The 114,250-nt window shown below is 63.9% G+C and carries 104 protein-coding genes and 2 pseudogenes (1 of these 106 cut by a window edge); 62 read left to right on the forward strand and 44 right to left on the reverse strand.

Features of this window, described 5'->3' with window-relative positions; all coding sequences use genetic code 11:
- The 3 genes from exbB to XH84_RS01710 form a co-directional block, all read left to right on the forward strand.
- Positions 1–845: tonB-system energizer ExbB (gene exbB / locus XH84_RS01700; RefSeq protein ID WP_245471578.1), on the forward strand; the 845-nt coding region annotated here is incomplete at its 5' end.
- Between the two features lie 3 nt (positions 846–848).
- Complete coding sequence (exbD, locus tag XH84_RS01705; protein ID WP_128917728.1) at positions 849–1,304, forward strand: TonB system transport protein ExbD; 456 nt, start codon at positions 849–851, stop codon at positions 1,302–1,304.
- Positions 1,305–1,315: 11 nt separating this feature from the next.
- Positions 1,316–2,134 carry an energy transducer TonB family protein gene (locus tag XH84_RS01710; protein WP_128917727.1) on the forward strand — a complete coding sequence of 273 codons (819 nt, stop codon included), beginning with the start codon at positions 1,316–1,318 and terminating at the stop codon, positions 2,132–2,134.
- Here the strand turns inward: XH84_RS01710 and XH84_RS01715 are convergent.
- The 7 genes from XH84_RS01715 to gntR all read right to left on the reverse strand — a co-directional run bounded on the left by XH84_RS01715 (position 2,122) and on the right by gntR (position 8,632).
- Positions 2,122–2,544: a hypothetical protein gene (locus tag XH84_RS01715; RefSeq protein WP_128917753.1), complete on the reverse strand. Its 423-nt coding sequence runs from the start codon at positions 2,542–2,544 to the stop codon at positions 2,122–2,124. The two genes, XH84_RS01710 and XH84_RS01715, sit on opposite strands and share 13 nt — an antisense overlap.
- Positions 2,545–2,606: 62 nt before the next feature.
- A complete protein-coding gene (locus tag XH84_RS01720; RefSeq protein ID WP_128917752.1) occupies positions 2,607–3,287 on the reverse strand; it encodes a site-2 protease family protein in 681 nt (226 codons plus the stop codon).
- A gap of 153 nt (positions 3,288–3,440) precedes the next feature.
- Positions 3,441–3,833 carry a GFA family protein gene (locus XH84_RS01725; RefSeq protein WP_128917726.1) on the reverse strand — a complete coding sequence of 131 codons (393 nt, stop codon included), beginning with the start codon at positions 3,831–3,833 and terminating at the stop codon, positions 3,441–3,443.
- A gap of 7 nt (positions 3,834–3,840) precedes the next feature.
- Positions 3,841–4,587: an SDR family NAD(P)-dependent oxidoreductase gene (locus XH84_RS01730; protein WP_128917725.1), complete on the reverse strand. Its 747-nt coding sequence runs from the start codon at positions 4,585–4,587 to the stop codon at positions 3,841–3,843.
- A gap of 124 nt (positions 4,588–4,711) precedes the next feature.
- Complete coding sequence (locus XH84_RS01735) at positions 4,712–5,443, reverse strand: SDR family oxidoreductase (RefSeq protein WP_128917724.1); 732 nt, start codon at positions 5,441–5,443, stop codon at positions 4,712–4,714.
- A gap of 136 nt (positions 5,444–5,579) precedes the next feature.
- Positions 5,580–7,409, reverse strand: a complete 1,830-nt coding sequence (locus tag XH84_RS01740; protein ID WP_128917723.1) for an IlvD/Edd family dehydratase — start codon at positions 7,407–7,409, stop codon at positions 5,580–5,582.
- Between the two features lie 122 nt (positions 7,410–7,531).
- The gene (gene gntR / locus XH84_RS01745) at positions 7,532–8,632 is read right to left on the reverse strand and encodes an HTH-type transcriptional regulator GntR (protein ID WP_128917722.1); all 1,101 of its coding nucleotides are present in this window, start codon (positions 8,630–8,632) and stop codon (positions 7,532–7,534) included.
- Between the two features lie 202 nt (positions 8,633–8,834).
- On the opposite strand from gntR, the gene XH84_RS01750 reads away from it, so the two are divergent.
- The 14 genes from XH84_RS01750 to XH84_RS01815 all read left to right on the forward strand — a co-directional run bounded on the left by XH84_RS01750 (position 8,835) and on the right by XH84_RS01815 (position 21,729).
- On the forward strand, positions 8,835–9,902 hold the full coding sequence (locus XH84_RS01750; RefSeq protein ID WP_128917721.1) for an ABC transporter ATP-binding protein: 1,068 nt from the start codon (positions 8,835–8,837) through the stop codon (positions 9,900–9,902).
- A gap of 47 nt (positions 9,903–9,949) precedes the next feature.
- Entirely contained in the window at positions 9,950–11,269 is a 1,320-nt protein-coding gene (locus XH84_RS01755) for an ABC transporter substrate-binding protein (protein ID WP_128917720.1), read from the forward strand.
- Positions 11,270–11,369: 100 nt separating this feature from the next.
- A complete protein-coding gene (locus tag XH84_RS01760; RefSeq protein WP_164936022.1) occupies positions 11,370–12,287 on the forward strand; it encodes a carbohydrate ABC transporter permease in 918 nt (305 codons plus the stop codon).
- Positions 12,288–12,339: 52 nt separating this feature from the next.
- Positions 12,340–13,206: a carbohydrate ABC transporter permease gene (locus tag XH84_RS01765; RefSeq protein ID WP_430641867.1), complete on the forward strand. Its 867-nt coding sequence runs from the start codon at positions 12,340–12,342 to the stop codon at positions 13,204–13,206.
- 68 nt (positions 13,207–13,274) lie between these two features.
- On the forward strand, positions 13,275–14,261 hold the full coding sequence (denD, locus tag XH84_RS01770; protein ID WP_128917717.1) for a D-erythronate dehydrogenase: 987 nt from the start codon (positions 13,275–13,277) through the stop codon (positions 14,259–14,261).
- 24 nt (positions 14,262–14,285) lie between these two features.
- The gene (locus XH84_RS01775; RefSeq protein ID WP_128917716.1) at positions 14,286–15,254 is read left to right on the forward strand and encodes a sugar kinase; all 969 of its coding nucleotides are present in this window, start codon (positions 14,286–14,288) and stop codon (positions 15,252–15,254) included.
- 17 nt (positions 15,255–15,271) lie between these two features.
- The gene (gene eda, locus XH84_RS01780) at positions 15,272–15,922 is read left to right on the forward strand and encodes a bifunctional 4-hydroxy-2-oxoglutarate aldolase/2-dehydro-3-deoxy-phosphogluconate aldolase (RefSeq protein ID WP_128917715.1); all 651 of its coding nucleotides are present in this window, start codon (positions 15,272–15,274) and stop codon (positions 15,920–15,922) included.
- 59 nt (positions 15,923–15,981) lie between these two features.
- A complete protein-coding gene (locus tag XH84_RS01785; protein WP_128917714.1) occupies positions 15,982–17,151 on the forward strand; it encodes an acetyl-CoA acetyltransferase in 1,170 nt (389 codons plus the stop codon).
- 184 nt (positions 17,152–17,335) lie between these two features.
- Positions 17,336–17,542, forward strand: a complete 207-nt coding sequence (locus XH84_RS01790; RefSeq protein ID WP_124158772.1) for a hypothetical protein — start codon at positions 17,336–17,338, stop codon at positions 17,540–17,542.
- A gap of 124 nt (positions 17,543–17,666) precedes the next feature.
- Positions 17,667–18,866 carry a CaiB/BaiF CoA transferase family protein gene (locus XH84_RS01795; RefSeq protein WP_128917713.1) on the forward strand — a complete coding sequence of 400 codons (1,200 nt, stop codon included), beginning with the start codon at positions 17,667–17,669 and terminating at the stop codon, positions 18,864–18,866.
- 22 nt (positions 18,867–18,888) lie between these two features.
- The gene (locus XH84_RS01800) at positions 18,889–20,025 is read left to right on the forward strand and encodes a thiolase family protein (protein ID WP_128917712.1); all 1,137 of its coding nucleotides are present in this window, start codon (positions 18,889–18,891) and stop codon (positions 20,023–20,025) included.
- The gene (locus XH84_RS01805) at positions 20,022–20,381 is read left to right on the forward strand and encodes a Zn-ribbon domain-containing OB-fold protein (RefSeq protein ID WP_128917711.1); all 360 of its coding nucleotides are present in this window, start codon (positions 20,022–20,024) and stop codon (positions 20,379–20,381) included. The genes XH84_RS01800 and XH84_RS01805 overlap by 4 nt, the downstream gene beginning before the upstream one ends.
- Positions 20,382–20,870: 489 nt before the next feature.
- The gene (locus XH84_RS01810; RefSeq protein WP_128917710.1) at positions 20,871–21,398 is read left to right on the forward strand and encodes a carboxymuconolactone decarboxylase family protein; all 528 of its coding nucleotides are present in this window, start codon (positions 20,871–20,873) and stop codon (positions 21,396–21,398) included.
- A gap of 28 nt (positions 21,399–21,426) precedes the next feature.
- The gene (locus XH84_RS01815) at positions 21,427–21,729 is read left to right on the forward strand and encodes a nucleoside triphosphate pyrophosphohydrolase family protein (protein WP_164936014.1); all 303 of its coding nucleotides are present in this window, start codon (positions 21,427–21,429) and stop codon (positions 21,727–21,729) included.
- A gap of 201 nt (positions 21,730–21,930) precedes the next feature.
- Here the strand turns inward: XH84_RS01815 and glsA are convergent, their stop codons facing one another.
- The 4 genes from glsA to XH84_RS01840 all read right to left on the reverse strand — a co-directional run bounded on the left by glsA (position 21,931) and on the right by XH84_RS01840 (position 27,665).
- Entirely contained in the window at positions 21,931–23,778 is a 1,848-nt protein-coding gene (gene glsA, locus XH84_RS01820) for a glutaminase A (protein ID WP_128917708.1), read from the reverse strand.
- Between the two features lie 21 nt (positions 23,779–23,799).
- Entirely contained in the window at positions 23,800–25,872 is a 2,073-nt protein-coding gene (locus XH84_RS01825) for a TRAP transporter permease (protein WP_164936013.1), read from the reverse strand.
- Positions 25,873–26,114: 242 nt separating this feature from the next.
- Positions 26,115–27,281 (reverse strand): TAXI family TRAP transporter solute-binding subunit, encoded by a 1,167-nt coding sequence (locus tag XH84_RS01835; RefSeq protein WP_128917706.1) that lies wholly within the window; start codon positions 27,279–27,281, stop codon positions 26,115–26,117.
- 162 nt (positions 27,282–27,443) lie between these two features.
- Positions 27,444–27,665 (reverse strand): biotin/lipoyl-containing protein, encoded by a 222-nt coding sequence (locus tag XH84_RS01840; protein WP_128917705.1) that lies wholly within the window; start codon positions 27,663–27,665, stop codon positions 27,444–27,446.
- 93 nt (positions 27,666–27,758) lie between these two features.
- Between XH84_RS01840 and XH84_RS01845 the strand changes: the two genes are divergently transcribed.
- The 3 genes from XH84_RS01845 to XH84_RS01855 all read left to right on the forward strand — a co-directional run bounded on the left by XH84_RS01845 (position 27,759) and on the right by XH84_RS01855 (position 32,196).
- Positions 27,759–28,733, forward strand: a complete 975-nt coding sequence (locus XH84_RS01845; RefSeq protein WP_128917704.1) for an IclR family transcriptional regulator — start codon at positions 27,759–27,761, stop codon at positions 28,731–28,733.
- The gene (locus XH84_RS01850; protein WP_128917703.1) at positions 28,663–30,222 is read left to right on the forward strand and encodes an acyl-CoA carboxylase subunit beta; all 1,560 of its coding nucleotides are present in this window, start codon (positions 28,663–28,665) and stop codon (positions 30,220–30,222) included. The genes XH84_RS01845 and XH84_RS01850 overlap by 71 nt, the downstream gene beginning before the upstream one ends.
- A gap of 276 nt (positions 30,223–30,498) precedes the next feature.
- Positions 30,499–32,196, forward strand: coding sequence for a GMC family oxidoreductase (locus tag XH84_RS01855; RefSeq protein ID WP_128917702.1), 1,698 nt, complete (start codon positions 30,499–30,501; stop codon positions 32,194–32,196).
- A gap of 84 nt (positions 32,197–32,280) precedes the next feature.
- Here XH84_RS01855 and XH84_RS01860 read toward each other — a convergent pair whose 3' ends face one another.
- Positions 32,281–33,756 carry an FAD-binding oxidoreductase gene (locus XH84_RS01860; protein ID WP_128917701.1) on the reverse strand — a complete coding sequence of 492 codons (1,476 nt, stop codon included), beginning with the start codon at positions 33,754–33,756 and terminating at the stop codon, positions 32,281–32,283.
- Between the two features lie 493 nt (positions 33,757–34,249).
- Between XH84_RS01860 and XH84_RS01865 the strand changes: the two genes are divergently transcribed.
- The 8 genes from XH84_RS01865 (at position 34,250) to XH84_RS01900 (ending at position 43,007) form a co-directional block, all read left to right on the forward strand.
- Positions 34,250–35,677: a TadE/TadG family type IV pilus assembly protein gene (locus XH84_RS01865; RefSeq protein WP_164936012.1), complete on the forward strand. Its 1,428-nt coding sequence runs from the start codon at positions 34,250–34,252 to the stop codon at positions 35,675–35,677.
- 10 nt (positions 35,678–35,687) lie between these two features.
- A complete protein-coding gene (locus tag XH84_RS01870) occupies positions 35,688–36,239 on the forward strand; it encodes a TadE/TadG family type IV pilus assembly protein (RefSeq protein ID WP_128917699.1) in 552 nt (183 codons plus the stop codon).
- 8 nt (positions 36,240–36,247) lie between these two features.
- Positions 36,248–36,901, forward strand: a complete 654-nt coding sequence (locus XH84_RS01875) for a TadE/TadG family type IV pilus assembly protein (protein ID WP_128917698.1) — start codon at positions 36,248–36,250, stop codon at positions 36,899–36,901.
- Positions 36,902–37,269: 368 nt separating this feature from the next.
- The gene (locus tag XH84_RS01880; protein WP_128917697.1) at positions 37,270–37,845 is read left to right on the forward strand and encodes a peroxidase-related enzyme; all 576 of its coding nucleotides are present in this window, start codon (positions 37,270–37,272) and stop codon (positions 37,843–37,845) included.
- A 78-nt stretch (positions 37,846–37,923) separates the two neighbouring features.
- Positions 37,924–38,730 (forward strand): CoA transferase subunit A, encoded by an 807-nt coding sequence (locus XH84_RS01885; protein ID WP_128917696.1) that lies wholly within the window; start codon positions 37,924–37,926, stop codon positions 38,728–38,730.
- Entirely contained in the window at positions 38,727–39,473 is a 747-nt protein-coding gene (locus XH84_RS01890; RefSeq protein ID WP_128917695.1) for a CoA-transferase, read from the forward strand. Before XH84_RS01885 ends, XH84_RS01890 begins: the two co-directional genes overlap by 4 nt.
- Before the next feature lie 1,113 nt (positions 39,474–40,586).
- A complete protein-coding gene (locus XH84_RS01895; RefSeq protein WP_128917694.1) occupies positions 40,587–41,603 on the forward strand; it encodes a transporter in 1,017 nt (338 codons plus the stop codon).
- A 12-nt stretch (positions 41,604–41,615) separates the two neighbouring features.
- Entirely contained in the window at positions 41,616–43,007 is a 1,392-nt protein-coding gene (locus XH84_RS01900; protein ID WP_206734085.1) for a carbohydrate porin, read from the forward strand.
- Here the strand turns inward: XH84_RS01900 and XH84_RS01905 are convergent.
- From XH84_RS01905 to XH84_RS01915, 3 genes are all read right to left on the reverse strand, one after another.
- Positions 43,004–44,299, reverse strand: coding sequence for an MFS transporter (locus XH84_RS01905; RefSeq protein ID WP_128917692.1), 1,296 nt, complete (start codon positions 44,297–44,299; stop codon positions 43,004–43,006). The genes XH84_RS01900 and XH84_RS01905 overlap by 4 nt on opposite strands.
- 112 nt (positions 44,300–44,411) lie before the next feature.
- Positions 44,412–45,608 (reverse strand): acetyl-CoA C-acyltransferase, encoded by a 1,197-nt coding sequence (locus tag XH84_RS01910; RefSeq protein ID WP_128917691.1) that lies wholly within the window; start codon positions 45,606–45,608, stop codon positions 44,412–44,414.
- Between the two features lie 141 nt (positions 45,609–45,749).
- Positions 45,750–46,520, reverse strand: a complete 771-nt coding sequence (locus tag XH84_RS01915) for an enoyl-CoA hydratase (RefSeq protein WP_128917690.1) — start codon at positions 46,518–46,520, stop codon at positions 45,750–45,752.
- Positions 46,521–46,673: 153 nt separating this feature from the next.
- Here XH84_RS01915 and XH84_RS01920 point away from each other — a divergent pair, with 153 nt between their 5' ends.
- Complete coding sequence (locus tag XH84_RS01920) at positions 46,674–47,201, forward strand: PaaI family thioesterase (protein ID WP_128917689.1); 528 nt, start codon at positions 46,674–46,676, stop codon at positions 47,199–47,201.
- A gap of 69 nt (positions 47,202–47,270) precedes the next feature.
- Positions 47,271–47,888, forward strand: a complete 618-nt coding sequence (locus XH84_RS01925) for a TetR/AcrR family transcriptional regulator (RefSeq protein WP_128917688.1) — start codon at positions 47,271–47,273, stop codon at positions 47,886–47,888.
- Between the two features lie 136 nt (positions 47,889–48,024).
- On the opposite strand, the gene XH84_RS01930 is transcribed toward XH84_RS01925, so the two are convergent.
- Positions 48,025–48,933, reverse strand: a complete 909-nt coding sequence (locus XH84_RS01930; RefSeq protein WP_128917687.1) for a LysR family transcriptional regulator — start codon at positions 48,931–48,933, stop codon at positions 48,025–48,027.
- A 98-nt stretch (positions 48,934–49,031) separates the two neighbouring features.
- On the opposite strand from XH84_RS01930, the gene XH84_RS01935 reads away from it, so the two are divergent.
- From XH84_RS01935 to XH84_RS01970, 8 genes and pseudogenes are all read left to right on the forward strand, one after another.
- Positions 49,032–50,528 (forward strand): CoA-acylating methylmalonate-semialdehyde dehydrogenase, encoded by a 1,497-nt coding sequence (locus XH84_RS01935; RefSeq protein WP_128917686.1) that lies wholly within the window; start codon positions 49,032–49,034, stop codon positions 50,526–50,528.
- 131 nt (positions 50,529–50,659) lie between these two features.
- Entirely contained in the window at positions 50,660–51,805 is a 1,146-nt protein-coding gene (locus XH84_RS01940; RefSeq protein WP_128917685.1) for an isobutyryl-CoA dehydrogenase, read from the forward strand.
- Positions 51,802–52,869 carry an enoyl-CoA hydratase/isomerase family protein gene (locus XH84_RS01945; protein WP_128917684.1) on the forward strand — a complete coding sequence of 356 codons (1,068 nt, stop codon included), beginning with the start codon at positions 51,802–51,804 and terminating at the stop codon, positions 52,867–52,869. The genes XH84_RS01940 and XH84_RS01945 overlap by 4 nt, the downstream gene beginning before the upstream one ends.
- A 13-nt stretch (positions 52,870–52,882) precedes the next feature.
- Positions 52,883–53,782 (forward strand): annotated as a pseudogene (gene mmsB / locus XH84_RS01950) (3-hydroxyisobutyrate dehydrogenase); the annotation flags it as partial.
- Positions 53,783–53,910: 128 nt separating this feature from the next.
- Positions 53,911–55,629: an AMP-binding protein gene (locus tag XH84_RS01955; RefSeq protein WP_128917682.1), complete on the forward strand. Its 1,719-nt coding sequence runs from the start codon at positions 53,911–53,913 to the stop codon at positions 55,627–55,629.
- Complete coding sequence (locus XH84_RS01960; RefSeq protein WP_128917681.1) at positions 55,630–56,109, forward strand: MaoC family dehydratase; 480 nt, start codon at positions 55,630–55,632, stop codon at positions 56,107–56,109.
- Between the two features lie 118 nt (positions 56,110–56,227).
- Positions 56,228–57,145 (forward strand): SDR family NAD(P)-dependent oxidoreductase, encoded by a 918-nt coding sequence (locus XH84_RS40530; RefSeq protein ID WP_128917680.1) that lies wholly within the window; start codon positions 56,228–56,230, stop codon positions 57,143–57,145.
- Positions 57,142–58,362 carry a BaiN/RdsA family NAD(P)/FAD-dependent oxidoreductase gene (locus XH84_RS01970; protein WP_283811917.1) on the forward strand — a complete coding sequence of 407 codons (1,221 nt, stop codon included), beginning with the start codon at positions 57,142–57,144 and terminating at the stop codon, positions 58,360–58,362. Before XH84_RS40530 ends, XH84_RS01970 begins: the two co-directional genes overlap by 4 nt.
- 183 nt (positions 58,363–58,545) lie before the next feature.
- Here XH84_RS01970 and XH84_RS01975 read toward each other — a convergent pair whose 3' ends face one another.
- Genes XH84_RS01975 through XH84_RS01985 form a run of 3 tightly spaced genes read right to left on the reverse strand, consistent with a single transcriptional unit; the run spans position 58,546 to position 61,946 of the window.
- The gene (locus XH84_RS01975) at positions 58,546–59,625 is read right to left on the reverse strand and encodes a D-TA family PLP-dependent enzyme (protein WP_128917678.1); all 1,080 of its coding nucleotides are present in this window, start codon (positions 59,623–59,625) and stop codon (positions 58,546–58,548) included.
- Between the two features lie 3 nt (positions 59,626–59,628).
- Positions 59,629–61,440: an ABC-F family ATP-binding cassette domain-containing protein gene (locus XH84_RS01980; RefSeq protein WP_128917677.1), complete on the reverse strand. Its 1,812-nt coding sequence runs from the start codon at positions 61,438–61,440 to the stop codon at positions 59,629–59,631.
- Positions 61,441–61,442: 2 nt separating this feature from the next.
- A complete protein-coding gene (locus XH84_RS01985; RefSeq protein WP_128917676.1) occupies positions 61,443–61,946 on the reverse strand; it encodes a YaiI/YqxD family protein in 504 nt (167 codons plus the stop codon).
- Positions 61,947–62,050: 104 nt separating this feature from the next.
- On the opposite strand from XH84_RS01985, the gene XH84_RS39505 reads away from it, so the two are divergent.
- Positions 62,051–62,851, forward strand: a complete 801-nt coding sequence (locus XH84_RS39505) for a hypothetical protein (RefSeq protein WP_164936011.1) — start codon at positions 62,051–62,053, stop codon at positions 62,849–62,851.
- Between the two features lie 177 nt (positions 62,852–63,028).
- Here XH84_RS39505 and XH84_RS01995 read toward each other — a convergent pair whose 3' ends face one another.
- A complete protein-coding gene (locus XH84_RS01995; RefSeq protein ID WP_128917675.1) occupies positions 63,029–65,401 on the reverse strand; it encodes a xanthine dehydrogenase family protein molybdopterin-binding subunit in 2,373 nt (790 codons plus the stop codon).
- Positions 65,402–65,610: 209 nt separating this feature from the next.
- On the opposite strand from XH84_RS01995, the gene XH84_RS02000 reads away from it, so the two are divergent.
- Together XH84_RS02000 and XH84_RS02005 are read left to right on the forward strand one after the other, a co-directional pair.
- A complete protein-coding gene (locus XH84_RS02000) occupies positions 65,611–66,684 on the forward strand; it encodes a Ppx/GppA phosphatase family protein (RefSeq protein WP_128917674.1) in 1,074 nt (357 codons plus the stop codon).
- A gap of 1 nt (position 66,685) precedes the next feature.
- On the forward strand, positions 66,686–67,393 hold the full coding sequence (locus tag XH84_RS02005; protein WP_128917673.1) for an RlmE family RNA methyltransferase: 708 nt from the start codon (positions 66,686–66,688) through the stop codon (positions 67,391–67,393).
- Positions 67,394–67,517: 124 nt separating this feature from the next.
- Here the strand turns inward: XH84_RS02005 and XH84_RS02010 are convergent, their stop codons facing one another.
- A complete protein-coding gene (locus XH84_RS02010; protein ID WP_128917672.1) occupies positions 67,518–68,216 on the reverse strand; it encodes a winged helix-turn-helix transcriptional regulator in 699 nt (232 codons plus the stop codon).
- A gap of 182 nt (positions 68,217–68,398) precedes the next feature.
- Between XH84_RS02010 and XH84_RS02015 the strand changes: the two genes are divergently transcribed.
- On the forward strand, positions 68,399–69,220 hold the full coding sequence (locus tag XH84_RS02015; RefSeq protein WP_206734084.1) for a class I SAM-dependent methyltransferase: 822 nt from the start codon (positions 68,399–68,401) through the stop codon (positions 69,218–69,220).
- A 104-nt stretch (positions 69,221–69,324) separates the two neighbouring features.
- On the opposite strand, the gene XH84_RS02020 is transcribed toward XH84_RS02015, so the two are convergent.
- Positions 69,325–70,815 carry an MFS transporter gene (locus XH84_RS02020; protein WP_128917670.1) on the reverse strand — a complete coding sequence of 497 codons (1,491 nt, stop codon included), beginning with the start codon at positions 70,813–70,815 and terminating at the stop codon, positions 69,325–69,327.
- 483 nt (positions 70,816–71,298) lie between these two features.
- Between XH84_RS02020 and guaB the strand changes: the two genes are divergently transcribed.
- From guaB to XH84_RS02040, 3 genes are all read left to right on the forward strand, one after another.
- Positions 71,299–72,792 (forward strand): IMP dehydrogenase, encoded by a 1,494-nt coding sequence (gene guaB / locus XH84_RS02025; protein WP_128917669.1) that lies wholly within the window; start codon positions 71,299–71,301, stop codon positions 72,790–72,792.
- Between the two features lie 298 nt (positions 72,793–73,090).
- Complete coding sequence (locus XH84_RS02035; RefSeq protein ID WP_164936010.1) at positions 73,091–74,125, forward strand: NADP-dependent oxidoreductase; 1,035 nt, start codon at positions 73,091–73,093, stop codon at positions 74,123–74,125.
- Between the two features lie 167 nt (positions 74,126–74,292).
- Positions 74,293–74,592, forward strand: a complete 300-nt coding sequence (locus XH84_RS02040) for a hypothetical protein (RefSeq protein ID WP_128917667.1) — start codon at positions 74,293–74,295, stop codon at positions 74,590–74,592.
- A 15-nt stretch (positions 74,593–74,607) separates the two neighbouring features.
- Here the strand turns inward: XH84_RS02040 and XH84_RS02045 are convergent, their stop codons facing one another.
- Entirely contained in the window at positions 74,608–75,450 is an 843-nt protein-coding gene (locus tag XH84_RS02045; RefSeq protein ID WP_128917666.1) for a metallophosphoesterase family protein, read from the reverse strand.
- A 69-nt stretch (positions 75,451–75,519) separates the two neighbouring features.
- Positions 75,520–76,134 (reverse strand): acriflavin resistance protein, encoded by a 615-nt coding sequence (locus XH84_RS02050; protein ID WP_128917665.1) that lies wholly within the window; start codon positions 76,132–76,134, stop codon positions 75,520–75,522.
- A 161-nt stretch (positions 76,135–76,295) separates the two neighbouring features.
- Here XH84_RS02050 and XH84_RS02055 point away from each other — a divergent pair, with 161 nt between their 5' ends.
- Both XH84_RS02055 and XH84_RS02060 read left to right on the forward strand, forming a co-directional pair.
- Positions 76,296–76,718, forward strand: coding sequence for an MAPEG family protein (locus tag XH84_RS02055; RefSeq protein ID WP_128917664.1), 423 nt, complete (start codon positions 76,296–76,298; stop codon positions 76,716–76,718).
- A gap of 35 nt (positions 76,719–76,753) precedes the next feature.
- Positions 76,754–78,055: an RsmB/NOP family class I SAM-dependent RNA methyltransferase gene (locus XH84_RS02060; protein ID WP_128917663.1), complete on the forward strand. Its 1,302-nt coding sequence runs from the start codon at positions 76,754–76,756 to the stop codon at positions 78,053–78,055.
- A gap of 215 nt (positions 78,056–78,270) precedes the next feature.
- On the opposite strand, the gene XH84_RS02065 is transcribed toward XH84_RS02060, so the two are convergent.
- The 3 genes from XH84_RS02065 to XH84_RS02075 form a co-directional block, all read right to left on the reverse strand.
- Positions 78,271–78,480, reverse strand: a complete 210-nt coding sequence (locus XH84_RS02065) for a cold-shock protein (RefSeq protein ID WP_008141931.1) — start codon at positions 78,478–78,480, stop codon at positions 78,271–78,273.
- Between the two features lie 265 nt (positions 78,481–78,745).
- Entirely contained in the window at positions 78,746–79,078 is a 333-nt protein-coding gene (locus XH84_RS02070) for a DHCW motif cupin fold protein (protein ID WP_128917662.1), read from the reverse strand.
- Positions 79,079–79,277: 199 nt separating this feature from the next.
- Positions 79,278–79,703: a nuclear transport factor 2 family protein gene (locus XH84_RS02075; RefSeq protein ID WP_128917751.1), complete on the reverse strand. Its 426-nt coding sequence runs from the start codon at positions 79,701–79,703 to the stop codon at positions 79,278–79,280.
- Positions 79,704–79,875: 172 nt separating this feature from the next.
- Here XH84_RS02075 and guaA point away from each other — a divergent pair, with 172 nt between their 5' ends.
- Positions 79,876–81,474 carry a glutamine-hydrolyzing GMP synthase gene (gene guaA, locus XH84_RS02080; RefSeq protein WP_164936009.1) on the forward strand — a complete coding sequence of 533 codons (1,599 nt, stop codon included), beginning with the start codon at positions 79,876–79,878 and terminating at the stop codon, positions 81,472–81,474.
- Between the two features lie 124 nt (positions 81,475–81,598).
- On the opposite strand, the gene XH84_RS02085 is transcribed toward guaA, so the two are convergent.
- A complete protein-coding gene (locus tag XH84_RS02085; RefSeq protein WP_128917660.1) occupies positions 81,599–82,618 on the reverse strand; it encodes an AraC family transcriptional regulator in 1,020 nt (339 codons plus the stop codon).
- 277 nt (positions 82,619–82,895) lie between these two features.
- On the opposite strand from XH84_RS02085, the gene XH84_RS02090 reads away from it, so the two are divergent.
- On the forward strand, positions 82,896–83,561 hold the full coding sequence (locus XH84_RS02090; protein ID WP_128917659.1) for a glutathione S-transferase family protein: 666 nt from the start codon (positions 82,896–82,898) through the stop codon (positions 83,559–83,561).
- A 497-nt stretch (positions 83,562–84,058) separates the two neighbouring features.
- Positions 84,059–84,424, forward strand: a complete 366-nt coding sequence (locus tag XH84_RS02095; protein ID WP_128917658.1) for a VOC family protein — start codon at positions 84,059–84,061, stop codon at positions 84,422–84,424.
- A 158-nt stretch (positions 84,425–84,582) separates the two neighbouring features.
- Here the strand turns inward: XH84_RS02095 and XH84_RS02100 are convergent, their stop codons facing one another.
- The 5 genes and pseudogenes from XH84_RS02100 to XH84_RS02120 form a co-directional block, all read right to left on the reverse strand.
- Positions 84,583–84,849, reverse strand: coding sequence for a Rossmann-fold NAD(P)-binding domain-containing protein (locus XH84_RS02100; protein ID WP_128917657.1), 267 nt, complete (start codon positions 84,847–84,849; stop codon positions 84,583–84,585).
- A 168-nt stretch (positions 84,850–85,017) separates the two neighbouring features.
- Positions 85,018–85,233: pseudogene (locus XH84_RS02105) on the reverse strand (PIN domain-containing protein); the annotation flags it as partial.
- A 132-nt stretch (positions 85,234–85,365) separates the two neighbouring features.
- Positions 85,366–86,355, reverse strand: a complete 990-nt coding sequence (locus XH84_RS02110) for an ABC transporter substrate-binding protein (protein ID WP_128917656.1) — start codon at positions 86,353–86,355, stop codon at positions 85,366–85,368.
- Positions 86,356–86,377: 22 nt separating this feature from the next.
- Positions 86,378–87,187 carry an ABC transporter ATP-binding protein gene (locus tag XH84_RS02115; RefSeq protein ID WP_128917655.1) on the reverse strand — a complete coding sequence of 270 codons (810 nt, stop codon included), beginning with the start codon at positions 87,185–87,187 and terminating at the stop codon, positions 86,378–86,380.
- Positions 87,184–87,954: an ABC transporter permease gene (locus XH84_RS02120; protein ID WP_128917654.1), complete on the reverse strand. Its 771-nt coding sequence runs from the start codon at positions 87,952–87,954 to the stop codon at positions 87,184–87,186. Before XH84_RS02120 ends, XH84_RS02115 begins: the two co-directional genes overlap by 4 nt.
- 106 nt (positions 87,955–88,060) lie before the next feature.
- On the opposite strand from XH84_RS02120, the gene XH84_RS02125 reads away from it, so the two are divergent.
- Genes XH84_RS02125 through XH84_RS02135 form a run of 3 tightly spaced genes read left to right on the forward strand, consistent with a single transcriptional unit; the run spans position 88,061 to position 91,535 of the window.
- Complete coding sequence (locus XH84_RS02125) at positions 88,061–89,188, forward strand: mandelate racemase/muconate lactonizing enzyme family protein (RefSeq protein ID WP_128917653.1); 1,128 nt, start codon at positions 88,061–88,063, stop codon at positions 89,186–89,188.
- The gene (locus XH84_RS02130; protein WP_128917652.1) at positions 89,188–90,783 is read left to right on the forward strand and encodes a GMC family oxidoreductase; all 1,596 of its coding nucleotides are present in this window, start codon (positions 89,188–89,190) and stop codon (positions 90,781–90,783) included. The genes XH84_RS02125 and XH84_RS02130 overlap by 1 nt, the downstream gene beginning before the upstream one ends.
- Before the next feature lie 29 nt (positions 90,784–90,812).
- A complete protein-coding gene (locus XH84_RS02135; RefSeq protein WP_128917651.1) occupies positions 90,813–91,535 on the forward strand; it encodes a GntR family transcriptional regulator in 723 nt (240 codons plus the stop codon).
- Positions 91,536–91,547: 12 nt separating this feature from the next.
- Here the strand turns inward: XH84_RS02135 and XH84_RS02140 are convergent, their stop codons facing one another.
- The gene (locus tag XH84_RS02140) at positions 91,548–92,351 is read right to left on the reverse strand and encodes a DeoR/GlpR family DNA-binding transcription regulator (RefSeq protein WP_128917650.1); all 804 of its coding nucleotides are present in this window, start codon (positions 92,349–92,351) and stop codon (positions 91,548–91,550) included.
- A gap of 235 nt (positions 92,352–92,586) precedes the next feature.
- Here XH84_RS02140 and XH84_RS02145 point away from each other — a divergent pair, with 235 nt between their 5' ends.
- The 7 genes from XH84_RS02145 (at position 92,587) to XH84_RS02175 (ending at position 98,837) form a co-directional block, all read left to right on the forward strand.
- Positions 92,587–93,606, forward strand: a complete 1,020-nt coding sequence (locus XH84_RS02145) for an ABC transporter ATP-binding protein (protein WP_128917649.1) — start codon at positions 92,587–92,589, stop codon at positions 93,604–93,606.
- Between the two features lie 62 nt (positions 93,607–93,668).
- The gene (locus tag XH84_RS02150) at positions 93,669–94,922 is read left to right on the forward strand and encodes an ABC transporter substrate-binding protein (protein ID WP_128917750.1); all 1,254 of its coding nucleotides are present in this window, start codon (positions 93,669–93,671) and stop codon (positions 94,920–94,922) included.
- 45 nt (positions 94,923–94,967) lie between these two features.
- Positions 94,968–95,888, forward strand: coding sequence for a carbohydrate ABC transporter permease (locus tag XH84_RS02155; protein WP_128917749.1), 921 nt, complete (start codon positions 94,968–94,970; stop codon positions 95,886–95,888).
- Entirely contained in the window at positions 95,885–96,694 is an 810-nt protein-coding gene (locus XH84_RS02160) for a carbohydrate ABC transporter permease (protein ID WP_128917648.1), read from the forward strand. The genes XH84_RS02155 and XH84_RS02160 overlap by 4 nt, the downstream gene beginning before the upstream one ends.
- The gene (locus tag XH84_RS02165; RefSeq protein ID WP_245471582.1) at positions 96,583–97,533 is read left to right on the forward strand and encodes an endonuclease/exonuclease/phosphatase family protein; all 951 of its coding nucleotides are present in this window, start codon (positions 96,583–96,585) and stop codon (positions 97,531–97,533) included. The genes XH84_RS02160 and XH84_RS02165 overlap by 112 nt, the downstream gene beginning before the upstream one ends.
- Before the next feature lie 3 nt (positions 97,534–97,536).
- A complete protein-coding gene (locus tag XH84_RS02170) occupies positions 97,537–97,914 on the forward strand; it encodes an NUDIX hydrolase (RefSeq protein ID WP_128917646.1) in 378 nt (125 codons plus the stop codon).
- Positions 97,915–98,270: 356 nt separating this feature from the next.
- A complete protein-coding gene (locus tag XH84_RS02175; RefSeq protein ID WP_128917645.1) occupies positions 98,271–98,837 on the forward strand; it encodes an OmpA family protein in 567 nt (188 codons plus the stop codon).
- Positions 98,838–98,951: 114 nt separating this feature from the next.
- Here XH84_RS02175 and XH84_RS02180 read toward each other — a convergent pair whose 3' ends face one another.
- Positions 98,952–99,821, reverse strand: coding sequence for a hypothetical protein (locus XH84_RS02180; RefSeq protein ID WP_164936008.1), 870 nt, complete (start codon positions 99,819–99,821; stop codon positions 98,952–98,954).
- Between the two features lie 202 nt (positions 99,822–100,023).
- On the opposite strand from XH84_RS02180, the gene XH84_RS02185 reads away from it, so the two are divergent.
- Positions 100,024–100,653: a hypothetical protein gene (locus XH84_RS02185; RefSeq protein WP_164936007.1), complete on the forward strand. Its 630-nt coding sequence runs from the start codon at positions 100,024–100,026 to the stop codon at positions 100,651–100,653.
- Between the two features lie 83 nt (positions 100,654–100,736).
- On the opposite strand, the gene XH84_RS02190 is transcribed toward XH84_RS02185, so the two are convergent.
- The 9 genes from XH84_RS02190 to XH84_RS02230 form a co-directional block, all read right to left on the reverse strand.
- Positions 100,737–102,323 (reverse strand): class I SAM-dependent methyltransferase, encoded by a 1,587-nt coding sequence (locus tag XH84_RS02190; protein WP_164936006.1) that lies wholly within the window; start codon positions 102,321–102,323, stop codon positions 100,737–100,739.
- A 5-nt stretch (positions 102,324–102,328) separates the two neighbouring features.
- Positions 102,329–104,968 carry a type VI secretion system ATPase TssH gene (tssH, locus tag XH84_RS02195; protein WP_128917643.1) on the reverse strand — a complete coding sequence of 880 codons (2,640 nt, stop codon included), beginning with the start codon at positions 104,966–104,968 and terminating at the stop codon, positions 102,329–102,331.
- Positions 104,969–105,063: 95 nt separating this feature from the next.
- Complete coding sequence (gene tssG, locus XH84_RS02200; protein ID WP_128917642.1) at positions 105,064–106,128, reverse strand: type VI secretion system baseplate subunit TssG; 1,065 nt, start codon at positions 106,126–106,128, stop codon at positions 105,064–105,066.
- Positions 106,092–108,059 carry a type VI secretion system baseplate subunit TssF gene (gene tssF / locus XH84_RS02205; protein WP_128917641.1) on the reverse strand — a complete coding sequence of 656 codons (1,968 nt, stop codon included), beginning with the start codon at positions 108,057–108,059 and terminating at the stop codon, positions 106,092–106,094. The genes tssG and tssF overlap by 37 nt, the downstream gene beginning before the upstream one ends.
- A gap of 1 nt (position 108,060) precedes the next feature.
- On the reverse strand, positions 108,061–108,609 hold the full coding sequence (tssE, locus tag XH84_RS02210; RefSeq protein WP_128917640.1) for a type VI secretion system baseplate subunit TssE: 549 nt from the start codon (positions 108,607–108,609) through the stop codon (positions 108,061–108,063).
- 176 nt (positions 108,610–108,785) lie between these two features.
- A complete protein-coding gene (locus XH84_RS02215; protein ID WP_128917639.1) occupies positions 108,786–109,271 on the reverse strand; it encodes an Hcp family type VI secretion system effector in 486 nt (161 codons plus the stop codon).
- Between the two features lie 50 nt (positions 109,272–109,321).
- The gene (gene tssC, locus XH84_RS02220; RefSeq protein ID WP_164936005.1) at positions 109,322–110,824 is read right to left on the reverse strand and encodes a type VI secretion system contractile sheath large subunit; all 1,503 of its coding nucleotides are present in this window, start codon (positions 110,822–110,824) and stop codon (positions 109,322–109,324) included.
- 17 nt (positions 110,825–110,841) lie between these two features.
- Positions 110,842–111,366, reverse strand: coding sequence for a type VI secretion system contractile sheath small subunit (tssB, locus tag XH84_RS02225; RefSeq protein WP_128917637.1), 525 nt, complete (start codon positions 111,364–111,366; stop codon positions 110,842–110,844).
- Positions 111,367–111,481: 115 nt separating this feature from the next.
- Positions 111,482–112,798 (reverse strand): type VI secretion system protein TssA, encoded by a 1,317-nt coding sequence (locus tag XH84_RS02230; RefSeq protein WP_128917636.1) that lies wholly within the window; start codon positions 112,796–112,798, stop codon positions 111,482–111,484.
- 347 nt (positions 112,799–113,145) lie between these two features.
- On the opposite strand from XH84_RS02230, the gene XH84_RS02235 reads away from it, so the two are divergent.
- On the forward strand, positions 113,146–114,250 hold the 5' portion of the coding sequence (locus tag XH84_RS02235; protein WP_128917635.1) for a type VI secretion system Vgr family protein. Its footprint extends 764 nt past the window's final position; the window shows 1,105 of its 1,869 coding nt (coding positions 1–1,105); its start codon is at positions 113,146–113,148; its stop codon lies off the right edge, out of view.

A 114,250-nucleotide genomic window follows, 5' to 3' on the forward strand; every position in this document is an offset into this window, starting at 1 on the left:
AGCAGGCGGCCCAGCCGCCCGCGGCCGGCCCGGCCCCGGCGGCCGCGCCCTCGGCAACCGCACCTGCGGCGCCGACGGCGACCGCTCCGGCAACCCCGTCCGTGATCGCCGCTCCGGCGCCTGCAAAGTCCGAGACGGCGTCCGTCGCGCCGGCGATGAAGGAATTGTCGCCCTGGGTCATGTTCATGTCGGCCGATGTCATCGTGAAGGCGGTGATGATCGGGCTCGCCTTCGCGTCGCTGATGACCTGGACCGTCTTCATCGCCAAGTCGATCGAGCTGTCGGTCGCCTCCACCAAGCTTCGCTCGGCACTGAAGAAGATTGCGGACACGCGCTCGCTTGCCGAAGCGCAGATGGCGCTCGGTGCCAAGGAGGGCATCCTGCCGTCCTTCCTGGCGGCGGCGCTGCGCGAGGCGCGGATGTCGGCCGGCCTGTCCAGCGATTCCGGCATCAAGGAACGCGCGGCCTCCAGCTTTGCCGAGATCGTGCGCGCAGAGGCGCGCCGCATCCGCATCGGCATGGGCGTGCTTGCCACCATCGGCTCCACCTCGCCCTTCGTCGGCCTGTTCGGCACGGTGTGGGGCATCATGAACAGCTTCATCGGCATCTCGAAGTCGCAGACCACGAACCTTGCCGTCGTCGCGCCCGGCATCGCCGAGGCGCTGCTTGCCACCGCGATCGGCCTCGTCGCCGCCATTCCCGCGGTCATCATCTACAACCACTTCTCGCGCGTGACGAAGGGCTATCTCGAACTCGTCAGCCGCGCCTCGGGTGCCGCGGCGCGGCTGCTCTCGCGTGATCTCGACCGCAGCCACGGCAGCGTGCATTCGCGCGCAGCGGAGTGAATCATGGCTGTTTCGCTCGCAGACAACGATGACGACGACGATTTCTCGGAAACGCATGACATCAACGTCACGCCGTTCATCGACGTCATCCTGGTGCTGCTGATCATCTTCATGGTCGCGGCTCCGCTCTCCACGGTCGATCTGCCGATCGACTTGCCGACGTCGAGCGCGACGCCGCAGAAGAAGCCGGACAAGCCGACCTATCTCAGCATCAAGCCCGATCTGACGCTTGCCATCGGAGAAAACCCGGTCCAGCGGGCCGAGTTGATCGGGACGCTCGACGGACTATCCGACATGAGCAAGGACAAATACGTCTTCCTGCGGGCCGATCGTTCGGTGCCGTATGGGGAGTTGATGGGCGTCATGGAGCTCCTGCGCTCAGGCGGCTATGCGCGGGTGAAGCTGGTGGCGCTGGAAGGCCCGCCGGGAGCGCCTGCGGCCGGCGCCGCTCAGCCTTGAGAAGACGCGCTATGTCGGACGAACTCAGACCATCCCGAAAACTCTGGATCCTGGCGGCGGTGGCGGCGCTCGCGCTCCATCTGGGTGGTGCTGCGCTCGCGCTGGCTCATTTGCGGGCCGACGACGACGGCGACGGCCTGGGTGCGGCCGGCGCAGAGTTCGCGGTCGAGATGGCTTCGCCGGAAGCTCAAGAATCCGACGTTCCGGTCGGACCGAACGACTCAGCGGCGCAGGAGGAGCGCCCGGAACTTCCGGAACAGAAGGCCGAGATAAAGGAGACGGAGCTTCCGCAGGATCGACCGCAAGAGGCCGAGAACCCCGATCGTATCGTCAGCGAAAACAAGGCGAAGAAGGAGCAGGACGACGATCCGAAGGTGGCTGCGGTCGAAACGCCAGCCATGGAAGCAGCGCCAAAGCAGATCGACCAAGCGCGGCAGACTTTCGAGGACGCAACGCGCGAGGCTGATAAGGCGATGGCTCCTGTGGTCGGTATCGGCAAGGACATCCTGAAGATCACGGCCGACTGGAACCGCAAGATCAGCGCGCATCTTGCGGCTCACAAGGTCAATCCGGAGGGCAAGGATCCCAGCAATCAAACTGTAAAAGTCAGCTTCGCCCTCAATCGGAGGGGAAACGTGATCTCGGTTGACGTCGCGGAATCATCGGGAGATGCGGCTTACGATGCTGCCGCAGTTTCCATGGTCCACAAATCCGACCCTTTCCCGACACCGCCTGCCGCGATAACTGAGGATCGGATCGAACGCACCGTCCCCATCATCTTCAAGCCACCGGAAGAGAAGAAAAAGAAGAAGACGGCTCAGCGCCAATAGAGCCGGATTCCGACATAGACCACGACCAGGCACGCGAAGATCAGCGCCACCGGGAGCGGTCGTTTCTGGGGTCCAGCGAATGCCGCCGTCCCGAAGGGGGCGGACTTCTTTGGAGACGGTGCCGGGCGGCGGAAGGCGGTAACATTGTCCGCTGCCGGCTCAGCCGCGCGTGGGCGGACGTCGGGCGGGATTCCCGCGCCGCCCATCTCGGCATAATAGGCCTTGTAGATCGCCCCGATGGTGGCCTCGGTGGCCTCGCCCTCGCTCATCTGCGCCAGCAGGTTCTGGTAGCTCGCCAGGAATTCCTGGGCCTCCGGAGGCAACGCGGACGCCCCGTTGAGCTTGGCCATCATCTTCCAGGTGGCGAAATCGGCACGGGCACGGGTGTCGGCGCGTCGCGCGATCAGCATGTCGGCAGCTTTGACCAAGTCGGCCTCTGGCCCTTCGGCTTGTGTTCGGTGTCGCTGTTCAACTAAACGTTGCCGGTCAGGAAGAGAACAGCCTGAATCACATGACCGGTCAACGTTCGCAGTATTGCTGAAATAACATCAAGATTTAGACCGAACTGCGAACCCGCCAGCGGCAGCAGGATCAACAGGCCGATCAGGATCAGCATACCGAACGGCTCGAGCCGGGCCAGCGGCGCGGCGAGGGGGCGGGGCAACAGCCCGACTGCCACGCGCCCGCCGTCGAGCGGCGGGATCGGCATCATGTTGAACACGGCCAGGATCGCGTTGATGATGAGGGCATTCTTGAGGTTGTCGGCCACCCATTTCGCCGAGCTCGCCGGCACCAGGGGCAGAGCATGGAAGGCGAGGGCGGCGGCGAGCGCCAGCAGGATGTTGGTGGCAGGGCCCGCCAGCGCCACCCAAACCATGTCGAGCCTGGGGTTGTTCAGCTTGCGAAAGTTCACCGGCACCGGCTTGGCATAGCCGAACAGGAATGGCGAATGCGCGAACAGCAGCATCGCCGGCAGGATCAGCGTGCCGAAGGGGTCGATGTGCCTGACAGGATTGAAGCTGACCCGCCCGAGCTGCGAAGCCGTGTTATCGCCGAGCCGGTCCGCGACGACGGCGTGCGCAGCCTCATGGAAGGTGATGGCGAGCACCAGCGGCAGCACCCAGACGGAAAGGTCATAAAGGGAAATGTTCACGGCTCGTTGATCCCGGTTTGCCTGCGGCCTTGCAGACGACCCAGCCGAACCGGCGGTGCAGCAACGCTTCAGCGCAACATAGGGCGGCCGGTCCGGAAATGCCACGCCGCTGATGATCGGCCGCCCCGAAGTCGCCACGCCGTCCGTGCGGATTTACGCAGGAATCGTCCCCTGATACTGCACCAGGCCGTCGTCGAGCTTCAGCCAGGCGGGCTTCTCCGAGACCCAGATGTGCTCGGTCGGTGCGAAGGCGTTGCGATCGTCGAAAACGGAGAGGGACACGCCCGCCAGCGTGCCGTTGCGCCGCCACGCGAACAGCCGCGTGCCACAGTGCTTGCAGAACACGCGGTCGATGTTCTCCGAGGATGCATAGCGCTCCGTTTCACCCTCGACGGTCAGCGCGCGCTGGTCGAACTGCGCCCGGGCGAAGAAGGGCGAGCCCATCGCCTTCTGACAGAGGCGGCAATGGCAGACGCGGACGTTGAGCGGCTCGCCCTCCGCCTTGAACCGCACCGCGCCGCACAGGCATCCGCCTTCCCGGATCATGATGTCCTCAATAGGTTGCGCGCCCACCCGAGATGTCGAACACGGCGCCGGTCGAGAACGCGCAGTCCTCCGACGCCAGCCAGCTCACCATCGCGGCGAGCTCTTCCACCAGCACGAAGCGCGCCTTCGGGATCTTCGACAGCATGAAGTCGATATGCTGCTGCGTCATCTGGTCGAAGATCGCGGTCTTCGCCGCCGCCGGCGTCACTGCGTTGACGAGAATGTCGTGCGCCGCGAGCTCCTTGCCGAGCGACTTCGTCAGCGCGATCAGGCCGGCCTTGGACGCCGAATAGTGCGCCGCGTTCGGATTGCCTTCCTTGCCGGCGATCGAAGCGATATTGACGATCCGTCCGTATTTTTGCTTCAGCATCGCCGGCACGATCGCCTTGCAGACGATGAAGGGGCCGTCGAGGTTGATGCGCAGCACCTTGCGCCATTCCTCGAGGTCCGTCTCCCAGACCGGCTTGTTGATTCCGGCGATGCCGGCATTGTTGACGAGGATGTCGATCTTGCCGAAGGCAGCCAGCGTCGCATCGCGGGCCTGCTCGACGGCCGCGGTGTCGGTGACGTCGACCTTGAAGACCTTGGTCTCGCCGCCGATCTCCTTCGCCGTCTTCTCGGCCAGCGCCGAGTCAAAATCCCAGATCGCGACCTTGGCGCCGGAGGCGGCGAAACGCTCGGCGATGGCGCGGCCAAAACCCTGCGCGCCGCCGGTGACGACAGCGATGCGACCGTTGAGATCGATCTTGTTCATCAAGAAATCCCCCTATCTATCCCTCATGGTGAGGAGCGCGCAGCTCGCGCGCGTCTCGAACCATAGAGCCCGTGGCCAATCCGTCGAGACGGCGCTGTCGCGCCTCCTCGGGATGAGGCGTTGATCAGAGCATGTAGCCGCCGTCGACGACGAGGTCGACGCCGGTGGTGAAGGCACTCTCGTCGCTGCCGAGATAGACCGCCATGGATGCGATCTCCTCGGCGGTGCCGAGCCGGCCCATCTTCTGGCGCGAGATGAACATCTCCTTGCCCTGCGGGCCTTGCGCGGCGGCGCGGTCGAGCATCGAGGGCGTCTCGACGGTGCCCGGGCAGATCGAGTTGCAGCGGATGCCCTTGGTGATGAAGTCGAGCGCCACCGCGCGGGTCAGCAGCGACACAGCGGCCTTCGAGGCACTGTAGACGTAACGATTGGCCGGCGGCCGCAGCGCGGCGCAGGACGAGATGTTGACGATGCTGCCGCCGCCGCCCGCGAGCATGTCGGGCAGGAACGCCCTGATGGTCCGGTGCATCGACTTGACGTTGAGGTCGAACGAGAAATCGAAATCCTCCTCCGAGCATTCCAGGATGGTGCCGTGGTGCACGAAGCCGGCCGCGTTGAGCAGGATGTCGATCTTGCCGACGCGCTTGGCAAACGCGTTGACGTCGGCGGTGTTGCGGACGTCGAGCTTTGCGACCTCGGCAATGCCTTCCTTGGTCAGGCCGGCGATGCCGGCCTCATTGATGTCTGTCGCGATCACGGTTGCACCCTCACGCGCGAATGCGATGGCGCATGCGCGCCCGATGCCGGCGGCTGCAGCCGTGACGACGGCGCGTTTGCCCCTGAGGCGGTCTGCCATGTTGTTTTTCTCCTTTGTGTGCATTCGAATGCCAGCCCCACATCATTGCGAGGAGCCCTTGCGACGAAGCAATCCAGGGTCTCTCCGCGGAGGCAGACTGGATTGCTTCGCTTCGCTCGCAATGACGGTGTGGCTGCTAGTGATTATCCCGCGCCACGCCAAACGCTCCGGCGACGTTCTGGTAGCGCGTGGCGAGTTCCATGCAGGCGCCGGTCGATTGCTGGCCGACGGTGTTGCGATAGATCTCCTGCCACGGCGTCTGGTTCGCCGGATGCTTGAAGCCGCCATTGGCCATCAGCTCGGCGTGGCGCTTCTTCAGCTCCTCGTCCGAGATCAGGATGTTGGCGCTGCCCTTGTTGAGGTCGATGCGGACCTTGTCGCCGGTCTTGAGGATCGCAAGCCCGCCGTTGGCGGCCGCTTCCGGCGAAGCATTGAGGATCGAAGGCGAGCCCGAGGTGCCGGACTGGCGGCCGTCGCCGATGCAGGGCAGGGACAGGATGCCGCGTTTGATCAGCGCCGCCGGCGGCTGCATGTTCACGACCTCGGCGCCGCCGGGATAGCCGATCGGGCCGGTGCCGCGGATGAACAGCACGCAGCGCTCGTCGATGTCGAGCGAGGGATCGTCGATCCGCTCGTGATAGTCCTCCGGACCCTCGAACACGATGGCGCGGCCCTCAAAGGCGTTGAGGTCCTTCGGGTTGCTGAGGTAGCGGTCGCGGAATTCCTTCGAGATCACGCTGGTCTTCATGATCGCGGAGTCGAACAGATTGCCCTTCAGCACCAGGAAGCCGGCGTCCTTCACCAGCGGCTTGTCGTAGGCCCAGATCACGTCGTTGTCGGGCTTTGGCGCATCCTTGCAATTCTCGCCGATGCCGCGGCCGTTGACGGTGACGGCGTCCTCGTGGATGCGCTTGTGCTTCATCAATTCGCGCACCACGGCCGGGACGCCGCCGGCGCGGTGAAATTCCTCGCCGAGATAGAAGCCGGCCGGCTGCATGTTGACCAAGAGCGGCACGTCGTGGCCGACCTTCTGCCAGTCCTCGATCGAGAGTTCGACGCCGATGTGGCGGGCGAGGGCGTTGATGTGGATCGGCGCGTTGGTCGAGCCGCCGATCGCCGAATTGATCACGATGCAGTTCTCGAACGCCTTGCGGGTCAGGATGTCCGAAGGCTTGAGGTCTTCCCAGACCATCTCGACGATGCGCTTGCCGGTCTCATATGCGATCTGGCCGCGCTCGCGATAGGGGGCGGGGATCGCCGCGCAGCCCGGCAGCGAGAAGCCGAGCGCTTCGGCGAGCCCGTTCATGGTCGAGGCGGTGCCCATGGTGTTGCAATGGCCGACCGAGGGCGCCGAGGAGGCCACGATCTCCATGAACTCTTCATAGTCGATCTCGCCCGCGGCGAGCCGCTCGCGCGACTTCCAGACGATGGTGCCGGAGCCGGTGCGCTCGCCGGCATGCCAGCCGTTCAGCATCGGACCGCCCGACAGCACGATCGCGGGCAGGTTCACGGTCGCCGCCGCCATCATGCAGGCCGGCGTGGTCTTGTCGCAGCCGGTGGTGAGCACGACGCCGTCGAGCGGATAGCCGTAGAGGATCTCGACTAGGCCGAGATAGGCAAGGTTGCGGTCGAGCGCCGCGGTCGGGCGCTTGCCGGTCTCCTGGATCGGATGGGTCGGGAATTCCATGGCGATGCCGCCGGCCTCGCGGATGCCCTCGCGGACCCGGTGAGCCAGCTCGATATGATGGCGGTTGCAGGGAGAGAGGTCGTTGCCGGTCTGGGCGATGCCGATGATCGGCTTGCCGGACTGCAGCTCGGCGCGGGTGAGGCCGTAATTGAGGTAGCGCTCCATATAGAGCGCGGTCATGCCCGGATTATGCGGGTTGTTGAACCATTCCTGCGAGCGAAGATGGCGTCGTGAGCCGTTGCCGGCGGGCGCATGCCCATTGGTTGGTTTTCTTGTCATTGGCTTCTCCTGCAATGCAAACGCACTGGCGTCCGTCCTCGGGTGTCGGCTTGTGCGATGCCCAACGGCGCGAATGATGGATCGCTGGCCCGCTGGCGGGTCGTTTCCTCACAAATCCGATACTAGTCATGGCCACTTGGTAACGCTACCATTTTGTTCGCCGCACTCGCGCCCGATACGGCTGGCCTGCTGTCCGAATGGCGCGAGGTCGAGCTTTGCCGCTCGATCACCTTGAAGCCGAGATCGAGCACCGGCTGCTCGGGGCGCCGTCCGTCGATCGCCTCGATCAGCATGGTGGCGGCCGTGTTGCCCATCTCGTAGCGGTTGGTGCGCACGCTGGTGAGGGTCGGGACGGCGGATGCCATGAATTCGAGGTCGTTGAAGCCGACGATCGCGATCTGGTCGGGGATCGCGATCTCCCGGCGGCGGCATTCGAACAGCACGCCGAGTGCGAGGTCGTCATTGGCGCAGAACACTGCGTCGAGGTCGGGCTCCCGGGCCAGGAGATCGGCGAACAGGGCGCAGCCGAGCGTGACCGAGGTCGGTGTCGCGGTGGTGACTACGAGGCGCTGCTCGAACAATGCAGCGTCCTTCATGGCCGAGACATATCCGTCCAGCCGCCGCTGCACCCGCGGATCCATGCGCGCGCCGACGAAGCCGATCTTGCGGCGGCCCTGTTCGAACAGGTGCGCAACCGCTGCGCGGGCCGCATCATAGTGCGAAAAGCCGATCATCATGTCGACCGGATCGGGGCCGATCTCCATGATCTGCACGATCGGGCAGTCGGCGGCCTCCAGCATCGCTCGCGATTCCGTGGTCTGGTCGATTCCGGTGACGATCAACCCGGCCGGCTTCTGCGCGAGAAACAGGCGCAGCAGCTTCTCTTCCTGGAGAATGCTGTAGCGTGTGTTGGACAGCTGGATCGAGTAGCGGCTGCCTTCGGACGCGTCGTAAATGCCGCGCAGCACGTCCGAGAACACGTTGTTGGTGAGAGAGGGGATCAAGACACCGATGACCTCGGTGCGTTGCGAGGCCAGTGCGCGTGCCGCAAGGTTCGGCACATAGCCGAGCTCCTTGGCCGCGCTCTCCACCCGCGTCCTCTTGGCGATCGACAGGGCTTCCGGATTGCGAAAGAAGCGGGACGCCGTAATCGGGCTGACGCCGGCAAGCTCGGCGACTTCCGCCAGCCGGATTTTGCCTGACTTGGTGCGTTTTCGACCCATTTGCTGCTCTTAACACACTCGGTCCCGCAAACAAAGGAACGTTGACAGCGCTACCAGCAACGACTAACCAAAGACAAATTGCCAAAACCGCACAAACTGCCGACAATGTTGCCCGCTACGGTCGGGCTTCGTTCGGCGAAGTCTGAAAAAACAAGACGGTCGCGGCGCGAAAGGCGTCGTGGACTTTCGAGGAGGGAGCTAGATGTCGTCTGTGCAAATCCGCGACGTGCGGAAATCGTTCGGCAATTTTGAAGTCCTGCACGGCGTGACTGTACCGATTGAGGACGGCCAATTCGTCGTTCTGGTCGGCCCCTCCGGCTGCGGCAAGTCGACGCTTCTGCGCATGCTGGCCGGTCTCGAGAACATCACCTCCGGTACGATCTCGATCGGCGACCGCGTCGTCAACAATGTCCAGCCCAAGGAGCGGGACATTGCGATGGTGTTCCAGAACTACGCGCTCTATCCGCACATGACCGTTGCCGACAATATGGGCTTCTCGCTCAAGCTGCGGAATGCGGGCGCCGACGAGATCAACAAGCGCGTCAAGCGCGCCGCCGAGATCCTCGCGCTGGCGCCGCTGCTCGATCGCTACCCGCGTCAGCTCTCCGGCGGCCAGCGCCAGCGCGTCGCGATGGGCCGCGCCATCGTGCGCGACCCGCAGGTCTTCCTGTTCGACGAGCCCTTGTCGAACCTCGACGCCAAGTTGCGCGTCGCCATGCGCACCGAGATCAAGGAGCTGCACCAGCGGCTGAAGACGACGACCGTCTACGTCACCCACGACCAGATCGAAGCCATGACCATGGCCGACAAGATCGTCGTCATGCATGACGGCATCGTCGAGCAGATGGGCACGCCGCTCGAGCTCTACGACAAGCCCGACAACCAGTTCGTCGCCGGCTTCATCGGCTCGCCCGCGATGAACTTCCTGAAGGGGCATGTGCGCGTCAACGGCGTCGCTGCCTTCGAGGGGCCCAACGGCGTCAAGCTGCCGCTCAAGACCGCGCCCGCCGCGTCCGACGGCCGTCCTGCGGTCTACGGCGTGCGGCCCGAGCATTTCACCATCGCCGACGACGGCGCCGAGGCTGAGATCATCGTGGTCGAGCCGACCGGCTCGGAGACGCAGGTGTTCGCCAAGATCGGCGGCGAGCAGGTCGTCGCGGTCTTCCGCGAGCGTCACCAGTTCAACCCGGGCGACAAGATCCGGCTGAAGCCCGACCCGTCACTGGTGCACTTGTTCGACGAAGCGACAGGAAAACGCCTGAACGCGTAGTGTGAGTTCTACTTAAGACAACAAAAAAGCATCACAGGGAGGACGACATGCAAGACTTTACCCGCCGGACGCTGCTTCAAGGCGGAACTGCACTGGCTGCGACCGGCATGCTCACGGGGCCGGCGCTGTTCGAGTTCGCCAAGGCCTGGGCGCAGAGCGCGCCCTGGAAGGCGGAGCCCGGCGCCAAGCTGACCGTGATGCGATGGAAGCGCTTCGTGCCGCAGGAGGACGATGCGTTCAACGCAATGGTGGCGGCGTTCAAGGCGGCCACCGGCACCGAGATGAACGTGTTCAGCGAGTCCTTCGAGGACGTGCAGCCGAAGGCCTCGGTTGCGGCCAATACCGGCTCGGGGCTCGATCTCGCCTGGGGCTTGCACACGCTGCCGCAGCTGTTTCCCACCAAAGTGCTGAAGATGAACGACGTCGCCGATTATCTCGGCAAGAAATATGGCGGCTGGACTGATGCAGCGGCCAAGACCTGCAAGCAGGGCAACGACTGGCTCGGCATTCCCGTCGCAACCAACGGCGGCTACATGACGTACCGCAAGTCAGCGCTCGACAAGGCCGGGTTCAAGGAATTCCCGAAGGACTTCCCCGGCTTCCTCGAGATGTGCAAGGCCCTGAAGAAGAACAACACGCCGGCCGGCTTCGCTCTCGGGCATGCCTCGGGCGACGGCAATTCCTGGCTGCACTGGGTGCTGTGGGGCCACGGCGCCTACACGGTCGACCAGAACGACAAGATCATCATCAATTCGCCGGAGACGGCGAAGGCGCTGGAATATTGCAAGGCGCTGTACGACAACTTCATCCCGGGCACCGCGTCCTGGAACGATTCCTCCAACAACAAGGCGTTCCTCGCCGGCGAGCTCTATTGCACGGCGAACGGCATCTCGATCTACGTCGCCGCCAAGACCGATGCCAGCAAGAAGGAGCTCGCCGAGGATACCTATCACGCGCTCTGGCCGGTCGGGCCGGTCGGCAAGCCGACCGAGCTGCAGCTTGCGCTGCCGATCCTCGCCTTCAACTTCACCAAGTACCCGAACGCGGCGAAGGCCTTCGTCGCCTTCATGCTGGAGAAGGAGAACTACGAGAAGTGGCTGGATGGCGCGCAGGGCTATCTGACGCAGACCTTGAACGCCTATGAGTCGGCGCCGATCTGGACGGCGGATCCCAAGAACGCCGTGTTCGCGCAGGCGTCCAAGCGCACGCTGCCGGCGTCCGGCATCGGCACGGTCGGCGAAAAGGCAGCAACGGCAATCGCCGACTTCATCGTCGTCGACATGTTCGCCAATTACTGCACCGGCACCAAGGATGCGAAGGGCGCGATGGCGGAAGCCGAGCGCCAGCTGAAGCGCATCTATCGCTGAGGGTCACGGAGCGGGCGGCACGTGCGCCGCCCGCTCGTCAACATTTCGATCAGGGATATCGGGCATGGCTGATGTCGCAATTCCCCGGGCCAAGCCTCAGATGAGCGAGGACAGCGCCTGGACCCAGCTCAAACACAATCGCAACTGGCTCGGCTTCTGGTTCATGGTGCCGGCCATGGCGTTCCTGATCTTCTTCCTGGCCTATCCGCTGGGACTCGGTATCTGGCTGTCCTTCACCGACACCCGGATCGGCAGGGTCGGGCACTTCGTCGCCACCGAGAATTATGAGTGGCTGTGGGACGATTCCATCTTCTGGCTGTCGGTGTTCAACACGCTGCTCTACACCTTCGTCGCCAGCGCCCTCAAATTTGCAATCGGACTCTATCTCGCGCTGCTGCTGAACGAGAACATGCCGTTCAAGGCGATGCTGCGCGCGATGGTCCTGATCCCCTTCATCGTGCCGACGGTGCTCTCGGCGCTGGCGTTCTGGTGGATCTTCGATTCGCAATTCTCCATCATCTCCTGGTCGCTGAGGCATCTCGGTGTGATCGATCAGAACATCAACTTCCTCGGCGACACGACCTGGGCCCGCATTTGCGTGATCTTCGCCAACATCTGGCGCGGCGTGCCGTTCGTGGCGATCACGCTGCTCGCTGGCCTGCAGACGGTGTCGCCGTCGCTCTATGAAGCCGCAACGCTCGATGGCGCGACGCGCTGGCAGAATTTCCGGTTCATCACCTATCCGCTGCTGACGCCGATCATCGCCGTCGTGATGACCTTCTCGGTGCTGTTCACCTTCACCGACTTCCAGCTGATCTGGGCGATGACGCGCGGCGGCCCCGTCAACGCCACCCATCTGATGGCGACGCTGTCCTACCAGCGCGCGATCATCGCCGGGCAGCTCGGCGAGGGCGCGGCGATATCCAGCGCCATGATTCCGTTCCTGCTCGCTGCGATCATGGTGTCCTGGTTCGGCCTGCAGCGCCGGAAATGGCAGCAGGGAGAGAGCAATGACTGACCTGCCAACCAGATCCATCGATCTCAAGAATGTGCTGTCGGGCTCGGCGCCTATGGCCGATCACAGCGAGGGCATGAGCTATCTCCAGTCGGTGCCGCGCCGGATCGTGACGCTGTACCTGCCGCTAACGATCATCGTCGTGGTGCTGTTGTTTCCGTTCTACTGGATGGCGCTGACCTCGGTGAAGCCCGACGATCAGCTGCTCGATCTCGACAGGTTCAACCCGTTCTGGACCTGGAATCCGACCTTCAAGCATTTCCACAAGCTGCTGTTCGAGAGCTACTATCCGCACTGGCTCTGGAACACGATGTACGTGGCGATCTGCGCCACGGTGCTCTCGATCATCGCGTCGGTGCTCGCGGCGTACGCCATCGTCCGCTTGCGCTACAAGGGCGCCAACCTCGTCGGCGGGCTGATCTTCCTCGCCTATCTGGTGCCGCCGTCGATCCTGTTCATCCCGCTCGCCACCGTCGTGTTCCAGTACGGCCTGTTCGATTCGCCGCTGGCGCTGATCCTGACCTATCCGACCATCCTGATCCCGTTCTCGACCTGGCTCTTGATGGGCTATTTCAAGACCATCCCGTTCGAGCTCGAGGAATGCGCGCTGATCGACGGGGCGAGCCGCTGGCAGATCCTGATCAAGATCGTGCTGCCGCTCGCGATTCCCGGCCTGATCTCGGCCTTCATCTTCTGCTTCACGCTGTGCTGGAACGAGTTCATCTATGCGTTGACCTTCCTGCAGTCGACCAGCAACAAGACGGTGCCCGTCGCGATCGTCAACGAGTTCGTGGACGGCGACATCTACCGCTGGGGGTCGCTGATGGCGGGAGCCCTGGCCGGCTCGCTGCCGCTCGTCATCCTTTACGCCTTCTTCGTGGAGCATTATGTGTCCGCGATGACCGGCGCCGTGAAGGAATGATCGCGGGGCGGCTAGTGGAGAGCGCGTCAGGAGCGGCGCGCTCCGGCCAATAACAAGGAGTTGAGCTCTTGCACATTCTGGTTCTGGGCGCTGCCGGCATGGTCGGCCGCAAACTCTGTGAACGGCTGCTGCGCGACGGTCGCCTCGGCAAGAGCGACATCACGAAACTGACCATGCATGACGTGGTCGAGCCGAAGAGGCCGGAGAAGGCCGGTTTCCCCGTCGAGACGGTGTCGGGCGATTTCGCTGTGCCGGGCGCGGCCGAAAAACTGATCGCCGGCCGCCCGGACGTGATCTTCCATCTCGCGGCCATCGTCTCGGGTGAGGCCGAGCTCGATTTCGACAAGGGCTACCGCATCAATCTCGACGGCACCCGAATGCTGCTCGATGCCGTCAGGCTCGTTGGCGGCGGCTACAAGCCGCGGGTGGTGTTCACGTCCTCGATCGCGGTGTTCGGCGCGCCGTTCCCGGATGCGATCGGCGACGAGTTCTTCCACACTCCGCTGCTCAGCTACGGCACCCAGAAGGCGATCGGCGAACTCCTGCTCGCCGATTATTCGCGCCGCGGCTTCCTCGACGGCATCGGCATCCGCCTGCCGACCATCTGCATCCGTCCTGGCCTGCCCAACAAGGCGGCCTCCGGCTTCTTCTCCAACATCCTGCGCGAGCCGCTGGCCGGCAAGGAAGCGGTGCTCCCGGTGTCCGAGGACGTTCGTCACTGGCACGCCACGCCGCGCTCGGCGGTCGGCTTCCTGCTTCACGCCGGCACCATGGATCTTGCCGCGGTCGGCCCGCGCCGCAATTTGACCATGCCGGGCCTGTCGGCCACGGTCGGCGAACAGATCGCCGCGTTGAAGCGGGTTGCGGGTGAGAAGGTCGCCGCGCGCATCAAGCGCGAGCCCGATCCCTTCATCGTCGGCATCGTCGGCGGCTGGCCGCGCAATTTCGATGCCAAGCGGTCCCGCGAGCTCGGCTTCACCACCGCCGAGAAGACTTTCGACGACATCATCCGCATTCACATCGAAGACGAGCTCGGCGGCAATTTCGTCGCCTGATCTCTGACAGAGCGGGCCCTAGTGATGGCGAGCGTTGCTTGCATCGGCGAATGCATGGTCGAGCTCAGGCAGGCGCAAGGCGGCGCGTCTGCGGGGCAGGGGGGCGGCCTTTATTCACGCGGCTTCGGCGGCGATACCCTCAACACCGCCGTCTATCTGGCGCGGCTCGAGGTCAAGGTCGACTATCTCACCGCGCTCGGCGATGACGGTCTCAGCGATGAGATGATCGCGGCCTGGAACGCGGAGAACGTCGGCACCAGGCGCGTCGTGCGGATCGCGGGCAAGCTGCCCGGCCTCTACATGATCCAGCTCGATGCGAAGGGCGAGCGCCAGTTCTTTCACTGGCGCGACAGCGCGGCGGCGCGCCAGCTGATGAGCCTGCCGGAGACCGACGAGCTGCTCAATTCGCTGATGAGCTATGACATCGTCTATCTCTCCGCGATCACGCTCTCGATCTACGATGCGGCGGGGCGCGATCGCCTGTTCGCGGCGATCAGGCGCGCGCGCCTGCTCGGCACCCGCTTCGTGTTCGACACCAATTTTCGTGCGCGGGGATGGCCGGACCGCGACGTCGCGCGCGAGGTGTTTGCCGCAGCGTTCGCGGCTGCCGACATCGTCCTGACCTCGACCGAGGACCTGCTCGCGCTCTATCCCGGCGAGAGCAACGAGCAATTGATGGCGCGCATCCCGACGCCCGAGCTGGTGTTCCGCCTCGCCGAGCCGGTGAGCCTGCTGCGCTCCCCCGGTGGCACGAGCGAGGTCCGCGCCGAGCCGATGACCAAGCCGGTCGTGGACACCACGGCGGCCGGCGACAGCTTTGCCGCGGCCTACATCGCCGCCCGGCTCGCCGGTTCTGAGCCGGTCGAGGCCGCCCGGGCCGGGCATCGCCTCGCCAGCCTCGTGATCTGCTATTCTGGCGCCATCATTCCGGGCTATGCCATGCCGCCGAAGAAGCGGCACCGGCCGGCGACCACGCGTCAAGCGACCAAGTAAACGAAAAGATCCACCAGATGCCCACGACTGCCCAACAGAATCATCTCGTCGCGCTGTTCAAGGCGGCGACCGTCATTCCCGTCCTCACCATCGAGCGCATCCAGGATGCCGTGCCGCTGGCGCGTGCGCTGGTCGCCGGCGGCGTCCGCACGCTGGAGGTGACCCTGCGCACCCCGGTCGCGATCGAGGCGGCGCGGGCGATGATGGCCGAAGTGCCCGAGGCTGTCGTCGGCATCGGCACGATCCTCAATCCGGCCGACTTCACCCGGGTCGAGAAGCTCGGCGTCGCCTTCGGCATCAGCCCGGGCCTGACCTCCGATCTCCTGAAGGCCGCAACCCATAGCTCCTTGCCGTTCGCGCCGGGCATTGCCACGGCGTCCGAGCTGATGATGGCGCTGTCGCACGGCTTCGACGTCGCAAAATTCTTCCCGGCCGAGCAGGCCGGCGGCATCAAGGGCCTGCGCGCCCTCGGTGGTCCGTTCCCGAACGTGCGATTCTGCCCGACCGGCGGGGTCGGCGAGGCCAATGCGGCGAGCTGGCTGGCCGAGCCCAACGTGGTCGCGGTTGGCGGGTCCTGGCTGTGCCCGACGGCGGAGATCCGGGCCGGGAACTGGGCCGGCATAACTGCCATCTGCCAGCGCAGCCTGAAGGCCCTGAAAGCCGCGTGAAGTCTTGCCATCCCTGGGCTAAGACTTAGCTCAGGACAAGACCCCAGGGAGAGATGACCATGACCGCCAGCATCGTCGGATGGGCGCATACGCCGTTCGGCAAGTTCGACACCGAAACCGTCGAAAGCCTCGTCACCCGCGTCGCCAACGAGGCGATGGCCGATGCCGGCATTTCGGCCGGCGATGTCGACGAGATCGTGCTCGGCCATTTCAACGCCGGCTTCTCGCCGCAGGATTTTACCGCTTCGCTGGTGCTCCAGGCCGATCCGAAGCTGCGCTTCAAGCCGGCGACCCGGGTCGAGAATGCCTGCGCGACGGGCTCTGCCGCCGTGCACCAGGGCCTGCGCGCGATCGCCGCAGGCGCGGCTAGAATCGTGCTGGTCGTCGGCGTCGAGCAGATGACGCGCACCCCCAGCGCAGAGATCGGCAAGAACCTGCTCAAGGCATCCTACCTGCCTGAGGACGGCGACACCGTCGGCGGCTTCGCCGGCGTGTTCGGCAAGATTGCCAGCTCCTATTTCCAGAAATACGGCGACCAGTCCGATGCGCTGGCGCTGATCGCGGCCAAGAACCACAAGAATGGCGTCGCCAATCCCTTCGCCCAGATGCGCAAGGATTTCGGCTTCGACTTCTGCCGCGCCGAGAGCGAAAAGAACCCGTACGTCGCCGGCCCCCTGAAGCGCACCGACTGCTCGCTGGTCTCCGACGGCGCCGCGGCGCTGGTTTTGGCGGATGCCGAGACCGCCAAGAGCATGGCGAAGTCGATCGGCTTCCGCGCCACCGCGCATGCCCAGGACTTCCTGCCCATGAGCAAGCGCGACATCCTGCAGTTCGAGGGCTGCACCGTCGCCTGGCAGCGCGCGCTGGAGAAGGCCGGTGTCACGCTGTCCGATCTCTCCTTCGTCGAGACCCATGACTGCTTCACGGTCGCCGAGCTGATCGAATACGAAGCGATGGGCCTGACGCCGAGGGGGCAGGGCGCGCGCGCCATCAAGGAAGGCTGGACGCTGAAGGACGGCAAGCTGCCGGTCAACCCGTCCGGCGGTCTGAAGGCCAAGGGCCATCCGATCGGCGCCACCGGCGTTTCCATGCACGTGATGACCGCAATGCAGCTCGCAGGCCAGGCACCCGAGGGCATGCAGCTCAAGAATGCCAAGCTCGGCGGCATCTTCAACATGGGCGGTGCCGCGGTCGCGAACTACGTCTCCGTGCTCGAGCCGCTGAAGTAGGCTCCTGGGTTAGCCTGCGGCTGCGCGAAGCGCAGGTGCTGGCGTAACCCACCTCTTTTGTCTCCGCGGGGACAGATTTGGTGGATTACGCCTGCGGCTAATCCACCCTACGACCTTTGCGCTAGATCATGGTCGGTACGCCGGGGGCCCCTAAAGCTCTTGATTGACTTGCAGGGAATGCATCATGAGCAATGACTACGAAGACTCGCTGTCGATGGACGCACTCAACGATCGCATCGCGATCCTCGAGGACAACATCCGGCAGCTCATCGAGCAGGCCGCGGCCGCCTCGGGCGAGCAGAACGAGTCGCGCATCGCCGACCGGATCAGCCAGCAGAACGAGGAGCTCGACCGGCTGCTCAAGATCCGCGAATCCCGGCAGAAGAAATAGCGGCCGGTATCGCCGCGCGGCGCATGCGGCCATACGCCGGCCGGCCTTGCGCGCGGGGCATCAGTGCCCTTAGCTGCCGAAATCGCCGGGCCGTGTCCAGAGCCCGCGCAATCGGGAGCGAACGATGGGGCCGCTGAAGGGCATCAAGGTCATCGACATGACCACCGTGCTGATGGGGCCGTATGCGACCCAGATGCTCGGGGACTATGGTGCCGATGTCATCAAGGTGGAATCGCTCGACGGCGATGTTACCCGCCTGATTGGCCCGATGCGCCACGCCGGCATGGGCCCGGTCTTTCTCAACACCAACCGCAGCAAGCGCTCGATCTGCCTCGATCTGAAGAAGCCCGCGGGTCGCGATGCGGTGCTGCGGCTGCTGAAGGACGCCGACGTCCTCGTCTACAACGTCCGCCCGCAGGCGATGGCGCGGTTGCAGCTCGGCTACGATGTCGTGTCCGCAATCAATCCGCGCCTGGTCTATGCCGGCGTGTTCGGCTTCGGCCAGGACGGGCCCTATGCCGTAAAGCCCGCCTATGACGATCTGATCCAGGGCGCCACCGCGCTGCCGGCGCTGATGGCGCAGACCGGCGACGGTGTGCCGCGCTACGTGCCGAACGCGCTGGTCGACCGCATCGTCGGTCTCACCGCGGTCGGCGCGATCTGCGCCAGCCTGGTGCACCGCGACCGCACCGGCCGCGGCCAGCGTCTGGACATCCCGATGTTCGAGACCATGGCCGGCTTCGTCATGGGCGACCATATGGGCGGCCTCACTTACGAGCCGCCGCTCGACAAGGGCGGCTACGCCCGCCACTTGTCGCGCGACCGCAGGCCCTACAAGACCTCGGACGGCTATCTCAGCGTCATCGTCTACAATGACAAGCAGTGGGAGAATTTCTTCAAGGCGACAGGCCGCGACGACCTGCGCGCCGATCCCAAATTCGCAACCTTCGCCGGCCGCGCTGCCAACATCGACGTCGTCTATGCCGAGCTCGCGCGCATCTTCGAGACGCGCACGACCGCCGAATGGATCGACTTGCTGACCAAGGCCGACGTGCCGGTCATGCCGATGCACGATCTCGCCTCGATCCTGCACGATCCGCATCTGGAAGCGACAAATTTCTTTCCGGTCGTGACCCATCCGACCGAGGGCCCGATCCGCAGCATGAAGGTGACGGCGACTTGGTCGGAGACCGAGGCGGAGCCGGTGCAGCTCGCACCGCGTCTCAACGAGCACGGCGCGGATATCTTGCGCGAGCTCGGCTATTCGCAAGACGAGATCGCCGCCATGGTGCGCGATGGCGTCACCCGCTCGGCGCCGGAGTAGGGAATGACGAGGAGGAGTGACCATGAGCTTCATCACCGGCGTCGGCCTCACCCCGTTCGGCAAGCATGAAGGCTCGTCCTCGCTCGATCTGATGAGCAAGGCCGCGCAAGCCGCGCTCGATGACGCTGGCCTCAAGCGGAGCGAGATCGACGGCATCCTCTGCGGCTATTCTACCGTCTCGCCCCACATCATGCTGGCGACCGTCTTCGCCGAGCATTTCGGCATCCGCCCGTCTTACGCCCACGCCGTGCAGGTCGGCGGCGCCACGGGGCTCGCGATGACGATGCTGGCGCATCACCTCGTCACGTCAGGCGTTGCGCGCAACGTGCTCGTCGTCGCCGGCGAGAACCGCCTCACCGGGCAGAGCCGCGATGCCTCGATCCAGGCGCTGGCGCAGGTCGGTCATCCCGACTACGAGGTGCCGTTGGGGCCGACCATTCCCGCCTATTACGGCCTCGTCGCCAGCAGATACATGCACGAATATAGCGTGTCCGAAGAAGACCTCGCCGAGTTCGCCGTGCTGATGCGCGCGCACGCTTGCACCCATCCCGGCGCGCAATTTCAAGATCCCATCACGGTCGCCGACGTCATGGCCTCGAAGCCGGTGGCAATGCCGCTCAAGCTGCTCGACTGCTGCCCGGTGTCAGACGGCGGCGCGGCCTTCGTCGTCAGCCGCGAGCGGACCGGGGAAGCGGGCGTGTGCATCCGCGGCTGCGCCCAGGCGCACACGCATCAGCATGTCACCGCAGCACCGGCATTGAGCGAACTCGGCGCGGAAATCGCTATCGCCCGTGTCAAGGAAGCCACGGGCCTCGCAATCTCCGACGTGCGCTACGCCGCGATCTACGACAGTTTCACCATCACGCTCGCGATGCTGCTGGAAGACCTCGGCCTTGCCGGCCGCGGCGAAGCCGCGGCTCGCGTGCGCGCGGGTCATTTCGGCCGCGACGGTGCGATGCCGCTGAACACCCATGGCGGCCTGCTCAGCTACGGCCATTGCGGCGTCGGCGGCGCGATGGCGCATCTGGTTGAGGCGCATTTGCAGATGACGGGACGGGCGGCGACCCGTCAGGTGCGCGATGCCTCGATCGCGCTGCTGCATGGCGATGGCGGCGTGCTATCGTCGCACGTGAGCATGTTCCTGGAGCGGGTGCGATGAGTGAACCTCTGGCAGGCTGGACCAAAGGCGGAGAGGCCATCACCTACCAGGCTTGCACCTCATGCGGGCACGTGCAGTATTTCCACCGCGCCTTCTGCGCGGCGTGTGGCGAATCGGGTCCGCGCGAGCTGCGCGCCAGCGGCAAGGGCAGGGTCTACGCCACCTCGCTGGTCTGCCGCGCCGCGACGCCCGAGACGCGGGCGCACGTGCCCTACAACATCCTGCTGGTCGATTGCGCCGAGGGATTTCGCATGATGGCGCACGGCGAGAATGACCTTGCCATCGGCGATTCGGTTGTTGCGAGCTTCAGGCCGTTCGCCGGCAAGCTCGTGCCGTTCTTTGCTAAGAAAAAATAGTGGGGGAGCGGGATTCGTCATTCGGGGGCGGTCCAAGGGACCGAGCCTGGAACGGGATTCTGGGCCTGGCCTGTGCGAGAGCCACCCCGGAATGACGAAAACTCGAAAACTCGAACTAACGCCCGTAGAACAAGATGCTGGCGATGACGAGCATCGCCGTCACCGCCAGCATATGCGCGAGCGCTCCCGAGGCCGCCCCCTTGGTGGCTTCCTTCATGCCTTTACTCCCTAGACTTGGGCGTGACTCATCGTTGTGCGGCTAGCGCACCCGACGGCCAATTGTTTTACTCGGAACACCCCACTTCTCGAGTACTCACCGCAATGTGTCCCCACGCGGCGAATATCGACTGTCTCAAGGTCGATCAGCAATGCGGCGGCATTTTGACTCGATGATGTTGCTCCCGCGTCGGTGCAAGAATAGAGTTTCAAGGAACTCTCGCCGGCAGTTACAAAAAGCATCAAAAATTCAGGGAAAACTTCAGGAAAATCATGGCCCGCATCGATTACAGCGACCCGTCCAAGGCATCCGACCGCACCCGCGAGATCCTCGACAAGAACCGCAACGCCAACATCTTCCGCATGATGTCGCACTCGCCGAGCTATTTCGAACAGTACTGCCGGCTCGGGGGCGCGATCCGCCACAAGGGCGAACTCGATCCGATCGTTCGCGAACTCGCGATCACCCGCACCGGCATCTTGTGTGAGGCGCCGTACGAGATCGTCGCGCACAAGCGGATCGGCAAGAATGTCGGCGTCACCGACGCACAGAACGAGGCGCTCGAGAACTGGCAGGCCGCGACCTGCTTCAATGAGGTGCAGCGCGCCGCGCTCGCCTTCACCGACGAGATCGTGAAGCTGAAGAAGCCGACGGATGCGACCTTCAAGGTGATCGCGTCAAAGCTGACGCCGGCCGCGCTGGTCGAGCTGCAGCTCTCGGTCGGCTTCTACATCATGACCTCGAAATTTCTGGAAACGTTCGAGATCGATCTCCAGCCCGTCACTGAAGTGGTGGGCTGATCCAAAGCTTGGCTTGCGAGGGATGCTTATGACGATCGATGAATATGCGGCCTGGGCCGCAACCATTGCCAAAGTCGATGAGCATCCGTCCAACGAGCGGTTGTCCTATCTCGGGCTCGGCCTCGCCGGCGAGGCCGGCGAAGTCGCCGACCACATCAAGAAGCTGCTGCGCGACGACTGGCTCGACAAGGCGGGTCTGGTCGATGAGCTCGGTGATGTCATCTACTACTGGGCCTGCCTGTGCGCCGCGACCGGCCAGCAGCCATCCGAGCTGCTGGAGGCCAGCGCAAAGAAGATCAAGCGTCGGCTGAGCGAGGCCGCGAGCCGCTGAGACGAGCGAGGCAACGACTTCACTGTGGCCTTCCTTCGAGACGCCCGCCGGTGGCGGGCCCTCAGGATGAGGACCGAGGACGCGGCAGTAGCTTCAACGAGCAACGATGCCGCTTAGCCTCATCCTGAGGAGACCGCGAAGCGGTCATCTCGAAGGACGAGGCGCGCGCTCAGCTCGCGCAAAATGCAAGGATCCCGCCGCTCACGTCGACGTCAAAATATCCACCTTCGCGTTGGCGACGATCAGGCGGTCGGCGAGCAGTTGCGCGAGGTTGCGCATGATGCGCTCGCTGGCGCGCGGGTGCTGCTTGCGGAAGCGTTCGAACTCCTTCAGCGGCACTTCGAACGCGGTCGCCGCCATGTCGGCGAACACGTCGGCCGAGCGCGTCGTCTCGAGCAGCGCCATCTCTCCGAAGGCCATGCCGGCAGTCAGCGTCGCCAGCCGCACGCCATCGGGCAGCGTGACATGCACCGCGCCACTGCGCAGGAAGAACAGGGAGGAGGCCGGATCGCCCGTGGTGATGATCTTCGCGCCGGCCTGAAAGGTTCGGATCGTGCAGATCGAGGCGAGATCCGTCAGCTCTTCCTCGCTCATGCCTGATAGCAGCGGCTGCTCGGCAAGCGCGGTGGTCTCGTGGAAGTCGATCGAGCCGCCATAGCGATAGACGATCTGATCTTCCGCCCATTCGATCGCGGTGTCGAGCAGGTAGAAGTCGCGGACGTTCTTCAGCTCGGCGGTCCATTCCCGCAAAGACTCCCATTCCCTGGAGGCGCGCCCGACGCCGGATAGCACCACCGTGACATTCAGTGCCGCGAGCTCCTCGAACGCTTCGGCGATCAGGCGCGCACCGGCGCGCGTGGTCGAGGTGACGCGGTGCAGGTCGAACACGACGATTTGCGGCCGCGGTCGTCCGGCCAGCCGGCGCGAGACGTAGTCGACGGCCGACAGCGACAGCGTGCCGACCAGCTCGATGACCCGCACCTCCTGCTCATGGGCCGCCAGGATCTCACGCTCCTGCGGCCGGCGCACACGGCGTGACGGGCTCTTGCCGATGTCGTAATCGGCGATGACGGCGTTGCGGGCATCGTCGCTGCGGTTGAGCATGTGCAGGTCGTAATGCGCCGACAGCGCCTCGCAGACCTTGATGCCGCGCACGCTGTTGCCGTGCTTGTCGAGCCTTGGCGAATAGCTGCCGAGCCCGAGGCGGGCAGGGAGCGCGGCCAGAATGCCGCCGCCGACGCCACTCTTGGCGGGAATGCCGATGCGGTAGATCCATTCGCCGGCATAATCGTACATGCCCGAGGAGGTCATCACCGAAAGCGTGCGCGAGATCGCGTAAGCGCTCAGCACCTGCTCGCCGGTAACCGGATTGACGCCGCGATTGGCCAGCGTTGCCGCCATCACTGCGATATCGCGCGCGGTGACCAGCACGGCACATTGCCGGAAATAGACGTCGAGCACGGCGGCGACGTTGTCCGAGATCACCGCGTTGGTCTTGAGCAGGTAGCCGATCGCGCGGTTGCGGTCGCCGGTCTGGCTTTCGGAAGCATAGACGGCCTCGTCCACGGCGAGCTCGCGGCCCGCAAAGCGGCCGAGTGCGAGACGGATCTGCTCGAAGGCATCCGCGCCCTTGCTATCGTGGATCAGCCCGGTGCAGGCGATTGCGCCGGCATTGACCATCGGGTTGAACGGGTGGTTCTCGGAGTTGAGGCGGATCGAGTTGAAGGGATCGCCCGAGGGCTCGACGCCGATCGCGCTCTCAACCTTGCCTGCGCCCAAAAGGTCCAGCGCCAGCGCGAACACGAACGGTTTTGACATCGACTGGATGGTGAAGGGCACCATGGAGTCGCCGACCTCGTAGACGTGGCCATCCAGTGTCGCGAGGCTGATGCCGAAATGGGCAGGATCAGCCTTGCTCAGCTCGGGAATGTAGTCGGCGACGTTGCCCGCAGTTTCGGCGGAGAATTCATTGAGGCAATTGTCCAGAAACCGCAGCAAAGGCGGTTTCGAGCGGGTCCAGGCGGCGGCGAGAGGCGAGAGCGGTGTCATCGCCTCAGTTGTGCAACGCAATCAGGGAGCGCGCAACCCGTCCGGCACCGTGGTCTGCCGCCGGACCAGTACAAGTGCCAGCAAGACCGTGGGCGCAAGGATGGCAAGGCCCAGCATCGTCACCTGCAGCTGCGACAGCGGCATGATCCCGCCGCCCGGTGTCGCCACCACGAAGCCGCCGATCACCAGCAGCACGCGGAACGGCCATTCCAACGCGCCGGTGCCGCGCAAGTCACCGACGAAGGGCTGGTAGCCCTGGATGCCGCCGCAGATGAACAGCGTTCCGAACGCCGCAAGTCCCATCAGGCCGAGGCCGGCCAGATACGGGCTCGGCCCCTGCAACACCAGCGCCGGATTGAGCACGAAGAAGAACGGCAGGAAATAGATGATGCTGCCGACCCACATCGATTCCCAGCCGGTCTTCATCGCCGGCGAGCCGGCGATGCCGGCTGCGGCGAACGACGCGATCGCGACCGGAGGGGTGATCGACGACAGCATGCCCCAATAGAAGATGAACATGTGCACCGCCATGCGGTTGAGCCCGAGCTTCTCCAGCGCGGGCGCGACCAGGATGGCGAGGAAGATGTAGCAGGCCGTCGTCGTCAGCCCGAGACCCAGGATCAGGCTGGTCAGGGCGCACATCGCCAGCAGCAGGAAGGGATTGTCGCCGGCAATATGCAAGAGGTCATTGGCAAGGCTCGACACCACGCCGGTCATCGAGAATGCGCCGATCAACAGGCCGCAGCCGGCGAGGATGCCGACCAGCTCGACGAAGGTGCGACCGTTGACTTCGAGGAATTTGCCGATGGTCGCAAGCGTCCAGCGCGTGTCCTTGGAGAAGAATTGGTTGAGCACGAGCAGCAGCGCCGTGGCGTAGAACGGCGCGTGGCTCTCGCGCTTGAAGTAGAGCAACATCACGATCAGTAGGGCGATGACGAAGACGTAGTACCAGCCGTCCTTGATCGTATCCATGATCCGCGGCAGCTCGGCGCGCGGAATGCCCTTCAGCTTGTGGCGCGCGGCGTAGGCGTCGACCTGCATGAACAGGCCGACGTAATAGAGCGCGGCGGGTATGATCGCGGCGACCGCGACGTCGGCATAGCTGACATTGAGGAACTGCGCGATCACGAAGGCGGTGGCGCCCATCACCGGCGGCGCCAGCACCGCTCCGGTCGAGGCGCAGGCCTCGATCGCGCCGGCATAGGAGGCGCGAAAACCGCTCTTCTTCATCACGGGGATGGTCATGGTGCCGGCGGTCAGCACGTTGGAAATGATCGAGCCCGACATCATGCCGAGCAGGCCGCTGGCGAAGATGCAGACTTTTGCCGCGCCGCCGCGGAAGGTGCCGCACAGCGCGAAGGCGAGGTTGATGAAGAACTTTCCGGCGCCGGTCATCATCAGCGCGGTGCCGAACACCAAAAAGCCGATCACCGTGTCGGCGAAGGCCTGGATGGGAATGCCAAGCAGGCTCTCGCCCGACAGCACGTGATAGGCGGTCGCCTGTTCGATCGTCGATTGCGTGCCGCGAAACGGGCCGAGCCAGCCAGCTTCGGCGAACAGCGGATAGACGGTGAAGGGGAGCACGCTGAGCAGCAGGCTCCAGCCGCCGGTGCGGCGCAGCGCCTCCATCAGCATCACCCACATCACGAGGCCCGCGGCGATGACGTTGTTCGGCGCGCCGCCGAACTCCCAACCCGCCTCGGCCGCCTTGCGTACATTCGACATCAACAGCAGCGCGGCGGCAAACGTCGCGACGAACAGGACGAGGTCATACCAGGGAATGCGATCGAGCGGCGCGCGCTCGGTGCCAGGGAAGATCAGGAAAGTGAACGGTAGCATCAACGCGATCAGGAGATAGAAATACTCCGTGTTGAGCTGGGTATAGCCGATGAAGAATCGCAGCGAGAATTGCTGGTTGATGCAGAGCAGGATGGTCGCCGCGGTCGCGGCCACCAGCAGCCAGCGCCAGGCGCCGCGAAGCGCACGCACGCGCGTGACCTCCGCTTCCTGCATGTTGGCGGCGGCGCCATGCGGATCATCGAACACGACCCGCTTGGCCTCGTCTTGCGGGGCGGTGGAGATGGAAGCTGACATCACATGGATCCCGCGCGTGGGCTACTGAAAGCAGATCAATCGAATGGCAGTTGGTTGAATCGCCCGCGCCACGGGCTCGACCTCTCCCGCTTGCGGGAGAGGTCGCGCCGAAGGCGCGGGTGTGGGCTTTCTCCTCTCGGGGAGTCCCACCGTGGAAACACCCTCTCCCCAATCCTCCCCCGCAAGCGGGGGAGGGAGCGCACTTCTTGCGGGGCGGCGATCAAACGCAACAACATCGCGCTCTATTCCTCGAACCCGTTCGGCATGTCAGCCTTCGCAAGCGCCGCCGCGCGCGCCTTCATCCAGCCGTCGAGGAAGGCTTTGTCATCGGACGGCGGATTGGACTTGCCGTAATCAGCCCATGCTGCGCCAAGCACCTCTTGCCGCTTGATCAGCTTGTTGTTGTACGCTTCCTGCGCATCGCTCCATTGCCCGGCTTCCTTCAGGGCCTTTACGGCGCCGGGATGCACCGGCACCACCCAGTTCTTGGTCTGACGGTCGGCTGCGAGACCGCCGGCGCCGGGCGCGGAATCCTTGTAGGCGTCGTAGTTCACGATCATGGCCTTGGTCATGGCATAGACCTGGTCGGCCGGTTGCGAGGCGTAGGCCACGAAGATCGGGTAGGGATAGTTGCCGAGTTCGACGGGCTTCTCCGGCGAGATGCCGGCGCCGCAGGTAGCTAACTGTGGGAAGAAGAACGAGCCGACCTTCTGCATCCGCGCCCAGCCTTCCTTGTCCTTGGCGGGCAGCGGTGGCCAGATCAGACCGCGCGGCGAAGTCTCGGCTTCCTTGGCGGGGCCGGTGATGGTGGTGCCGAAGGCCGCATCGACGTCGTTGTTGATCAGACCTTTCCACATCGCGCCGTAGCTCGCGAACTCGACGACCTTGACGTCCTTCTGCGTCAGGCCGGCGAAGGCGAGCACCGCGAGCGAGTTCTGGTTCAGAGCGGGCGAGCCGACCACGAAGCCGACGCGCTTGCCTTTGAGGTCTTTCAGCTCTTTCACGCCGGTGTCGGCGGCAACGCCGAGCGATCCGCAATTGCAGTCGACCGACGAGAGCAGGATCTGGAGCGGCTGTGGGCCCCATTCCTTCGCGCCGAACTCGAACACGCCTTCCTGCGCGAAATAGGTGCCCGATCCCATGGCTGCGGACGCCGCGCGCTTGGAGCGCAGCGGCGCAAGGCGGGCGACATCGTTGCCTGCGGGGAGCACGCGCACGTCGGTGCCGTACTTGTCCTTCATCATCTTGCCGACGCCGACCGCGATGTTGAAGCCGGCGGTGCCGGTGTCATAGGCGGTGAAGGCCAGGGTCGGCGGCAGCTTGATGTCTTCAGCGAATGAGTAGCGTGTAGACGCAAAAGAAATGCCCGCAACCAGCGCAGGCGCGAGCATGAGCAGCCCACGAAGCATGTTTCCCTCCAATCATCCTCGCTTTGCCGCGAAGATTTTCTTTCTTTGTTTGAAACAACGTTTTGTTTGCAACAGATCATGTCACCGCGATCAAGCGATGGCAACGCCGTACCGCGCATGCGGGAATGAGGCTGACAGATTGTCGAACGACAGATAGAGCACTCAGCTCGCGACGATCGCGATGGCCTGGCCCTCTGCGACGACGTCGTCGAGTTTCACCAGCAGTGATGTGATCGTGCCGTTCGCAGGCGAGGGCACAGGTATCTCCATCTTCATGGCTTCGACCACCACAACGTCATCGCCATCCGCGACGGTTCCTCCAACTTGCACGGGAGTTGCGCAGATGCGACCGGCGACCTCCGTGACGATCTTAATTTCTGGCATGCCATCCCTTTTTGTTGTCGTCGCAAAATGCCTGAGGTAGCGTCGTCTGCAAGTGGAATTTAATTCCGCACAGCGGAACAGACGGTAGGGAACATGGGACGACGATCCGAGCGATTGAGTAGGCAAGGCGTACTCGCTGGCGATGCCGGCGAGGGAGATGTCATCCAGGTGGTCTCGCGCGCGTTCGACGTGTTGCGATGCTTCGAGGGCCACGAGGCGAGACTCGGCAATCTCGAGATTTCAAATCGCTGCGGCCTGCCGCGCTCGACGGTGTCGCGGCTCACGCACACGCTGACTCGCATGGGGCAGCTGGTTTACCTGCCGCGCGATCAAAAGTATCGCATCGGGCCGAGCGCGGTCGCGATGAGCGCCACGATGATGAAGGGCGCGCAACTGCGCAGCATGATCCGTCAGCGGCTGCAGGAAGTCGCCGAGCAGCTTCCTGGCACGGTCGGCTTCGTCGTTCCGGATCGCTTCCATCTCGTCTATCTCCTGTTCGCGCGCTCGGCGACCGCACTCGGCCTGCACGAGGGCACCGGCAGCCGCATCTCGATGGCCTCGACCGCCGCGGGCGCGGCCTACACGGCGGCCTTGTCGCCGGAAGTCGGCGATGCCTTCATCGCGGACATGGAGCGGGAAGCTCCCGAGGCCGCGAAGATCCTGAAGCCTCGCATCGAAGCTAACCGTCAGATGTTGCGCGAGCGCGGCTACGTCGTGGCCTGCGGCTTGTGGAGCCCACACATCAACGGTCTCGCGCTGCCGATATGGTCGCCGCAGTACCAGACTTTCGTGGTCATCACGATCGGCCTGCTGTCGGCGATGTATGACGAGGAGCGGCTGCATGCCGAAGTCGCGCCATTGATGCTCGAACTCGGTCGTTCGCTCGGCGGCCTGCTCGAGGGCGCGGAAGGCGACGTCTTCAACAACCGCATCCCGCGTAAACCGGTCGCAATGGCCGTGCACAACAATAACAAGCCGATCCATTCGGAGGGAGTGAATGAACTGGAAGCCGGAACTCGACGAGCTCGCCCGGCGCGAAGCCTTCGCGCGGGAGATGGGCGGCGTTGACAAGGTCAAGCGACAGCATGACCAGGGCCGGCTGACTGTTCGGGAACGTATCGACAAGCTGATCGACAAAGGCAGCTTTCACGAGATAGGTGCCGTCGCCGGCATCGGCGAGTACGATTCCAGCGGCGAATTGCAGAAATTGACGCCGGCCAACTGCGTGTTTGGCCGTGCGCGCGTCGACGGCCGCACCGTTGTGGTGGTCGGCGACGACTTTACGGTCCGCGGCGGCTCGGCGGATGCGTCGATCTCGGCAAAGCCGTTGATGGCGGAGGAGATGGCGCACGACTTCCGTCTGCCGATCGTCCGCATCATCGAAGGCTCCGGTGGCGGCGGCTCGGTCAAGACCATCGAGACCAAGGGCGCGGCCAACCTGCCGGGCGGCATCGGCGGCACGCGCTGGTACCGCTTCACGACAGAGAATCTGTCGCGCGTGCCGGTGGTCGCGCTCGGCCTCGGTTCGGTGGCGGGCTTAGGGGCCGCGCGCCTTGCCGCCAGCCACTATTCCATCATGACACGGAAGTCCGCGATGTTCGTCGCGGGCCCGCCGGTGGTGAAGGCGCTGGGGCAGGACCTCTCGAAGGAGGAGCTCGGCGGCGCCGACATCCAGACTCGCGCAGGCGCGATCGACCATGCCGTCGATACGGAAGAAGAGGCGTTCGCCTGCGCGCGGCGTTTCCTGTCCTATCTGCCGTCATCGGTCTACGAGCTGCTGTCGACCTTGGCCTGCGCCGACAATCCGGAGCGCAGCGACGAAGCGCTGATGAACGCGGTGCCGCGTAACCGCAAGCAAGTCTACAAGGTGCGCCCCATCATCGAGTCGGTCGCCGACAGGGGCTCGTTCTTCGAGGTCGCCAAGAATTTCGGCAAGCCGATCATCGTCGGCCTGGCGCGACTCGAGGGCAGGGCAGTGATGGTGCTGGCCAGCGACAGCTTTCACTATGGCGGCTCCTGGACGGCGGATGCCTGCCAGAAGGTGGTGCGCTGGGTCGACTTCGCCGAGACCTTCCACCTGCCGATCGTCTACCTCATGGACTGCCCCGGCTTCATGATCGGCCTCGATGCCGAGAAGGCGGCGACCATCCGCCACGGCGTCCGCGCCATGGCCGCGGTCAACCAGACCACCGTGCCCTGGTGCACCGTGATCCTGCGCAACGCCTTTGGTGTCGCCGGTGTCGTGCACCAGCCGGCCGATCGCTTCTCGATCCGCTACGCCTGGCCGTCGGCCTATTGGGGCTCGCTCCCGCTCGAAGGCGGCATCGAAGCCGCCTATCGCGCCGACATCGATGCGGCCGAGGACAAGGCGGGCAAGCTGAAGGAGATCGAGGAGCGTCTCAACAAGCTGCGCTCGCCGTTCCGCTCGGCCGAGAAATTCTGGGTCGAGGAGATCATCGATCCCCGCAAGACGAGGTCGCTGCTGTGCGAGTTCGCCCGCCTCGCCGAGCCGCTGCGCAAGTCGGGGCCGCCGGAGAATTTTTCGATCAGGCCTTAGCATCCTTGCGGCAAGCCGTGACGCGCGTGCCCCGGACGCAGCGCAGCGCTTCCCTGGCGATGCGAAGCATCGTCCAGTGCAGCGGTGCGCTGCAGAGCCGGGGCCCATGCCAAAGCGAATCCGGAGCCTCCTGGGTCCCGGCTCAGCGCCGCAACGCTTGAAGCGTTGCAGCGCGTCCGGGACACGAGGTGCGACGCCGACGCAATCCAAAACCCTTCCACGGCAAAACAATAACGCGCTAAGCTCCGTCAACAAAAACAACAGGAAGCGTCAATCGTGTACGACTTCATTATCGTGGGCGGCGGCTCGGCGGGGTCCGTGCTGGCCCATCGGCTCTCGGCGAGGAGCGCCAACAAAGTCCTGCTGTGCGAGGCCGGGCAGGACACACCGCCCGGCAACGAGCCGGCCGAGATCAGGGACAGCTATCCGGGCACGGCCTATTTCGATCCGCGCTTCCACTGGACCGAGCTCAAGGTCACGACCCAGGTCGTCAGCCACAACAATCCGAACGAGGCCCGTCCTCCGTTGCGCAAATACGAGCAGGCGCGCGTGCTCGGCGGCGGCTCGTCGATCAATGGCCAGATGGCCAACCGCGGCGCGCCGACCGATTACGACGAATGGAACGCGCGCGGCGCCGAAGGGTGGACGTGGAACGACGTGCTGCCTTTTTTCAAGAAGGTCGAGCACGATCTCGATTTCGACGGGCCGTATCACGGCAAGGACGGCAAGATCCCGGTCCGCCGCATTCCCAGGGAGCACTGGACGAAGCATTCGCAGGCGTTTGCAGAAGCCTTCCAGCAGGCCGGCCATCAATTCCTGCCCGACCAGAACGGCGAGTTCGTCGACGGTTATTTTCCGGTGACGCATTCCAACCAGGCCGAGCAGCGCGTCTCGGCTGCCATGGGGTATCTCGACCGCGACACCCGCAAGCGCGCCAATCTCACCATCTCCACCGACACCCAGGTGCGCGAGCTGCTCTTCGAAGGCACGCAATGCGTCGGCGTGAAGGCTGTCGTCGGCGGACGCGAGCAGGAATTCCGGGGACGCGAGATCATCCTCTCCAGCGGCGCCATCCATTCGCCCGCGCATCTCTTGCGTGCCGGCATCGGTCCGGTCGGCCATCTCAAGGACTTGGGGATTCCCGTGTTGATGGGCTTGCCGGGCGTCGGGCAGCGCCTGATGGATCATCCGTCGATCTCGCTGTCGTCCTTTGTCCGCCGCGGCGCGCGCATGAACGAGCACACCAGGCGCCACATGCAGCTGGGCCTGCGCTATTCGTCGGACCTTGCAGGCGTGCCGAAGGGCGATATGTTCGTCGTCCTGCTCTCCAAGTCGGCCTGGCATGCGGTCGGCGAGCAGATCGGCTCGCTGCTCACCTTCGTCAACAAGACCTATTCAGAGACCGGACAGGTCAAGCTCGCCTCGCGCGATCCGTCGGCAGAGCCGATCGTCGAGTTCAACCTGTTGTCCGACCGGCGCGATCTCGACCGGCTGATGAGCGGCTTCCGCAAGATGGCTGCGATCCAGATGAGCGACATCGTCAGGAAGGTGACGGACAAGCCGTTCCCGGCCGCCTATACCGACAAGGTCCGCAAGATCGGCGTGGTCAATACCAGGAACAGGATCTTGACCAAGGTCGCCGCGGCGTTGATGGACGGGCCGGCAGCGCTGCGCCACTACATGATCGACAATTTCGTGGTCGAAGGCTTCACCTTCGATCAGGTCATGAACGACGACGAGGCGCTGGAGGCCTTCGTGCGCAAGGCGACCATTGGTGTGTGGCACGCCTCCTGTTCATGCCGCATGGGTCGCACTGAGGATCCGATGGCGGTGGTCGACAACCAGGGTCGCGTCAAGGGCATCCAGGGCCTGCGCGTCGTCGACGCCTCGATCTTCCCGGTGGTGCCGTGCGCCAACACCAACTTCCCGGTCCTGATGTCGGCGGAGAAGATCGCGGCCGCGATCATGCAGTAGCGCCCCGCGCGTTCCGTCCTCATCCTGAGGAGCCCGCATCAAGCGGGCGTCTCGAAGGACGGGCGCAGGCGAGTTTCTGCAATCCTATAGCCGCAGCACCTTGCCGGGATTCATGATGTTCTGCGGATCGAGCGCGCGCTTGATGGTGCGCATGATGTCGAGCTCGGTCTTCGAACGGTAATGGCTGAGCTCGTCCAGCTTGTCGATGCCGATGCCGTGCTCGGCCGAGATCGAGCCGTCCATGGAGGTGACGAGGTCGTTCACGGCCCGCGTGATGGCGGCCTTGTATTGCGTCAGCGTCTGCTGATCCATGCCCACCGGCGCCATGAACGAAAAATGCAGATTGCCGTCGCCGATGTGTCCCAAAGGATAGGGCCGGATGGACGGGAGAATGTCGAGCACGGCCTTGAGCCCGAGGTCGATGAACTCCGGAATCCTTGAGATCGCCACCGAGACATCGTAGCTGAGCCCCGGCCCCTCGGCGCGGGAGGCTTCTGCGACGCTTTCCCTTATGCGCCACATGTTGTGCGATTGATGTCCGGTCTGAGCGATGACTGCGTCGAGCACGCGCCCGGCCTCGAGTTGATCGGCCAGAAACTGCTCCATCTTCTCGGACATGCCCTCGGCGCCGTCCCGGCGTGCGCGCGCGGACGACCATTCCAGCAGCAGGTACCATGGCGTCTCCGCTCTCAGCGGATCCTGCACGCCGGGTATGTGGCGGAGCACCATGTCGATCGCGCTGCGGCTCATCAGCTCGCAGGAGCCGACATTGTCCTCGGATGCGCTATGGGCTTCCGACAGGATTTCCAGCGCCGCGCGCGGATCCCGGATCGCCAGCCACGCGGTGCAGACGTCCTTGGGAGCCGGCCATAGCTTGAGCACGGCCTTCGTGATGATGCCGAGCGTGCCTTCGGCGCCCATGAAGAGGTGCTTGAGGTCGTAGCCCGTGTTGTCCTTCTTGAGCGCACGCAATCCGTCCCAGACCTCGCCGCTCGGCAGCACGACTTCAAGTCCCAGGACGAGATGGCGGGCATTGCCATAGCGGAGAACCTGCACGCCACCGGCGTTGGTCGACAGATTGCCGCCGATCATGCACGAGCCTTGGGCGCCGAGGCTGAGGGGCAGGAACCTGTCGTGCCGGCTTGCTGTCTCCTGCAGAGTCTGCAGCACGCAGCCGGCCTCGACCGTCATGGTGTACCCTGTGGGATCGAGCTCCAGCACGCGGTTCATGCGGCCGAGCGACAACACGATGCCCGTGTGCGCGGGCCAGGGCGTGGCTCCGCCCATCAGACCGGTGTTGCCACCCTGCGGTACGATCGCGATCCCATGGTCATGGCAGAGCCTGACCACCTGCGCGACTTCCTCTGTGCTGCCGGGGCGAACCACGGCGCCGGCGCGTCCAACCAGCAATCCGCGCCAATCCGTCACGAACGGCTGCTTGCCGTGCTCGTCCTCGATAAGGCCCTTCGCGCCCACGATCGCGCGCAGGGAATCGCGCATTTGGGCGGTGAGCGGAACGGTTGGAATGATGGGTTCGGACGACGGACCGGCTGCCGGCATTTGTTTTCCCTGGCGCATCTTGATGTGCACTGCGCACGCGACGTGCGTCGGGGCATTGTCCACGTTTGCGCCGTGGAGTCTAACGGCAATATGTGTCTCACCCAGATGGCCACGTCGGTAGTCGCCTCGCACCGACGACCGTGCATGGGGTGTTTCGGATTTCCCGTTTGGGCCGGCACCGCACGAGACGCCGGCCGTACGCGCGGCCAGCCGGCGCGCGCAGTTCATCCGCAATTCTACGGTGTTTTCCCGGGGTTTAGCGCCAATCCCTGCGTCCGCATTTAAGCGACGTTAATGATGCCTTCTCGATATGAGACATCTGGATCCCGTCAGGTTCCATTTTGTGAACCGTCCGTAAGCGTTGATTAAGAGAGCCATCGCCATATTCCGCCCCGTGATGGGCGGGTGCCGGGATCAAATCCCGACAGCCTCTTCCGTCGACTTCAGGGAAAGGGCCGCTGCTGCCGCAGCGACGGCAGCCAGGATGAACGACATGCTCCGCCGCGCAATGCTCTGTTTCGCGACAGACCGGAAGGCCAACGTCGCCATCATCTTTGCGATGACGATGGTTCCTATCATCTTTCTCCTGGGGATGACGCTCGACTACACGCTGGCCTTGCGCAAGCGCGAGCAGTTGAACGCAGCCGCCGACGCGGCCGCGATCGCAGCCGTGCGGCCCGCGATGCTGGCGCAGAGCGACAAGGCCACCATCGAGAACACGGCAGCCGCCGTCTTTGCCGCGAAGGCGAATCTCGCCGGCCTGGCGGCCGTGCCGACGCCGACGATCACGGTCGCGGATGTCGGTCTGTCGCGGACCATCACGGTGTCCTACATAGCGGAGTCCGTCAACAATTTCCCCGGCGTTCTCGGCAAGCAGACCTGGCAGGTGTCCGGTTCGGCGACGGCGCAGGCGTCCAGCGCGCCCAATATGAATTTCTATCTACTGATGGATGACTCGCCGTCCATGGGAATCGGCGCGACCGCGGGCGACATCAGCAGTCTCATCAAGTACACGGCCTCCACGTACCAGTCGGCGGGAGCCTCGCAGAATTGCGGCTTCGCCTGCCATGAGACCAATATCGCTCACGACGGCGGCACCATCGATAACCTCACGATCGCGCGAAATAGAAATATCACCTTGCGGATCGATCTGGTGACGAGCGCCGTCAACCAGCTGCTCAATTCATGGTCGGCCTGCCCGCAGTCGGGCATTTCTGGTGGCGTGATGCAATGCATGGCGACGTTGAACAACACCACCTACAAGGCGGCGCTCTATACGTTCGACATAGCCTTGAACGAATTGGCCGCGCTGACCACCCCGTCCGGCGCAGGAGCCAAGGTTTCCAGCATTGCGCTGATGCCGGTCTACTATCAGAACTGCGTCTTTTCAGGCTGCTCCTCCAAAAGCGCGACCAATCCCCCGACCGATTATGGCACGGATATCGCCGGCGCGCTGAGCAGCGTCAACAACATCATGCCCAATCCCGGGCTTGGCAGCAATGCAGCGAACGATACGCCGCAGGAAGTGGTGTTCATCGTCACCGACGGCGTCGAAGACAAGATCTCCGCGACTTGCCCCAACGGCAGCTTTGCGTCCTACAAGCGATGTCAGCAGCCGCTCGACACGTCGATATGCAAGACTATCAAGGACCGGGGCATCAAGATCGCCGTGCTCTACACGGAGTATCTGCAGCTCATCGCCGATCCCAATACCGGCATCCAGAAAACGGATAACTGGTACATGAGCTGGATCGACAAGTACGACGAGCCGACGTCCTTGACCGGTACGATCGCGCAGAACCTCAAGACGTGCGCTTCGCCTGGCTTTTATAAAAGTGTTCAGAACGGCCAGAACGTCTCCGATGCGCTGAGGGACCTCTTCATCGCGGTCGCGTCCAGCACAGCCAGCCTCGTGCAGTAGGGAAAGCGCCATGACGGGGCCAGGGGTGGCAACAACCATGAGACGCCGCAATCGCTGTGCCGCTTTCGCGCGGGACAGCAGGGGGGCCACGGCCGTCGAGTTCGCGCTCGTCGCCCCGCCGTTTCTCGCCCTCGTCATAGCACTGATCCAGACCTTTCTCGTCTTCTTCGCCCAGCAGACGCTCGAGTCCATCGTGCGCCAGTCGGCGCGCCTGGTCATGACCGGACAGGTTCAGTCCGCGAACATGACGCAGGCCGTCTTCAAGCAGAAGGTCTGCGATCAGATCGTGATCCTGTTCAATTGCAGCGGCCTGATGGTGGACATGCAGGTCGCGACGTCGTGGACGTCCGCGAATACGGCGCTGCCAACCCTGACCTACGACGGCTCGGGCACGGTCTCCAACGTCTGGCAATACAACCCGGGCGTGCCCGGCGATATCGTCGTGCTCCGCATCATGTACGAGTGGCCGGTCGTCCTCGGTCCGCTCGGTTTCAACCTGTCGAACCTCAGCGACGGCAACCGGCTGATCATGTCGTCCGCCGCGTTCCAGAACGAGCCATGAGCTAATTGATGATCTCAGCCCTGTCGTCTCGCGCCCGTCACCTGTTGACCGATGTCCGCGCCGTCGCGGCGACCGAGTTCGCCATCGTGACGCCGTTCATGCTGCTGCTCTATATCGGCGGCGTCGAGCTCGGCAACGGGCTTGCCATGAACGTCAAGGTCAGCGCGACCGCGCACAGTGTCGCCGACATGATCACGCAGAACACGGCCCTTACCTCGACCCAGATGGACGGCATTCTCGCGGCCGCGACCGCCATCATGGCCCCATACCCCATCAAGAATGGCAGCACCTCCTTGATGACGATCACCGTCTCGGAAGTCTCGACCGACGCCAGCGGCAATGCGACGGTGCGATGGAGCAAATCGACCAGCTCGTCGGGAGCAAGGACTGTCGGCCAGACGATGACGTTGTCCTCCTTCACCGCGCCGGGCGGTACCAGCAACGCCAACATCTCCCTCATCCTGAGCGAGGTGTCCTACGACTACACGCCCAACCTCGGCTTCACCATCGCGGGCACCGTCAAGCTGTCCGACAGCTACTATCTGTTCCCGCGCTGCTCGACCAACGGGCCGAGCACATTGATCCCTCCCTATTACGACGTGAAATATCCGGCGACGGCCACCTGCACCTGCGTCCAGCACTTGCAGCAGAAGACCTGTTAGTCTCACGCGAGCGGGGTTGACCGAACGGGGCGCCGCAGAGCCGGCGTGTCCTACTCCCCGAGAGAAGTTCATCTCGCTGGAACATGGGCTTGTATGGCAGTGGGCCTGCGCATAGGCTCGCCTGCAGTCGCCTAGGCTCGCCCGGCGCGCGGGGCTGGTCTACAGCACCCCGCATTGCTTTACGACATCGAGGCAGGCATTGATGGCGACAGCCTCACGTGCTTCTTCTGCATCGGCTGGGAGGGTGCGGTGCTTCGGGCGGAGCTGGGACGACGTATCGGAGGATTTCTTGCCATCACCCGGGCCAAGGACATGAAGAAAGCGACGGCGAGCAATTCCCATCGACCAGCCCTAAGGATATTCAGACCATGACCCAGGCACTTGCCATCAGTCGCTTCCCTGTCCCTGATCTCGCCGACATGCCTGACGACATTCGGGCTCGCATCATGGCCGTGCAGGAGAAGTCCGGCTTCATTCCGAACGTGTTTCTCGTGCTCGCGCACCGGCCGGACGAGTTTCGCGCGTTCTTTGCCTACCACGATGCGCTGATGGACAAGCCCGGCAACCTCACCAAGGCCGAGCGGGAAATGATCGTGGTTGCGACCAGCAATCTCAATCAGTGCCAATATTGCGTCATCGCGCATGGCGCGATCCTGCGCATCCGGGCCAAGGATCCGCTGATCGCCGACCAGGTCGCGGTCAACTACCGCAAGGCGGACATCACGGATCGGCAGAAGGCGATGCTCGACTTCGCCGTCCGTGTCTCGATGGAGGCCTACAAGGTTTCCGAATCCGATTTCGCCACGCTGAAATCGCATGGGTTCACGGAAGAAGACGTCTGGGACATTGCCGCGATCACGGCCTTCTTCGGCCTCTCCAACCGGCTTGCCAACGTCACCAGCATGCGCCCGAACGCTGAATTCTACAGCATGGGACGCGGCTGACGGAGTCCGCAAGTTCACGATCGGGGGGGCGGCTCAGGTGCTGAGAAGGGATTCGGGAAGCGAGGGAGAGGTGAAGAGATGACGGATTTCGTAACGCCGCAGAAGATGGCGGAGATGATACCCTCGGGCTGTAAGCTCGGCTTGGCCCCGGACGACTATGCTGCGGCTCCTGGACTGGTTCGAATGCTGATCGATCGCCGCATCCGCGATCTGCACGTGGTCTGTGCGCCGATCGGCGGCATGCAGGTCGATATGCTCATCGGCGCCGGTGCCGTGGCGACGCTGGAGACGAGCGCCGTCAGTCTCGGAGAGGCGGGCGGCGCACCGTGTTTCAGCCGGGCCGTTCGCGACGGATCCATTCGTCTCCGCGACGCAACCTGTCCCGCAGTGTTCGCAGGCCTGACGGCCGCCGAGAAGGGCGTTCCGTTCATGCCGATTCGCGGCATCATCGGCAGTGACGTCCTGGAGAAACGGGACGACTGGAAGGTGACGTCTAACCCGTTCGACGACAGCGAGAAGATCGTCGTGGTCTCGGCGATCCAGCCCGACATCGCATTGTTTCATGCGCCTGAAGCGGACCGGTTCGGCAACGTTCGGCTGGGGCGTCGGCGCGAGGTGATGTTGCTGGCGCACGCGTCGAAGAAAGCATTCGTGACCGTGGAGCGCATCTCCGACGTGTCGCTGCTCGAAGACGAGAAGATGGCCGCGGGCGTGCTGCCTGCGATCTATGTGAGTGCGGTGGCGCAGCTGAAGAACGGCGGATGGCCCACCGGGCTTTACGCCGAATATCCCAGGGATGGGCAGGAAGTCGAGAAATACGCGCGGGCGGCGCGCTCGCCGGAAGGCTTCCAGACCTACATCCAGGGTTCGAGGAGCGCGGCATGAGCGAGGCATGCACCAGCCGTGAGTTGATGATCTACACGATCTCGCGGCTGCTGAAGGGCGTGCGGCATGTTGCGGTCGGCCAGTCGTCTCCGATGCCGGCCGCAGGCGCGATGCTGTTGCGTGCGCTCAACGAGCGCGATGGACGGGAGCGCGTGCAGGTTTCGATCCTCGGGTCGGTCAAGCACAATTCCTTCACCGGCGGCGCCGAGGAGCTGTTCGATTGCGCCGCGCAGGGACGCCTGGATGCCTTCTTTCTCGGCGGGGGCCAGATCGACGGCCAGGGCAACGTCAATCTCGTCGGCACCGGCGACTACCCGAACAATCCAGTCAGATGGCCCGGCTCGTTCGGCTCCGCCTACCTTTATTTTCTCGTTCCGCGGGTCATTCTGTTCCGGGAAGAGCACAGCTTGCGATCCCTGGTCGAGCGCGTGGACTTCGTGTCTGCGCCTGGCGTTACCGACGAGACGGTCTATCGGCGCGGCGGCCCGCACGCGCTGCTGACCAACGCGGCGTTGTTTTCCTTCGAGCGCGAGGCGGGACGCTTTCGCCTCCAGAGCACGCATCGGGGATATGATTGGCGTGACATCCGAGCCACGACGGGCTTCGCGTACGACAATGAGCAATGCGAGGCCACGACACCGATGCCGGACGAGACGACGCTGGCCTTGATCCGGGGCCGAATTCGCGAGGAGCTGCGCGAATGCTATCCGCAGTTCGCCGGCAATATGCCGGGGCCGGGGTAGGGATCGCGTATGGCATTTCGCGAGACCTGAGCGCACGCCTCGTCCTTCGAGACGGCGCTTACGCGCCTCCGCAGGATGAGGCTAAGGAGCATCGGTGTGCGTTGAAACGACAGCCGCGCGCTCAGTCCTCATCCTGAGGGCCCGCCAACGGCGGGCGTCTCGAAGGATGGCCGCAGGGAAGCTTTCCTATGTGATGGCCCTGCGAGTGGCGCGTCCTCGTCAGAGCTAAGTCATTGATCGCTCGTGTCTCGGCTACTGTGCATGGGGTTGTTTTCTCGCTTTTGCTTGACCACTCGTACGCGCGCACCGTCTCCTGTGGTCGGTCCCGGTCCAAAATTCGCTTTACAAGAATTCGGATATACCGTATGTTTCGCGCATCCCGCCCGCCGCAAGGGGCGTTTCGCGATCGTCACGAGACGCGGGCCGGGAGGCGGTGGCTGCGACGGCGTCGGCGCGCCGGGCTGGCTGCAGGGCGGAATTCCCGTGAGCAGCAGCACGCGCGATACGACACGGCGCTGACAGCGTCCTCGTTCGGTCCCGATGGCGAGCGCACGCCAGCCATCGGAGACAAGCGCGGGGATGTGCGCGGCGGCAAAATCGTGTGGTCCTGACGCCCGGGGTCTGTGCGTCAAGTGTTGCGGTGATTGCGGCGGCCCGACCGGGTCCGCGCATCAGCCATCCGCAAGGCGACGGGGGCAATAGTGCATCGCTCCCCGGGGAGAGCGCGACATAAGCCGTAAAACCATCCGCGCAGGGGAGGCCGGTCGTTCCGGCGTCACCTGTAGTCCACCCCGTGCGCGTCTTGTTCGCACACGGGACCGCGGGTGCCAGCCGGCGCCCGGCCTTCCCTGCGCCCTTTCTCACCAAGGGAGCAACGAAGAGAGCAAAGCTCGGGCGAAATGAGCCGCGAGAACGCGAAGATGTGTCTTCTGAAAAGGATCAAGTGTTGTGGGTGCGCTCGCGCCCGGATGCCGGCGGCGACGAAGGTGGCGGCGCCATAGGGCGCTATCATCAAGCTGTAACACTGGCGTAATTGAGTACCCGCGTGGGTCCGGAAGAAGATGCCGTCAACCATCTTTCGGAACGGGTGGTCGGTGACGGTAGGGGGCGGCCATGGCCGAGCCGGCTAAGCTTGTCAGCGCGCTAGTGAACGTCGAACCCGCCATTCCCGGGCTGGTCTGGGCGTTTCGCCTGCGCGGCGACGGCAGCGCCGAGGCCCTGCCGCTCGACCAGCCGATCGAGCTCGGCCATGACGGCCGACTATGGCTGCATTTCAACCTGACCGATGCGCGCGCGCGGCCGTGGATCTCGGCGTCACAGCTGCCGCCGCTCGCGCGCGAGCTGCTGCTGTCGAACGACACCTTCCAGCAGCTTCACGTGATCGACCACTGCGTCTACGGCGTGTTCTCCGATCTCGTGCGCGAGATCGACGCCGCGACGGAGGAGACCGCGTTCCTGCGCTTCGCCATGACCGAGCGCCTTCTCGTCAGCGGCCGCCACCAGGCGCTGTGCTCGGCCGACGCGACGCGGCGCGTGCTCGAAGGCGGCTACCGCGTCGACAATGTCGCCCATCTCCTGGAGAAGATCGTCGACGAGGTCGCCGACACGCTGGATAGAATGACCGACAAGTTGGGCCAGGAGATCGACGAGATCGAGGAGCGCATCCTCGCCGACGATACGAAACCGGAGATGCGCCGCAAGCTCGGCCGCCTGCGCCGGACCTGTGTGAGATTGCACCGGCAGCTCACCGGCCTGCGCGTGCTGTTTCACCGGCTCGACCAGAAGGACACCGATCACCTCTCGCCCGCCTTGCGTATCCGGGCCGGCAAGCTTGCGCAGCGGCTCGACGGCCTCGATCACGACATCGTCGAGCTGAGGGAGCGTAGCCGCCTGCTCGAGGAGGAGCTACGCTTCAAGAACGAGGAGGAGAGCAATCGCCACCTGCACACGCTCTCGATCGTGACCTCACTCTTGCTGCCGCCGACGCTGATCACCGGCATTTTTGGTATGAACACCAAAGGCCTGCCGCTGACGGACGTCGAGAGCGGATTTCTCGTGGCGGCGGTGCTGATGGCGTCATCCGTCGGCGCGGCCTATCTATTCATGCGGCGCACAGGCATTTTCAAATAGAGCGCGCCGATCGTGAGTTGGAGTATCCGAAGAACCCTGGCTGCGATCGCCCTGGCCTGCACGGCGGCAAGCACCAGCGCATTCGCCGGCGCGAAGGACGAGAACGCGGCCGAATGGCTGGCGCCGAAATGGTTCGACGAGTGGCACGACGGGCTTGCCGACAAGGGCCTCAACTTCGGCGCGACCTATATCGCCGACAACATCGCCAATGCCTCCGGCGGCGTGAAGCGCGGCGCCATCCATTTCGGCCGTCTCGATCTGTCGGTCGATGCCGATCTCGACAAGCTGGTCGGCTGGACCGGCGGCCGCCTCTACGCCAATGCCTTCGTGATCTACGGGCGAGGGCTGAGCCGCAATTACGTGATGAACCTCGCCACGATCAGCGAGATCGAGGCGCTGCCGGACCAGCGGCTCTACAACGCCTATGTCGAGCAGAGCTTCTTTGGTGACAGGCTGAACATCCGAGCCGGCCAACAGGCGGCCGACGTCGAGTTCTTCGACAGCCAGACCGACGACCTCTTCATCAACGGCACCTTCGGCTGGCCCGCGATCAAGGCGTCCAACCTCCCGGCCGGTGGCCCGGCGCCGCCGATCGCGGTGCCCGGCATTCGCATCAAGGCCGCGCTGTCGGACCAGATCACGGCGTACGCTGCGGTGTTCAACGGCGATCCGTCGGGGCCGGGCGATCAGGATCCACAGCTGCGCGACCATCACGGTCTGGCCTTCCGCATCAACGATCCGCCGTGGGTGATCGGGCAGATCCGCTTCAACTACGACATCGATATCGGCGGCCGGCCGCTTGCCGGCAATGTCACGCCGGGTGCCTGGAAGCATTACGGCTCGTTCGACAGCCAGCGTTTCACGGCGCAGGGCCTGTCGATCGCCGATCCCGGCGGAAGCGGCATTCCCGCAAAACTTCGCGGCAATTATGGAATCTTCGCGGTCGTCGAGCAGGTGCTGTACCGGCCGCCTGAGGTCAGGGAGAACAGCACGTCGGCCTCGCTGCCTGGAGTGACCGCGTTCGGCCGCATCGCCTACAGCCCGCCGGATCGAAATTTGATCGGCCTCTATCTCGACGGCGGCATCGGCTTCGTCGGCTTCACCCCCGGCCGTCGGCTCGACCGGTTCGGCGTGGCGATGGCGTACATGCGGATATCGAACACGGCGCGCAATCTCGATCTGGACACGCAATTATTCACGGGCGTTCAGAGCCCGATACGGAGTAACGAGACGCTGATCGAGATAATTTACGAGGCGCATGTCAGGCCGGGATGGCTCGTGGCGCCATACCTTCAATATGTATTCCGTCCCTCGGGCGGCATCTTAAATCCGAACGATCCGTCCGGCGTCGCGCGAATTGGTGACGCCGCTGTGTTCGGCGTCACCACCACGATCAGGTACTAGGCCATGGCAGGTTTCGGCTGCGGCTGCGGTTGCCGCGACAGCGCCAGCACGATCAGCGCGGCGAACACGCAGAGCGCGCCGGCGATGAAGAAGGCGGGCAGGTAGCTCTGATAGACCGTCCGCGAAAAACCTGCCCCGAAGGCGGCGGTGCCGGCGCCGAGCTGATGGCCGGCGAAGATCCAGCCGAACACCAGGTTGGCGCGCTCGGGGCCGAATTTCTGCGCGGTGAGCCGCACCGTGGGCGGCACCGTTGCGATCCAGTCGAGCCCGTAGAACATCGCGAACACGGAGAGGCCATAGAACGAGAAATCGCTGAAGGGCAGGAAGATCAGCGAGAGCCCGCGCAGGCCGTAATACCAGAACAGCAAATAGCGGTTGTCGTAGCGGTCCGACAGCCAGCCCGACATGATCGTGCCGAAGAAGTCGAAGATGCCCATCGCTGCGAGCAGGCTCGCGGCCTGCACCTGGGGGATGCCGAAATCGAGGCACATCGGGATCAGATGCACCTGGACGAGACCATTGGTGGAAGCACCGCAGACGAAGAAGGTCGCGAACAGGATCCAGAACGCGGTCGACTTCGAGGCGTCGCGCAGCGTGCCGAGCGCCACACCCGTGATCGAGCCGTGGCTGACGGGCGGCGCGGGCAGGGGGGTGGTGCCCTCGTCGCCGAACGGACGCTGGCCGACATCGCTCGGCCGGTCGCGCATGGCGAGCAGGACGGCGAGCGCGGAGACGCCGAGCATGATGCAGACGAAGCCGAGCGCGAGCCGCCAGCCGTAACGTTCGGTGAGGCTCGCGAGCAGCGGCAGGAACACGAGCTGGCCGGTGGCGACGCTCGCGGTCATGATGCCGACGACGAGGCCGCGCCGCGCCGCGAACCAGCGCGTCGCGATCGTCGCGCCCAACACCAGCGCGGTCATGCCGGTGCCGATGCCGATCACCACGCCCCACAGCGCCACGAGCTGCCAGACCTCGGTCATGCCGAGCGAGAGCACGAGCGCCGAGACGACGATCAGCTGCGCGGCCAGCGTGACGTTGCGCAGGCCATAGCGGTTCAGCAGCGCTGCCGCGAACGGCGCCATCAGCCCGAACAGGATGAAGCGGATCGACAGCGCGGACGAGATCTCCGCCGTGCTCCAGCCGAACTCCTTCTGAAGCGGAACGATGAACACGCCGGGCGCGCCAACCGTGCCGGCGCTGATCAGCGCGGCAAGGAAGGTCACGCCGACCATCACCCAGCCGTAATGGATGTTGCGGCGGACGAGTGCTGCCGCGAGCCAGTTCGAGATCATTGGGCCTCAATCTTGGTTGGCGAGCCCGAGAGGGACCCGCATCATCGTTGCAATCTGGCACAAATAAGGGAAGTCTAAAATGTCAGACTTCCCTCAATTTCGGACATTGCCGTCAGCGGGCCGACCGTTCGACGGCGATCGCCGTGGCTTCGCCGCCGCCGATGCAGAGCGCGGCAACGCCGCGCTTGAGGTTGTTGGCCTCGAGTGCATGCAGCAGCGTCACGATCAGCCGCGCGCCGGTCGCGCCGATGGGGTGACCGAGCGCGCAGGCGCCGCCATTGACGTTCAGCTTGTCGCGGGGAATGCCGAGATCGCGCTGCGCCGCCATCGCCACCACGGCGAAGGCCTCGTTGATCTCGAACAGGTCGACATCGGAGGCAGCCCAGCCGATCTTGTCGAGCAGCTTGCGGATCGCCGGGATCGGCGCCGTGGTGAACCATTGCGGCTCCTGGCTGTGGGTGGCGTGGCCCTTGATCTTGGCGAGAACAGGCAGCCCGTTCCGATCGGCGAGCGAGCGCTTCGTCAGCACCAGCGCCGCGGCGCCGTCGGCATTGGCGGAGGAGGCAGCGGGCGTGATGGTGCCGTTGGCGCGGAAGGCCGGCTTGAGTCCCGGGATCTTGGCCGGATCGACCTTCAGCGGATGCTCGTCATTGGCGACGATGCGCGGGCCGGCTTTCTCGGTCAGGGTGATTGGTGCGATCTCGGCCTTGAACGCGCCGCCCTCGACCGCCTTGCGGGCGCGGCCCAGCGTCTCCATGGCATAGGCGTCCTGGTCCTTGCGGGTGAACTGGTAGGCCTCCGCCGTGGCCTCGCCGAAATCGCCCATGGAGCGGCCGGTCTCATAGGCGTCCTCCAGCCCGTCCATCATCATGTGGTCGATGATGCGGTCATGGCCGGCACGATAGCCGCCGCGCGCCTTGGCCAGCAGATAGGGCGCGTTGCTCATGCTCTCCATGCCGCCGGAGACGACGATGTCGGCAGATCCGGCGCGGATGATGTCGTGCGCCAGCATGGTCGCCTTCATGCCGGAGCCGCAGACCTTGTTGACGGTGGTGGCGCCGGTGGCATCGGGCAGACCCGCGGCGCGCGCGGCCTGGCGCGCCGGCGCCTGGCCTTGTCCGGCCGGCAGCACGCAGCCCATCAAGACCTCGTCGACCTTCTCGGGGGCGAGCCTGGCGCGTTCCAGCGCCGCGCCGATCACGTGCGAGCCAAGCTTATGCGCGGCAAGCGGCGACAACTCGCCCATGAAGCGACCGAGTGGGGTGCGGGCGGCTGAGACGATGACGACGGGATCGGCGGCTTCGGCCATGACGAGAACTCCCTGCGATGACGGGTAAGATGATGTTCATCATATGATGCGGCGCAAAAAATGCAACCACGCCAGGAATGAGAAAATGTCGTGGTTCGGATGAGATTTGCTCGTTCGATGGGAGGAGGTCGGCGCGCGCGCCTACCGCTTCCTATTCACAAACGCCTGCATCAGCCGCGTCGGCTCGTCCGTGAGGAACGATTCGCCGAACACTTTCACGCTCAAATTCACCGACTCCGTCAGCGGCAGTTCCTCCCACTGGCGCAGCAGCGCCTTCTGCGACCGCAACGCTTCGGGTCCGCATGCGAGCAATGCCTGCACGAGGTGCTCGATAACCGCATCCAATTCGCCTTCCGGAGCGACCTTGTCGACCAGTCCCCAGGCCAGCGCGGTCGGCGCGTCGATGTTTTCCGCGGTCATTACCAGCCAGCGCGCGCGGGCCCAGCCGATCAGGCGCGGCAAAAGGGCCGCGTGGATCACCGAGGGGATGCCGACGCGCACCTCGGGCATGCCGAAATGCGCATCATGCGCCGCGATCCGGAAATCGCAGGCGGCGGCGACTTCGAGCCCGCCGCCGAGGCACCAGCCGGGCATCCTCGCGATGACCGGGACGGGGAAGGCGCGCACCGCCTCGCAGAGATCGCGCAGGCGGCTGATGAAGGCTTCGGCCGATGCCCGGTCGAGCTTCACCATCTCCTTGATGTCGGCGCCGCCGATCATGCTCTTCTCGCTCTGGCCGCGCAGCACCAGAACGCGGATGCTGCGGTCGGAGCTGAGCTGCTGCAAACCCTCGCGCACGGCGTCGGTCACCGGCGAGCCGAGGATGTTGAGCGGGCCGGCGTTGCAGATCGCGACATGGACGACGCCGCGCGTATCGCGCGTCACGCCGCAATGGTTGTTGAGCACTTGCATCGTGGGATCTCGAAGCTTTCGTGGACCGGCGCAAGGCGCGCCGATCGGGGTCACTCCGGGCTGAAACCACCTGCTTGTCAAGCGGGATGGGGCCAGAGTTGTCAGCGCGAAGTCCGTCGCATAGTATGATTGTCATCATACGAAGAGGATGACATGACCGATATCGATCGACCCGATCTGTTTTCGCCGGCACAGCGGCGCGAGCGTGTGGTGGACTGGCAGGTGCCGGCCCCGGTTGCGAAGGTGGCCATGGGCCTGTCGGGCATGGATGCGATGCTCGGCATCCGCGACGGCCGACTGCCGCCGCCGCCGTTCGCGAAACTGATCGGCTTCACCATGGCCGTGGTCGAGCCCGGGCGGATCGTCATGGAACTGGAGCCGCGTGAGGATCTCGAAAACACCATCGGCCTGATCCACGGCGCGACCGCCGCGGCGCTGCTCGATACCGCCATGGGCTGCGCCATTTCGACCCGGCTCCAGGCCGGGCAGAGTTCGGTAACGCTGGACTTGAAGCTGGCCTTCCTGCGTCCGCTCTCGGTCCGTTCCGGTTTGATCTCGGCCGAGGGTAAGGTGATCAAGCTGGGGCGGCAAACCAGCTACGCCGAAGGCTTCGTCCGGGACGGCAAGGGCGCCCTTGCGGTACATGCAACTGCGACGTTTTCGATATCGGAAGCAACTTAACATGAATTAATGCACCTATTTCGTCATTTGCGTGTTATGAGATGACCATCGACATCCAATGAGAACCGCATGCGCTATTCCCCGGAACACAAGCAGGAAACCCACGACCGCATCGTCAAGAAGGCGTCCGTGCGGCTGCGTGAAAAGGGCGCCCACGGCATTGGCGTCGCCGACCTCATGAAGGAGGCCGGCCTGACCCATGGCGGCTTCTACGCGCATTTCGATTCCCGCGAGGCGCTGGTGATCGAGGCGTTCGGCTATGCGATGGACCGCTCGATGGAGCACTGGCGCAAGATCACGGACGAGGTTTCGCCGGAAAAGCGACTGGCACTGATCGCGGAGGCCTACCTCTCCGCGCTGCATCGCGACAATCCCGGCCAAGGCTGTTCGATTCCCGCGCTGGGCGCGGAGATCGCCCGCGAGAGCCCGAAGGCGCGAAAGGCATTTGCCGGCAAGCTCGACGAAATGATCGAGCTGCTGGCGGACTATATCCCGAACATGCCGCGCAAGGCCGCGCGCAAGCAGGCGATTGCGACGCTGGCGACGATGGCCGGCACCATGCTGCTGGCGCGCGTCGCGGGCTCAAGCGAGCTGTCGGACGAGGTGTTGAAGGCGGGCCGGGATACCGCGCTGGAGGGTACGAAGCGCGAGCCGAAGGCTGCGGCGGCGAAGAAGGCGAAGAACTAGGCGAGGTCCCGTAGGGTGGGCAAAGGCGCAGAGCGCCGTGCCCACCATCTCGCCGCGCGGGCGGTTGACGTGGTGGCCACGCCACGCGCCGCGCATGCGCGCGTCTCGTCGCTTTGCCCACCCTACAAGAACGGTGTTACCGCCCCGCAAACAGCGCCCGTTCGCGCTCGACGATCTCGCCGATGTAATCCGCCACCGCGCGTATGCGCGCTAGATCCTTGCTGTCGGCGTGCATCAACATCCAGAACGTCCGCGTGATCGAGATCTCGTCGGGCAGCACTGGAACGAGTTGCGGATAGTCGTTCGCCATGAAGTGGGGCAGCACCGCGATGCCGAAACCGGAGAGCGTGGCATTGAGCTGGGCGATCAGATTGGCGCTGCGGAAGCGCGCGGAGATCCGCGGCGACACCTGTGGCAGATAATCGAGCTCCGGCGTGAACAAGAGCTCCTCGATGTAGCCGACGAAGCGGTGCTGCGGCAGCACCTCGCGCGAGGCGATTTTTGGGAAGCGGTCGAGATAGGCGGGGGCCGCATAGAGACCGAGGCGGTAGTCGAGCAGCTTGCGGCCGACGATGCGGCCTTCCTTCGGCATGGTCAGGCTGATGGCGATATCGGCCTCGCGCTTGGAGAGGCTGAACAGCCGCGCGGTCGCCACAAGTTGCAGATCGAGATCGGGATACCGGTCGGCGAAGGGCGCCAGCCGCGGCGCCAGGAAGGCGGTGCCGAAGCCGTCGGGCGCGCCGATCCGGACCGTGCCGGTCAGCCGCGCCACCGAGCCGCCGACCTGCTCCTGGTTGGCGACGATGGTCGATTCCATGGCTTCCGCGCTATCGGCGACGCGCTGGCCGGCCTCGGTGAGGAGGTAGCCGGTCTTGCGCCGGTCAAACAGTTTTGCCGAGAGATGTTTTTCCAGCCGGTCGACGCGGCGGATCACCGTGGCATGGTCGACGCCGAGCTGTTTTGCCGCAGCCGAGACCGAGCCGCCCCGCACGATGGCCAGCACGAAGCGGAAGTCGTCCCAATCGATAGCGCCTTGATCCAGCATTTTCGCACATCTATGGTGCAATATCTCAGACTTGAATCCCAATAAATGCAGGTCGATAGGATTTGTCAAAGCGGATCAGGCCTCAAGGAGAGCATTCCATGCGTTCAGTCGGACATTTCATCGGTGGCAAGGAGGTCAAGGGTACCTCGGGCCGCACCGCCGACGTTTTCGAGCCGATGACCGGTGACGTCCAGGCCAAGGTGGCGCTGGCGTCCAAGGCCGAGGTCCGCGCCGCCGTCGAGAACGCGCGCGCCGCGCAGCCCGAATGGGCCGCGACCAACCCGCAGCGCCGCGCCCGCGTGATGATGAAATTCGTCGAGCTGGTGCAGCGCGACTACGACAAGCTCGCCGAGCTGCTCGCGCGCGAGCACGGCAAGACCGTGCCGGACGCCAAGGGCGACATCCAGCGTGGCCTCGAGGTCGCGGAATTCGCCTGCGGCATCCCGCATCTGATGAAGGGCGAGTACACTGAAGGCGCCGGCCCCGGCATCGACATCTATTCGATGCGCCAGGCTCTCGGCGTCGTCGCCGGCATCACGCCGTTTAACTTCCCGGCGATGATCCCGATGTGGAAGTTCGCGCCGGCGATTGCCTGCGGTAACGCCTTCATCCTCAAGCCGTCGGAGCGCGATCCCGGCGTGCCGATGATGCTCGCCGAGCTGATGATCGAGGCGGGCCTGCCGGCCGGCATCCTCAACGTCGTCAACGGCGACAAGGAAGCGGTCGACGCCATCCTCGATGACCCCGACATCAAGGCGATCGGCTTCGTCGGCTCCACCCCGATTGCGCAGTACATCTATGAACGCGCAGCGCAGACCGGCAAGCGCTGCCAGTGCTTCGGCGGCGCCAAGAACCACGCCATCATCATGCCCGACGCCGACATGGACCAGGCGGTCGACGCCCTGATCGGCGCCGGCTACGGCTCGGCCGGCGAGCGCTGCATGGCGGTCTCTGTTGCCGTCCCCGTCGGCAAGGCCACGGCCGATCGGCTGATGGAAAAGCTGGTCCCGCGCGTCGAGAGCCTCAAGATCGGCACCTCGATCGATCCGTCCGCCGATTACGGCCCGCTGGTGACGCGCGAGGCGGTCGAGAAGGTCAAGAGCTACATCGACATCGGCATCAAGGAAGGCGCGACGCTCGCCGTCGATGGCCGCGGCTTCAAGATGCAGGGCTACGAGAAGGGCTTTTATCTTGGCGGCTCGCTGTTCGACAACGTCACCAAGGACATGCGGATCTACAAGGAAGAGATCTTTGGCCCCGTGCTCTCGGTCGTGCGCGCGCACGACTACAAGGAAGCACTGGCGCTGCCGTCCGACCATGACTACGGCAACGGCGTTGCCATCTTCACCCGCGACGGCGACGCCGCGCGCGACTTCGCGGCCAAGGTCAACGTCGGCATGGTCGGCATCAACGTGCCGATCCCGGTGCCGATCGCCTATTACACCTTCGGCGGCTGGAAGAAGTCCGGCTTCGGCGATCTCAACCAGCACGGTCCGGACTCGGTCCGCTTCTACACCAAGACCAAGACGGTGACCTCGCGCTGGCCGTCCGGCGTCAAGGAAGGTGCGGAGTTCTCGATCCCGCTGATGAAGTAAGGCTGTAGCCCAGCCCGTCATTGCGAGGAGCGGAGCGTAGCGACGAAGCAATCCAGAGTCTTTCCGCGGAGGCAGCCTGGATTGCTTCGCTGCGCTCGCAATGACGATGGGGCAAGAGGGTAGGCGGCAGCATGCAGTTCGCTCTGAACGAGGATCAGATCGCGGTTCGCGACATGGCGCTCGCGTTTGCGGCGGAAAAGATCGCGCCGCATGCGCTGCGCTGGGACGAGGAGAAGCATTTCCCCGTCGACGTCATGCGCGAGGCGGCGACCCTCGGCATGGGCGGCATCTACATCCGCGACGATGTCGGGGGATCCGCGATGACGCGGTTCGACGCAGCGCTGATCTTCGAGGCGCTGGCGACGGGCTGCCCGACCACCTCGGCCTTCATCTCCATCCACAACATGGCGAGCTGGATGATCGATGCCTACGGCAGCGACGCCCAGCGCCATCAATGGCTGCCGAAGCTCTGCACCATGGAGCTGATCGCGAGCTACTGCCTGACTGAGCCGGGCGCCGGCTCGGACGCGGCGGCTCTGCGCACCCGCGCGGTGCGTGAGGGCGACCATTACGTCCTCAACGGCCAGAAGCAGTTCATTTCCGGCGCCGGTGGCACCGATTTGCTGGTGGCGATGGTGCGCACCGGCGGTGACGGCCCCGGCGGCATCTCGACCCTCGTCATCGACGGCAAGACGCCGGGCGTCTCCTTCGGCGCCAATGAGCGCAAGATGGGGTGGAACGCGCAGCCGACCCGTGCGGTCATGTTCGAAAACGCGCGCGTGCCTGTTACCAATCGCCTGGGCGAGGAGGGCATCGGCTTCAAGATCGCGATGGCCGGCCTCGACGGTGGCCGTCTCAACATCACGGCTTGTTCACTGGGCGGTGCGCAGACGGCGCTCGACAAGGCGCGCGCCTACATGAAGGAGCGCAAGGCGTTTGGAAAACGTCTCGACGAATTCCAGGCGCTACAATTCCGCCTTGCCGACATGGCGATCGAGCTCGAGGCCGCGCGCACCTTTTTGTGGCGGGCTGCCGCAGCGCTCGACCGCAAGGACCCTGATGCCACCATGCTGTGCGCGATGGCCAAACGCTTCGGCACCGATGTCGGTTTCGAAGTCGCCAACCAAGCGCTGCAGCTTCACGGCGGCTACGGTTACCTCAGCGAATACGGCATCGAGAAGATCGTGCGGGACTTACGCGTGCACCAGATCCTCGAAGGCACCAATGAAATCATGCGGCTGATCGTGGCGCGCAAGCTGATCGAGGGCGCGCGATGAATGCAGCGGAAGAGGGCGATCTCGTCGCCCGCGTCGAGGGTGCGGCCGGCATCATCAGGCTCAACCGTCCCAAGGCGATCAATGCCGTGACGCTGGAGATGTTTCGCGACATCGAGAAGGCGCTCGACCGTTTCGAATCCGATCCGGCCGTCAGCGTCATCGTGCTGGAAGGTGCCGGCGAGCGTGGCCTCTGCGCCGGCGGCGACATCCGCGCGCTCTGGGAGAGCTCGAAGGTGAACGGCGACCTCGGCAAGATCCTGTGGCGCGAGGAATACATCCTCAACGCCCGGATCAAGAAGTTCCCAAAGCCGTATGTCGCCTTCATGGACGGCATCGTGATGGGCGGCGGCGTCGGTCTGTCGGCCCATGCCAGCCATCGCGTCGTCACGGATCGGACGAAGCTGGCCATGCCCGAGGTCGGTCTCGGCTTCTTCCCCGATGTCGGCGGCACCTATCTGTTGTCGCATTCGCCGGGCGAGATCGGCACCTATTTCGGGCTGACCGGCCAGACCATGAACGGGCCGGACGCGATCCATGCGAAGTTCGCCGATTGGGTCGTGCCGGCGGTGAAGTTGCCGGAGCTGCGCGAGGCGCTAACGAAGCTGCGTTCCGGCGCGGCCGCCGCCGATGTCGGCAAGCTCATCAGCGGCTTTGCCACCGGTGAGACCGCGGGGCCGGTGGCTGCGAAGGAGCCAATCATCGATGCGCTGTTCGGCTTCGATCGCATGGAGGACATCCTTGCGGCGCTCGACCGCGACGGCTCCGAATTTGCACTTGCAACGCTGAAGGCGCTCAACGAAAAATCGCCGCGCGGCATGGTGGTGACGCTGAAGCTCTTGCGGCTCGCGCGCGCTTCATCGAGCCTGGAGGAGTGTCTGGTGCGGGAATACCGCGCTGCGCTGGAAGTCTTCCGCAGCGACGATTTTCGCGAAGGCGTGCGTGCTGCCGTGATCGACAAGGACCGCAACCCGACCTGGTCGCCGCGAGCAATCGAGGATGTGACGCCGGAGATGCTTGCACCATATTTTGCCGAGATCGGCACTGATGAGCTGAAGTTCAGCTAACAACGCGACAGCGGAGGAAACGACAATGGCCACGATCGCATTCATCGGTCTCGGCAACATGGGCGGCCCGATGGCCGCAAACCTCGTCAAGGCCGGCCACAAGGTCGTGGCGTTCGACCTCGTCGAAGCCTCCCGCAATCAGGCGAAGGCCGATGGCGCCAGCATTGGCGAGAGCGCAGCCGGTGCGGTGAGGGGTGCCGATGTCGTCGTCACCATGCTTCCCGCAGGCAAGCATGTGCTCGGCGTCTGGAACGAGGTCGTGCCCGCCATGACCAAGGGCGCGCTGATCATCGACTCTTCCACCATCGACGTCGAGAGCGCGAGGGCCGCGCATGCGCTGGCCGCCAAGAACGGCGTGCTTTCGGTCGATGCGCCGGTCTCCGGCGGCACCGGCGGCGCCAAGGGCGCGACGCTCACCTTCATGTGCGGCGGCGAGGAGAAGGCATTTGCCGCGGCCAAGCCGGTGCTGGAGAACATGGGCAAGAAGATCGTCCATTGCGGCGGCGCCGGCGCAGGCCAGGCGGCCAAGATCTGCAACAACATGATCCTCGGCATCTCCATGATCGCGGTCAGCGAAGCCTTTGCGCTCGGCGAGAAGCTCGGCCTCTCGCACCAGGCGCTGTTCGACGTCGCCTCGACCTCGTCGGGCCAGTGCTGGTCGTTGACGACCTATTGCCCGGTGCCGGGCCCGGTGCCGACCTCGCCCGCCAACAACGACTACAAGCCGGGCTTTGCCTCGGCGCTGATGGTGAAGGATTTGACGCTGGCGCAGGACGCCGCGAAGGCTGCTGGCGCGGCCACGCCGCTCGGCAAGCATGCGCAGGAGATCTATCAGTCTTTCGACGCAGCAGGCCAGGGTGGGGTGGATTTTTCCGGAATTATCAAGCACGTTCGCAGCCTCGCTGGAAAATAGCGAGGCTTCGTGGCCCGGATGGAGCGAAGCGCAATCCGGGATAGGTCCTCGCCGAGGCCAAGTTGGCCCCGGATTGCGCTTCGCTCCATCCGGGCTACGCTCGAAGATCAAATCGACGGGCCCGGATCATGACGACATTTTTGGAAGCGCGCGCGTTTCTGCTGGATCACGGCACGGACTACGAGGCCGCGGTCAAAGGCTTCCGCTGGCCGGATCCGGTTGCCTTCAACTGGGCGCTCGATTGGTTCGACGCCGAGCTGGCAGCAAATGCGGAGAGCAGGGATCGTCCCGCGCTCTGGATCGTCGATGCCGCACAGGATCGCCAGACGAAGCTGTCCTTCGCGGCGCTCTCGAAGCGCTCCAACCAGGTCGCGAATTTCCTCCGTGCGCAGGGCCTGAAGCGCGGCGATCATCTCCTGCTGCTGCTCGGCAATGTGGTTCCGCTGTGGGAGACCATGCTGGCGGCGATGAAGCTCGGCGTCGTCGTAATTCCCGCCACCACGCTGCTCACCGCGGATGAGCTCCGCGATCGTCTCGATCGCGGCAAGGCGCGAGCCGTGGTGGCGGCTGAGGACCAGGTTACGAAATTCGCAAGCCTTGGCTCCGAGAATGTCGTCCGCATCGTGGTCGGCGCGGCCTCCGACGGATGGCTCGCTTACGATGAGGCCGCGAAGGCCTCTGAGAGTTTTGCGGCTGACGGTCCGACCAATGCTGACGATCCGATGCTGCTTTATTTTACCTCGGGCACGACCGCCAAACCAAAACTCGTCCGGCACAGCCAGCGCAGCTATCCCGTCGGCCATCTCTCGACCATGTACTGGATCGGGCTGAAGCCCGGCGACGTCCATCTCAACATTTCCTCGCCCGGCTGGGCCAAGCACGCCTGGAGCTGCTTCTTCGCTCCGTGGAATGCGGGGGCGACGGTGTTCGTGGTCAACCAGCCGCGCTTCGATGCGAAAGGCCTGCTTGCCACCATCGGCCGCTGCGGCGTCACCACGCTGTGCGCGCCGCCGACGGTGTGGCGGCTGTTCATCCAGGAGAACCTCGCATCGTTCAAGGTGGCCTTGCGCGAGGTCTGCGGCGCTGGCGAGCCGCTGAACCCTGAAGTGATCGACCAGGTGCGGGCGGCCTGGGGCCTCACCATTCGTGACGGCTACGGCCAGACCGAGACCACGGCGCTCGCCGGCAACTCGCCGGGCCAGAAGATCAAGATCGGCTCGATGGGCCGGCCGCTACCGGGCTATCGCGTACAGATCAGCGACGCCGACGGCCAGCCCGCCAGGGAAGGCGAGGTCACGCTGGTGCTCGGCGCCGAGCGGCCCGCCGGCCTGATGCAGGGCTACCAGAGCGACGACGGCAAGCTGTCCGGCGCCGAGGACGAGCTGTACCGCAGCGGCGATGTGGTGTTCGAGGACGACGAAGGCTATCTCACCTTCGTCGGCCGTTCCGACGACGTGTTCAAATCATCCGATTACCGCATCAGCCCGTTCGAGCTCGAGAGCGTGTTGCTCGAGCACGAGCTCGTCGCGGAAGCTGCGGTGGTGCCGAGCCCGGACCCGATCCGCCTTGCCGTCCCCAAGGCGTTCGTGCTGCTGACCTCGGGCACCGAGCGGACGCCGGAGACGGCGCTCTCCATCTTCCGGCACCTGCATACGCGGCTTGCCCCGTTCAAGCGCATCCGCCGCCTCGAAATCGTCACCGAGCTGCCGAAGACGATCTCTGGCAAAATCCGTCGCGTGCAGCTACGACGGCTTGAACGCGACGACGATCGCGAGGATCCCCTGCGCGGCCGGGAATTCCGCGAGGAGGATTTTCCTGACTTGTCGAAAACACGGAGTGAGAGCTAAGTGAACCAAATCTGGAAGTCGCCGCCGATCACGCTGGAGGCCTATCGGGCCCTGGTCGGCAAGGAGATCGGCGTGTCGTCCTGGCATCTGATCGACCAGCCTCGTATCGACACCTATGCCGACGTGACCGAGGATCACCAGTTCATCCACGTCGATCCTGAAAGAGCCAGGACGGAAACCGCGTTCGGCACCACCATCGCCCACGGCTTCCTGACGATGTCGATGCTATCGGTGATGTCCTACGAGGTGATGCCGGCGATTGCGGGCACCACGATGGGCGTCAATTACGGTTTCGACAAGCTGCGTTTCATCTCGCCGGTGCGCTCGGGCAAGCGCATCCGCGGCCGCTTCGTACTGGCCGAAGCCAAGCTGCGCAAGCCGAATGAACTGCAGTCCCGCACCAATGTCACGGTCGAGATCGAAGGCGAGGACAAGCCGGCGCTGATCGCGGAGTGGCTGGGTCTGATCTATTTCGCCTGATCCGAGCCGTCATGGCCGGGCTTGACCCGGCCATCCAGCGCTGCTCAAAAGCCTTTCGATTTGATGGATGGCCGGGTCAAGCCCGGCCATGACGAACTAGCATCTAGGAAACGCACTCATGGCAATCAGGTTCGACGGACGCGTCGCCATCGTCACCGGCGCGGGCAATGGTCTCGGCAAGGCGCATGCGCTGGGGCTGGCCAGCCGCGGCGCGAAAGTGGTGGTCAACGATTTCGGCGGCGGGCGCGACGGCACCGGCGGCTCGCTGTCGCCGGCCGAGGCCGTGGTCGAGGAGATCCGCAAGGCCGGCGGCACCGCGATGGCCGACGGCGCGGACGTCTCCAATTTCGAGCAGGTCACCGCCATGGTCGAGCGCGCCACCAGGGAGTGGGGCAGCGTCGATCTCATGTGCGCCAATGCCGGCATTTTGCGCGACAAGTCGTTCGGCAAGATGGAAGCGGCCGATTTCCAGAAGGTGCTCGACGTGCATCTCGTCGGCACTTTCTATTGCTGCAAGGCGGCCTGGGCCGGCATGCGCGACCGCAACTACGGCCGCATCGTGCTGACGACGTCGTCCTCGGGCCTCTACGGCAATTTCGGCCAGGCCAATTACGGCGCGGCGAAATCAGGCATGGTCGGCCTGATGAACGTGCTGGCCGAGGAAGGTCGCAAGAACGACATCCGCGTCAACATCATCTCGCCGACGGCGGCCACCCGGATGACCGAAGAGCTGCTGCCGCCCCAGGCGCTGCAACTGATGAAGCCGAACGCGATCACGCCCGCAGTCGAGTACATGCTGAGCGAGGACGCGCCGACCCGCACCATCATGGGCGCCGGCGCCGGCTCTTTCGCCGTGATCAAGATCCTGGAGAGCGAAGGCATCAACCTGCCGGAGTCTGAATGGACGCCGGACGCCGTCGCCGCGCATTTCGCCGAGATCAGCGACATGTCGAAGGCCAAGGCGCTCACAGGCGCGTTCGAGCAGACGCAGAAATACGTGGCGCAGGCCGCGGCACGGGCGGGGATCAAGCTCTGACTGACATCGCCGTCATCGGCACCGGTCCCGCCGGGCTGATGGCGGCGGAAGTGCTGGCGCAGGGCGGCGCCCGCGTCACCGTCTACGACGCCATGCCGTCCGCGGGCCGCAAATTCCTGATGGCGGGCCGGGGCGGGCTCAACCTCACCCACAGTGAGCCGCTGCCGCAGTTCATGGCGCGCTATCGTGAGGCCGCACCGACGCTGCAAGCGGCGATCGCGGCGTTTTCGCCTGAGGCGCTGCGTGTCTGGAGCGAGGCGCTCGGCGAGCCGACCTTTGTCGGCAGCAGCGGGCGCGTGTTTCCAAAAGCGTTCAAGGCCTCGCCTTTGCTGCGCGCCTGGCTGCGGCGCCTCGATGCGAGCCGCGTGCGGTTTGCCTTCCGGCATCGCTGGACCGGCTGGGATGGCGAGGGACGGCTGCTGTTTCGAACGCAGGAAGGCCTGGCCGCCGTCGTTGCCGACGCGACCGTGCTGGCGCTCGGCGGCGCGAGCTGGCCACGGCTCGGCTCGGACGGCAGCTGGGTCGAATTCCTCGCGGCAAAAGGCGTTGCCATCTCAAAGCTGCGGCCAGCCAATTCCGGCTTCATGGTTGCTTGGTCAGATGTGTTTCGCGATCGTTTCGAGGGACAGCCGCTCAAGGGCGTGGCGCTGACGGTCGGCGCACACACGGTGCGCGGCGAAGCCATGATCACCCGCAGCGGTATCGAAGGCGGCACGGTCTACGCGCTGTCGGCGGAGCTGCGGGAGGCGGTACTGGGTCTCGGGCAAGCGAATTTGATGATCGCGTTGCGGCCCGACCTCGACGCGGCCGCGCTGACCACGCGGCTATCGGGCACGCGCGGCAAGCAATCCCTGGCGAATTTCCTGCGCAAGGCGGCGCAAGTGATGCCGGTCGGAATCGGCTTGATGCAGGAAGCCGCCATCGCCTCAGGACGGCCGCTCGCATCGCTCTCGCCGGCGGAGCTTGCGCACCTGATCAACGCCATTCCGATTCAGCTCACCGGCGTCGCTCCGATCGATCGCGCGATCTCGACCGCGGGCGGGATCGCTCTTGGTGAACTCGACGAGCACTTCATGCTGCGCAAGCTGCCGGGCGTGTTCGCGGCCGGCGAGATGCTGGATTGGGAGGCACCGACCGGCGGCTATCTGCTGCAAGCCTCGTTCGCGACGGGGGCTGCGGCGGGCAGGGGTGTGTTGGCGTGGCTGCAGCGTTCGTAGAACGCCGCCGCCCTTCGAGGGCTGCTGACGAAGCGGCCACCTCAGGGTGACGGCTACGAGAGAGCGTTAGCTTGCGATGGCCTAGAGAGAGCGTCATCCTGAGGTGCGAGCGGCGCAATGCAAAGCAGCGCGCCGGGAGCCTCGAAGGATGCGCGAGCGTTCCGACGCCAGCGACGCAGCTCTCTACCGCAGCTTTCCCCGCGCCGCCACCGGCAGCGTGCCGATGATTTCCTCGCCGCGGACCATCACCACCTCGTCCATCATGTTGACGACGACGCAGACATGGTTCGGCACGATGCGGACGACATCGCCGATATTGGGGCGCGTGTTGCTGCGGGAGAGGTCGAGAAAGCCGTGCTCCTCCGCGAACTTGGCGATCTTGGCCTCGGGGTGCTCCAGGATCAGGCCGTGGCCGTCGAGACCGCCGGTGTCCGTGGTCAGCGTCTTCGAACCGGCGTCGAGGATGCCGCGCTCGGGCGCGGCGCGGCTCACCACCGTCGAATAGATGTGCAGCGCGCAATCGTCCCAGGTCGCCGAGCCCGCCGCGACCTGCATGCGGTCGTTGTAGATGTAGGTGCCGAAGCGATGCTCGGTGCCGCCCTTGAGCTTGCCGATGTTCTTCAGGTTCGGCGTGCCTCCGGTGGAGACGATTTTTGCATCCAGCCCGTGCGCGCGCACGCCCGCCAGCGCCTCGTCGTAGAATTTTTGCGCGTCCGCCCAGCCGGTCTCGGTCGGATACAGCATGAAGCCGGCGAACTCGAGTCCCTTGGATGCCGCGATCTCGCGCGCCAGCGCTATCGCTTCAGCTGGCGTCTCGACGCCGGCGCGCTTGCGGCCGGTGTCGCATTCGACCACGACCGAGAGCGGACGGCCGGACGCCGCGGCCGCCTTGGGCAGGCCGGCGACGACGGTGGAGTTGTCAGCGGCCACCGTCATGTTGGCCTTGGCCTGCAGCGCGCCGAGCCGCGCCATCTTCTCTTCACCCAGCAGATTGTAGCTGATCAGGATGTCGTCGATGCCGGCATTGGCCATGATCTCGGCTTCGCCGAGCTTCTGGCAGGTGATGCCCTTGGCGCCGGCCGCGACCTGCATCTTCGCGATGGTCGGGTTCTTGTGGGTCTTGATGTGCGGCCGGTTGGCGATTCCTGCGTCGTCGCAGGCCTTCTGAATTCGCGCGATGTTGCGCTCGACCCTGTCCATGTCGATGACGGCACAGGGCGTGCCGTACTCACGGGCGATCTTGGCGGCGAGGGGAGTGGTCATGAGTTATGCCTGTTCAATTTCTTCGCGGAGCATTTCCAGTTCGAGCCAGCGCTCTTCGGCCGCCGACAATTCGTCATGCGCCTTGGCGATGGCGGCTGAGGTGTCGTCGAATTTTTTGCGATCCCTCGCATAGAGGTTGGGATCGTCAAGCACCCGCTGCAGCTTGGCGATGTCGGCCTGCAACGTTTCCATCTTCTTCGGCAGCGTCTCCAGCGCATGCTTCTCGTTGAAGCTCAGCTTCCGCTTCGGCGAGGAGGCGGGAGCAGCGGAGCGCTCTTCCTTCTTCTCCGTCGGGACTTGCGTCTTCGCCGTCTCGCGCTTCAGGTCCGCGCCGCGCTGCACCAGCATGTCGCTGTAACCGCCGGCGTACTCGATCCACTTGCCGTTGCCCTCGGGCGCGATCACGGAGGTCACGACGCGGTCGAGAAAGTCGCGGTCGTGGCTGATCAGGATGACGGTGCCTTCGTAATCGCCGAGCATCTCCTCGAGCACGTCGAGCGTTTCGAGATCGAGATCGTTGGTCGGCTCGTCCAGCACCAGGAGGTTCGAGGGTTTTGCCAGCGCGCGCGCCAGCATCAGCCGGCCGCGCTCACCGCCGGAGAGCACCTCCACCGGAGTGCCGCGCTGCTCTTGCGCGAACAGGAAGTCCTTCATGTAGCCGACGACATGCTTCGGCTTGCCGCCGACCATGATTTGATCGCCACGACCGCCGGTCAAGGCTTCAGCCAGCGTCGATTTGGGATCGAGGCTTTCGCGGTGCTGGTCGAGCGTGGCCGTCTCCAGATTGGCGCCGAGACGTATCATGCCGGAATCCGGCTGCATGCCGCCGGTGAGCAGATTGACCAGCGTGGTCTTGCCGGCGCCGTTTGGCCCGATGATGCCGAGCCGGTCGCCGCGCTGGATGCGGGTCGAGAAATTCTCGACGATCTTGCGATCGCCGTAGGCCTTGGTGATGCCCTTGGCCTCGATCACCAGCTTGCCTGACTGCTCCGCTTCGGCGGCCGCGAGACTGGCGGTGCCGGCGGTGCCGCGATAGTTGCGGCGCTGGTCGCGCAGTGCGTGCAGATTGGCGAGGCGCTTGACGTTGCGCTTGCGCCGGCCGGAGACGCCATGGCGCAGCCAGTGCTCTTCGTCGACGATCTTGCGGTCGAGCTTGTGCTGGTCGCGCTCTTCCTCGGCCAGCACCTCGTCGCGCCAGGTCTCGAACGAGGCAAAGCCGCGGTCGATCTGCTTGATCCTGCCGCGGTCGAGCCAGGCGGTGGAACGCGACAGATTGGTCAAGAAGCGGCGATCATGGCTGATGATCACCAGCGCGCTGCGGCGGCCGTCGAGCTCCTGTTCCAGCCATTCGATGGTGGCGAGATCGAGATGGTTGGTCGGCTCGTCCAGCAGCAAAATGTCGGGCGAGGGCGCCAGCACATAGGCCAGCGCCGCGCGACGGGCTTCGCCACCGGAGAGATCATGCGGGTTCTCCTCGCCGGTGAGGCCGAGCTGCTCCAAGAGATAACGCGCCTGGTGCTGGTCGTCGCCGGGCGCAAGCCCGGACTCGACGTAAGCAAGCGTGGTCTTGTGCTCGCCGAAATCGGGCTCCTGCGGCAGATAGCGGACGGTGGCGCCGGGCTGCACGAAGCGCGTGCCGCCGTCGGGCTCGACCAGGCCGGCCGCGATTCTGAGCAGCGTCGATTTGCCGGAGCCGTTGCGGCCGATCAGGCAGACGCGCTCGCCTGGGGCGACATTGAGCTCGACGCCGGACAGAAGCGGCGTCCCGCCAAAAGTCAGCCGGATGTCTTTCAGTTGGACCAGCGGCGGCGCCATGATCAGCCTTGATTCAGATTTTGGCTCGTTGCCGCCTGATCGGCGCGGCGGCGCTGGATTCGGCGCAGCGTCTGGTCAAGCGCCGAGAGGAAGGCGGAACGGTCGCGCGGCGAGTACGATCTGGGGCCCCCGGTGACCTCACCGGCCGAGCGCAGATCCGTCATCAGATTGCGCACCGCCAATGTCATGCCGATCGATTCCTCGGTGAACGGCTTGCCGTTCGGCGCGATCACGTCGGCCCCCGCCTTCACGCAGCGGCTGGCGAGCGGGATGTCGGAGGTGATGACGACGTCGCCCGGCTTGGCGCGCTCGGCGATCCAATCGTCGGCCGCGTCCATGCCGCTACCTGCGACGATGCGCTCGATCAGCGGGTCCTGCGGCACGCGGATGAAATTGCCCGCGACCACGCTGACCGGCACGCCGTGCCGGAGCGCGACGCGATAAATCTCGTCCTTCACCGGGCAGGCGTCGGCGTCGACATAGATACGGGTGGGGGCCTCAGTCATTCGCCGCGTGGTACCCCATTCGGGCCGCAAAGGCGAGGGGATTGACCGCTGTTCCCCGGCGCCTACGATCGGCCCGAAACAACAAGAATATGGGAACGCCAGCCATGCCGAACCGGCTCGAAACCTACCGCGTCGAGGCCTACAACACCGCAAAACAATCCGAAAACAAGATGCATGACGACAAAGTGGCGCGCCGCTTCGGGTTTTCCGGCGGGCTTGTCCCGGGCGTCGACGTCTTTGCCTACATGATGCACGTGCCGATCGCGCGCTGGGGCCGCGATTTCCTGAGCTGCGGGCTGGTCGAGGCCCGCTTCATCAAGCCGGTCTATGACGGCGAGACGGCCGATGTCGATGCCACCGAGCATAACGGCTTGCTGACCATCGAGGTGTTCAGCCGCACCGAGCTCTGCGCGACCGGGACGGCCTCGCTGCCGGCGGCTGCGCCGGCGGTGTCGCTCAGCGACTATGTCGCGGTGCCCGCGGTGACCGAGCGCAAGCCGGTGAGCCCTGCGACGTTCGAGACCGGCAAATGGCTGGGGACCACGCCGCGCCGTTGGGCCGGGCAGGATGCGACGGACTATCTCACTGACGTCAGGGAGAACGATCCGATCTTCGCGCGGGAGGGGCTCGGCCATCCCGGCCTGATCCAGCGCGTCATGAACCGGGTGCTGGTCGACAACACCATTCTGGGCCCCTGGATCCACGTCGGCAGCCGCATGCAGCTGCTGTCCGCCGCCCGCGCCGGCGACGAGATCACCGCGCTGGCCAAGGTCACCGCGAATTACGAGAAGAAAGGCCATCGCTTCGTCGAGCTCGACGCGCTCGTCGTCGCCAACGGCACCACGCCGCTCGCCCACTGCCAGCACACCGCGATCTACCAGCCGCGCGAGCAGGCGGCGGCTTAGGGGAGGCAAGCCTGTCACCACAAACGCGATGTCATGCCCCGGCTTGACCGGGGCATCCAGTACGCCGCGGCCCATCCGTGAATTACTGCTGTCTCGGAATACTGGATCGCCCGATCAAGTCGGGCGATGACAGTTGTGCGTGTGGTGGCGGCGAGTGACCGTCTGCGAAAGAGTCCCTTACGCCGCCTTTGCCTTCGCGTCCTGGATCGCGCGCCACACGCGCTCCGGGGTCAGCGGCATGTCGATGTGCTTGATGCCGTAATCCGAGAGCGCATCGAGCACGGCGTTCACCACCGTCGACAGGCTGCCGGCGCAGCCGGCTTCGCCGCAGCCCTTGCTGCCGAGCGGGTTGGTGGTGGCGGGCACCGGATGATCGCCGATCGTCATGTTGGGCACGTCCTCGGCGCGGGGCAGGGCATAGTCCATCAGCGAGCCCGTGATCGGCTGGCCGCTCTCGTCGTAGCGGATGTGCTCCATGAGCGCTTGCCCGATGCCCTGGACCACGCCGCCATGGAGCTGGCCCGCGACCAGCAGCGGGTTGATCACCGTGCCGAAATCGTTGACCGCGCTGTAGCGCACGATCTGCACCACGCCGGTCTCCGGGTCGATCTCGACCTCGGCGACATGGCAGCCGTTCGGGAACGCCGAGGCGATCGGTTCGCTGGTGTGATCGACGTCGAGCGTATCAGGCACGCCCTCCGGCACTTTGCCGTCGTGCAGTTTCTTGGCGAGCTCCATGATGTCGATGCTGCGATCGGTGCCGGCGATCGTAAAGCTGCCGCCTTCGAATTCGATGTCGGCTTCCGATGCTTCGAGCACATGCGCCGCCGCGCGCTTGCCTTTCTCGATGACGAGCTTTGCTGCCCCAACGATGGCCTGGCCGCTCGCAGTGATCGAGCGTGAGCCGCCGGTGCCGTTGCCGGTGTGGACGATGTCGCTGTCGCCCTGCACCAGCTTGATGCTTTCGAAGGGAACCCCCAACTGCGCGCTCAGCACCTGCGCGAACGGCGTGGCATGGCCCTGGCCGTAATCGAGCGTGCCGGTGATGAGCTGCACGGAGCCATCGGGATCGAACACGATCTTGCCGAGTTCGACGCCGGGAGGCGCGGTAACCTCCAGATAGGAGCCGACGGCGATGCCGCGGAGCTTGCCCGCTTTCCTGCTCTCCTTCTTGCGCTTGGCGAAATTCTCGTGGTCAGAGATTTCGAGCGCCTTGTTGAAGACGGCCTGGAAGTCGCCGCTGTCATAGGTGACGCCGGAGGAGGCCGGGAACGGCATCTGGTTCGGCTTGATGAAGTTGCGCTTGCGTAGGGTCAGCCGGTTGATGCCCATCTCGTCGGCGGCGCGGTCGATCAGCCGCTCCATGTAATAGTTCGCCTCGGGCCGGCCGGCGCCGCGATAGGCGCCCATCAGCGTGGTGTTGGTCAGCACCGTCTTGATGTCCACGCACATCAGTGGCGTGCGATAGACGCTGGACAAGTTCTTGCCGGTGTTGAGCGAGAGCGGGCTTGGCGCCACGCCCGTGATGTAGGCGCCCAGATTGCCGTAACCGGACAGCCTTACGGCGAGGAAATGACCGTCCGCATCGAGAGCCAGCTCGGCATGGATCTTTTGGGCACGGCCGTGACTGTCGGAGAGAAAGCTGGTGGAGCGCTCGTCGAGCCATTTCACCGGGCGGCCCAGCACCTTGGCCGCGTACAGGATGCACATGTACTCGGGATAGTTGATGTTCTTCATGCCGAAGGAGCCACCGACATTGGCGGTGAGGATGCGCACCTTCTCGTTCGGCACTTTCAGGTTCTTGGCGAGATTGGCGCGGTTGCCGGCCACGCCTTGCGTCGGCACCTGCAGCGTATAGCGCTCGGTCTTCTTGTCGTAAGAGGCAAGGCCGACGCGCGGCTCCATCGAGACCACGGCGACACGGGTGTTCTCGATGTCGATCTTGGTCACATGGGCGGCGCTGGCGAAGGCGGCGTTGACCTTGTCCATGTCGCCATAGTGGTAGTCGAGCGCGACATTGTTCGGGATGTGGTCGTAAAGCTGCGGCGCGCCGGGCTGGGCGGCTTCCTCGGGGTCCGTCACTGCCGGCAGCGGCTCGATGTCGAGCTCGACCGCTTCGGCGGCGTCGCGGGCCTGGGCCAGCGTCTCCGCCACCACGAAGGCGACGGGATCGCCGACGAAGCGAACCTTGTCGGTCGCCAGCGGCTGGCGGTTGGTCTGGAGCAGGGGCGAGCCGTCGCGGCTCTTCAGCGGCAGGCCGCAGGTGAAGGGACCGTAGCCGGCGGCGTCGAGATCCTTGCCGGTCCATACGCCCAGCACGCCCGGCATCGCCTTGGCGGCATCAATGCCGATGCCACGGATGGTGCCATGGGCATGGGTGGAACGGACGACCACGGCATAGGCCTGGCCAGGCAGGTTGAAATCGTCGGTGTAGCGGCCCTTGCCGCGCACCAGCGTGTCGTCCTCCTTGCGGCGGACAGGCTGCCCGACGCCATATTTTTGCAGTGCAATAGCGTTTTCGAGCGTGGACGATTTGGTGTGTTCTTGCATGGAATTGACCTGAAAAGCCGGCATTTGCGCATTTTCGCGGCAGCGGGGCACCGGACTCCCTTGAGATAACCCACGACCCCGTTCACGACAACGCACGAATGGACATGGTCCCATGTGATGCGTTGTTGCGCATACCCGCCGCGCTGCTAATGTTTCAGGCGAAAAAGCAATTCCAGACCGGCCCGACCGGCCGCGGAAAGACAGTTTGTATGAATGACCACACGCGGCTCCGCGACGGCCATGCGCCGCACGGTGAGCTGGAGGGGTCGATGGCGGCGGTGGCGTTGGCCACCGAACCGGCCGTCGGCGCGCAGGCGCCGGGAACCGGCGTCTATGCGGCGCTGGACCTCGGCACCAACAATTGCAGGCTGCTGATCGCCTGTCCGACCCAGGACGGCTTTCGCGTCGTCGATTCCTTCTCGCGCATCATCCGGCTCGGGGAAGGAGTCTCGGCGACCGGTTGCATCAGCGAGGCCGCGATCGAGCGCGCCATCGCCGCGCTCAGCATCTGCCGCGACAAGATCAACATGCGGAAAGCACGCCGGCTGCGGCTGATCGCAACCGAAGCCTGCCGCGCGGCCTCGAATGCGGAGGGTTTCCGCAGCCGGGTGGCGGCCGAGACCGGCATCGAGCTCGAGGTGATCGACCGCGAGACCGAGGCCGCGCTCGCGGTGCTCGGCTGCTCGCCGCTGGTCGACCCGAGGGGTCGGGGCGCAATCCTGTTCGACATCGGCGGCGGCTCGACCGAGCTGGTGCGGATCGAGCGCGACGGCGAAAATCCGGAGCCGCGCATCAAAGCCTGGATGTCGATCCCCTATGGTGTCGTCACGCTCGCCGAGCAGTTCGGCGGACGCGACGTGACGCCGGAGATCTACGCGGCGATGGAGCAGGAGGTCGCGAACCACGTCGCGCCGTTTGCGGAAGAGCATGGCGGCGATCTCGCCGACATGCACCTGCTCGGCACCTCGGGCACGGTGACGACGCTCGCCGGTATCCATCTCAACCTCGCGCGCTACGACCGCCGCCGCATCGACAGCATCTGGATGAACGATTCCGACATCACCGCGACCATCAACAAGCTGCTCGGCATGAGCTACGAGGAGCGCGCGTCCAACAACTGCATCAGCGTCGAGCGCGCCGATCTCGTGCTCGCCGGCTGTGCCATCCTCGATGCCATCCGCCGCGCCTTTCCGCTGCCGCGCCTGCGCGTCGCCGACCGGGGCCTGCGCGAAGGCATGCTGGTCGAAATGATGCGCGAGGACGGCGCGCTCAGGAGCTGGTGAGATGGCCAAGGACACCACCGGCCGCCTGCACGTCCAGGTCAAGACCGGCGGCAAGCGCAAATTGTCGTCGAAGCTCTGGCTGGAGCGGCAGCTCAACGATCCCTATGTCGCCAAGGCCAAGGCGGCGGGCTATCGCTCGCGCGCCGCATTCAAGCTCTTGGAGATGGACGACAAGTTCCGGCTCTTGAAGCCGGGCATGGCCGTGGTCGATCTCGGCGCCGCGCCCGGCGGTTGGAGCCAGATCGCCGCCAAGCGCGTCGGCTCCACGGAAGGCAAGGGCAAGGTCGTCGCGATCGATCTGCTCGAGATGCCCGAGATTCCCGGTGTCGATTTCGCGCAGCTGGATTTCATGGACAACGACGCGCCCGAAAAGCTTACCGCGATGCTGGGCGGCGGCGCCGACGTCGTGATGTCCGACATGGCCGCCAACACCACCGGCCACCGCAAGACCGACCAGCTCCGCATCGTCGGCCTGGTCGAGACCGCGGCGGCGTTTGCCTGCGACGTGCTCAAGCCCGGCGGCACCTTCCTGGCAAAAACCTTCCAGAGCGGAGCCGACGCCGATCTGCTCGCCCAGCTCAAGCGCGACTTCGCCACGGTGCGCCACGTCAAGCCCGCCGCGAGCCGGCAGGATTCCTCGGAACGCTACGTGCTGGCGACGGGGTTTCGTGGTGAGGCAGCGAAGGATGAGCGGCCCAGCTCGCATTGACGTGGCGCGCCCTTCAGGGCCGCTGAGGCCTCCCATCCGGCATGCTCGCAGCGTTGACCGACGGGTTTCCGCCGGCAGCCTTGTCGTCTTGCCATCACGCGGGGCCGCGCTGGAGCGACAGTGCCTACGCGACCTTCTTCTCGAAGCTCGCGAACACGCTGAGCTTCAACCATGTTCGCAGGTCGGCAGCCAGCTTGCTGTTGCCTGTCAGAACGAACCGACCATCATCGGCCATTTGCACCACGGTCCTGAAACCGAGCCATATCTCGGTCATCGATTGCAGATCAGTCGTCACGTAGAGATCGACATCGAACCCTGGATTGACGAGGCAGAGATCAACATCTCTGTTCGGCTCCACGATCAGCCAATAGTTGCGCTCTGAGACCGGCCTGTCCTTGAAAATGAACTGGATGGTGTTGCGGCGTGCTGGCATGGGGTCGGTATCTATGTTTCGCCTGATGTCCCACATCAGCAGATTGGGATCGAGGTTCTTCAACGTTGCTTCCGTCGTCACCCATCTATGGCCCCATACGCCGATCGCTTCGATGATGGGACGTAGCTCCGTTCCCGCTTCAGTGAGACGATATTCGTGTCCGCCAGACTCGCGCTCGGTGGCGATGCGCGTGACGATGCCGGCGGCCTCGAGTTCTTTCAGCCGCTTGGAGAGGAGAGCGGGCGACATGCTCGGCACACCGCGGCGCAGCTCATTGAAGCGGGTCGAACCCATTACGAGCTCCCGCAAGACGAGCAGCGTCCAGCGCGAGCAGATGATCTCAGCTGCCATCGAAACGGGGCAGAACTGATTGTAACCGCCGTCCGACATTCGAACGCCTCCCTTTCGTCGCCTCCGAAGGCCGGGAGGTTAAGAGCGATCCCACACACTGGCCAGTTCAGAATCTGTACCGCTCAGATTCAGATTCAGAACTGGATGCTTCGCGGGTGCCAGGAGAGTCTGCGGCCCGTTGGTGAAACCGGGCCGATTTCCGGCAGGTTCCCGAAAAGGAGATGACCATGTCAGTGGCGACGCTACCCTTGGACTATACTGCCATCAAGCAACGACAGCGCACCGTCTGGTCGGCGGGTGACTATGCGATGATCGGGACGACACTTCAGATCGTCGGCGAGAGGCTCTGCGAGGCCGTCGATCTGCGGGCCGGAAGCCGCGTGCTCGACGTCGCCGCTGGTAACGGGAACGCGACGCTCGCCGCGGCCCGACGCTTTGCTGAGGTCACATCCACCGACTACGTGAGCGCTCTGCTCGAGCGGGGTAAGGAGCGCGCCGCGGCAGAGCGTCTCGCCGTCACTTTCCGGGAAGCTGATGCGGAGGCGCTCCCGTTCGATGACGGCAGCTTTGACGCGGTATTATCCACCTTCGGCGTGATGTTCACTCCCGACCAGGAGAAAGCGGCCGCCGAGCTGGTTCGCGTGGTGCGCCGAGGCGGGAAGATCGGGCTCGCCAACTGGACGCCGGAGGGTTTCATCGGTCAGCTCCTCAGGCTCGTCGGGAAGTACGCGCCTCCGCCTTCCGGGATAAGGCCGCCGACCCTGTGGGGCACCGCGGCGCGGCTTGGCGAGCTGTTTTCCGGACACCAAGTCAGCGTCTCGGAGCAGACCTTCACCTTCCGCTATCAGTCCCCAGAACATTGGCTTCATGTCTTTCGTTCGTTTTACGGCCCCACCAATCGCGCGTTCGCCGCGCTTGAGGCCGACAAGGCAGCTGGCTTGGAGGCGGACATTCTGGATCTGCTCGAGAAGTCGAACTGGGCTGGCCCCGATGGCCTCGTCGTCCCCAGCACCTACCTGGAAGTGGTGATCACGACAGCGTGAGAGCGCAATGAGGAGCGGGGGGCGGCCGCGAAATGCCTGGGTTCAGGAGGCTTTATCCTGCGAAAGGATTTCGCAAGCACCCAGATCAGGAATTAACACTGAGCTCACCCCAGCCGCTGATCCCTCACGTCCTGCGTATCCTCGGTCGCCGTCTTGACGGCGGCGTTGGCCGCCCTCTTCGCGGCGCCCTTGCGGCTCGCGATCTCCACAGCCTTGCGGCCGGAGATCTCGTGGCCGGCATCAACGGGCATCTGCCAGAAGAACCAGCTCGAGGCCGCCGAGGTCAGCGCGACCACGACGAAGGCCGGCGCAAACATTGTGGCGTCGATCTCGCTGACATGGTGGACCCACATCGTCGTTTCCACGCACGCCGCGCCGACCGCGACGCCCGCGGAGACGGCGAGCTGCTGGTTGACGCTGACGAGCGTAGTGGCGCGGCTCATCTGCCCGGTCTCGACGTCGGCATAGGCGACCGTGTTGATCGCGGTGAATTCCAACGAGCGGAAGAAGCCGCCGACCACCAGGATCACCATGATGATGAGCAGCGGCGTCGTCACCGTGAACAGCGCGCAGACGGCGAGGAAGAACGCGCTGACGATCGCGTTCACCGTCATCAGATTGCGGAAGCCGAAGGTGCGGATGAGGCGTGCCGCCAGCGTCTTCATGCCCATCGCGCCGAGCGAGGAGGCGAAGGTGACGAGGCCGGAATGGAATGGGGAGAGGCCGAAGCCGATCTGCATCAGCAGCGGAAGCAGGAACGGCAGCGCGCCGATGCCGAGCCGGAACATGAAGCCGCCGAACACGGCCGCGCGCAGGGTCGGCAGCCTCAGGAGCGAGAAATCCAGCACCGGCGACCCCGTGCGCCGGGCGTGCAGGACATACAGCGTCATCGAGATCGCGCCGCCCACGACCAGCGCGGCCACCGTGCTCCAGGGCAGGAGGTTGAGCCCGGCCACCGAGAGGCCGAACGCGATGCCGGCAAGCCCGATACCCGCGAGGACCATGCCGTAGAGATCGAACGGCTCCTGGGTCTCGCTCTTGATGGGATCGATGAAGCGCAGCGCCATGAAGATGCCGAGCAGCCCGATCGGAATGTTGATCAGGAAGATCCAGTGCCAGGAGGCGTAGGTGGTGATGAAGCCGCCGAGCGGCGGGCCGATCACCGGACCTATGAGAGCAGGGACCGTCACCCAGGCCATGGCGTTGACCAGCGCGCTCTTGTCCACCGAGCGCAGCAGCACGAGGCGCCCGACCGGGGTCATCATTGCCCCGCCCATGCCTTGCAGGATGCGCGCGAACACGAAATCGGTCACCGAGGAGGAGAGCGCGCAGCCGACCGAGCCCACCATGAACACGCCGACCGCGATCGCGAACACCATCCGCGCTCCGAACCGGTCGGCGGTCCATCCGCTCGCTGGAATGAACACCGCGAGCGACAGCAGATAGGAGGTGATCGCGAGCTTCAGCGTCAGCGGACTGGTGCCGATGTCGGCCGCGATCGCCGGCAGCGAGGTGGCGATGACCGTCGAGTCCATGTTCTCCATAAAGAGAGCAGTGGCCACGATCAGCGGAATGACGCGTTGCTTGTCGACCATGACGGATTGGTAATGAAAATCGGAAGGAAGGGCTGATTGCGGCTTATCACCGTCGCTCGCCTGCGACCATTGCGGATCGACGCATGGCACCTAAGTCCTGCGTAACAGCGGTGTGACCCTTTCGGTTGTGCCCGGGGCGGAATTCCGCTCTTTCGTCATCCGGGGCGCGTCCCTTGGCGCGAACCCGGAAATCCATTGGGCCGCGGGACCGCCGTGGGATGGATTCCGGGTTCACGACTTTGTCGCGCCCCGGAATGACGGCGGGTGGACCGGCGCACGGCCTATCCCCGCCGAATTAACGCAAAAAAGCCTGTGCATGGCTGGCCGGCGGTCCGAATTGCTTTGATTCGTCGCGCGGGCGTGCTATCGACCCGCGTCAACCCCACCGATGGGCTCCGATTCTCAAGGCGATGCCGCAAGGTACGCCGAGGGCGGCGCTCATCCATTAGCATTTGCGGCAAGGCCGCAGGAAGGAGTTGGCAAATGGCCACGGTGCAACTTCAGGGCATCCGCGAAGCCTTTACGTTCGACGACGTGCTGCTGAAGCCGGGCCTGTCGGACGTCATGCCGGGCGAGGTCGACATCCGCTCCCGCGTTACTCGCGCCATTCCGCTCAACATCCCGATCATGGCCTCGGCCATGGATACCGTCACCGAGGCGCGCATGGCGATCGCGATGGCGCAGGCCGGCGGCCTCGGCGTCATCCACCGCAATTTCGATCCCGAAGGGCAGGCCGCCCAGGTGCGGCAGGTCAAGCGTTACGAGTCGGGCATGGTGGTGAACCCGCTCACCATCAGCCCCGAGGCCTCGCTCGACGACGCGCTCAAGCTGATGAGCGATCACGGCATCTCCGGCATTCCCGTGGTTACCGGCGCCGGCAAGAGCACGCCCGGCAAGCTGGTCGGCATCCTCACCAACCGCGACGTCCGCTTTGCCACCGACCGCCGGCAAAAAGTCTCCGAGCTGATGACCCATGAAGGGCTCGTCACGGTGCGCGAGAATGTCAGCCAGGACGAAGCGCGGCGGATGCTGCATCAGCATCGCATCGAGAAGCTGCTCGTGGTCGACGAGCAATATCGCTGCGTCGGCCTGATCACCGTGAAGGACATGGAGAAGGCTGTTGCCCATCCGCTCGCCTGCAAGGATGCGCAGGGGCGCCTGCGCGTTGCCGCCGCCACCACCGTCGGTGACACCGGCTTCGAGCGTACCGAGCGGCTGATCGATGCCGGCGTCGACCTCGTCGTCGTCGACACCGCGCACGGCCATTCCCGTCACGTGCTGCATGCGGTGAACCGGATCAAGCGTCTCTCCAACTCCGTGCAGGTCGTCGCCGGCAACGTCGCCACCACCGAGGGCACGCAGGCGCTGATCGATGCCGGCGCGGATTGCATCAAGGTCGGCATCGGCCCGGGCTCGATCTGCACCACGCGCATCGTCGCCGGCGTCGGCGTTCCCCAGCTCACCGCGATCATGGACGCGGTGGAGGCGGCGAAGAAGGCCGATATCCCCGTCATCGCCGACGGCGGCATCAAGTTCTCCGGCGACCTCGCCAAGGCGCTCGCGGCCGGCGCCGACATCGCCATGGTCGGCTCGCTGCTCGCCGGTACCGACGAGACGCCGGGTGAGGTGTTCCTGTGGCAGGGCCGTTCCTACAAGGCCTATCGCGGCATGGGCTCGGTCGGCGCGATGGCGCGGGGGTCTGCCGACCGCTACTTCCAGCAGGACATCAAGGACACGCTCAAGCTCGTGCCCGAAGGCATCGAGGGCCAGGTGCCCTACAAGGGTGCGGTCGGCCACGTCATGCACCAGCTCGCCGGCGGCCTTCGCGCCGCAATGGGTTATGTCGGCGCGCGCGACATGAAGGAGCTGCACGACAAGGCCCAGTTCGTCCGCATCACCGGTGCGGGCCTGCGCGAAAGCCACGTCCACGACGTCACGATCACGCGCGAGAGCCCGAACTATCCGGGCGGGGGTTAGTCGCCGCTCTTTGACACGCGCGAGCGCGTGGACTTTGGCGCGCTTGCCTCAACAACGGTGTCATGCCCCGGCTTGACCGGGGCATCCAGTACGCCGCGGCCTCTCGGCTCAATCACGACTGTCTCTGGAATACTGGATCGCCCGATCAAGTCGGGCGATGACAGCGGGTGTGTGGCGTGCACGCGCCACAAACTCGTCATTGCGAGGAGCTCTTGCGACGAAGCAATCCAGACCTTTTTGGTTGACGCGACTGGATTGCTTCGCTTCGCTCGCAATGACAGAGAAAGTGGAGGAAGCCATGTCCCAAGATCAACGTAGCGCCAAACGCATCGTTCTCGCCGCGCGTCCCGTCGGCGAGCCCAAGCCGTCGGATTTCCGCTTGGAGGAATTCGCGGTGCCGACGCCGGGCGCGGGCGAAGTTCTGCTGCGCACGATCTGGCTGTCGCTCGATCCCTATATGCGCGGCCGCATGAGCGATGGTCCGTCTTATGCCGCACCGGTGCCAGTCGGCGGCGTGATGGAAGGCGAGGCGGTCAGCGAGGTCGCGGCGTCCAACAATCCTGATTTCGCGGTCGGCGACATCGTGCGCATTCGTTCCGGCTGGCAGACGCATGCGATCTCGAACGGCAAAGGTCTGATCAAGGTGGACCCCAAGCTCGGGCCGATCTCGACGTCCATCGGGGTGCTCGGCATGCCCGGCATGACCGCCTATACTGGCCTGCTCGACATCGGCAAGCCGCAAGCAGGCGAGACCGTCGTCGTTGCCGGCGCCTCCGGCGCGGTCGGCTCAGCCGTCGGCCAAATTGCCAAGATCAAGGGCGCACGCGCGGTCGGCATCGCCGGCGGCAAGGACAAGTGCGACTACGTCGTCAAGGAGCTCGGCTTCGATGCCTGCATCGATCACCGCGATCCTGATCTCGCGGCGAAGCTGAAGGACGCCTGCCCCAAAGGTATCGACGTCTATTTCGAGAATGTCGGCGGCGCCGTGTTCGAGGCGGTCTTCCCGTTGCTCAACCCGTTTGCCCGCGTACCGGTGTGCGGCCTGATCGCGCACTACAACGACACCGAGGCCAAGCCGCCCAAATGGGCCGCCAGCATGATGCGCGCGACGCTGACCAAGCGGCTGACCTTCCGCGGCTTCATCGTCTCCGACTTCGCTGCGCGCCATGGCGATTTCCTGCGCGACATGTCCGGCTGGGTTCGCGACGGCAAGGTCAAGTACAAGGAGTTCGTCACCGAGGGCCTGGAGAGCGCGCCCGGCGCCTTCATGGGCCTCTTGAAGGGCGCCAATTTCGGCAAGCAGCTGGTTCGGGTCGGGCCGGACAAGGCTTAGCTGCAAGGCCTGACCTGTCGCGTCCCGCCTCCCGCGGTGGGGCGAACATGGTTAATAAAGAGTGACCGATTGGCCACACCTGTTCCGCAAAAGCCGCAGGTGTGACCGCCGGTTCATTGACCCCACGACGAAGACGTTGAATCATCGCGCATATTTTGGGTGTTGCGATGTTAGAGATCAGTGTTTTCTGCGTTATCCTGCTGGCTGCCGGCTATTGGACGACCATGTTCGTCATGGGCCGTCGCGACGACGTCATCCATGGCAAGTTCGTCCATGTCGACGAGGAGGGCGATTTCACCCGTCCCGCGATGCCAGCGCCGCCGCCGCCGTTCCCGAAGCGCCCGGTCAAGGCCGCGCAATCTGCCAGGCAACCGCCTGACAATGATCTCGCGGCCAAGCCGGTGAACAGCGAGGCGCTGCAATCCCTGCTCGCCGCGATCCAGCAGGACCTCAAGAGCATCGCCTGAACTGATCGGCCTGCGCTAGTGCTCGCCGCCCATCTGGGCGAGGAGCTCCTCGATGTCGACATCGACCTGGCCTGCGGCCCTGACGTGGCGCACCTCGAAACTGTCGGGCCGGAACCAATACTCGACCAGGCCGACTTCCTTGATCGCGATCCTGTCCTGCCGCGCATCATTGATCACGAAGCCGGCCGACGGTGCCCAGACATGGCGGGTGTGACGCCAGGTGAAATCGCGGCGCTGGTGCACGTGGCCGCTGGTGATGAGCCGCAGGTCGATGCCCGCAAACATCTCGATCAGCCGTGCCCGCGCCGGCTGCGGCACGTAGCGGATCGAGGTCTCCGGCGTCTCGGGATCGTCGGGCCGGTTGAGAAATAGCGGCTTGTGCAGGAACAGCGCCACCGGCCTGCCGTTGGTGCGAGCGAGCTCGAAGCTCAGCCAGTCGAATTGCTCGGCCTCGAAGGCGAGCCCTGAATTCATCACCAGAGAATTGAGGCCGATGAAACGCCAGCCCGCGGCCTCGAATGCCCAATGATCTTCGCCGATGATGTCACAGAACTGGCGGCGGTGCGCTTCGCTGACCGGCGGCTTCGGCGCCGGCCCGATCGCGGTCGGATTATCGCCGATGTCGTGATTGCCGGGGATGTAGCGGCAGGCGACGGGCAGGGCATCGTGCAGGCCTTTAGCGAAAACCATATCGTCGCGGCCGGTCGGCCCGTCGAAAGAGACGTCGCCGGTGTTGACGACGAGATCGGGCCTGTCAGCGTCGATGTGCTCGCAAACGCGATGGAAGTTGGCGACGAGGCCAGGGAAGCGCCGGCCGAGATGGGTGTCGGAAATCTGGGTCAGGCGAAATTCGGACATGCGATCAACTTACCCGTTGCCGCACGTCGGAACGATGACGGCGCCGGCATGGATCGCAGCGAACAAAGTTTAAAGCACGCGGTAGCGGATCGTGTAGGCGTCCTGCGGCGCGATGGGACCTGCGAGCGGCGAGGCGATGCGGTCGGCGAGGTGCCAGGGGCCGAACTCGCCGGTGCGATGCGGTTCGGCGGGCAGGCGAAGACGGAACTCGAACGTGCCCTTGCCCGGCAGGTTCACGACGAGCATGCGGTCCACGGTGCGATGGTTGAGCGCGACCGCGCCGCGCAACAGCGCGCGGCCCTCGGCGAGGTCGCGCACGCCGTCAATCAGCGCCAGGATCTGGTTGCGGTCGGTGTGCAGCTCGATCTGGCTGTCGGTCATCGCCGTCAGCATCTCTCGGGGCATGCGGATCTCGAACTCGACGGCGGGCCTGGAGGGATTGAGACCGAGGTAGGCGAGGGCTGCATGGCGCATGTCGTAGGCAGCGAAGGCGAACAGGGTGACCGCGGCGAGCGCCGCAAGGCCATGCCGGACGATGTCGCGCCAGGTGCGGTAGCTCAGGCGGAAGTACACCGTCATGGCCAGCGCGACCGCGAGCGCCATCGCGATACCCGACAGTGCCGACATCAGGATACCGAGCTGGCCGTCGGCGGATTCGGTCCAGAGGCTGGACAGGGTGGTCATGGCGCCATCTCGCCTTGGGCTTCCGACAGGGGCCGAAATCGCTTTAACTATCGGTGGTTGGTCGCAAGATCGGGAAGGCCGGTTCAACTCGTTGATTGTCAGGACGAGGAGTGGCGGCTAATGGACGGGTCCGGCGGTCTTCGCCGGATGGGAAAGTTCCGATGTCGGTTCAAATGGTCTTGCTGCCGGTCTTCGTCCAGATCGGGCTCACCTTCGCTCTGCTGATCGGCATGGTTTTCGCGCGCCGCAAGACGCTGGTCTCGGGCGAGACCAAGATCCGCGACATTGCGCTGGGCGAGCCGAACTGGCCGAAGGGCGCGACACAAATCGCCAATTGCTACCGCAACCAGTTCGAGCTGCCGGTGCTGTTCTACGTCCTGATCGCGCTGGCATTGCCCTTGCGCCGCGCCGATCTTTTCATCGTGCTGATGTCCTGGGTGTTCGTGGTGACGCGCTTTGCCCATGCCGGGGTGTTCGTCTCCTCGAACGATCTCGGCCGGCGCTCCACGGTCTGGCTCGCCGGCGTGCTGGTGCTGCTGGCGATGTGGATCTACTTCGCCCTGAAGCTCTTGTTGCTGATCTAGGCGCTCGCCGCCGATGCTGATCTGAAAGATCGAGAATGACCCCCGCTGCCCGGCTGTCCGCAGCCATCGAACTGATCGACACCATCGAGAAGGACCGCGTGCCCGCGGCCAAGGCGCTGAAGGAGTGGGGCACCGCGCACCGCTTCGCCGGTTCCGGCGACCGCGCCGCCATCGCCGGCCTCGTCTGGGACGTGCTGCGCCGCTACGCCTCGAGCGCGTTCCTGATGGATTCCGATACCGCGCGTGCGCGGCTGATCGGCATGCTCCGGCTCGAGCGCGACATGGACGCGGCGACGATGGGCGCCTTGTTCGACGGCAGCCGCTTCGCGCCGGCGCCGCTGACCGAGGCCGAAGAGGCCGCGCTCGCCTCGCGGTCCCTCGAGGGTGCGCCGGCCGCAATCGCCGGCGACTATCCCGAATGGCTGGATCCGCACCTTGCAAAAGTGTTCGGCGAGGACCGTGCGGCGGAAGCGGCCGCGATGGCGAGCCGGGCGCCGCTCGACCTGCGCGTCAACACGCTAAAATCCAATCGCGACAAGGTGCTGAAGGCGCTTTCTCATCTTCATGCGAAACCGACGCCTTGGTCCGCAACGGGCTTGCGCATCGAGCTTTCGGCCGATGCGCGCAACCCCGGCATCCAGGCGGAAGAGGATTTCATCAAGGGCGCCATTGAAGTGCAGGATGAGGGATCGCAGCTTGCGGCCCAATTCACCGGCGCAAAACCCGGCGAGCAGGTGATCGACCTCTGCGCGGGCGCCGGCGGCAAGACGCTGGCGCTCGCGGCTCTGATGCAGGGCAAGGGCCGGCTGATCGCGACCGACCGCGACAAGCGCCAGCTGGCGCCGATCCACGAACGGCTGTCGCGCGCCGGCGTCCACAATGCCGATGTTCGCACCCCCAAGGGCGAGGCCGATCCGCTGGCCGACATCCGCGCCTCGGCCGATCTGGTCGTGATCGACGCGCCCTGCACGGGAACTGGAACCTGGCGCCGCAACCCCGACGCGAAATGGCGCATGCGCCCCGGCGCGCTCGAGATTCGCCTGCGCGACCAGATCGAGGCGCTCGCGCGTGCGGTTCCGCTGGTGAAGCCGGGCGGCCGCATCGCCTACATCACCTGCTCGGTGCTGTCGGAAGAGAACGGTGAGCAGGTGAGGGCCTTCGTCGCGCGCCATGGCGAGTTTGCGATCGTGCCGCCCGAGCAGACCGCCAGCGTGCTCTGGGACAAGGCGGAGGCATTTGCGGAGGCCGCGCTGCGATCGGACGAAGGCTGGCTGATGACGCCGCGGCGGACCGGAACGGACGGGTTTTTCGTCTCAGTTCTGAAAAAGGTCTCGTAGGGTGGGCAAAGGCGCAAAGCGCCGTGCCCACGATTTTGCCCGTTGTTGAAATGCGTGGGCACGCTTCGCTTTGCCCATCCTATGAGACCGCCCTTGACGCGACGGCCCGTTCCAGCCCCCCAAAAACAAAAGCCCCGCGAACCGGATCCCGGTCGCGGGGCCTTTTAACTCTGACGTTCTGCCGGTTCGTCCGCGGTCAGAACGTTGCGCGGGCGTTAGCCGACGCGGAGATTGTCAGCCGACGACTTGCCGCTGCGGCGGTCGGCGACGATGTCGAACGAGACCTTCTGACCCTCGTTGAGGGAGGAGAGGCCAGCGCGCTCGACGGCGCTGATGTGCACGAACACGTCCTTCTGGCCGTCGTCCGGCTGGATGAAACCATAACCCTTTTGGGTGTTGAACCACTTCACGGTGCCCATAGCCATGGGAATTTCCTTTAGTTAGTTAGAGAGAGTACGCACGTGGACCGGTACGCAGCATTGCGCCCATAGCCCTGTTCAGTCGATGTTTGGAGAAGTCATCTGAAGCGTGCGCGCCCGTCAGCAACGAGGCGAAGCGGCCCAGTCGTTCGGCCAAGTATCGATGATCACAATATAGCGAGAATTTGGGGCCAGTTCAAGGCACCACCCGTGGCCCGGGACGTGGCACGAGTTTTCTATTTTGCGGTGCAAAGTAACCGTCCAGGCGATGTCAGTCCACGATGAAGAGCGTCGCCCCGGTTGCGGTCGAGGACCGGTGCGCGGCATCGCCGAAATCCGAGACCTGGTAGCTCATCCCCGCCGTCAGCTTGAATCTGCGCCCGTCGCGCAACTCAGAGTCGAGCTCGCCCTTGAGGACATAGAGCACGTGGCCGCGATCGCACCAATGGTCGGCCAAATAGCCCGGCGAATATTCCACCATCCGCACCCGGAGATCGCCGATATTCAGCGTGCGCCACTTGGCCTCGCCGGTCTCACCAGGATGCGTCGTCGCCTCGACCTTGCTCCAGTCGGTGATGGTGAAGGGGGAGGCGGGGAGCTTCATGGCGGGGGGTCCTGTCTCGAGAGCCGGCAGTGCTGTTGTTAGCGCAGCCGCGTGCCGCCGTCATTGCAAGGAGCACTTGCGACGAAGCAATCCAGAGCATGTCCGGGGCGGCAGCCTGGATTGCTTCGCTGCGCTCGCAATGACGCTTGTGGAAGCAGCGCGCTCCCTATCGAACCGTCACCCTGAGGTGGCCGCTTCTTCAGCGGCCCTCGAAGGGCGCCGGCCCGGCTGCGTCCGGGCCGTGCATCCTTCGAGGCTCCTGCAAATGGTTCGCCGAGCCCTGCACAATCAGCCCCTTTTCGTTCACCCGCAGATATTCGCAGATCTTCCTAGCCCGCTCGTTGGCGTAGAACACCACCACGCTATCCGGGCTGACGAACAGATCGATCAGCGTGAAATGCAGCTCTGGCAACAACCCGAGCGCTTTGCCCCAATAGGCGCGTAAAGCGTCCTTGCCGCGCACGGTGCCGCTGGCATCGAACCCGAGCATCGGAATGCGGTCCGAAGTCATGACAGCCGCCTCGTCGTAGAGCGTGAGCACGCGTTCGAGATCGCGCGCATTCCAGGCCTCGACCCAGGCCCGGCCGAGCGCGGCGAGCGTAGATGGCTGATGATGCGAAGACATGGCAGGCGAAGACATGGCAGGCGAAGACATGGCGTTCTCCCTGATCGTTTGAGAGTGGGGCATAATAGGTCAATAATACTTACCTATATCGGTTTGTCCATGCCCAAAGAAGCATGTGGGCGCTCCAGCCTGCGCGGTTGCGGGCAGGGCCGCGCCAGCGTATTTGCTGGCCATGACAGCAGCACAGAACGACCGCTCCGCGTCGACGCCCTCCGTGGCCTCGGCGCATGACAAGATTCTCATCGTCGACTTCGGCAGCCAGGTGACGCAGCTGATCGCGCGCCGCGTGCGCGAGGACGGCGTCTATTGCGAGATCGTCCCGTTCAACAAGGCAGAAAGCGCCTTCAAGGAGATGAAGCCGAAGGCGGTGATCCTCTCCGGCGGCCCTGAATCGGTGCACGAGGCCGGCTCGCCCCGCGCCCCGCAATTGATCTTCGATTCCGGCGTGCCGGTGATGGGCATCTGCTACGGCCAGATGACCATGGCCGCGCAGCTCGGCGGCGAGGTCGAGGGTGGCCATCACCGCGAGTTTGGCCGCGCCGATGTCGAGGTCAAGGCTGAGAGCCAGCTGTTCGCGGAGGTCTGGTCGTCAGGCAGCAAGAACCAGGTCTGGATGAGCCACGGTGACCGCATCACCAAGATGCCGCCGGGCTTTTCCGTCGCTGGCACCTCGCCGAATGCGCCGTTCGCGATCATCCAGGACGAGAAGCGCAAATATTACGGCCTGATGTTCCACCCCGAAGTGGTGCACACGCCCGACGGCGCGAAACTCATCCGCAACTTCGTCCGCAAGATCGCCGGCCTTTCCGGCGACTGGACCATGCGCGCCTTCCGCGAGGAGGAGATCGCAAAGATCCGCCAGCAAGTCGGCAAGGGCAAGGTGATCTGCGGCCTTTCCGGCGGCGTCGATTCCGCGGTCGCGGCCGTGTTGATCCACGAGGCGATCGGTGACCAGCTCACCTGCGTCTTCGTCGATCACGGCCTGCTGCGCCTCGACGAAGCCAAGACGGTGGTCGACCTGTTTCGCCACCACTACAACATCCCGCTGGTGCACGTGGATGCCTCCAAGCAATTTCTCGGCGAGCTCGAAGGCGTCACCGACCCCGAAACCAAGCGCAAGACCATCGGCCGCCTCTTCATCGAGGTGTTCGAGGCTGAGGCCAAGAAGATCGGCGGCGCCGATTTCCTGGCGCAAGGCACGCTCTACCCGGATGTGATCGAGAGCGTCTCCTTCACCGGCGGACCTTCAGTCACCATCAAGTCGCACCACAATGTCGGCGGACTCCCTGCGCGCATGAACATGAAGCTCGTCGAGCCCTTGCGCGAGCTGTTCAAGGACGAGGTCCGCAAGCTCGGCCGCGAGCTCGGCCTCCCCGAAATCTTCGTCGGCCGCCACCCGTTCCCGGGTCCCGGCCTTGCCATCCGCTGCCCCGGCGACATCACCAGGGACAAGCTCGACATCCTGCGCAAAGCGGACGCCGTCTACATCGACCAGATCCGCAGGCACGGCCTCTACGACGAGATCTGGCAGGCCTTTGCGGTGCTGCTCCCGGTGAAGACGGTCGGCGTCATGGGCGACGGCCGCACGTATGATTATGTCGTGGGCCTCCGCGCCGTCACCTCGACCGACGGCATGACCGCGGACTTCTACCAGTTCGACATGAAGTTCCTGGGTGAGACCGCGACGCGCATCATCAACGAGGTGAAGGGCGTGAACCGGGTGGTGTACGATGTGACGAGCAAGCCGCCCGGGACGATCGAGTGGGAGTGACGGATACAAACGGCGGCAATAGCGCAGTTTCGACGACTGTTTAGTACACTTTATTCGGCATCCAGGTGGGACGCTAAAGCATGTCGTGCTCAAAAAACCGCTGCATACTTTTGTGCAGGATGCGTTAGATGCTTAGCCTAGGAATTCCCATCTGCCGCCATCGCATCGGCGTTGTACCGGTCCATTCCTTGAAAGCACGATAGAAGGAATTCACATCTCGATATCCCAGGAGCCAGGCAATCTCCTCGACCCTGATCGCTGGGTCCGTCACCAGTTGCATGCCGAGTTCATGGCGTGCGTCGTCGAGAATAGACCGGAACGACGTTCCCTCCTCAGTGATGCGGCGCTGCAGCGTCCGCTTGCTCATGCCCAGATCGCGCCCGACATCAACCACTTCGGGACGACCGCTCGGCAAGGCGCGCTTTAGCACCGACTTGACCTGCTCGACGAAGCTGCTTCCCCCCTCCCGTTCGCGCATCGCCTCCGAAAGCGCTGGCATCAGCATCTGCAATAATTCGGGATTGTGGCTGATGAACGGGCGGTCAAGATCGACCGATGCCAGGACAAGCCGGTTTTTGGACGCCCCAAAACGGATTGGACAACCAAAGAAGGCGTCGTGGAGATCGGTGGATGGTCCAGCACGCTCGAACTCGACTGCGATTGGAGCAAGAGGCTGCCCCGTTCCCCGCCGCCCCAGCTCGATCAACATCGCGAAGCTCGCATCGACTGCAAGAGCCGGCTCCGGTTCCGTGCCCGGCGGCCACTCAATCGTGAAAACGGCGCGGCCGTTTCCCTCCTCGCAGTGCAGTTCATCGGGGCTGCAAAGCCGCTTGAACCGTACGAGCCGTGCTAGGCCATCGCGATAGTTCTCCGCATACGAAGCGGCGATGAAAGCGAGCATGTGGGTTGCAGTGCTGGTCTCGCGAACCATCTTGATGCCAAAGCCCGCATCTCCGGACAGCGCTTCGATGGCTCGCCAAATCGCGAAAAGCTGCGCTGTGGTGATGGTCGCCTCGGAATCGTGATGAAGGGTCACGGGAAGGCGCGATTGCCTCAGCACAGCCGTCGGGCGCAGGCCTTGAAGCTCGACGGCGCGCCAGAAAGCCTGGGGTAGCGCGCAACGATCCGCGCGAATGTCCTTCATCACTATCCTACTCAACGGGGGCAGCCTTCAGTTGGCGGCTACCGGAGCTCCGATCCCGCCGATCATACCCAATGAACGACAGGAACGCGGCCGCTGCCGTGGTCCGGGTCTGCCGAAACGACACTCGATCACCTTGGCGCATTTCGCAAGTAACTTGGCACTCTATGCCGATGCGACCGCGCGTTTCGATCTCTACCTTCACTCCATGAGCTTTGCGAACCGGCCGAGTATCCGGCCATCGCAAGCAGGCCGAAATCCAGTTTTCAGGAGATAGACTATGTCGCTGACATTCTACACCAATCCCAATTCCCGCGGCCGCATCGTTCAATGGATGCTCGAAGAGGTAGGGTGCGCCTACGACACCGTTCTCCTCGACTACGAGCGCTCCAGCGCGGCGGACCGATGGGGCGGCGCGGCGCTTGCGCGCCCGGACGAGGCTTCCAGCCGACGCGGCCGCTTTTTCACCGAAGTGAATCCGATGGGCAAGGTACCCGCGATCGTCCACGACGGCCGGGTAGTCACCGAGAGCGCCGCTATCGTCGCGTACCTCGCTGAGACCTTCCCGAGTGCGGGATTGGCGCCGACCTCGGACGAGCGGGCGGACTACTACCGGTGGATGTTTTTCGCGGCAGGACCGCTGGAACAGGCTGTGACCAATCATCGGGCTGGTTTCGTTCCCGCGCCCGAGCAGGAGTTCTTTTTCGGGTACGGCAGCTACGAACGTACCGTCAACGAACTCGAGCGCGCAGTGAGCTCGAAGCCCTTCATCGCTGGAAATCGGTTCACGGCAGCCGACGTCTACGTCGGATCGCATATCGGCTGGGGCCTTGGGCTCCAGACACTCCCGAAGCGCGACGCGTTCTTGGAATATCTCGGCAGAATCACACAGCGGGACGGCTTCCGAAGGGCTGCCGCAAAGAGCGAGACGGCAGCCGCTGCCTAGATGTGGCTGCGTCACGCCTCGAAATATCCCGCCGTGACCAAGTCGGCGAGGAGGCCGGGTTCTCGCGGGGGCCAACCCAGGCGCACGCGGGTGCGCCCGACCGAGGACGGAACGTCAGCTCGCCGTCATGCGAACCAACAGAAGTGCCGCCCCGCCGCCTCCGGCGGGACGGCGGCCGGATATGTTGGATGTTGGAGACCAACGCCGACGGTACTTTTGGCCCCATTGGCGGCGCGAACATCAGAGCCGGGAATGGCGGGCTGAGAGCCGATAGTTGTCGATAGATGGACCGCGGAGATCGCCGAAAATTCTTCAACGAGATAGGAGAGGATGCGCAAGCGAATTGGAGGCCAGCGATAGCAGCCGATAGAAATCGAGCGACGCGGCTCCGCAGGCCGTAGAAGGCTAGGCCAACCGTCGGCTGGCCGTGATCACCAATGTCAAGGCAACCACATTCGCATTAGCCGGTTTACTTTCCATAGTGAAAGGAACGGACCATGGCATCCATCCGATATATTGTGACAGACATTGACAGTTCGGTCGTGTTCTATCGCGATAGACTCGAGTTCAAGGTTGACATGCACAACCCTGGCAAGTTCGCAGCGCTCATTCGCGATGATCTCACGCTTTATCTTAGCGCTCCGGGGGCAGGCAGTGGGGGAACTGCTGGCGGCAAACCAGAGTCCGGCGGATGGAACCGATTCATGATCATCACGAAAGACATAGACGCCCTCGTCGGACGGTTGAACGATGCTGGTGCCAAATTCAGAGGAGAAATCAGCGAGGCGGGAGCTGGTCGCGCCAGACTTCTGGAAGATCCATCGGGCAATCTGGTTGAACTGTTTGAGTTCAAGAAGAAATGAGCGGCGCACAAATGATCGACAACGACGTTCATGCACTCCGCAAGAGCGACTTCAGCTGAGGGAGCTGCCCTCCTGGCTCGCTGACAGTCGGATGTCCGTGGTCACCCGTTTGCCATCTCCTGCAGACCGCTGTGCGCGATGGAGCTGCAAGCACATCCTCATTGCATCGCTTGTTGTCTGACGGTCGGGAAATCTGTCGTGGCGCTGAGATGCGCCCAGATCTCAAGTTCCTTTTCTTCGGCTTCGAACGTGGCACGGACGTGGTCGAGCGCCATACTTCCCAACGCTAGTCGCAGGGGTGGGTTCTCGGCCGCAACGACCTGTATGATCGCCTGCGCGGCGCGGGCGGGATCGCCAGGCTGCTTACCGTCCAGTTGCTTGAGCGTCTGTCGCACTCTTCCAACGCTGGCGTCGTATTCCTTCATAGGGCGCGCCCATTTGGCCGACCCGCTGCCGAGAAAGCGCGTGCGAAACGGCTCCGGCTCGAGGATGGTGACCTTGATCCCGAGAGGCGCGACTTCGCCGGGTCGTGCCACTTGTGGAAGACTTGATGGGTATCGCTTCGCTCCATCCATCCTGCGGCTACATCTGGCTCATCCGCGTACCGGATTGAAGACCCTGATCCCCGCAAAGTCCTTTTCGTTATCCGTCACCACGACACAGTCGTTTGTCTCGGCGACGGCGGCGATGATCATGTCGAGCGCGCTTCGCGGTCTTCCTGCTGTCTTGCCTTCGGCCATCAGTCGCGCCCAGACGAGTCCCGCCTTGTCGTCGAAGGAAAGAATGCGGCTCGCAAAAAGCGCCTGCGGCCGTCGCGTGCAGAAGGGACAGGCGTTCAACGGCGATGGCCCAGTACGTGCCGGATACGACAGGAGTGCTCAAGAAAGTCCGATCGCGCCGCAGAACTGGTGTGCGGCGCTGACATCTGAGTGTCCTGGTCTCTAGGCGATCGTCTTTAAATAGAGGCTCGAATCAAAGTATTTGCTCGCGGGCGTGAAGTCCTTGATGCCAGCGTTGGCCATGAAAAAGTCTGTCGATTGCTGCAGCCAGTTCGTGACCGTTCCGTCCGAGTACATACGTTTCCAATCCTTGGACGTGAACATCTTCTGGGCTCCGAACGACTCGTTGATGTCCGCGAGAGGCGTCTGGCTGTAGTGGCCCTTCTGCAATTTCTCCATTGCCTCGGTGCTGTTCGCGACGATGTAGTCATTCGCATCGGCCCAGCCGCGGATCAACTTCGCCAGCGTCTCCTTGTTGGGCTCGTAATAGTCGTTGGCCGCCGCCCAACCGCCGATGATCGCGGCTTTTGGATAGAAGGCAGAAGCGTCGGCAAGCTTGACCGCGCCCGGCACCTTATCGCGAACCGTGACGTTGAAGGGCACCCAGAGCGCGACGGCCGGCACTGCGCCGGAAATGAAGGCGGTTACGGCGGCAGGCATGGTCTGGTTGACGAGCTCGACCTCCTTGGGATCGACCTTGTTGGCGCGAAGCGTGGTATCGAGGAACACATGCGCTGTGGTGCCGGTCGCGGTCGCGATGCGCTTGCCTTTCAAGTCCTCGAACGACTTGATGCCTTGATCGCCGCGAACCCAGAGCTGCGCGGTCGCGACCTCGATGTCGTTGATCAGGAACACCTTGCCCTGGCCGCGGGCCGGGAAGTTCGACAGCACGGCTCCGGTGGCCAGTACGTCGAGGCTGCCGCCGATCAGCGCCTGGAAGATCTCAAGGCCGGTGTTGAACTGCCGCAACTCGAGATCGAGGCCCTGCTTTTCGAAGGAGCCGCGATCCATGCCGGTCCAGATCTGGCCGTCAACGGCGACGGTGTGAAGATAGCCGACGCGAACTTTTGTCTTGGCTTGCGCGATCGCCGGTGCCGTGAAGGTGCCGAGCGCAAGGCCTGCCGTCGTGGTCAGAAATTGCCGCCGATCCATAGGTCGTCCTCCGTTTTGTCTATTATTCCGAGAATGAGACCGGACGCATCTGCGCCTGCTGGGCACGATATTCGTCCATCACGAGCTGTCTGATGTGGCTTCGAAGTTCGCCGAATTCAGGCCGCTCCTGGACCGATTCATCGCGCGGATACGGGAACGGAACGTCGATGATTTCCCTGATCCGCGCCGGTCGCGCCGTCACCACCACGATGCGGGAGGCGAGGTAGATCGCTTCTTCCACGGAATGGGTGATCAGCATGACCGTCTTGCCTTCAGTCTCCAGCACCTTGAGCAGGAGGTTCTGCATGTTGGAGCGCGTCTGGGCGTCGAGCGCGCCGAACGGCTCGTCCATCAACAGGAATTGCGGCTTGACCGCGTAGGCCCGTGCGATCGCGAGCCGCTGGCGCATGCCGCCGGACAGATGTTTGGGATAGGAGTTGGCGAAGTCGGACAGGCCCATCAGGCCAAGATAGTGATCGCAGATCGCCTCGCGCTCCGCGGCCGGAACGTGATTGGCCCTAAGCGTCAGGCCGAAGGCGATGTTCTGCTTCACCGTCAACCACGGGAACACGCCATATTCCTGGAAGATGACGCCGCGCTCGGGGCCGGGCCCGGCGACGGGACGCCCGTCGAACAGGACTTTTCCCGTCGTCGGCTTCTGGAAACCGGCGAGCATGCTCATCATCGTGGTCTTGCCGCAGCCGGACGGGCCGATCACCGCAATGAAGTCGCCGTCGTTGATGTCGTAGCTGACGTCCTCGACGACGTTGAGGCGGCCTTTCGGTGTACCAAAAGACAGCGAGACCTTGTCGAACTGTGCGCGCTTGGTCATGCGATGGCCCGATCCTGCCAGACCAGCAACCGGGCCGTGATCCTGCGCAGGATCAAATCCATGATCAGCGCGATCAGGCCGATGCAGATGATGCCGACATAGATCACGTCGAGCAGGAAATAGGTCGAGGCATTCTGGATCATGGCGCCGAGCCCGCGCTGCGCCGCGATCAGCTCGGATGCGACCAGCGTCGCCCAGGCCACGCCCAACGCCACGCGCAGCGCTGTGAGGATGTGCGGGACGGTGAGGGGAATGATGACCTTGCGAAAGATCTCGGCCTGGTTGGCTCCGAGCGTCTGCGCCACGCGGATGTAGAGCGGCGTGATTTGCGACACGCCCTCATACATCACGATCACGCCGGAGAAGAACGAGGCGTAGAACAAAATAACGAGCTTTGCCAGCTCGTCGACGCCGAAATAGACGATCACCAGAGGGATCAGTGCGATCGGCGGCAGCGCGCGAAAGAAGTTGATCATGGGGTCGGCGAAGGTGCGGGCGGGGCGATACCACCCGAGCAGAAATCCGACCGGCACGGCGACGAGAATACCGAGCGCGACGCCAAGGAACACGCGCCGGGTCGACGCGAAGATGTCGATCAGCAGGCCTTCTTTGGTGAGAAGCTCGAAGAATTTCGCGGCGACCTGGTGCGGCGCTGGGATCAGCGAGGTGTTGACGAAGCCGCTCCAGCGCACGGCGTACCAGAGCAGGATTGCGCCGATCCACGGTATCAATCCGAGACCAAAGCGTCTCAGGCCAGCTCCGTTCATTCGACGCGTCCACCCAGATTGCGGTTGATGTTTTCAGAGGTCATATTATAAATAGGATGACCATACAAGTGGCGCCTTTGGTCGTAGGCGTCGCAGGCTTTCCCGCATGACATCGCCGCCTTTCACCATCCGAAGTGTCCAGGCCTTTGGCTATCGCTATCCGCTGACGATTCCGGTTATCACGTCCTTCGGGCGGATGAAGGATCGGCCCGCTGTCTTCGTTCGCGTTGAAGATACCGACGGACATATCGGCTGGGGCGAAGTGTGGTGCAATTTTCCGGCACCAGGCGCCGAACATCGTGTTCGGCTCGTCAACGAGGTGCTTGCGCCGGCTCTCGTCGGATTCAATGCGCTCGATCCGTCCGCTGTGTTCGAGCATATGACGCAGGGAACCTCGGTGCTCGCGCTACAATCCGGAGAAGCCGGCCCGTTTGCGCAGTCGATCGCCGGCATCGATCTTGCCGTCTGGGATCTCTACGCGCGCCGGCAGAACGTCGCGCTGTGGAAGCTGCTCGGCGGGGCTAGGCGCATGATCAAGGTCTATGCCAGCGGCATCAATCCGGTCGGGTCCGAGCGGACGGCCGAAGCGGCCCTGGGCCGCGGCTACCGCGCTCTGAAGCTGAAGATCGGCTTCGATCCGGCAACTGACCGCGCCAATCTCGCCGCGCTGCGCCGTCTTGTGGGCGAAAGCCTGCTTGCTGCCGACGTCAACCAGGGCTGGGCCATTGCGCAGGCGCTCGAACTTGCGCCGCGCCTGGAGCGCTTCGGTCTCGCGTGGCTCGAGGAGCCGATCCCTGCGGACCGCCCCCGGCAGGAATGGAAGCAGTTGCACGAGACAGTTCGCTTTCCGCTCGCAGCCGGCGAGAACATCGCGAGCCACGCCGGCTTTGCCGAGGTGCTGGGTGAGCCGGTTCTCAGTGTCGTCCAGCCCGATATCGCCAAATGGGGCGGGGTGTCGGCTTGCGCAGGCATTGCCCGTGACATCCTGGCGTCGGGAAAGATGTTCTGTCCGCACTATCTCGGTGCCGGCATCGGCCTTCTGGCATCCGCGCATCTTCTCGCCGGTGTCGGCGGCGACGGGCTACTCGAAGTCGATTGCAACGAGAACCCGCTGCGCGACCGCTTCTGCGGTCCGGTGCTCGATGTCCGCGACGGCATGATCGCGCTCAGCGACGAGGCCGGCCTCGGCATCACGCCCGATCTCGCCTCCATCGAACAATACCGGACGATCTGATGTCGGCACGCGGCTACGACTACATCATCGTCGGCGCGGGCTCGGCCGGCTGCGTCGTTGCGAACCGGTTGTCGGCCGATCCGTCCTGCCGCGTCCTCCTGTTGGAGGCCGGCGGATCGGATCGGAATTTCTGGCTGAAACTTCCGGTCGGTTACTACCGGACCATCTACAACGAGCGATTCTCGCGCCTGTTCAAAACCGAGCCCTCGGAAGGGAGCGGCGGTCGCGCCATCGTCTGGCCGCGGGGCCGCGTGCTCGGCGGCTCATCGTCGATCAACGGGCTGATCTTCATCCGAGGCCAGCACGAGGACTTTGACGATTGGGAACGCCTTGGCGCGGATGGCTGGAGCTATCGCGAACTCCTGCCGTATTTTCGGCGCTACGAACGCTACCGCGGCGGCGAGAGCCAGTTTCACGGCGGGCTCGGGGAGTTCGAGGTGTCCGATCTCCGCAACGACAATCCGGCCTCGAAGGCCTGGGTCGAGGCGGGTGTGCAGTTCGGCCTGCCGCGCAATCCCGACTTCAACGGCGCCACGACGCTGGGCGTCGGCACCTACCAACTCGGCATCGGGCGGCACTGGCGGACCAGTTCCGCCTCTGCGTTTCTGCGCCCCGTCGCCGGCCGTCCCAACCTCACCATCATCACCCACGCGCAGGTCAGCAGGGTCGTTTTCAACGGTCGCGCCGCGAGCGGCGTCGAGTGGATCAGCAAGGGGCAGGTCCACAGCGCGACGGCTGATCGTGAGATCATCCTGTCCGGTGGCGCGCTGCAGTCGCCGCAGATCCTCCAGTTGTCCGGCGTCGGTCCGGCCGACCTGCTGCGCAAGCTCGGCATTCCCGTCGTTGCAGATTCTCCTGATGTCGGCGCCAATCTCCAGGACCATTATCAGGCCCGGCTGATCGTTCGCCTGAAGCAGCGAATGTCGCTCAACGATCAGGTCCGCAATCCCGTCGAACTCGCGAAGATGGGCTTGCAGTGGATGCTGGTGGGCAGCGGCCCGCTAACGGTAGGCGCAGGGCAAGTAGGTGGCGCCGCCTGCACCGAATACGCCGTCGGCGGCCGGCCCGACGTGCAGTTCAACGTGATGCCGCTCTCGGTCGACAAGCCTGGCGAGCCCCTGCACAGCTATTCCGGATTCACCGCCTCGGTCTGGCAGTGCCATGGAAAGTCACGTGGACGGCTTGCGATCAGCTCGACCGATCCGTTCGAGCAGCCGCGGATCGTCCCGAACTATCTCGCCGAGGAGATCGACCGCAAGACCATCGTTGCGGGTCTGAAGATTCTGCGCGAGATCTATCAGCAGAAGGCGTTTCGTCCGCTCTGGGATATCGAGATGGTACCGGGTGAGGCGGCGAGGGATGATGCCGGCCTGTGGGATTTTGCGCGCAATACCGGCGGCACGGTGTTTCACTGTGTCGGGACCTGTCGGATGGGCCGGGACGCGCAGGCCGTGCTCGATCCGCAGCTGCGCGTGCGCGGCGTCGAGCGGCTGCGCGTGATCGATGCCTCGGTGATGCCGCAGATCACCTCGGCCAACACAAATGCGACCAGTCTGATGATCGGCGAACGTGGTGCCGCGCTGGTCATGGCATGATGGCGCGGCCCTGAATTCGTGAGGACGAGATGGAATTGAGTTCCGACAGTCACGTCCCGAAATACGCGCAGATTGCCGACATCTTCCGGCAGCGGATCGCGCGCGGCGTCTGGGCCCAGGGGTTTCGTCTGCCGGCCAACGAGGAGCTGGCGGCCGAATTCGGCGTGTCGCGCGTCACGATCAGACAGGCGGTCGAGCTGCTCGCCCGCGACGGCGTGATCGAGGCGCAGCAGGGCCGCGGCACCTTCGTCACGGGGACGGTGCGGCAGGATCGCTGGCTCAAGGTCGAGACCACGCTATCCGATCTCGCCGACATGTACCGCGACACCTCGCCCGAGATCATCAACATCTCTGAAAGCCGCAGCGATGCGCCGCTGCTTCCCGAGGACGGCAAGCCGGCCGAAAAGTACGTCTTCATGCGTCGGCTGCATTCGCGACAGAAGCAGCCATACTGCGTCATCTCCATCTATCTCGACGAGAAGATCTTCCGCAGATCGCCGAAACGCTTTCGCAACGAGACCGTGATCCCGATCCTTAGCGATCTCAGGGATCCCGCCATCGCCAGCGCGCGCCAGACCCTGACGATTGGTACTGCGGATATCGAAGCGGCGCGGCTGTTGCGCGTCCCCCTGAACTCGCCGGTGGCCGAGGTCCGCCGTATCTTCACGACCCAGGACCGCACCGTGATCTATCTCGGCGAAGTCACCTATCGCGGCGACTTCGTGCGGATCGATATGGATCTGCGGCCGTAAAGCCATTCCGCTCTAGGTGTGGCCAAGACGCTCGAAATCTGCGCGAGCGTCGCGGGCTGTATGGATCAGACCGCCATACCCGTCGGCGATCGGCTGAAACGCTCCAGGCAATTGGTCATCGATGACGAGATGGTGGCAGTCGTCGAGATGGCCGCCTCGAACCGTCGCATTGCGCCCAAACTTGGTGATGTCGGCCACGAGCACGATTGTTCGCGAGTTGGCGGCGATGGATTGCCGTGCTTTGACTTCATCGACATGGAAATCGAGCAGCGTGCCGTCCTGATCAATCCCGCCGACGCCGAATATCCCGAAATCGGCGCGGAAGCCCGAGAAGAAGCGTACCGCGGCCTCGCCAATGATATCGCGGTCGAGTGGCCGCAGCGTGCCGCCCGCGATGCTGATCTCCACCTCGGGATTGTGCGCGAACGCCGCGGCGACGTTCAGGCTGTTGGTGATCACCCGCAGGTCCCGTCGGCGGGACAGTGCCTGCGCTACATATTCGGGCGTGGTGCCGAGCCCGATCATCAGCGACGTCCCGTCGGGGATGAGTTTGGCGGTCGCGTGCGCGATCCGCCGCTTGGCGTCGGCGTTCAACCTGTGCCTGCTGCCGTAGGCGAGGTTCTGGTTCTGGACGGGGAGGCTGACGCCGCCATGCACACGCCGGAGCAGTCCCTGATCGCAGAGCGCATTCACAAGGCGGCGAATGGTCTGCTGGGTGACGTCGAAACGCCCCGCAAGCTGCTCGATGGAGGCGAAGCCTTGCTCGCGCACGATCTCCAGTATGTGGGCCTGACGTGTCGTGGCGCTATTGAGCATGGGCCCTCCGTTCTATCGAAAGTATCATTTGAACGACCAAGACGCAATTTTCTGTTTCACATGGTGTCATGTTATGTTCATATGAACATAATAGTCAGCCGCGCTGATGAATGCGCGGGGATCGAGGGAGGGACGCAATGGTCCGGTCTGCCGGCGGTGACCGGCTTTGCGGTGCTCCGTTGGAGCGAGCCGCAGCCAGCGCGCGTAGCCGCATCATGCTGAGAGCGAACCGGCCATGTCGGCGATCACGCTGAGCCATGTCTCGAAATCCTGGGGCGCGATGCGCGCCGTCGATGACGTCAGCCTGACCGCGGACGAGGGCTCGCTGCTGGTGCTGCTGGGACCGTCCGGCTGCGGCAAGTCGACCACGCTGCGGCTGATCGCCGGCCTCGAGGATGCCGATGGCGGCGCGATCGCGATCGGCGGCGTCGACGTCACTCACCTGACGCCGGCGCAGCGGAAGATCTCCATGGTCTTCCAATCCTATGCGCTGTTTCCGCATTTGAGCGTGGCCGAGAACATCGTCTTCGGTCTGCGCGTGCGGCGCGTGTCGCGCGCCGAGCGCGACGCCCGGCTCCGTCGCGTCGCCGACATCGTCGGTCTGGCGCATCTGCTTGAGCGCAAGCCGGCGCAATTGTCCGGGGGCCAGCGCCAGCGCGTCGCGCTGGGGCGCGCCATCATCGCGGAGGCGAGGGTCTGCCTCATGGATGAGCCGCTGTCCAATCTGGACGCCAAGCTGCGGCACGAAATGCGAACGGAAATCCGCGCGCTGCAACAACGCCTCGGCATGACCATGGTCTATGTGACCCACGATCAGACGGAAGCCATGACCATGGCGGACCGCGTCGTGTTGATGCGCGATGGCCGCATCGAGCAGAACGGCTCACCGGAAGAGCTCTATAACCGACCGGCAACGGCGTTCACGGCGCGGTTCATCGGCACCCCGCCGATGAATCTGGTGCGTCAGGGCGATCATCTCATCGGTATCCGGCCCGAGCACATCCGCATCGTGACTGGCGGAGATCATGCTGCGCGGGTCAAGGCTGTCGAGCATCTCGGGGCCGACAGCATCGTGCTGTGCGAGATCGATGGTCAGCCGATCTCGGTTCGATCAGATGGTTTCAGCAAGGTTCAGCCCGGTGAGGATGTCCGGCTGGCGTGGGAGGCCGGACACGAGCATCGGTTCGATCCGGTTTCGGAACGCCGATTGGAGGCTTCGGTCCAGGACGGCCGGCTGGCGACATCCGTCGGATAGCAGCGGCGGTTTCAGGTGGTCGGCGGTTAACAAGGGAGAGAGAGATGTTTGCGCGACGAACGATGTTGATGGCAGCCGCACTTGCCGTGCTCTCGATGGGGGCACGTCCCGCCGCCGCGGTGGATCTGACGATGTACTATCCGGTCGCGGTCGGCGGTCCCGTCACCAAGATCATAGACGATATGGTCTCGCGCTTCGAGAAGGACAATCCGGACATCAAGGTGACGGCGGTCTATGCCGGCAACTACACGGATACGATGACCAAGGCGATGACCGCCATGAAGGGCGGGCAGCCGCCGCAACTGTCGGTATTGCTGTCGACCGACGTGTTCACGTTGATGGACGAGAACGCCATCGTGCCGTTTGACGGCCTCGTCAGCGACAAGGCCTGGTTCAAGGAGTTCTATCCCGCGTTCATGGCGAACGGGCAGATCGACGGCAAGACCTGGAGCGTGCCGTTCCAGCGTTCGACCATTGTGCTGTACTGGAACAAGGACGCTTTCAAGGAGGCCGGCCTCGATCCCGAGAAGGCGCCGGCGTCCTGGGACGACATGGTCGAGATGTCGAAGAAGCTGGTCAAGAAGGATGGCGCCAACACGACGCGCTGGGGCGTCGAAATTCCCTCGACCGGTTATGCCTACTGGATGCTGCAGGCGCTGGCGATCGAGAACGGCCAGAAGATGATGAACGAGCCTGGCAACGAGGTCTATCTGACCGCTCCGAAGACCGTTGCCGCCCTCGAGTACTGGGTCGATCTCTCGCGCAAGCACAACGTCGCGCCGGCCGGCAGCATCGACTGGGCGACGCTGCGCACCGATTTCCTCGAAGGCAAGACCGCGATGATGTGGCACACCACCGGCAATCTGACGGCGGTCAAGGATGCCGCGAAATTCCAGTTCGGCGTGGCCATGCTGCCGGCCAAGGAGCGGCGCGGATCGCCGACCGGCGGCGGCAATTTCTACATCTTCAAGAGCGCATCTCCCGAGCAGCAGAAGGCAGCGGTCAAGTTCGTTCAATGGATGACGGCTCCGGAACGTGCGGCGGAATGGAGCATGAAGACCGGCTACGTGGCGGTGTCGCCGGCCGCCTACAAGACGCCGGCGATGGAGACCTACGCCAAGAGCTTCCCGCAGGCCATTGTCGCGCGCGATCAGCTGGAGCATGCGGTGCCGGAGCTCTCCGTCCACGAGAACGGCCGCATCTACAAGTTCGTCGGTGATGCCGTGCAGGCCGCGATCACGGGCGCGCAGAAGCCGCAGGAGGCGCTGGCCGCCGCGCAAGCGCAGTCCGACCGCGTCTTGCGGGCCTACAAATAGGGACGTGGCGGGATGGCGGATCGCCGCCATCTCGCCGGCTCACGAATGACCGACCACGCCGCCTCATCGCCGATTGTGTCGCGCCGCGCCGGATCGCAGGCGTGGTGGAATGCCGTGAATGCGTGGCTTTTGCTGTTGCCGGCCGCGGTCCTGCTGATCGCGTTCACGCATTTTCCGATCCTGGCGACGATCCGGCATTCGCTGTTCATCACGCGCCGGAACGGCACGGAAGCCTTCGTCGGCCTCGACAGCTATCGGGCCATGGCGGCTGATCCGATCTTCTGGAAGGCGCTGGGCAATAATTTCTGGTTTGCACTCGGCACGATCCCGACTTCGATTGCCCTGGCCCTGGTGATGGCGGTCTGGGTCAATCGCAACATGCGCGGTCGCGGCTTTCTGCGACTGGCCTACTTCACGCCGACCGTGCTGCCGATGATTGCCGTCGCCAACGTCTGGCTGTTCTTCTACACGCCGGATTATGGGCTGCTTGATCAGCTTCGCGGTCTCTTCGGCCTCGCCGGCTGGAACTGGCTCGGCGATCCCTCGACGGTGATGGGCTGCCTGATCGTCATGGTGATCTGGAAGGAAGCCGGCTTCTTCATGATCTTCTATCTGGCGGCGCTGCAGCAGCTCTCGCCGGACCTCGAAGAAGCCGCCTCCATTGAAGGCGCAAGCCGATGGTACACGTTCCGCCGCATCACGTTCCCGCTGCTGATGCCGACCACGCTGTTCGTGGTGATCAATGCGGTCATCAACTCGTTCAAGCTGGTGGATCATCTGGTCATCATGACCAAGGGCGGTCCGAACAACGCCAGCACGCTGCTGCTCTATTACATCTATGAGGTCGCCTTCACCTTCCAGGATTCCTCCTATGCGGCAACGCTCACCGTGGTGCTTTTGACGCTCCTGAGCGGGATCGCGCTGCTCAAGTTCGGCTATCTCGATCGCAGGATCCACTACCAATGAGGGGCCGGACCCACCCCGTCGAGGCCGTCGCAGCATGGCTTCTGGCTCTGATCTGGCTGGCCCCATTGGCCTATGCCTTCTGGAGCGCGCTGCATCCGGCCGCCTACGCCACGTCGTTCAGCCTGTCCGCCCCCTGGACGTTCGAGAATTTTGCCCGGGCCTGGAGGCAGGCGCCATTTGCCCGGTACTATCTCAACACGGTCGTGCTGGTGACGCTGATCCTGGTCGGCCAGCTCATCCTGTCGACGCTGGCCGCCTATGCCTTTGCGCGCTTCAAGTTCAGAGGCAGCGGCATCGCCTTCGCCCTGGTGCTGCTCCAGCTGATGATCATGCCGGACGTCCTGATCGTCGAGAACTACCGCGCGATCGCCAGGCTGGGATTGCTCGACACGATTCCCGCCATCGCGCTGCCCTATCTCGCGAGCGCCTTTGGCATCTTCCTGCTGCGGCAGACCTTCAAGAGCGTGCCTCAGGAGTTGGTCGAAGCCGCCCGCGTCGAGGGAGCGGGCCCGCTCGGAATCCTTTGGCGGGTCTATGTCCCGCTGGCCCGCCCCACCTATGTCGCCTTCGGGCTCGTCTCGGTCAGCTATCACTGGAACAACTTCCTGTGGCCGTTGATCGTCACGAACTCGGTGGAGGCGCGGCCGCTCACAGTGGGTCTTGCCGTGTTCGGCGCCCCTGAGACCGGCGTGGATTGGTCGGTGATCACGGCGGCGACCGTGATGACGATGGCGCCGCTGCTGATCGCGTTTCTGCTATTCCAGCGCCAGTTCGTTCAGTCGTTCATGCGGGCAGGTATCCGGTAATGAAGCTTGTCACCTGGAACATACAGTGCGGAAGAGGTTGCGACGGCGTCACCGATCTGCCGAGGATCGTTGCCGTCGCCCGGCAGACGCTCGACGCCGACGTGTTCTGCTTCCAGGAAGTGAGCGCCAATTTTTCGAGACTCGGCGATGGCGCGGACCAGAGCGCGCAGCTCGCAGCCCTGCTGCCCGGCTACTCCGCCATATTCCGGCCGGCCATCGAAACGCTAGATCGAGACGGCAGCCTCCACCGCTTCGGCAACATGACGCTGTCGCGGTTGCCGGTGTTGCAGATCGCCAATCACCTGCTGCCGTGGCCGGGCGCAGCCGGGGTGCGCAGCATGCGCCGTCACGCGCTGGAGGTGACGGTTCAGGCCTCGTTTGGCGCGATCCGCATCGTCAATACGCATCTGGAGTTTCATTCGGCCGCTCAACGCGAGGCGCAGATCGTGCGGTTGCTGGATCTGCAACAGGACGCGTCGGAGAGCCCCAGGCAGGCCGGCTCCCGGCACGATGGGCCATATGAAAGCCAGATTGTTGCTGCGTCGAGCCTGATGTGCGGCGATTTCAATTTTGACGTCACAGACCCCCAGCATGCCTTGATCGACCATTCCGACCGTCCCGGTCTGAATTATCGGGATGCATGGACCGCCGATCGTCCTGGCCGCCCGCGCGTGCCGACCTGCGGCATCTACGACCGTGCGCAATGGGCCGACGGGCCCGACTGTCGCGACTTCATTTTCGTAACCGAAGATTTGATCAGTCACGTTCGCAGCATCGACGTCAACGAGGCGACCGACGCTTCGGATCACCAACCTGTTGCGATCGAACTGGCGGAATAGAGAATGGCGAAATCATCAAAACTTGTCGTCGCAAGGAAGGGCAGGGTGCTCCTGGTCAGACGGCGGCGCGACAAGCGCTGGATGTTTCCGGGCGGCCGCAGGCGAGCCGGCGAGAGTGAGAGAAAATGTCTCCGTCGCGAGATCATGGAAGAGCTGCCCAAACTCAGGCTTGGTGAGTTGAGGCTGTGGAAGGAAGTGAATGGCAAGAATCGCCAGACCGGCCGAAGGATGAGCGACGCGATCTTCCTGACCAAGAAGGCTTCGGGCCCATTGAAGATCGGCGACAAGAGGGAGATCGATAGGGCGGCATGGCGAAAGCCGCGAGGACTCAAGCTGACGCCAACCTCACGCTACATTCGCGACAAGCTGTTTCCAACATAAACGAAGTTGGGAGATAACGGTAAGCCCGCCTGTAGTTGAGCCCGTGCTTCATCGGCGTGCCCGAGGTACCGACGCGGCGGCGCGCTGGAGAGGTCAAGCTGCGTGACGTGTTCCGCATGGCGCGGCCGAAGCCGAGGCAGGAGGTCGAAGCCCGCCCTGTTCGAGGTGGCAAACGACGGCGAGGGGCCGTCTCCCGATCTGCCGACCAAGCCAGCGATGTTGTGATTGCGGCCAGCACCTCGCCTTTGAACTTCCCCGACCGCTCACGTCACTACTAGTCAAAACCGTGGTGGGAGCCAGCGCTCTCTCCAGTGCTCTGCTTTGGACAAGCCACGCCAGCAACGGGAGAAATTGCCATGGGACGCGCGCCGCAACCCTTGCCTCAATACACGCCGCCGGGCCCGGTTGAACAGATGCCGAATTTGGGGGCTCCGGAACGACAGTGCACGGCGCTTGCCAAGGTGCGCAGCGCCGACGTGTTTCCCTACCAGGCCAATGAAGTTGCGACGTCCCGCACCGAGGGCGGCCATCTCGCTGCGGACGTCAGTCTGGTCCCGCCGGTCGGCAGCTGCCAATATCTCGTCATCTGGGATTTCGGCGTCGACTGGCGACATCTCAAGACCATCGCCAAGCGCGATCCGCTGCTGGCAGCGCAGCTCATGCGATTCGAGACTGACAAGTCGCTGCAGTTCCAGATCGTGGGATACAGTGACAGCACCGGCGGCGAACGGAACAACACCTTCCTGCGCACAGGTCGGGCCAGGAATGTCTTTCACCTGTTCGGCCCCAGCGCTCGCTCGCGCGTCTTCTCCGTCAAGCCCGCTCCACACTACGAGTATCTGAAGGACAATACGACCGTGATCAACAGGGCCGCCAATCGAGCCGTGGTCGTCGAAATCTTCGTCGGCGGTGGGACGATCTAGCCGCCTTCCATGATGCGAACGGAATCGCGTCGAATGGCCTCCGTCGGTCCGTGATCTCTGCAGATCCTCGGGCTTGAGATTTGTAGAGAAGCCAGATCCATTTCAGTGGGCGCGCTAGCGCTTCGAGCCGAGCAAATCGTGCGTCCCGCTGATGCTCACCGTTCCCGAGCACTCGAACCCGCCGAAAATTCCGCAGGAGCCGGTGACCCTGACGCGCAAGTCCTTGCGCCGGTACATATCGACCGAGAGTCCCAAGCGCGAAAAGTCGTTGGCGCTATTCGGCAGGATGAGGTCAATATGTTCGATTGCCCAATCCGGCAGATGTGGATGTGGGTTGCTCTTCCACCACAGTTCGTTGCCAGCGTGGTGCGCGAAGTTGGGCCCGACTGTGAGTGCGCCGTCCGCGCCCTCGAATACAAAGCCAGTTTCGTCGATGTGAACGTTCACCCGATCGGGTGCTACTGCGAAATGCAGCGAGGTAATGTCTTGTGGCTGCGGGTCCTTGCCGAATTGTGAGCTGTAGCCGTCGCTCCACTGTCCGCGATCGCGTCCAAGCCCGAAGCCGTGCCGGCCCGGAAGGTCCCGCGTTGAGAGTGGTCTGTCGGACAGCGTCGGACGCCAGATCTCCCGAAACCCCTTGCCGATCGTCGCAGCCATCGATAGATCGAGCGCCCAATGCGACGACTTCTCCGGGCTTTGTCCCTCGGCGAAAGCGTCGAATCCGTCCGGTGTCTTGGCAGTACGCAGCTGCCTGATCAGCTCGTCCCAATTCTTCGGCAGAAAAGTGACCCCGTCGAGCGTGGTCGTCGCGGCCGCAACGCCGTACTTCTCGAGCTGATGGCGGATGTAGGGCTTTTCGCCATAGAGGCGGACATTCGGGTCGGGCCCGGCGAAGTATTGCGTCAGATCGATCTGCGGCCGAAACATGGTCAGCCGCGCCGCGATCTTGCGGAAAGTGTCGGTCGTCGTCGGGTTCGTGGTCATCGCAGGTCCCCTCGAGTCGAGACTAGTCTCTGATTGGTCAGGCCGGGAGCGGTCCGGGTTCAATGCCGGCTCGCTCGATGATGCTGTGCCCGGCCCGGATCACTCGAAGTCCTTGTCGCGCCAATGCAGAGATTGTTTGAACCTGCCGATCGGAAACGGCGACCACCATCCGTGGGGTAGTGTGAACAGCGAGGACGATCAAATGTCGCTGCGCAGCAGGGTATTAGATGTACTCAATGGCCCGGCCGTCGCACGCATGCGCTTCCGGTTTCCGATCCGCGGCAGCCACGTGACGATTGCGCCGCAAACGTTTCATCACGTTGCCCGGGCGATCCGGCTGGGGCGGGTCACCGTCGCGGTTCCGACCGATCTCGCCGCGGATGTTGCCGCGCAATATAACGATGTCGCGCGAACCCGAGCCGACGGCACGGCGGTCGCGGCCAATACGCTGGAGGTCGTGTCGGCGACGGGGCGGCTGGACGAGGCCTATATCGTCCACGAGAGCCTGCATGCGGCATACGATCTGTTGCGTACCGGCCTTGATGCCAATGCGGAAGAGGCGTCTGCCTACGTCTGCACGGCGCTCTATTGCCGCATGACAGGCCTGCCCCGCCCTCGCTGGGCCAACGGGCCGATCTACGCCAATGCCGCAGAGGTCGCCCGAACGCTGCTGTCCCAGTATCAGAAGGGCGATCCCGGGATTCCCTGGGTCGGCGAGCATGAATGGAAGATGCTGCGCGCGGGCGTCGGCTTTGATCCGGTCTATCTCAGCGGTCCCGGCGGTATTCTCACGGGATGGCTCCTCGGCCAGCAATATACCCACGACGGCTAGAGTACCGGGGACCGCGTCCGTTTCAAGAAGGAGCTTCCGACTCCTGCCGTTCATCGCCAACGGAGCCCATGCACTCGAACGCATCAGGCGACCAGCAACCCCAGCTTGCCGACCACCGCAAGAGAGCGCCGAACGCCTTCTTGCGTTGACAGCAGCAATGGCTCGGCGGGCTGCCCGGCTTTATCCTTCTGGTCGATCCGGATGGTTGGGCCGAATCTTTCGGTCATTTCGGCCGTGATCTGGTCGATGGACCGCGCACCGTCGAGCAATTGCAGGAAATCCCTGGTTCGGTCGTCCTCCAACTGCACCGTTTGGTGGAGGAGGTTGGTGACGAGCGGACCTGTTTGCGCTTGTTTTCGCGCGAGCAGACTGGCCTGCGGATGCTCGGTCGCTTCCGTCAACAAGAAAGGACGCGACAGCAGGAACGAAACTTCGCCGCTGCAAGCCAGGATGAACATCGCCTCGGTCAGCGCCTTTTGGTCATCATCTGCCTGCCGGCCGCCAAGCAGCGCTCGGGCGCCATCGAGCAATTCGTCAAATGACAGCGCGCGAGGCCAGGCGCGGCCGAGACACAGGTGCGCGGCCTTCAAGAGCGGATTGGTCACGGTGATCCTGCTACCGTCCTCATTTTCGAATTCCATCGCTGAATCGTCGGTTACGCTGGCGTCCGGATCAACCGGGCTCGTCGTGCTCAGCAAATGGAACCGGGTGACGAAATCGAGGTCGATCTGGCGGGAGAGCGAGACGTTGTCGTGGCAGAGCAAGGTACGGCGAAAGCCGTTCCCGTCGATGAAATCCTGATACTGATCGCGCGCCATGAACTCGCTGTCCGGAAAGCGTTGCAACGTCGCGCGCACCTCCTCGGAATAGCCCGCCAGATAGCGTCGCGAGAAATCGGCGTCGCTGAGATATTGCAAACCATGAACGCCCGCGCGCTCGACAACTTCGTGCAGCAGGAAGGCCTCGGCGCCTTCGTCGAGATCGTCATGAAACAACAGCTCGTCGGGGGCCTTGAGGACGCGGTTGTACTGATCGCGCATAACCGCACCGTGAACCGAGCTGGCCTTCGAGCCCTCGCTCAAGAACTTCAGGATTGCGCGGGCCTGTCCTACTTTTTCTTTCATGCTGGTGAGGCGGCGGGTGTGATACCGCATCATGTCGCGCACCATGTCGCGCATATGTGAGAACGGGTGCGCGTTGTAGCTGACGTAACAGACCCCCTGCGGCGCGAGGTTCTGCTTGAAGATCGTCATCATCTTCTCGCGCACTGCCGGCGGCACCCAGGAATACACGCCGTGCGCGATGATGTAGTCGAATTGCCCGAAGCTTGCGTCGACATTCATGATATCGCAATGCAGGAGCTTGATATTGCTGAGGCCCAATGTGGCGACATTTTGCTGGCCACGCTCGATCGTCACGCGGCTCAGGTCGACACCGACGAACGTGCTGTCTGGATATTGAAAGGCCATCGGCAACAGGTTGCCGCCAACGCCGCAGCCGAGCTCCAGCACCCGGCAACGCTCGACGGGTGCCGGCTGCATGCCGTAAACGGCAGCTATGGTAGCAAGATGGTTCGGATGAGTGAGCCCGTAGACGTGGCCGGGGTAGTAGACCTCGTCGTATGGCGTGGGACCGGCGCTCGCCTGGCGATGCTCGGTTTGAATGTTCATCGTCCTCAATTCCACGAATATGCGAACTTGTCGTTCTCGATCGAGACCCGCGCTTGCTTGACTTCTTCCTTGGCAAGCGACTTGCTGAGGAATTGGCGCGACAGCTCCGGGAGCAGGGTGTTGGTGATGATGTTGTCGATCATGCGCCCGCCGGAATCCGGATCGTTGCAACGCGACACGATGTGCTCTACGACCGCGTCATCGTAGCCGAAGGACGCGTTGTGATTGTCGCGGAGGCGTCGTCCGATCCGGTCGAGCTGCAACCGAACGATCCCTGCGAGCATCTCGTCGGATAGCGGGAAGTACGGTATCGAGACGATGCGTCCAAGCAGCGCCGCCGGAAACACTTTCAGCAATTCCGGTCTCAGCATCTTGGCGAGCTCTTCCGGCTCGTTGCGATACTTGGGATCGCGCGAGAGGCCCATGATCAGATCAGTGCCGACGTTGGTCGTCAAAATGATCAAGGTGTTCTTGAAGTCGATCCGCCGACCGTTGCCGTCCTCCATGGTTCCCTTGTCGAACACCTGAAAGAATATTTCATGGACGTCGGGATGGGCCTTTTCCACCTCGTCGAGCAGGATGACGCTGTAGGGCTTGCGCCGCACCGCTTCAGTCAGACGACCACCTTCGCCATAGCCGACATAGCCGGGAGGTGCCCCCTTCAAGGTCGAAACGGTGTGCGCTTCCTGAAACTCCGACATGTTGATCGTGATCATGTTCTGCTCGCCGCCGTAGAGGGTCTCGGCGAGCGCCAAGGCGGTTTCAGTCTTGCCCACGCCGGACGGCCCGGCCAGCATGAACACTCCGATCGGCTTCGACGGGTTGTCCAGTTTGGCGCGGCTGGTTTCGATTCGCTTGGCGATCATCGTCAGCCCATGGGACTGGCCGACGACGCGGCGGTTGAGAATCTCCGGCAGCTTCAGCACGGTTTCGATCTCGTCCCGCATCATCCGGCCGACCGGGATGCCGGTCCAGTCGGACACGACGGACGCCACCGATTGCTGATCCACATGGGCGTAGACCATCCGCTTTTCCGGATTGATGCCTTCGAGCGTGTTGAACTTGTCACGCAGCTCGAGGCGCCTTGTTGCCGGGTCTTCGCATTCCTTGGGGCCGGACAGGATTTCACGAATGCTGCGGATGTCCGCGACGAGCTTCTGCTCGGCAGCCCAGTCCGCTTCGAGATTTGCCAGCTTGGATTCCAATGTCCCGATGTCGCTGTCGATGGCCGCGATGCGATCACTATCCTCGATTCCAAGATCGCCGTCGCTGACGAGCGCTGATCGCTCAGCTTGACGAGCGGTAATTGCGACGCGCGCATCTTCGATGAGAGCCGGCGTCGCGCTTTGGCTGATGGCCACGCGTGCCGAAGCGGTGTCAAGCAAGCTGACCGCCTTGTCCGGCAATTGCCGGGAGGGAATGTAGCGGTGGGATAGGTTGACTGCGGCGGTGATCGCGGCATCCGAGATACGAACGCCATGGTGCTTTTCCATCGGACCAAGAAGTCCGCGAAGCATGATGCAACAGGTTTCCACATCGGGTTCGTCGATCTGGATCGGCTGAAAGCGTCGTGTCAGCGCCGGGTCTTTCTCGATATGCTGGCGATATTCCGCCCATGTGGTGGCGGCGATCGTACGCAGCGTGCCACGGGCGAGGGGAGGTTTTAGCAGATTGGCCGCGTCCCCCGTGCCGGCCGCGCCTCCGGCGCCTATCAGTGTATGGGCTTCGTCGATGAACAGGATGATGGGAGTGGGCGAGTTCTGGACCTCGTCGATCACAGAGCGCAAGCGCTGTTCGAACTCGCCCTTCATCGAAGCGCCAGCCTGCATCAGGCCGATGTCTAGGGCGCAGAGAGTTACATTGCGCAGCGGCGGCGGTACATCGCCAGCGGCGATACGCTGCGCGAAGCCCTCGACCACGGCGGTCTTGCCGACGCCGGCCTCGCCGGTGAGGATTGGATTGTTCTGCCGCCGGCGCATCAGCACGTCGATCAATTGGCGGATTTCTTCGTCCCGGCCGAGGATCGGATCCATCTGGCCCGATTTGGCCTTGGCGGTGAGATTCTGGGAGAAGCGGTCGAGCGCTGTCGTTCCCTTGGGGCCTGTTTGGTCCGCACCCGCCGTACCGGCACCGACCAGTCCCGAGCCGTCCATCGGCCGCATGGTCTCCTCATCGGAGCCGGCCCAGATAGCGCGGCGCTCCGCGGCCAGTGCCTCGACGTTGACCTTTGCGAATTCCTGCGAGAGGTTGTTCAGGGCACGACGGACATCGTTCGACTTCAGACCTGCCACCAGCAGATGGCCGGTGCGGATCTGAGTTTCGCCGAAGAAGAGCGTCGCATAGTGCCAGCCCCGATCGAGGAGATCGATGACCGCATTAGCGACACCCGGCATGTCGGTTTCGTTCTTGCGAAATCCATTGATGACTCCGGCAAGATCCGACAACAAGCGTGCCCGGTCGAGCTTGTAGTGATCCACCGAAAGGCTGAGGTCCGTGCGCTCCTGCTGCAGGATATGAAACAGCCAGTGCGCAAGCTCCACATTGCGGTTACCCGCGCTCTTGGCATGGCGCAGCGCCTGTATGAAGGCATCATAGCCGGCCCGGTTCAGCTTGCCCGTTACAGCTTCAAGGCTGATGTCTGTCACGGCGGCCCTCCTGCTTAATTCCTCCGCGGTGCCCGGCACCAAGCGGAAAATACGTCAAATCCCTAGTGTTATGGCGATCGGCGCGGTGGATAGGTTCAAATCGCGGCCGCATCGACCGCGGCGGCCCGACGGGCCCTCAGGCGCTCGCCGAGCTGGAAGCGGGCATCGCGGCGAAATTCTTCCGTCGAGGTCCAGTTCGGAGAAACCCAGGTGGTCCAACCAAGCCGTCCGCTTTGTCCGAGCCTGACCGGGATGACCTCTCCCGCAGGAATTGCGAGTTCCACCTCCCATTCCAATTCATCGCCAATGTAGAAGAACAAGGCATCTGCCAGTGGCTCCGACAAATTGGGTGTTTCGGTCGGCAGGAACTGCTCGTATTGAGTAAAATTCTTGACGAAGACTCGAACCCTGATCTTGTCCTCGACGCTGAAGACGCGTGAGCCCAGAAGAGCGTCCCGGCCGATTCTGGCATGCGCCCCGCCAAGGCGGCTGCAATGACTCGGGTCGAACGAGAGCCAGGTGCCGACAAATTCGTCGATCTCGACCTTGACGTCGAACAACCCCTGCAGGAACCGCGTCAGCCGTGACGCACACTTGGCCCTCGGGGCGATCAGGCCAGCGAAGCTGAGCTTCGCCATGTCCGGTACGGTGTCTCGATCGGCGAACACGTCGGAGCCGAGGCCAGCGAAGGAGCCGACATAGGCGATGAAGCGATCCTCCGCTGGTCGATCATGCTGCGCGATCGGCCGCGCGTCAGCCCAGGCGCGAAAGAAGAGTTGCAGGAAGCGTCCGTTGAGCAGGTCGAGGAAGCGCGGGAATGCGTCATCCCGCATCAGCCACCAACCCAGGCTTTCATCGGTGGTGGCAAGCGGCAGCGCGCCCTGTGGTCCTAGAAGGCCGAGAAATTTGACGAGTATTCTGAGCCGGCCAGACTGGTCGTCGACCGCCGCGAGGTTGGAGGCGGGGAACTCCAGATAGGGCGCTTGGCCGAGGTCGACATATTCGTCGCGGCGTGTGGCACTGTCGCCGATCCGCGGCCGACCCGGATTGGCCCGCTCGAGCTGGCGCAACGTATTGAAAAAATCGAACCTCCAGGGTTCGGCCTTCATCTGCTCGGTCAGCGTCACAGCGGTCTCCGCGTGCCCATGCGCGGCGGCCACCGCATGATCTCGCCGCGCTCCGGCGTCGAGATGACCGTCTGTGTGAAGGTATTGAAGCCCGAATAATCGGCGAAGAAGCGCTCCAGCACGGCGCCGAGCAAGAACACGCCGCTGCCTTCGAATGCTTTCTCGTCGAGAGTGACGGTGATCTCCAGCCCGCGCGCAGCGCCGCTGCCCGTGCGCTCACGCACCCGCCGCACCACGGGACGGCTTTCAATGCTTCGCACACCGCGGATCTTGCGTTCTGTGGCGTCATCAAACTGGTCGGCGAATAAGGACAGCATTTCGCGCAGCGCTCCGGCGTTCTTGCCGCCACCGCGTTCGACGAGGCCAAGATAGTTCAGGCTCAGCATGTTGATCAGCCGCCAGCTGACAAGCCCGCTGTTGGCGATCTCGCTCCGGCTGCGCAACTGGGCGACCACCGGCTCGCGCGGCGGGGTGGGACCCGCGACGCACATGAGATCGAGGGAGGTATCGTCCAGCAGGCGGAAATCGGCGCCGCCCTGGCCGACCGGCAAATGCTCGGTCAAATGGCGATTGGAGCACAACGCCCGAACGCTGAGCTCGGCGACCGAGCCTTCACCACTCAGTTCACCGGGCTCGAGCAGTGACAGGAACATGTCCGTCCCCGTGTAGTCGGAGGATGCGCCGTACGTCTTCTCTTCGACGGTGCGGCGCCGAGGCAACCGGCGCACAGTGAAATAAAGCCCTTCGACCGATCCGCTGGTCCGGTCGACGGCCGCCGAATACAGCGGACGCACCGGCCGCTTGTCCTTTTCTGCCGGAAAGTGGGCGTAGACTTCGAGCACTTGGTGCGGCTCGTATTCCAGATAGCGGCTGCGATCCGGCACGACATGGTACTCGTGCGTATTCGACTTGACGACGATGCGATCGCTCGTCTTCTCGAACAGGTTTATCGCCGGCGCCGTATAGAGCTTGAAGATATCCGGACGCACCGCAGCGGCAAGCCGTGAATTGTGTTCATCGAAGGCAAAGACGATGTCGACCGATTTGCTGCGCAGCCGTGGCATCACGCTGCGGAGTCCAGTCAGGTTGATACCGAGGAACTTGCGAGGGAACATGAAATATTCGCGCAGCAGCTCCGAGCCGCGAAAGACCCGATTGTCGTTGGGAAAGAGCAGCTCGTTCTCTTCGAAGCCAATTTGCTGCACGCAGTCGTCGGGTGCGCGGGTGGCCACCGGGTCGCCGAAGTCGTCAAGATGGCGGAAGTAGACGCCCTTGCAATTCGAGATCAACTGCTCGTAAAGCGCGATGGCGTCGGATTCCGCGCCGGACAGATAGATCGGGAGTTCGCTCACGCGGCAGCCGGCAAACCAGGTTTCCGGCTTGGTCCGGGCCTCTGCGTCCGGCGGTTCCTCATCGAGCCGGGCCGCAGTACGATGCGTCAGTGACAGCTTCAGTCCAGCGATGACGTCGCTGCCGACCGAGATCCCAAGCGCCTGCAGCGCGCCTGCCGTTGAGAAATACTCTGCGCCGGTGACATCAAACGGCCAGAGCGCGATATCGCGGCAAAGTCGGAATCGGCAGGAAAGACTTCGCTCTCGTTCGCGGTAGGTGGCGTCGAAATAGGCGCCGCGTGCGATCTTCTTGCCGTCGCGCAGCGCCGGATCGGCATAGGGCGGTCGTGCCGTGACCAGCATGGCCGACGGGGTAGGGGCAAGGTAGTTTGGAACCAGCTGCTCAAGCAGATTGGCAGTGAATTCCGGGAATTCGTGTTTGAGTTTGAGCTGAACGCGGGCGGCGAGAAATGCGGCGCCTTCGAGCAGCCCCGTGATCATCGGATCCGACCGCTCCCGAACGAGGCCGCCGAGGCGCTCTGCGATGCCAGGATATTCTTCGGCGAAATCGCCTGCCTGCTCGTACAGCAGTGACAGTTCGCGGTTATAGAAATCCAGGAATTCGCGATTCATGTTAAAGTCGGTTGATCTGAATGTCGCCGCTGTCGAGATCGACGTCGGCGACGAATTCCACGGGGACGTTGAGCGGCTCGGTCTTCAGGTCTGCGTGAACGATGAAGCGCAGCTTGAGTTGTTCGGGGCCGACCGAGCCGTCGCGGCGGACCCGGATCGTCTTGCGGTCGAGCCTCGGTTCATAAGTTGTCAGCGTTGCGCGTAGCGCGTCGGTGAGTTCGTCGTCGGTGACCTCGTCGATCGATCGATGGGCGATATCGGGGAAGCCGTAGTTCAGGATCGATGTCCGCACGCAATCCCGGCCGAGCAGGTCCAGGGTCGATTCCAGAGCAATGGTATTGAGGAGGGTTTCGAGGTCATGGGAGACCTCGCGCCGGAGCAGCGTTTCCGAGATCGGAAAGCGACCCGTGCTGCGACGCCCGGCAATGACCCGCTCACCGAACTCGTCGCGCAGATTGATCTTCTTGCGCGCATCGCGCGCTTCATGGGCCGAGCGAAAGGCCAGCATCAATGGAGGAGAGAGTCGATCCCTCTTTGGTGCAATGGTCATTTACGGTCCCCATGACGCCTGGCTCGCACGCAATTCGGTAGGGCGCTAGTCGATCTCCGAGGCCGCCTCAGCAGGCGGTCGGCTCACGACGGGCCGACCGAAAGGTACGATCAAAATTGCAACGCTTGGCGCCGGTTTGCGCTGTTCGCAACCGGCGCCAAGCAAGGGGCCGAAAATCAGGCCCATTCCTTGTTGGCAGGAACGTCCCAGCCGAACGTCGGCGAAGCTCCAGCGCCGCCTTTTTCCGTCTGGGTCTTGTAAGTCATCTTGACCTTCGCGAAGTTCAGGCTGACGTTTTCGGTGAGGCGCTCTTCGCCGTGCGATCCGCCCGTCGATACGCTGCTGACCATGACGTGTTTCATCTCGATCTTGAGATATTCCAGCGGATGTTCTCCGGCCTTGCGGACAGTCAGGATCGCCGTGTCGATGTGCTTGCCGTTGGCGCAGACCTTGAAAAGTTCCGGCGTGGCCTTGTCGACGAAGTGGGTGAAGTGGAGATCCTGAATGCTGACCTTGCCGGCGCCGCCGCCGGAGCCGCTGTGGAAGGAGCCGGTCTGGCTCTCGCCGAACGACCAGCTCAAGATATCGATTTCGTCCTTGTGCTTGTCGTCCAGCGACTCGCCCTTGATCGGATCGAGTTTCAGGAAAATATCGACAGCCATAGCATAGTCCTTTCAAAATTCTGCATGTTTACGGTTGCGATGCTGCGGCGTCAGGATCCGGGGCCTGGCAGGCGCGAAACCAGACTGAGGCCGACGTCCATCGCCTCCAACTGAAAGTGTGGACGAAGAAAGAAGCGCGCGTTGTAATATCCCGGGTTCTCCTCGTTTGCTATGACCTCTACCTTCGCAGCGGCTAGCGGCTTGCGCGCCTTCTGAGCTTCTGACGACAGGGCTGGGTTGGCATCAACGTACTCGTTGATCCAGGTCTGCAGCCAGACCGTCAGCTCATCCTTCTCCTTCATGGATCCGATCTTGTCGCGAACCATGCACTTCAGATAGTGCGCAAAGCGAGACACAGCGAACATGTAGGGCAGTCGTGACGACAGGTTATCAGACGCGGTGGCATCCACGCCTTTCTCGCCGAAATACTTCTTTGGCTTATAGAGTGACTGAGCGCCGATGAACGCCGCCTTGTCGGTGTTCTTGCGATGGATCAGCGGGATGAGGCCCGCCTTTGCAAGTTCGTGCTCGCGGCGATCGCTGATGGCGATCTCGGTCGGGCATTTCAGGTCGACGCCGCCATCGTCGGTGGGGAACGTGTGCGTTGGCAGGTTGATGACTTCGCCACCGGACTGCACGCCGCGGATGCGTGTGCACCAGCCGAATTCTTTAAAGGCGCGATTGATATTGACGGCCATCGCATAGGCGGCGTTGATCCAGCCGTATTTGTCGCCGGTGTGCCCGTCCGTCTCCTCCTCGAAGGCGAACTCCTCCACGGGCTCTGATTTCGCCCCGTAGGGGAGGCGACCGAGGGCACGCGGCATGCACAGACCGAGATAGCGCGAGTCGTCCTGATCGCGCAGTCCCTTCCAGGCGGCATATTCCGGCGTGTCGAACACCTTGCCGATGTCGCGCGGGTTGGACAGCTCGGTCCATGAATCCATTCCCATCAGCGTCGGCTCGGCGCCGCTGAAGAAGGGCGCGTGAGCGGCGCCTGCGATCTTGCTGAGATCGCGCAGCAACTGCACGTCGGTGGGCAGGTGGCTGAAATAATAGTCGCCGATCAGGCAGCCGAACGGCTCGCCGCCCAATTGGCCGAATTCGTACTCGTAGATCTGCTTGAACAGCGGACTCTGGTCCCAGCGCGCATCGGGGTAAAGCCGCAGATTCCGATACAGCTCGGTCTTCGAGACGTTCATCACCCGGATCTTGAGGTTGGCGTCGGTCTCCGAATTGAAGACGAGGTAGTGGAGGCCGCGCCAGGCACTTTCGATCGCCTGGAACTCGGGGGCGTGGAGGATCTCGTTCATCTGCGCGGTCAGCTTCTGGTCGATCCGCGCGATCATCTCCTCGATGGTGTCGAGCACGTCCGATTTGATGACGCTCGTGTCCTTCAGCGCTTCCTGCACGAGCGTGGACACCGCATTTTCGACTTCGGTCGCGGCACGTTCAGTGCGCGGCTTGAAGCTTTGCTTCAAGAGAGCGGAAAACTCGTCAGCCTCGACGGTGCTGACCTGGGTGGTGGTTTCCTTATGCGCCGCTTCTTTTGCCATGGTCCCCATTCCTTCCCTTAGCTCTCGGTGCCGGGTTCGTTAGGTTGACTCGCGCGCTCCCGCAACGCGGCCATCAGTTGAGGGTCGGCGAGAAGTTTCTTCAACTGGTCCTCGGCGGCCACCTTGCCATCCATGTAGCGCAGCAGGTTGGCGAGCTGTTCGCGCGCCTCGAGCAGCTTGGCAGTAGCCGGCACCTGACGGGCGACTGCCACCGGCGTGAAGTCGGAGATCTTGTTGAAGCGCAGGTTGACCGAGAGCTTTTCGTCCGCCCCATCGGTGAGACGATTGGCGACGCGTGCCGTCACGCCGGGCTGGATCGCGGCCATGCGGTTGTCGAAATTGTCCATGTCGAATTCGAGGAATTTGCGTTCTTCGACCTTCGTTTTCTCGACGCCGGGGTTGTTGCCGGAGAGGTCGGATAGGACGCCCATGACGAACGGCAATTCTATCAGCCGCTCCGCGTCGTACGGATCTTCGTATGTGATGTGAACGCGCGGTGCGCGGTTTCGGCGAATGAATTTTTGACCGCTGTCTGTAGCCATGGTGTCCTCACTACGAAATCGCGTTAGACGCCGACACGGGATCGACGAGGGCGCTTTGAGTTGTGGTCGGCAAACAGTCTCGTGTCAGATTAGTGCCCTCGGGCGAAAACTCGGTTCAATGTGATCTGTCGATTGTTTTAAGCGTTCCCTCCGGCAAAACATCATTCAAAAGGCTGAGGAAATCACGTTGCGCGAGGTCGCGCGCGCGATCGAGCAAAAACGGGATGGGGCTGGAAGGCTCGGCGCTTCGGAAGAACGACGCCACCCTTGCCAGCAGGCCCAAGGCCTGCGCTCGATTTTCTACTGAAAATACAACGTCTTGATCGTTGTTATCGGCGCTCGTCGAGAGCGGGATGGCCAGTTCCGCCATCCGTTCGATCGGCAAGTCGAAGACCTTGTCGCGCCCGATGTTGATCGCAGCGATCTCCACGTGCGAGGGCACGAGCATCCGCATAACCTCGATAAATGATTTGCCGACCATCTCCTGTGCCTGACGCACGAGGAGCAGCGCCGGGTTGGATGGTTCCATCCGGGCAAGATAGTCGGCCACCGTCGCAAGCGCTGCGGAGGCCTGGGCGGAAGAAGCCAACTCCCCGGTCGTGGCTAGCGGCGCCTGTGCCTCCACAGCTTCGACGCTCTCCGCGCCTGCCGCAACTGCCGCCGCCGGATCGCGCAACGCGACCAGACCTGCAAGCCAAGCCGCCATGCCATTCGCCAAGCCGGAGACCCTGTCCAAGCTGATGGAAGGCCCCCCGTTCAACTTTTCGTGCCAGGCCTCCTTGATACCCGCGATTTCGGCAGCGACTGCGGAACATCGGGCGCTGGTTGCCTTGAGCGTATCGAGATCCGCCTCGCCGACGATACGCTCGATGGTTGCAAGATCGGGCGCGTCGGCGTCGGCGCCGCCCGCGGGAATTTCGCCCATTGCAACTTGATAGGCCCGGTAGTTGAGGGTGCCGTGTCTGCGGTTCTCGATCAGGGGAAGGAACTGCAGCGGGTTGATGACCGTCGGGAAGACGTCGATCGATTCGACCGTGACGGCGCGAAGCGCGTAGTCGCCGTCCTCGTCTCTGGGATGTACCGCTTCCCAATGCTCGTTAAGTAGCAAGTGGGTTGCCTTCAGACAGCAGAGAAAGCCGTCCAGATCGCGGTTGAGGACGGCAAATTTGGCAAGCAGCAAGTTCAGGCGGAGGTCGCGGGTGCGCGCAAGAAGCGGCTCCGCGGCGGCAAATTGCCCGGCAAAATCGACCGCCTTTGGATCGAAGCGCCCACGCTCTCCATTGGCGTTGACGACCTCGAAGAACGACATCGGGAGGAGAGATTCCGCACCTGCGAAGAAGTTGAGATATTCGACGTCCCCTATGGCGTCGAGATCCGGCCCGCAGGGATCGTCAGCGGCAATGGGCTGCGTCAGTAAAGCCAGATCAAGCATGCAAGGGCCCATCCATCTGCTCGGTCACGTGCCGCTGCCTGCCAACGACGACTTGCGCATCAGGTAGTGGATCATGATCCGATCATCTCCTGTGAGTGAGGCGCCTTCCGATCTTGGTTCATTCCCGAAGATCATGCCATTTCTGCGTGAACCGGCAAGCGCTTGTAGCCGACTACCTGATAGCGGGGGTGGCCCTTTGGGCTATCCTGGTGGACGCGCGAGAAGACCTGTGCCGGGGCGGACCTGCCGGCGCAGCAAGCGCGCCTAGGATTCCCGTGGTTGTTGCATTGCGTTTGACCAGCTCTGCGCGGCGGGTCATTCGATCGGAGGAGGGAGTTTAAGCCCACATGGGCCAGCTTAGTCAGGATACCCGTCTGTGCGAACTCAAGACACCTCTCGGCAAGGACGTTCTGGTTTTTGCCGGATTCGAGGGCTCGGAAGGTCTCAGCGAACTGTTCGAATACCGTATCGAGTGTCTCAGCGAAGATGCCGACCTCGACTTCGATCGCGCGATCGGTCAGCAGTGCACGTTGAAGATAAAGCTGCATGAGAAGGAGCGCGAGTTCAGCGGCATTTTGACCGAGGCCCAGTGGCTCGGGGTGAAGAACGACTATTTCAGCTATCGGATCGTGCTGAGACCCTGGTTATGGCTGTTGTCGCGCACCACCGATTGCCGGATTTTCCAGGACAAGAAGGCGCCCGACATCATCAAGGAGGTCTTCAACGAACGCGGCTTCACCGATTATGAATCCAAGCTGACCGAAGAGGGCTCCTGTCCGAAGCTCGAATATTGCGTTCAATATCGCGAAACTGACCTGAACTTCGTCTGCCGGCTGATGGAGCAGCACGGCATCTACTATTTCTTCAAGCATGAGGGCGGCAAGCACACGCTCGTGCTGGCGGACTCCAAATCGTCGCACAGCCCGATCAGCGGTCTTGCCACGATTCCCTACATCCCGCTGACGGGAGCCGACCGTCGCGGCGAGCAGCACATCTACGAATGGGTTTCGGAGCGCCGGTTTCGCACCGGCAAAATCGAACTCAACGATTACAATTATCAGAAGCCCAACGCGAAGATGATCAGCGACGCCAAGGGCACCGAGCATTACACCCGGTCGGAGATGGAGTTTTACGACTATCCCGGCAAGTTCAAGGAAAAATCGGACGGCGAGCGCTACGCGAAGATCCAGCTCCAGGCCGAGCAGGCGATGGACCGTCGGCGCCGCGGCAACGGCGACGCCGTCAACCTGTTCCCCGGCGGGCTGACGAAGCTCGAAAAGCATTCCAAGGATTCGCAGAACATCGACTATCTCGTGGTGCGATCCACGCATTCTTTCTCGGTCGAATCCTATCGCACCGGCGGTCCCAGCGACGCCGGGCAACACGTCTATTTCGGCAGCTACGAGTTTCTGCCGAGCGATCGGCCGTTTCGGGCGCTGATGATGACACCGA

This window comes from Bradyrhizobium nanningense (assembly GCF_004114535.1).
Lineage (GTDB): Bacteria > Pseudomonadota > Alphaproteobacteria > Rhizobiales > Xanthobacteraceae > Bradyrhizobium > Bradyrhizobium nanningense.

Bases quoted from the DNA above. Each gene is read 5' to 3' on its own strand.
- XH84_RS02065 (WP_008141931.1), bottom strand. From the start codon at position 78,480: ATGGCTATGGGCACCGTGAAGTGGTTCAACACCCAAAAGGGTTATGGT.
- XH84_RS02115 (WP_128917655.1), bottom strand. From the start codon at position 87,187: ATGACCAAGCGCGCACAGTTCGACAAGGTCTCGCTGTCTTTTGGTACA.
- XH84_RS02230 (WP_128917636.1), bottom strand. From the start codon at position 112,798: ATGCTTGATCTGGCTTTACTGACGCAGCCCATTGCCGCTGACGATCCC.
- tssE (WP_128917640.1), bottom strand. From the start codon at position 108,609: ATGACCATTGCACCAAAGAGGGATCGACTCTCTCCTCCATTGATGCTG.
- XH84_RS01755 (WP_128917720.1), top strand. From the start codon at position 9,950: ATGCAAGACTTTACCCGCCGGACGCTGCTTCAAGGCGGAACTGCACTG.
- XH84_RS02040 (WP_128917667.1), top strand. From the start codon at position 74,293: ATGTTAGAGATCAGTGTTTTCTGCGTTATCCTGCTGGCTGCCGGCTAT.
- XH84_RS01890 (WP_128917695.1), top strand. From the start codon at position 38,727: ATGAGCGAGGCATGCACCAGCCGTGAGTTGATGATCTACACGATCTCG.
- XH84_RS02120 (WP_128917654.1), bottom strand. From the start codon at position 87,954: ATGAACGGAGCTGGCCTGAGACGCTTTGGTCTCGGATTGATACCGTGG.
- XH84_RS01810 (WP_128917710.1), top strand. From the start codon at position 20,871: ATGGCCCGCATCGATTACAGCGACCCGTCCAAGGCATCCGACCGCACC.
- XH84_RS01710 (WP_128917727.1), top strand. From the start codon at position 1,316: ATGTCGGACGAACTCAGACCATCCCGAAAACTCTGGATCCTGGCGGCG.
- XH84_RS02215 (WP_128917639.1), bottom strand. From the start codon at position 109,271: ATGGCTGTCGATATTTTCCTGAAACTCGATCCGATCAAGGGCGAGTCG.
- XH84_RS02180 (WP_164936008.1), bottom strand. From the start codon at position 99,821: ATGACCACGAACCCGACGACGACCGACACTTTCCGCAAGATCGCGGCG.
- XH84_RS02110 (WP_128917656.1), bottom strand. From the start codon at position 86,355: ATGGATCGGCGGCAATTTCTGACCACGACGGCAGGCCTTGCGCTCGGC.
- XH84_RS02090 (WP_128917659.1), top strand. From the start codon at position 82,896: ATGTCGCTGACATTCTACACCAATCCCAATTCCCGCGGCCGCATCGTT.
- XH84_RS01835 (WP_128917706.1), bottom strand. From the start codon at position 27,281: ATGCTTCGTGGGCTGCTCATGCTCGCGCCTGCGCTGGTTGCGGGCATT.
- XH84_RS01725 (WP_128917726.1), bottom strand. From the start codon at position 3,833: ATGATCCGGGAAGGCGGATGCCTGTGCGGCGCGGTGCGGTTCAAGGCG.
- XH84_RS01760 (WP_164936022.1), top strand. From the start codon at position 11,370: ATGAGCGAGGACAGCGCCTGGACCCAGCTCAAACACAATCGCAACTGG.
- XH84_RS01775 (WP_128917716.1), top strand. From the start codon at position 14,286: ATGGCGAGCGTTGCTTGCATCGGCGAATGCATGGTCGAGCTCAGGCAG.
- XH84_RS01915 (WP_128917690.1), bottom strand. From the start codon at position 46,520: ATGCAAGTGCTCAACAACCATTGCGGCGTGACGCGCGATACGCGCGGC.
- XH84_RS01895 (WP_128917694.1), top strand. From the start codon at position 40,587: ATGGCCGAGCCGGCTAAGCTTGTCAGCGCGCTAGTGAACGTCGAACCC.
- gntR (WP_128917722.1), bottom strand. From the start codon at position 8,632: ATGGGTCGAAAACGCACCAAGTCAGGCAAAATCCGGCTGGCGGAAGTC.
- XH84_RS01795 (WP_128917713.1), top strand. From the start codon at position 17,667: ATGGGGCCGCTGAAGGGCATCAAGGTCATCGACATGACCACCGTGCTG.
- XH84_RS01905 (WP_128917692.1), bottom strand. From the start codon at position 44,299: ATGATCTCGAACTGGCTCGCGGCAGCACTCGTCCGCCGCAACATCCAT.
- XH84_RS02125 (WP_128917653.1), top strand. From the start codon at position 88,061: ATGACATCGCCGCCTTTCACCATCCGAAGTGTCCAGGCCTTTGGCTAT.
- XH84_RS01975 (WP_128917678.1), bottom strand. From the start codon at position 59,625: ATGACCACTCCCCTCGCCGCCAAGATCGCCCGTGAGTACGGCACGCCC.
- glsA (WP_128917708.1), bottom strand. From the start codon at position 23,778: ATGACACCGCTCTCGCCTCTCGCCGCCGCCTGGACCCGCTCGAAACCG.
- XH84_RS01815 (WP_164936014.1), top strand. From the start codon at position 21,427: ATGACGATCGATGAATATGCGGCCTGGGCCGCAACCATTGCCAAAGTC.
- guaA (WP_164936009.1), top strand. From the start codon at position 79,876: ATGACAGCAGCACAGAACGACCGCTCCGCGTCGACGCCCTCCGTGGCC.
- XH84_RS01735 (WP_128917724.1), bottom strand. From the start codon at position 5,443: ATGGCAGACCGCCTCAGGGGCAAACGCGCCGTCGTCACGGCTGCAGCC.
- XH84_RS01940 (WP_128917685.1), top strand. From the start codon at position 50,660: ATGCAGTTCGCTCTGAACGAGGATCAGATCGCGGTTCGCGACATGGCG.
- XH84_RS01945 (WP_128917684.1), top strand. From the start codon at position 51,802: ATGAATGCAGCGGAAGAGGGCGATCTCGTCGCCCGCGTCGAGGGTGCG.
- XH84_RS02070 (WP_128917662.1), bottom strand. From the start codon at position 79,078: ATGAAGCTCCCCGCCTCCCCCTTCACCATCACCGACTGGAGCAAGGTC.
- XH84_RS01750 (WP_128917721.1), top strand. From the start codon at position 8,835: ATGTCGTCTGTGCAAATCCGCGACGTGCGGAAATCGTTCGGCAATTTT.
- XH84_RS02160 (WP_128917648.1), top strand. From the start codon at position 95,885: ATGAGGGGCCGGACCCACCCCGTCGAGGCCGTCGCAGCATGGCTTCTG.
- eda (WP_128917715.1), top strand. From the start codon at position 15,272: ATGCCCACGACTGCCCAACAGAATCATCTCGTCGCGCTGTTCAAGGCG.
- exbD (WP_128917728.1), top strand. From the start codon at position 849: ATGGCTGTTTCGCTCGCAGACAACGATGACGACGACGATTTCTCGGAA.
- XH84_RS02060 (WP_128917663.1), top strand. From the start codon at position 76,754: ATGACCCCCGCTGCCCGGCTGTCCGCAGCCATCGAACTGATCGACACC.
- XH84_RS02150 (WP_128917750.1), top strand. From the start codon at position 93,669: ATGTTGATGGCAGCCGCACTTGCCGTGCTCTCGATGGGGGCACGTCCC.
- XH84_RS02095 (WP_128917658.1), top strand. From the start codon at position 84,059: ATGGCATCCATCCGATATATTGTGACAGACATTGACAGTTCGGTCGTG.
- XH84_RS02005 (WP_128917673.1), top strand. From the start codon at position 66,686: ATGGCCAAGGACACCACCGGCCGCCTGCACGTCCAGGTCAAGACCGGC.
- XH84_RS02130 (WP_128917652.1), top strand. From the start codon at position 89,188: ATGTCGGCACGCGGCTACGACTACATCATCGTCGGCGCGGGCTCGGCC.
- guaB (WP_128917669.1), top strand. From the start codon at position 71,299: ATGGCCACGGTGCAACTTCAGGGCATCCGCGAAGCCTTTACGTTCGAC.
- XH84_RS01870 (WP_128917699.1), top strand. From the start codon at position 35,688: ATGACGGGGCCAGGGGTGGCAACAACCATGAGACGCCGCAATCGCTGT.
- XH84_RS02020 (WP_128917670.1), bottom strand. From the start codon at position 70,815: ATGGTCGACAAGCAACGCGTCATTCCGCTGATCGTGGCCACTGCTCTC.
- XH84_RS01955 (WP_128917682.1), top strand. From the start codon at position 53,911: ATGACGACATTTTTGGAAGCGCGCGCGTTTCTGCTGGATCACGGCACG.
- XH84_RS40530 (WP_128917680.1), top strand. From the start codon at position 56,228: ATGGCAATCAGGTTCGACGGACGCGTCGCCATCGTCACCGGCGCGGGC.
- XH84_RS01910 (WP_128917691.1), bottom strand. From the start codon at position 45,608: ATGGCCGAAGCCGCCGATCCCGTCGTCATCGTCTCAGCCGCCCGCACC.
- tssB (WP_128917637.1), bottom strand. From the start codon at position 111,366: ATGGCTACAGACAGCGGTCAAAAATTCATTCGCCGAAACCGCGCACCG.
- XH84_RS02015 (WP_206734084.1), top strand. From the start codon at position 68,399: ATGACCATGTCAGTGGCGACGCTACCCTTGGACTATACTGCCATCAAG.
- XH84_RS01995 (WP_128917675.1), bottom strand. From the start codon at position 65,401: ATGCAAGAACACACCAAATCGTCCACGCTCGAAAACGCTATTGCACTG.
- tssF (WP_128917641.1), bottom strand. From the start codon at position 108,059: ATGAATCGCGAATTCCTGGATTTCTATAACCGCGAACTGTCACTGCTG.
- XH84_RS02175 (WP_128917645.1), top strand. From the start codon at position 98,271: ATGGGACGCGCGCCGCAACCCTTGCCTCAATACACGCCGCCGGGCCCG.
- XH84_RS01785 (WP_128917714.1), top strand. From the start codon at position 15,982: ATGACCGCCAGCATCGTCGGATGGGCGCATACGCCGTTCGGCAAGTTC.
- XH84_RS01845 (WP_128917704.1), top strand. From the start codon at position 27,759: ATGGGACGACGATCCGAGCGATTGAGTAGGCAAGGCGTACTCGCTGGC.
- XH84_RS01920 (WP_128917689.1), top strand. From the start codon at position 46,674: ATGACCGATATCGATCGACCCGATCTGTTTTCGCCGGCACAGCGGCGC.
- XH84_RS02100 (WP_128917657.1), bottom strand. From the start codon at position 84,849: ATGAAGGAATACGACGCCAGCGTTGGAAGAGTGCGACAGACGCTCAAG.
- XH84_RS02045 (WP_128917666.1), bottom strand. From the start codon at position 75,450: ATGTCCGAATTTCGCCTGACCCAGATTTCCGACACCCATCTCGGCCGG.
- XH84_RS02010 (WP_128917672.1), bottom strand. From the start codon at position 68,216: ATGTCGGACGGCGGTTACAATCAGTTCTGCCCCGTTTCGATGGCAGCT.
- XH84_RS01825 (WP_164936013.1), bottom strand. From the start codon at position 25,872: ATGTCAGCTTCCATCTCCACCGCCCCGCAAGACGAGGCCAAGCGGGTC.
- XH84_RS02155 (WP_128917749.1), top strand. From the start codon at position 94,968: ATGACCGACCACGCCGCCTCATCGCCGATTGTGTCGCGCCGCGCCGGA.
- XH84_RS02085 (WP_128917660.1), bottom strand. From the start codon at position 82,618: ATGAAGGACATTCGCGCGGATCGTTGCGCGCTACCCCAGGCTTTCTGG.
- XH84_RS02000 (WP_128917674.1), top strand. From the start codon at position 65,611: ATGAATGACCACACGCGGCTCCGCGACGGCCATGCGCCGCACGGTGAG.
- XH84_RS02135 (WP_128917651.1), top strand. From the start codon at position 90,813: ATGGAATTGAGTTCCGACAGTCACGTCCCGAAATACGCGCAGATTGCC.
- XH84_RS02035 (WP_164936010.1), top strand. From the start codon at position 73,091: ATGTCCCAAGATCAACGTAGCGCCAAACGCATCGTTCTCGCCGCGCGT.
- XH84_RS01860 (WP_128917701.1), bottom strand. From the start codon at position 33,756: ATGCCGGCAGCCGGTCCGTCGTCCGAACCCATCATTCCAACCGTTCCG.
- XH84_RS02170 (WP_128917646.1), top strand. From the start codon at position 97,537: ATGGCGAAATCATCAAAACTTGTCGTCGCAAGGAAGGGCAGGGTGCTC.
- XH84_RS02145 (WP_128917649.1), top strand. From the start codon at position 92,587: ATGTCGGCGATCACGCTGAGCCATGTCTCGAAATCCTGGGGCGCGATG.
- XH84_RS01930 (WP_128917687.1), bottom strand. From the start codon at position 48,933: ATGCTGGATCAAGGCGCTATCGATTGGGACGACTTCCGCTTCGTGCTG.
- XH84_RS01925 (WP_128917688.1), top strand. From the start codon at position 47,271: ATGCGCTATTCCCCGGAACACAAGCAGGAAACCCACGACCGCATCGTC.
- XH84_RS02185 (WP_164936007.1), top strand. From the start codon at position 100,024: ATGTCGCTGCGCAGCAGGGTATTAGATGTACTCAATGGCCCGGCCGTC.
- XH84_RS01790 (WP_124158772.1), top strand. From the start codon at position 17,336: ATGAGCAATGACTACGAAGACTCGCTGTCGATGGACGCACTCAACGAT.
- XH84_RS01875 (WP_128917698.1), top strand. From the start codon at position 36,248: ATGATCTCAGCCCTGTCGTCTCGCGCCCGTCACCTGTTGACCGATGTC.
- XH84_RS01885 (WP_128917696.1), top strand. From the start codon at position 37,924: ATGACGGATTTCGTAACGCCGCAGAAGATGGCGGAGATGATACCCTCG.
- XH84_RS01715 (WP_128917753.1), bottom strand. From the start codon at position 2,544: ATGCTGATCGCGCGACGCGCCGACACCCGTGCCCGTGCCGATTTCGCC.
- XH84_RS39505 (WP_164936011.1), top strand. From the start codon at position 62,051: ATGCCGAACCGGCTCGAAACCTACCGCGTCGAGGCCTACAACACCGCA.
- XH84_RS01765 (WP_430641867.1), top strand. From the start codon at position 12,340: ATGGCCGATCACAGCGAGGGCATGAGCTATCTCCAGTCGGTGCCGCGC.
- XH84_RS02190 (WP_164936006.1), bottom strand. From the start codon at position 102,323: ATGAACATTCAAACCGAGCATCGCCAGGCGAGCGCCGGTCCCACGCCA.
- XH84_RS02140 (WP_128917650.1), bottom strand. From the start codon at position 92,351: ATGCTCAATAGCGCCACGACACGTCAGGCCCACATACTGGAGATCGTG.
- XH84_RS01805 (WP_128917711.1), top strand. From the start codon at position 20,022: ATGAGTGAACCTCTGGCAGGCTGGACCAAAGGCGGAGAGGCCATCACC.
- XH84_RS02050 (WP_128917665.1), bottom strand. From the start codon at position 76,134: ATGACCACCCTGTCCAGCCTCTGGACCGAATCCGCCGACGGCCAGCTC.
- XH84_RS02055 (WP_128917664.1), top strand. From the start codon at position 76,296: ATGTCGGTTCAAATGGTCTTGCTGCCGGTCTTCGTCCAGATCGGGCTC.
- XH84_RS02075 (WP_128917751.1), bottom strand. From the start codon at position 79,703: ATGTCTTCGCATCATCAGCCATCTACGCTCGCCGCGCTCGGCCGGGCC.
- XH84_RS01800 (WP_128917712.1), top strand. From the start codon at position 18,889: ATGAGCTTCATCACCGGCGTCGGCCTCACCCCGTTCGGCAAGCATGAA.
- XH84_RS01935 (WP_128917686.1), top strand. From the start codon at position 49,032: ATGCGTTCAGTCGGACATTTCATCGGTGGCAAGGAGGTCAAGGGTACC.
- XH84_RS01730 (WP_128917725.1), bottom strand. From the start codon at position 4,587: ATGAACAAGATCGATCTCAACGGTCGCATCGCTGTCGTCACCGGCGGC.
- XH84_RS01880 (WP_128917697.1), top strand. From the start codon at position 37,270: ATGACCCAGGCACTTGCCATCAGTCGCTTCCCTGTCCCTGATCTCGCC.
- XH84_RS01850 (WP_128917703.1), top strand. From the start codon at position 28,663: ATGAACTGGAAGCCGGAACTCGACGAGCTCGCCCGGCGCGAAGCCTTC.
- XH84_RS01985 (WP_128917676.1), bottom strand. From the start codon at position 61,946: ATGACTGAGGCCCCCACCCGTATCTATGTCGACGCCGACGCCTGCCCG.
- tssC (WP_164936005.1), bottom strand. From the start codon at position 110,824: ATGGCAAAAGAAGCGGCGCATAAGGAAACCACCACCCAGGTCAGCACC.
- XH84_RS01740 (WP_128917723.1), bottom strand. From the start codon at position 7,409: ATGACAAGAAAACCAACCAATGGGCATGCGCCCGCCGGCAACGGCTCA.
- XH84_RS01840 (WP_128917705.1), bottom strand. From the start codon at position 27,665: ATGCCAGAAATTAAGATCGTCACGGAGGTCGCCGGTCGCATCTGCGCA.
- XH84_RS01980 (WP_128917677.1), bottom strand. From the start codon at position 61,440: ATGGCGCCGCCGCTGGTCCAACTGAAAGACATCCGGCTGACTTTTGGC.
- XH84_RS01865 (WP_164936012.1), top strand. From the start codon at position 34,250: ATGCTCCGCCGCGCAATGCTCTGTTTCGCGACAGACCGGAAGGCCAAC.